Annotated in this window: 101 protein-coding genes, 1 tRNA gene and 3 pseudogenes (2 of these 105 cut by a window edge); 36 read left to right on the forward strand and 69 right to left on the reverse strand. The window is 70.9% G+C overall.

Going from position 1 to position 115,343, the window contains the following annotated elements:
• On the forward strand, nt 1-673 hold the final stretch of the coding sequence (locus tag RV983_RS12260) for an ABC transporter transmembrane domain-containing protein (RefSeq protein WP_475985825.1). The gene continues 1,232 nt to the left of window position 1, outside the view; only the last 673 of its 1,905 coding nucleotides appear in the window; its start codon lies off the left edge, out of view; the stop codon is at nt 671-673.
• Nucleotides 674-1,127: 454 nt separating this feature from the next.
• A complete protein-coding gene (locus RV983_RS12265; protein ID WP_475985826.1) occupies nt 1,128-3,506 on the forward strand; it encodes a M4 family metallopeptidase in 2,379 nt (792 codons plus the stop codon).
• Between the two features lie 80 nt (nt 3,507-3,586).
• Here RV983_RS12265 and glgP read toward each other — a convergent pair whose 3' ends face one another.
• Nucleotides 3,587-6,223 (reverse strand): alpha-glucan family phosphorylase, encoded by a 2,637-nt coding sequence (gene glgP, locus RV983_RS12270; RefSeq protein ID WP_475985827.1) that lies wholly within the window; start codon nt 6,221-6,223, stop codon nt 3,587-3,589.
• A 471-nt stretch (nt 6,224-6,694) separates the two neighbouring features.
• Between glgP and RV983_RS12275 the strand changes: the two genes are divergently transcribed.
• The 6 genes from RV983_RS12275 (at nt 6,695) to RV983_RS12300 (ending at nt 16,763) form a co-directional block, all read left to right on the forward strand.
• Nucleotides 6,695-8,692 (forward strand): alpha-1,4-glucan--maltose-1-phosphate maltosyltransferase, encoded by a 1,998-nt coding sequence (locus RV983_RS12275; RefSeq protein WP_475985828.1) that lies wholly within the window; start codon nt 6,695-6,697, stop codon nt 8,690-8,692.
• Nucleotides 8,689-10,407, forward strand: coding sequence for a maltose alpha-D-glucosyltransferase (gene treS / locus RV983_RS12280; protein ID WP_475985829.1), 1,719 nt, complete (start codon nt 8,689-8,691; stop codon nt 10,405-10,407). The genes RV983_RS12275 and treS overlap by 4 nt, the downstream gene beginning before the upstream one ends.
• A gap of 253 nt (nt 10,408-10,660) precedes the next feature.
• Nucleotides 10,661-12,121 (forward strand): maltokinase N-terminal cap-like domain-containing protein, encoded by a 1,461-nt coding sequence (locus RV983_RS12285; RefSeq protein ID WP_475985830.1) that lies wholly within the window; start codon nt 10,661-10,663, stop codon nt 12,119-12,121.
• Nucleotides 12,122-12,158: 37 nt separating this feature from the next.
• A complete protein-coding gene (gene glgB, locus RV983_RS12290; protein WP_475985831.1) occupies nt 12,159-14,729 on the forward strand; it encodes a 1,4-alpha-glucan branching enzyme in 2,571 nt (856 codons plus the stop codon).
• Nucleotides 14,730-14,930: 201 nt separating this feature from the next.
• Entirely contained in the window at nt 14,931-15,827 is an 897-nt protein-coding gene (locus RV983_RS12295; RefSeq protein ID WP_475985832.1) for a DUF4231 domain-containing protein, read from the forward strand.
• Between the two features lie 45 nt (nt 15,828-15,872).
• On the forward strand, nt 15,873-16,763 hold the full coding sequence (locus RV983_RS12300; RefSeq protein WP_475985833.1) for an alpha/beta fold hydrolase: 891 nt from the start codon (nt 15,873-15,875) through the stop codon (nt 16,761-16,763).
• Nucleotides 16,764-16,770: 7 nt separating this feature from the next.
• Here the strand turns inward: RV983_RS12300 and fxsT are convergent, their stop codons facing one another.
• From fxsT to RV983_RS12335, 7 genes are all read right to left on the reverse strand, one after another.
• Nucleotides 16,771-20,688 (reverse strand): FxSxx-COOH system tetratricopeptide repeat protein, encoded by a 3,918-nt coding sequence (fxsT, locus tag RV983_RS12305; protein ID WP_475985834.1) that lies wholly within the window; start codon nt 20,686-20,688, stop codon nt 16,771-16,773.
• A complete protein-coding gene (locus RV983_RS12310) occupies nt 20,672-22,018 on the reverse strand; it encodes a TIR-like protein FxsC (RefSeq protein WP_475985835.1) in 1,347 nt (448 codons plus the stop codon). Before RV983_RS12310 ends, fxsT begins: the two co-directional genes overlap by 17 nt.
• Before the next feature lie 122 nt (nt 22,019-22,140).
• Nucleotides 22,141-22,926, reverse strand: a complete 786-nt coding sequence (locus RV983_RS12315) for an AAC(3) family N-acetyltransferase (protein ID WP_475985836.1) — start codon at nt 22,924-22,926, stop codon at nt 22,141-22,143.
• Nucleotide 22,927: 1 nt separating this feature from the next.
• The gene (locus tag RV983_RS12320) at nt 22,928-25,291 is read right to left on the reverse strand and encodes an FxsB family cyclophane-forming radical SAM/SPASM peptide maturase (RefSeq protein WP_475985837.1); all 2,364 of its coding nucleotides are present in this window, start codon (nt 25,289-25,291) and stop codon (nt 22,928-22,930) included.
• Between the two features lie 37 nt (nt 25,292-25,328).
• Complete coding sequence (gene fxsA / locus RV983_RS12325) at nt 25,329-25,523, reverse strand: FxSxx-COOH cyclophane-containing RiPP peptide (RefSeq protein WP_475985838.1); 195 nt, start codon at nt 25,521-25,523, stop codon at nt 25,329-25,331.
• 676 nt (nt 25,524-26,199) lie between these two features.
• Nucleotides 26,200-26,922, reverse strand: a complete 723-nt coding sequence (locus tag RV983_RS12330; protein WP_475985839.1) for a poly-gamma-glutamate hydrolase family protein — start codon at nt 26,920-26,922, stop codon at nt 26,200-26,202.
• Between the two features lie 124 nt (nt 26,923-27,046).
• Nucleotides 27,047-28,411: a cation:dicarboxylate symporter family transporter gene (locus tag RV983_RS12335; RefSeq protein WP_475990297.1), complete on the reverse strand. Its 1,365-nt coding sequence runs from the start codon at nt 28,409-28,411 to the stop codon at nt 27,047-27,049.
• Nucleotides 28,412-28,553: 142 nt separating this feature from the next.
• On the opposite strand from RV983_RS12335, the gene RV983_RS12340 reads away from it, so the two are divergent.
• Complete coding sequence (locus RV983_RS12340; RefSeq protein WP_475985840.1) at nt 28,554-30,194, forward strand: sensor histidine kinase; 1,641 nt, start codon at nt 28,554-28,556, stop codon at nt 30,192-30,194.
• Nucleotides 30,191-30,874, forward strand: coding sequence for a response regulator (locus RV983_RS12345; RefSeq protein WP_475985841.1), 684 nt, complete (start codon nt 30,191-30,193; stop codon nt 30,872-30,874). The genes RV983_RS12340 and RV983_RS12345 overlap by 4 nt, the downstream gene beginning before the upstream one ends.
• Before the next feature lie 7 nt (nt 30,875-30,881).
• Here the strand turns inward: RV983_RS12345 and RV983_RS12350 are convergent, their stop codons facing one another.
• Nucleotides 30,882-31,907: an ATP-dependent 6-phosphofructokinase gene (locus RV983_RS12350; protein ID WP_475985842.1), complete on the reverse strand. Its 1,026-nt coding sequence runs from the start codon at nt 31,905-31,907 to the stop codon at nt 30,882-30,884.
• A gap of 159 nt (nt 31,908-32,066) precedes the next feature.
• On the opposite strand from RV983_RS12350, the gene pta reads away from it, so the two are divergent.
• The 3 genes from pta (at nt 32,067) to pyk (ending at nt 36,889) form a co-directional block, all read left to right on the forward strand.
• Nucleotides 32,067-34,208: a phosphate acetyltransferase gene (pta, locus tag RV983_RS12355; protein ID WP_475985843.1), complete on the forward strand. Its 2,142-nt coding sequence runs from the start codon at nt 32,067-32,069 to the stop codon at nt 34,206-34,208.
• Nucleotides 34,205-35,356 (forward strand): acetate kinase, encoded by a 1,152-nt coding sequence (locus tag RV983_RS12360; RefSeq protein ID WP_475985844.1) that lies wholly within the window; start codon nt 34,205-34,207, stop codon nt 35,354-35,356. The genes pta and RV983_RS12360 overlap by 4 nt, the downstream gene beginning before the upstream one ends.
• A 108-nt stretch (nt 35,357-35,464) precedes the next feature.
• Nucleotides 35,465-36,889: a pyruvate kinase gene (pyk, locus tag RV983_RS12365; RefSeq protein ID WP_475985845.1), complete on the forward strand. Its 1,425-nt coding sequence runs from the start codon at nt 35,465-35,467 to the stop codon at nt 36,887-36,889.
• Nucleotides 36,890-37,016: 127 nt separating this feature from the next.
• Here pyk and RV983_RS12370 read toward each other — a convergent pair whose 3' ends face one another.
• The 4 genes from RV983_RS12370 to RV983_RS12385 form a co-directional block, all read right to left on the reverse strand.
• Nucleotides 37,017-38,294 carry a hydrogenase expression protein HypF gene (locus tag RV983_RS12370; RefSeq protein ID WP_475985846.1) on the reverse strand — a complete coding sequence of 426 codons (1,278 nt, stop codon included), beginning with the start codon at nt 38,292-38,294 and terminating at the stop codon, nt 37,017-37,019.
• A complete protein-coding gene (locus RV983_RS12375) occupies nt 38,284-38,889 on the reverse strand; it encodes a DUF6114 domain-containing protein (RefSeq protein WP_475985847.1) in 606 nt (201 codons plus the stop codon). Before RV983_RS12375 ends, RV983_RS12370 begins: the two co-directional genes overlap by 11 nt.
• 94 nt (nt 38,890-38,983) lie before the next feature.
• Nucleotides 38,984-39,610 carry a DUF6230 family protein gene (locus RV983_RS12380; RefSeq protein ID WP_475985848.1) on the reverse strand — a complete coding sequence of 209 codons (627 nt, stop codon included), beginning with the start codon at nt 39,608-39,610 and terminating at the stop codon, nt 38,984-38,986.
• 616 nt (nt 39,611-40,226) lie between these two features.
• Complete coding sequence (locus RV983_RS12385) at nt 40,227-41,183, reverse strand: tetratricopeptide repeat protein (protein WP_475985849.1); 957 nt, start codon at nt 41,181-41,183, stop codon at nt 40,227-40,229.
• 193 nt (nt 41,184-41,376) lie between these two features.
• Between RV983_RS12385 and RV983_RS12390 the strand changes: the two genes are divergently transcribed.
• Both RV983_RS12390 and RV983_RS12395 read left to right on the forward strand, forming a co-directional pair.
• Nucleotides 41,377-41,991, forward strand: coding sequence for a TetR/AcrR family transcriptional regulator (locus RV983_RS12390; protein ID WP_475985850.1), 615 nt, complete (start codon nt 41,377-41,379; stop codon nt 41,989-41,991).
• Nucleotides 41,992-42,314: 323 nt separating this feature from the next.
• Nucleotides 42,315-43,475, forward strand: coding sequence for a DUF3103 family protein (locus RV983_RS12395; RefSeq protein WP_475985851.1), 1,161 nt, complete (start codon nt 42,315-42,317; stop codon nt 43,473-43,475).
• A 94-nt stretch (nt 43,476-43,569) separates the two neighbouring features.
• Here the strand turns inward: RV983_RS12395 and RV983_RS12400 are convergent, their stop codons facing one another.
• From RV983_RS12400 to RV983_RS12410, 3 genes are all read right to left on the reverse strand, one after another.
• Complete coding sequence (locus RV983_RS12400) at nt 43,570-45,270, reverse strand: acyl-CoA mutase large subunit family protein (RefSeq protein WP_475985852.1); 1,701 nt, start codon at nt 45,268-45,270, stop codon at nt 43,570-43,572.
• Between the two features lie 159 nt (nt 45,271-45,429).
• Nucleotides 45,430-45,765 carry a DUF3817 domain-containing protein gene (locus RV983_RS12405; protein ID WP_475985853.1) on the reverse strand — a complete coding sequence of 112 codons (336 nt, stop codon included), beginning with the start codon at nt 45,763-45,765 and terminating at the stop codon, nt 45,430-45,432.
• Nucleotides 45,766-45,841: 76 nt separating this feature from the next.
• Nucleotides 45,842-46,348: a MarR family winged helix-turn-helix transcriptional regulator gene (locus RV983_RS12410; RefSeq protein WP_475985854.1), complete on the reverse strand. Its 507-nt coding sequence runs from the start codon at nt 46,346-46,348 to the stop codon at nt 45,842-45,844.
• A 412-nt stretch (nt 46,349-46,760) separates the two neighbouring features.
• Between RV983_RS12410 and RV983_RS12415 the strand changes: the two genes are divergently transcribed.
• Entirely contained in the window at nt 46,761-48,386 is a 1,626-nt protein-coding gene (locus RV983_RS12415) for a M4 family metallopeptidase (RefSeq protein ID WP_475985855.1), read from the forward strand.
• 213 nt (nt 48,387-48,599) lie between these two features.
• Here RV983_RS12415 and RV983_RS12420 read toward each other — a convergent pair.
• The 3 genes and pseudogenes from RV983_RS12420 to RV983_RS12430 all read right to left on the reverse strand — a co-directional run.
• Nucleotides 48,600-48,962, reverse strand: a pseudogene (locus tag RV983_RS12420) (TetR/AcrR family transcriptional regulator); the annotation flags it as partial.
• 69 nt (nt 48,963-49,031) lie between these two features.
• Nucleotides 49,032-49,328, reverse strand: coding sequence for an MTH1187 family thiamine-binding protein (locus RV983_RS12425; RefSeq protein ID WP_475985856.1), 297 nt, complete (start codon nt 49,326-49,328; stop codon nt 49,032-49,034).
• A complete protein-coding gene (locus tag RV983_RS12430) occupies nt 49,325-49,687 on the reverse strand; it encodes a DUF3817 domain-containing protein (RefSeq protein WP_475985857.1) in 363 nt (120 codons plus the stop codon). The genes RV983_RS12425 and RV983_RS12430 overlap by 4 nt, the downstream gene beginning before the upstream one ends.
• 207 nt (nt 49,688-49,894) lie before the next feature.
• Between RV983_RS12430 and RV983_RS12435 the strand changes: the two genes are divergently transcribed.
• The 5 genes from RV983_RS12435 to RV983_RS12455 all read left to right on the forward strand — a co-directional run bounded on the left by RV983_RS12435 (nt 49,895) and on the right by RV983_RS12455 (nt 53,334).
• The gene (locus RV983_RS12435) at nt 49,895-50,731 is read left to right on the forward strand and encodes a DUF2127 domain-containing protein (RefSeq protein WP_475990298.1); all 837 of its coding nucleotides are present in this window, start codon (nt 49,895-49,897) and stop codon (nt 50,729-50,731) included.
• Nucleotides 50,732-50,734: 3 nt separating this feature from the next.
• Nucleotides 50,735-51,373 (forward strand): AIM24 family protein, encoded by a 639-nt coding sequence (locus RV983_RS12440; RefSeq protein WP_319659933.1) that lies wholly within the window; start codon nt 50,735-50,737, stop codon nt 51,371-51,373.
• Nucleotides 51,373-52,023 (forward strand): AIM24 family protein, encoded by a 651-nt coding sequence (locus RV983_RS12445; protein ID WP_475985858.1) that lies wholly within the window; start codon nt 51,373-51,375, stop codon nt 52,021-52,023. Before RV983_RS12440 ends, RV983_RS12445 begins: the two co-directional genes overlap by 1 nt.
• Complete coding sequence (locus RV983_RS12450; protein WP_475985859.1) at nt 52,020-52,793, forward strand: AIM24 family protein; 774 nt, start codon at nt 52,020-52,022, stop codon at nt 52,791-52,793. The genes RV983_RS12445 and RV983_RS12450 overlap by 4 nt, the downstream gene beginning before the upstream one ends.
• A gap of 64 nt (nt 52,794-52,857) precedes the next feature.
• Nucleotides 52,858-53,334: a MarR family winged helix-turn-helix transcriptional regulator gene (locus tag RV983_RS12455; protein WP_475985860.1), complete on the forward strand. Its 477-nt coding sequence runs from the start codon at nt 52,858-52,860 to the stop codon at nt 53,332-53,334.
• Between the two features lie 86 nt (nt 53,335-53,420).
• On the opposite strand, the gene meaB is transcribed toward RV983_RS12455, so the two are convergent.
• Together meaB and RV983_RS12465 are read right to left on the reverse strand one after the other, a co-directional pair.
• Nucleotides 53,421-54,377: a methylmalonyl Co-A mutase-associated GTPase MeaB gene (gene meaB, locus RV983_RS12460; RefSeq protein WP_475985861.1), complete on the reverse strand. Its 957-nt coding sequence runs from the start codon at nt 54,375-54,377 to the stop codon at nt 53,421-53,423.
• A gap of 192 nt (nt 54,378-54,569) precedes the next feature.
• Nucleotides 54,570-55,745 carry an acetyl-CoA C-acetyltransferase gene (locus RV983_RS12465; protein ID WP_475990299.1) on the reverse strand — a complete coding sequence of 392 codons (1,176 nt, stop codon included), beginning with the start codon at nt 55,743-55,745 and terminating at the stop codon, nt 54,570-54,572.
• A gap of 172 nt (nt 55,746-55,917) precedes the next feature.
• Here RV983_RS12465 and mce point away from each other — a divergent pair, with 172 nt between their 5' ends.
• The 7 genes from mce to RV983_RS12500 all read left to right on the forward strand — a co-directional run bounded on the left by mce (nt 55,918) and on the right by RV983_RS12500 (nt 65,512).
• Nucleotides 55,918-56,346, forward strand: a complete 429-nt coding sequence (gene mce, locus RV983_RS12470) for a methylmalonyl-CoA epimerase (protein WP_475985862.1) — start codon at nt 55,918-55,920, stop codon at nt 56,344-56,346.
• Between the two features lie 178 nt (nt 56,347-56,524).
• Nucleotides 56,525-60,421 carry a polarized growth protein Scy gene (gene scy / locus RV983_RS12475; RefSeq protein WP_475990300.1) on the forward strand — a complete coding sequence of 1,299 codons (3,897 nt, stop codon included), beginning with the start codon at nt 56,525-56,527 and terminating at the stop codon, nt 60,419-60,421.
• A 103-nt stretch (nt 60,422-60,524) separates the two neighbouring features.
• On the forward strand, nt 60,525-61,457 hold the full coding sequence (locus tag RV983_RS12480; protein ID WP_475985863.1) for a cellulose-binding protein: 933 nt from the start codon (nt 60,525-60,527) through the stop codon (nt 61,455-61,457).
• Between the two features lie 116 nt (nt 61,458-61,573).
• Complete coding sequence (locus tag RV983_RS12485) at nt 61,574-62,596, forward strand: ABC transporter ATP-binding protein (RefSeq protein WP_475985864.1); 1,023 nt, start codon at nt 61,574-61,576, stop codon at nt 62,594-62,596.
• Nucleotide 62,597: 1 nt separating this feature from the next.
• Complete coding sequence (locus RV983_RS12490; RefSeq protein ID WP_475985865.1) at nt 62,598-63,368, forward strand: ABC transporter permease; 771 nt, start codon at nt 62,598-62,600, stop codon at nt 63,366-63,368.
• Between the two features lie 126 nt (nt 63,369-63,494).
• Complete coding sequence (locus RV983_RS12495) at nt 63,495-64,649, forward strand: ABC transporter ATP-binding protein (protein ID WP_475985866.1); 1,155 nt, start codon at nt 63,495-63,497, stop codon at nt 64,647-64,649.
• Nucleotides 64,646-65,512 (forward strand): ABC transporter permease, encoded by an 867-nt coding sequence (locus RV983_RS12500; protein WP_475985867.1) that lies wholly within the window; start codon nt 64,646-64,648, stop codon nt 65,510-65,512. The genes RV983_RS12495 and RV983_RS12500 overlap by 4 nt, the downstream gene beginning before the upstream one ends.
• A gap of 16 nt (nt 65,513-65,528) precedes the next feature.
• On the opposite strand, the gene RV983_RS12505 is transcribed toward RV983_RS12500, so the two are convergent.
• Nucleotides 65,529-65,852, reverse strand: a complete 324-nt coding sequence (locus RV983_RS12505; RefSeq protein ID WP_475985868.1) for an ATP/GTP-binding protein — start codon at nt 65,850-65,852, stop codon at nt 65,529-65,531.
• Between the two features lie 213 nt (nt 65,853-66,065).
• On the opposite strand from RV983_RS12505, the gene RV983_RS12510 reads away from it, so the two are divergent.
• The gene (locus RV983_RS12510; RefSeq protein ID WP_475985869.1) at nt 66,066-67,091 is read left to right on the forward strand and encodes an LLM class flavin-dependent oxidoreductase; all 1,026 of its coding nucleotides are present in this window, start codon (nt 66,066-66,068) and stop codon (nt 67,089-67,091) included.
• A 54-nt stretch (nt 67,092-67,145) separates the two neighbouring features.
• On the opposite strand, the gene RV983_RS12515 is transcribed toward RV983_RS12510, so the two are convergent.
• Nucleotides 67,146-67,538 carry an SCO5389 family protein gene (locus RV983_RS12515; protein ID WP_319659947.1) on the reverse strand — a complete coding sequence of 131 codons (393 nt, stop codon included), beginning with the start codon at nt 67,536-67,538 and terminating at the stop codon, nt 67,146-67,148.
• Nucleotides 67,539-67,724: 186 nt separating this feature from the next.
• Here RV983_RS12515 and nucS point away from each other — a divergent pair, with 186 nt between their 5' ends.
• Nucleotides 67,725-68,387, forward strand: a complete 663-nt coding sequence (gene nucS, locus RV983_RS12520; protein WP_475985870.1) for an endonuclease NucS — start codon at nt 67,725-67,727, stop codon at nt 68,385-68,387.
• 95 nt (nt 68,388-68,482) lie between these two features.
• On the opposite strand, the gene RV983_RS12525 is transcribed toward nucS, so the two are convergent.
• The 3 genes from RV983_RS12525 to RV983_RS12535 form a co-directional block, all read right to left on the reverse strand.
• The gene (locus RV983_RS12525; protein ID WP_475985871.1) at nt 68,483-71,170 is read right to left on the reverse strand and encodes a P-loop NTPase family protein; all 2,688 of its coding nucleotides are present in this window, start codon (nt 71,168-71,170) and stop codon (nt 68,483-68,485) included.
• Between the two features lie 214 nt (nt 71,171-71,384).
• A complete protein-coding gene (locus RV983_RS12530) occupies nt 71,385-71,708 on the reverse strand; it encodes an STAS domain-containing protein (protein ID WP_389245195.1) in 324 nt (107 codons plus the stop codon).
• Between the two features lie 214 nt (nt 71,709-71,922).
• A complete protein-coding gene (locus tag RV983_RS12535) occupies nt 71,923-72,771 on the reverse strand; it encodes a 3-hydroxyacyl-CoA dehydrogenase family protein (RefSeq protein ID WP_475985872.1) in 849 nt (282 codons plus the stop codon).
• Between the two features lie 156 nt (nt 72,772-72,927).
• On the opposite strand from RV983_RS12535, the gene RV983_RS12540 reads away from it, so the two are divergent.
• On the forward strand, nt 72,928-73,500 hold the full coding sequence (locus RV983_RS12540) for a cob(I)yrinic acid a,c-diamide adenosyltransferase (protein WP_475985873.1): 573 nt from the start codon (nt 72,928-72,930) through the stop codon (nt 73,498-73,500).
• Nucleotides 73,501-73,515: 15 nt separating this feature from the next.
• Here the strand turns inward: RV983_RS12540 and RV983_RS12545 are convergent, their stop codons facing one another.
• Entirely contained in the window at nt 73,516-74,037 is a 522-nt protein-coding gene (locus tag RV983_RS12545; RefSeq protein ID WP_475985874.1) for a hypothetical protein, read from the reverse strand.
• Nucleotides 74,038-74,083: 46 nt separating this feature from the next.
• Between RV983_RS12545 and RV983_RS12550 the strand changes: the two genes are divergently transcribed.
• Nucleotides 74,084-75,286, forward strand: coding sequence for a sensor histidine kinase (locus RV983_RS12550; RefSeq protein ID WP_475985875.1), 1,203 nt, complete (start codon nt 74,084-74,086; stop codon nt 75,284-75,286).
• Nucleotides 75,283-75,936 carry a response regulator gene (locus RV983_RS12555; protein ID WP_475985876.1) on the forward strand — a complete coding sequence of 218 codons (654 nt, stop codon included), beginning with the start codon at nt 75,283-75,285 and terminating at the stop codon, nt 75,934-75,936. Before RV983_RS12550 ends, RV983_RS12555 begins: the two co-directional genes overlap by 4 nt.
• Nucleotides 75,937-76,208: 272 nt before the next feature.
• Here the strand turns inward: RV983_RS12555 and RV983_RS12560 are convergent, their stop codons facing one another.
• The 25 genes and pseudogenes from RV983_RS12560 to RV983_RS12680 all read right to left on the reverse strand — a co-directional run bounded on the left by RV983_RS12560 (nt 76,209) and on the right by RV983_RS12680 (nt 101,843).
• Nucleotides 76,209-76,655: a DUF2550 domain-containing protein gene (locus tag RV983_RS12560; protein WP_475985877.1), complete on the reverse strand. Its 447-nt coding sequence runs from the start codon at nt 76,653-76,655 to the stop codon at nt 76,209-76,211.
• Between the two features lie 100 nt (nt 76,656-76,755).
• A complete protein-coding gene (locus RV983_RS12565; RefSeq protein ID WP_475990301.1) occupies nt 76,756-77,133 on the reverse strand; it encodes a F0F1 ATP synthase subunit epsilon in 378 nt (125 codons plus the stop codon).
• Nucleotides 77,134-77,255: 122 nt separating this feature from the next.
• Complete coding sequence (gene atpD, locus RV983_RS12570; RefSeq protein ID WP_475985878.1) at nt 77,256-78,698, reverse strand: F0F1 ATP synthase subunit beta; 1,443 nt, start codon at nt 78,696-78,698, stop codon at nt 77,256-77,258.
• A 2-nt stretch (nt 78,699-78,700) separates the two neighbouring features.
• Nucleotides 78,701-79,618 carry a F0F1 ATP synthase subunit gamma gene (locus RV983_RS12575; RefSeq protein WP_475985879.1) on the reverse strand — a complete coding sequence of 306 codons (918 nt, stop codon included), beginning with the start codon at nt 79,616-79,618 and terminating at the stop codon, nt 78,701-78,703.
• 2 nt (nt 79,619-79,620) lie between these two features.
• A complete protein-coding gene (atpA, locus tag RV983_RS12580) occupies nt 79,621-81,192 on the reverse strand; it encodes a F0F1 ATP synthase subunit alpha (RefSeq protein WP_475985880.1) in 1,572 nt (523 codons plus the stop codon).
• 89 nt (nt 81,193-81,281) lie between these two features.
• A complete protein-coding gene (locus RV983_RS12585) occupies nt 81,282-82,097 on the reverse strand; it encodes a F0F1 ATP synthase subunit delta (protein ID WP_475985881.1) in 816 nt (271 codons plus the stop codon).
• Nucleotides 82,094-82,639: a F0F1 ATP synthase subunit B gene (locus RV983_RS12590; protein ID WP_475985882.1), complete on the reverse strand. Its 546-nt coding sequence runs from the start codon at nt 82,637-82,639 to the stop codon at nt 82,094-82,096. The genes RV983_RS12585 and RV983_RS12590 overlap by 4 nt, the downstream gene beginning before the upstream one ends.
• Before the next feature lie 44 nt (nt 82,640-82,683).
• Nucleotides 82,684-82,926, reverse strand: a complete 243-nt coding sequence (atpE, locus tag RV983_RS12595) for an ATP synthase F0 subunit C (RefSeq protein WP_018563527.1) — start codon at nt 82,924-82,926, stop codon at nt 82,684-82,686.
• A gap of 80 nt (nt 82,927-83,006) precedes the next feature.
• Nucleotides 83,007-83,837, reverse strand: coding sequence for a F0F1 ATP synthase subunit A (gene atpB / locus RV983_RS12600; protein ID WP_319660056.1), 831 nt, complete (start codon nt 83,835-83,837; stop codon nt 83,007-83,009).
• 210 nt (nt 83,838-84,047) lie between these two features.
• Entirely contained in the window at nt 84,048-84,461 is a 414-nt protein-coding gene (locus RV983_RS12605; protein WP_475985883.1) for a hypothetical protein, read from the reverse strand.
• A gap of 247 nt (nt 84,462-84,708) precedes the next feature.
• Nucleotides 84,709-86,011: pseudogene (locus RV983_RS12610) on the reverse strand (MraY family glycosyltransferase).
• A 118-nt stretch (nt 86,012-86,129) separates the two neighbouring features.
• Nucleotides 86,130-87,431 (reverse strand): serine hydroxymethyltransferase, encoded by a 1,302-nt coding sequence (locus RV983_RS12615; protein WP_475985884.1) that lies wholly within the window; start codon nt 87,429-87,431, stop codon nt 86,130-86,132.
• Between the two features lie 127 nt (nt 87,432-87,558).
• Complete coding sequence (locus tag RV983_RS12620) at nt 87,559-88,182, reverse strand: arsenate reductase/protein-tyrosine-phosphatase family protein (RefSeq protein WP_475985885.1); 624 nt, start codon at nt 88,180-88,182, stop codon at nt 87,559-87,561.
• The gene (locus RV983_RS12625; RefSeq protein WP_475985886.1) at nt 88,179-88,826 is read right to left on the reverse strand and encodes an L-threonylcarbamoyladenylate synthase; all 648 of its coding nucleotides are present in this window, start codon (nt 88,824-88,826) and stop codon (nt 88,179-88,181) included. The genes RV983_RS12620 and RV983_RS12625 overlap by 4 nt, the downstream gene beginning before the upstream one ends.
• 31 nt (nt 88,827-88,857) lie before the next feature.
• Nucleotides 88,858-89,703 carry a peptide chain release factor N(5)-glutamine methyltransferase gene (prmC, locus tag RV983_RS12630; RefSeq protein WP_475985887.1) on the reverse strand — a complete coding sequence of 282 codons (846 nt, stop codon included), beginning with the start codon at nt 89,701-89,703 and terminating at the stop codon, nt 88,858-88,860.
• Between the two features lie 14 nt (nt 89,704-89,717).
• On the reverse strand, nt 89,718-90,806 hold the full coding sequence (prfA, locus tag RV983_RS12635; protein ID WP_475985888.1) for a peptide chain release factor 1: 1,089 nt from the start codon (nt 90,804-90,806) through the stop codon (nt 89,718-89,720).
• A 114-nt stretch (nt 90,807-90,920) separates the two neighbouring features.
• Nucleotides 90,921-91,145 carry a 50S ribosomal protein L31 gene (gene rpmE / locus RV983_RS12640; protein ID WP_319659968.1) on the reverse strand — a complete coding sequence of 75 codons (225 nt, stop codon included), beginning with the start codon at nt 91,143-91,145 and terminating at the stop codon, nt 90,921-90,923.
• Nucleotides 91,146-91,268: 123 nt separating this feature from the next.
• On the reverse strand, nt 91,269-92,396 hold the full coding sequence (locus tag RV983_RS12645; protein ID WP_475990302.1) for an LCP family protein: 1,128 nt from the start codon (nt 92,394-92,396) through the stop codon (nt 91,269-91,271).
• Between the two features lie 363 nt (nt 92,397-92,759).
• Complete coding sequence (rho, locus tag RV983_RS12650; protein WP_475985889.1) at nt 92,760-94,754, reverse strand: transcription termination factor Rho; 1,995 nt, start codon at nt 94,752-94,754, stop codon at nt 92,760-92,762.
• Nucleotides 94,755-95,147: 393 nt separating this feature from the next.
• On the reverse strand, nt 95,148-96,071 hold the full coding sequence (gene thrB, locus RV983_RS12655) for a homoserine kinase (protein WP_475985890.1): 924 nt from the start codon (nt 96,069-96,071) through the stop codon (nt 95,148-95,150).
• A 261-nt stretch (nt 96,072-96,332) separates the two neighbouring features.
• Nucleotides 96,333-97,421 (reverse strand): threonine synthase, encoded by a 1,089-nt coding sequence (thrC, locus tag RV983_RS12660; RefSeq protein ID WP_475985891.1) that lies wholly within the window; start codon nt 97,419-97,421, stop codon nt 96,333-96,335.
• 7 nt (nt 97,422-97,428) lie between these two features.
• Nucleotides 97,429-98,763: a homoserine dehydrogenase gene (locus RV983_RS12665; protein ID WP_475985892.1), complete on the reverse strand. Its 1,335-nt coding sequence runs from the start codon at nt 98,761-98,763 to the stop codon at nt 97,429-97,431.
• 126 nt (nt 98,764-98,889) lie between these two features.
• Nucleotides 98,890-100,281, reverse strand: coding sequence for a diaminopimelate decarboxylase (gene lysA / locus RV983_RS12670; protein WP_475985893.1), 1,392 nt, complete (start codon nt 100,279-100,281; stop codon nt 98,890-98,892).
• 19 nt (nt 100,282-100,300) lie between these two features.
• Nucleotides 100,301-101,317: an ArgS-related anticodon-binding protein NrtL gene (nrtL, locus tag RV983_RS12675; protein WP_475985894.1), complete on the reverse strand. Its 1,017-nt coding sequence runs from the start codon at nt 101,315-101,317 to the stop codon at nt 100,301-100,303.
• A gap of 66 nt (nt 101,318-101,383) precedes the next feature.
• Nucleotides 101,384-101,843, reverse strand: a pseudogene (locus RV983_RS12680) (response regulator).
• A 219-nt stretch (nt 101,844-102,062) separates the two neighbouring features.
• Between RV983_RS12680 and RV983_RS12685 the strand changes: the two are divergent.
• A tRNA-Arg gene (locus RV983_RS12685) sits at nt 102,063-102,134 on the forward strand.
• Nucleotides 102,135-102,282: 148 nt separating this feature from the next.
• Here the strand turns inward: RV983_RS12685 and RV983_RS12690 are convergent.
• From RV983_RS12690 to RV983_RS12755, 14 genes are all read right to left on the reverse strand, one after another.
• Complete coding sequence (locus RV983_RS12690; RefSeq protein ID WP_475985895.1) at nt 102,283-102,441, reverse strand: hypothetical protein; 159 nt, start codon at nt 102,439-102,441, stop codon at nt 102,283-102,285.
• Between the two features lie 199 nt (nt 102,442-102,640).
• Nucleotides 102,641-103,390 carry a glycine-rich domain-containing protein gene (locus tag RV983_RS12695; protein WP_475985896.1) on the reverse strand — a complete coding sequence of 250 codons (750 nt, stop codon included), beginning with the start codon at nt 103,388-103,390 and terminating at the stop codon, nt 102,641-102,643.
• Between the two features lie 415 nt (nt 103,391-103,805).
• The gene (locus RV983_RS12700) at nt 103,806-105,179 is read right to left on the reverse strand and encodes a tyrosine-type recombinase/integrase (RefSeq protein WP_475985897.1); all 1,374 of its coding nucleotides are present in this window, start codon (nt 105,177-105,179) and stop codon (nt 103,806-103,808) included.
• Nucleotides 105,176-105,349 carry a helix-turn-helix transcriptional regulator gene (locus tag RV983_RS12705; RefSeq protein WP_475990303.1) on the reverse strand — a complete coding sequence of 58 codons (174 nt, stop codon included), beginning with the start codon at nt 105,347-105,349 and terminating at the stop codon, nt 105,176-105,178. The genes RV983_RS12700 and RV983_RS12705 overlap by 4 nt, the downstream gene beginning before the upstream one ends.
• 11 nt (nt 105,350-105,360) lie before the next feature.
• Nucleotides 105,361-106,752, reverse strand: coding sequence for a replication initiator protein RepSA (gene repSA / locus RV983_RS12710; RefSeq protein WP_475985898.1), 1,392 nt, complete (start codon nt 106,750-106,752; stop codon nt 105,361-105,363).
• A complete protein-coding gene (locus RV983_RS12715; protein WP_475985899.1) occupies nt 106,745-106,930 on the reverse strand; it encodes a hypothetical protein in 186 nt (61 codons plus the stop codon). Before RV983_RS12715 ends, repSA begins: the two co-directional genes overlap by 8 nt.
• Before the next feature lie 91 nt (nt 106,931-107,021).
• Nucleotides 107,022-107,330, reverse strand: a complete 309-nt coding sequence (locus RV983_RS12720; RefSeq protein WP_475985900.1) for a SpdD-like protein — start codon at nt 107,328-107,330, stop codon at nt 107,022-107,024.
• 11 nt (nt 107,331-107,341) lie between these two features.
• The gene (locus RV983_RS12725; protein WP_319159123.1) at nt 107,342-107,500 is read right to left on the reverse strand and encodes a hypothetical protein; all 159 of its coding nucleotides are present in this window, start codon (nt 107,498-107,500) and stop codon (nt 107,342-107,344) included.
• A gap of 12 nt (nt 107,501-107,512) precedes the next feature.
• Nucleotides 107,513-107,704: a mobile element transfer protein gene (locus tag RV983_RS12730; protein ID WP_319133857.1), complete on the reverse strand. Its 192-nt coding sequence runs from the start codon at nt 107,702-107,704 to the stop codon at nt 107,513-107,515.
• 4 nt (nt 107,705-107,708) lie between these two features.
• On the reverse strand, nt 107,709-107,888 hold the full coding sequence (locus RV983_RS12735) for a hypothetical protein (RefSeq protein WP_475985901.1): 180 nt from the start codon (nt 107,886-107,888) through the stop codon (nt 107,709-107,711).
• Nucleotides 107,889-107,902: 14 nt separating this feature from the next.
• Nucleotides 107,903-108,580 carry a DUF2637 domain-containing protein gene (locus tag RV983_RS12740; RefSeq protein WP_475985902.1) on the reverse strand — a complete coding sequence of 226 codons (678 nt, stop codon included), beginning with the start codon at nt 108,578-108,580 and terminating at the stop codon, nt 107,903-107,905.
• Nucleotides 108,581-108,665: 85 nt separating this feature from the next.
• Nucleotides 108,666-110,030, reverse strand: coding sequence for an FtsK/SpoIIIE domain-containing protein (locus RV983_RS12745; protein WP_475985903.1), 1,365 nt, complete (start codon nt 110,028-110,030; stop codon nt 108,666-108,668).
• A gap of 3 nt (nt 110,031-110,033) precedes the next feature.
• The gene (locus tag RV983_RS12750) at nt 110,034-110,384 is read right to left on the reverse strand and encodes an SCO3933 family regulatory protein (protein WP_475985904.1); all 351 of its coding nucleotides are present in this window, start codon (nt 110,382-110,384) and stop codon (nt 110,034-110,036) included.
• A gap of 140 nt (nt 110,385-110,524) precedes the next feature.
• Nucleotides 110,525-111,304, reverse strand: a complete 780-nt coding sequence (locus RV983_RS12755; protein WP_475985905.1) for a GntR family transcriptional regulator — start codon at nt 111,302-111,304, stop codon at nt 110,525-110,527.
• 18 nt (nt 111,305-111,322) lie between these two features.
• On the opposite strand from RV983_RS12755, the gene RV983_RS12760 reads away from it, so the two are divergent.
• Nucleotides 111,323-111,790, forward strand: a complete 468-nt coding sequence (locus tag RV983_RS12760) for an NUDIX hydrolase (RefSeq protein ID WP_475985906.1) — start codon at nt 111,323-111,325, stop codon at nt 111,788-111,790.
• Nucleotides 111,787-112,020: an e9imm peptide gene (locus tag RV983_RS12765; protein WP_475985907.1), complete on the forward strand. Its 234-nt coding sequence runs from the start codon at nt 111,787-111,789 to the stop codon at nt 112,018-112,020. Before RV983_RS12760 ends, RV983_RS12765 begins: the two co-directional genes overlap by 4 nt.
• A gap of 450 nt (nt 112,021-112,470) precedes the next feature.
• Here RV983_RS12765 and RV983_RS12770 read toward each other — a convergent pair whose 3' ends face one another.
• From RV983_RS12770 to RV983_RS12780, 3 genes are all read right to left on the reverse strand, one after another.
• Nucleotides 112,471-113,073: a HEPN domain-containing protein gene (locus tag RV983_RS12770; protein WP_475990304.1), complete on the reverse strand. Its 603-nt coding sequence runs from the start codon at nt 113,071-113,073 to the stop codon at nt 112,471-112,473.
• 91 nt (nt 113,074-113,164) lie between these two features.
• Nucleotides 113,165-114,223 (reverse strand): DUF262 domain-containing protein, encoded by a 1,059-nt coding sequence (locus RV983_RS12775; RefSeq protein ID WP_475985908.1) that lies wholly within the window; start codon nt 114,221-114,223, stop codon nt 113,165-113,167.
• A gap of 32 nt (nt 114,224-114,255) precedes the next feature.
• Nucleotides 114,256-115,343, reverse strand: partial view of a hypothetical protein gene (locus RV983_RS12780; RefSeq protein ID WP_475985909.1) — the 3' portion only. It continues 67 nt past the right edge of the window; only the last 1,088 of its 1,155 coding nucleotides appear in the window; its start codon lies off the right edge, out of view; the stop codon is at nt 114,256-114,258.

The following is a 115,343-nucleotide window of genomic DNA, read 5'->3' on the forward strand; positions in this document are numbered from 1 at the left end:
CCGGTTCGACCTGCGGCTGCCCGCGGGCCAGACGGTGGCGGTGGTCGGGGCGACCGGCGCCGGCAAGTCGACGCTCGCCAAGCTGCTGGCCCGCTTCTACGACCCGACCTCGGGCCACGTCACCCTCGACGGGGTGGACCTGTGCGACCTGACGCTGCCGGACCTGCGCCGCGGGGTGGTCATGGTCACCCAGGAGGCGTTCCTCTTCTCCGGCACGGTCGCCGAGAACATCGCGATCGGCCGCCCGGAGGCGACGCGCGAGGAGGTCGAGCAGGCGGCCCGTGCCATCGGTGCCCACGAGTTCATCGCCGCCCTCCCGGACGGCTACGACACCGACGTCCGCAAGCGCGGCGGCCGGATCTCCGCCGGGCAGCGGCAGTTGGTCGCCTTCGCGCGGGCGCTGCTCGCCGACCCCGCCGTGCTCATCCTCGACGAGGCCACCTCCTCGCTGGACGTCCCCGGCGAGCGCGCGGTGCAGCGCGCGATGAGCGAGGTGCTCCGCGGCCGCACGGCGGTGATCATCGCCCACCGTCTGTCGACCGTCGAGATCGCCGACCGCGTCCTGGTCATGGACCAGGGCCGGATCGTCGAGGACGGCGCCCCCGCCGACCTGATCTCCGGGACGGGCCGCTTCGCCGACCTCCACCAGGCCTGGCGCGACAGCCTCGTCTGACGCCTCTCCCCCCGGCCTCGCGCCGGGGGCCCGGCGGCGGGACCGTACGCCGGCAACGGCCCGCCGCGTCATTGCGCGCGCCCGAGATGCCCGTCCCGCAGGGGCGTCGGGCGCCGCGCGCGGGACGGACATGCCCACCGCCGGCGATGCCGCCGGCCGCATGGTCACGCCCTGCGGGACACGTCGTCCGTTATGCGGATCGGCTGTCCTCCCGAAAGGACGCATTCGGCCAACTTCTCGTCACGTACATGACATCAACCCATGAGTAGTGGCACTCTTCCCCGGTCGGCACAGAACGCGCCCGCGCCGGTAGGCATCCGCGCGCTGGTCGCGCCGGCCGCAGCTCCGCACGTCCCACCCGCACGGCTTGCACGGCTAGTTCCGCCCGGGCAGCACACCCTGTCTGCCCGGCTGTCCCCGGCCGCCAACCGCGGCCGACGCAGTAGGAGTCCGAGTGAGACGATCCCCCCGCAAGGCAGTCGCGGCCACAAGCCTGGTCGCCACCGCCGCATTTCTCGCCGTCGGCATACCGTCGACCACCGCCGCGGCGAAGCCCGCCCCCCACACGAGCCAGGTCCGCGCCGGAGCGCTCGAGGCCTCGCTCACCCCCGCCCAGCACAGCTCGCTGATCAAGAGCGCGAGCGCCCGGACGGCCGTGACGGCCAAGTCCCTGGGCCTGGGCAGCAAGGAGCAGTTGGTCGTCCGGGACGTCGTCAAGGACGTGGACGGCACCCTGCACACCCGCTACGAGCGCACCTACGCCGGGCTTCCCGTGCTCGGCGGTGACCTCGTGGTGCACACTCCCGCCACGGGCGCCGGCACGCTGGGCACCACGTTCAACACGAACAGGACCATCACCGTCGCCTCGACGACACCGAAGGTCGCCGAGTCCACCGCCACCGGCGCAGCCGTCAAGGCCGCCAAGACGCTCAAGGCCGAGGCGCCCGCCGCGGACAGCGCCCGCAAGGTGATCTGGGCCGGGCAGGGCACGCCGAAGCTCGCCTGGGAGACCGTGGTCGGTGGTCTGCAGGACGACGGCACGCCGAGCCGGCTGCACGTCGTCACCGACGCCATGACCGGCGCGGAGCTGTACCGGTACCAGGACGTCAAGACCGGCACCGGCAACACCCAGTACAGCGGATCGGTGACCCTCGGCACCACGCTGTCGGGCTCGACCTACCAGCTGACCGACAACACCCGTGGCGGCCACAAGACGTACAACCTCAACCGGGCCACGTCCGGCACCGGGACGCTGTTCACCGACGCCGACGACGTCTGGGGCGACGGGACGGGCTCCAACACCCAGACCGCGGGCGCCGACGCCGCCTACGGCGCCCAGGAGACGTGGGACTTCTACAAGACCACCTTCGGCCGCAGCGGTATCCGCAACGACGGTGCCGCGGCGTACTCGCGGGTGCACTACAGCAGCGGCTACGTCAACGCGTTCTGGGACGACAGCTGCTTCTGCATGACCTACGGCGACGGCTCGGGCAACACCCACGCCCTGACCTCGCTGGACGTCGCGGGCCACGAGATGAGCCACGGCGTCACGTCCAACACCGCGGGCCTCAACTACACCGGTGAGTCCGGCGGCCTGAACGAGGCGACCTCCGACATCTTCGGAACGGGCGTCGAGTTCTACGCCAACAACGGCAGCGACGTCGGCGACTACCTCATCGGCGAGAAGATCAACATCAACGGCGACGGCACCCCGCTGCGCTACCAGGACAAGCCGTCCCGTGACGGCACGTCACCCGACAGCTGGTACTCCGGCGTCGGCAACCTGGACGTCCACTACTCCTCGGGCCCGGCGAACCACATGTTCTACCTGCTCTCCGAGGGCAGCGGCGCCAAGGTCATCAACGGGGTCAGCTACAACAGCCCGACCGCCGACGGTGTCGCCGTCGCCGGCATCGGCCGCGCCGCCGCGCTGCAGATCTGGTACAAGGCGCTGACCACCTACATGACGAGCAGCACCAACTACGCGGCGGCCCGCACCGCCGCCCTCAACGCCGCCACCGCGCTGTACGGCGCCTCCTCCGCCCAGTACGCGGGCGTGCAGAACGCCTTCGCGGGCATCGGCGTCGGCAGCCACGCTCCGGTCTCGGGCGTCACGGTCACCAACCCGGGCAACCAGGCCAGCGGTGTCGGCACCGCGGTCAGCCTGCAGATCTCGGCGAGCAGCACCAACAGCGGCGCACTCGGCTACGCGGCGAGCGGTCTGCCGACCGGTCTGTCGATCAACGCCTCCACCGGCCTGATCTCCGGCACCCCGACCACCGCGGGCACCTACAACACCACGGTCACGGTCACCGACTCCGCCGCGAAGACCGGCACCGCCTCGTTCACCTGGACCGTCTCCACCGGCGGCGGCACCTGCACCTCGGCGCAGCTGCTCGGCAACGCGGGCTTCGAGTCGGGCAGCGCCTCCTGGACCGCGTCCAGCGGTGTGATCACCAACGACAGCGGCCAGGCCGCCCACGGCGGTTCGTACAAGGGCTGGCTGAACGGCTACGGCTCGACCCACACCGACACGCTGTCCCAGTCGGTGACGATCCCGGCCGGCTGCAAGGCGACCTTCACCTTCTGGCTGCACATCGACTCCGCCGAGACGACCACCAGCACCCAGTACGACAAGCTGACCGTCACGGCCGGTTCGACCACCCTGGCCACCTACTCGAACCTCAACAAGGCCACGGGCTACACCCAGAAGTCCTTCAGCCTGAACGGCTTCGCCGGCTCCACCGTCAGCCTGAAGTTCACCGGCACCGAGGACTCCTCGCTGCAGACGAGCTTCGTGGTGGACGACACGGCCGTCACCACCTCCAACTGATCCCCGCGGGGTGACGTGAACGCCGGGCCCCGGCCGTCCTCGACGGCCGGGGCCCGGTCATGTACGGGGCGGGTGCCCGGTCAGCGCAGCACGCCCGCCGTCATGCCCGCGGCCTCGGCGGGCACCGCGATCAGGCCCAGCTCGGCGGCCGACGCGAGCAGCCGGTGGGTGGGCAGTACCCGCACGGTGTAGCCGAACGGCCCGGTGCGGTCCAGCGCCAGCGGCCCCTCGTACAGCCAGCGGCCCTCCAGGTCGGGTCGGCCGCCCGGTTTGAGGGAGACCACCGACGGGTCGGCGATGCGGTCGGAGTCGCCGACCCGGCCGGACACCACCTGGACGTCGACGTCGCCCGGTTCCAGGTCGCCGAGGGCGACCTGGACCCGCAGGGTGAGCGTGGTCCCGAGCTCCGGTGAGCCGCCGACGGAGGCACCGGTCTCCACGTGGTCCACGGCGATCCGCGGCCACTGCTCGCGCACCCGCCGCTTCCACGCGGCCAGTTCGGCCGCGTCCCCGCCGGCCGCGAGGCGGTGCGCGGCGGCGGCCGGGGCGTACAGCCGCTGGACGTACTCGCGCACCATGCGGCCGGCCAGCACCTTGGGCCCCAGGGTGGTGAGGGTGTGCCGGACCATCTCGATCCAGCGCGTCGGCAGTCCGTGCGTGCCCTGGTCGTAGAAGCGCGGGGCGACCTGGTTCTCGATCAGGTCGTACAGCGCCGTCGCCTCGATGTCGTCGCGCCGGTCCGGGTCGCCCTGGGCTCCGAAGCCGTCGGCGGTCGGGATGGCCCAGCCGTTGTTGCCGTCGAACCACTCCTCCCACCACCCGTCGAGGACGGAGAGATTGAGGCCTCCGTTGAGCGCGGACTTCATCCCGGAGGTGCCGCAGGCCTCCAGCGGGCGCAGCGGGTTGTTCAGCCAGACGTCGCAGCCGTGGTAGAGATGCTGCGCCATGGCCATGTCGTAGTCGGGCAGGAAGACGATCCGGTGCCGTACCCGGGGGTCGTCCGCGAAGCGCACGAGCTCCTGGACCAGGCGCTTGCCGCTGTCGTCGGCCGGGTGGGCCTTGCCCGCGACCACGATCTGGACCGGCCGGGTCGGGTGGAGCAGCAGGTCCATCAGCCGGTCCTGGTCGCGCAGCATGAGCGTGAGCCGCTTGTACGAGGGCACCCGGCGCGCGAAGCCGATGGTGAGCACATCGGGGTCGAGCACGTCGTCGGCCCAGCCCAGTTCGGCGGAACCGGCGCCGCGCTGCCGCCAGGACGCGCGCACCCGGCGGCGCACCTCCCACACCAGCTGGTCGCGCAGCTCGCGGCGGAGCTCCCAGATGGCCGCGTCGGGGATGGCGCCGACGGACTCCCAGGTGTCGGCCAGGCCCACCGTCATCGCGTCCTCGGCGATCTGCGATCCGGCCTGCTTGGCACCGAGCCGGAACACCTCGGGCGCCACCCAGGTGGGGGCGTGCACGCCGTTGGTGACGGACGTGATCGGCACCTCCTCCAGGTCGAAGCCCGGCCACAGCCCGGCGAACATCTCGCGGCTCACCTGGCCGTGCAGGGTGGAGACGCCGTTGGCCCGCTGCGCGAGCCGCAGGCCCATCACGGCCATGTTGAAGACATTGGGGTCGCCCCCGGAGTACGTCTCCATGCCCAGCTCCAGCACCCGCTGCACGTCCACCCCGTGCAGTTCGCCGTCGTCGCCGAGGTGACGGGCGACCAGCTCGCGGTCGAAGCGGTCGATGCCCGCGGGCACCGGGGTGTGCGTGGTGAAGACGGTCCCGGAGCGGACCGTCTCCAGCGCGGAGTCGAAGTCCGTCCCGGTGTTCTCGGCCGTGAGCTCGCGGATGCGCTCCAGGCCGAGGAAGCCGGCGTGCCCCTCGTTGGTGTGGAAGACCTCGGGCGCGGGGTGGCCGGTCAGGGAGCAGTACGTACGCACCGCGCGGACGCCGCCGATGCCGAGCAGCATCTCCTGGAGCAGCCGGTGCTCGCTGCCGCCGCCGTAGAGCCGGTCGGTGACGTCGCGTTCGCTGGGGTTGTTCTCCTCGACGTCGGAGTCGAGGAGCAGCAGCGGCACCCGGCCGACCCTGGCAAGCCAGACGCGGGCGCGCAGGCTGCGGCCGCCGGGCAGGTCGAGGACGATCAGGACGGGGGCGCCGCCGTCGTCGCGCAGCAGGGACAGCGGCAGCTCGTTCGGGTCGAGCACCGGGTAGTGCTCCTGCTGCCAGCCGTCGCGGGACAGGGACTGCCGGAAGTAGCCGTGCCGGTAGAGCAGGCCTACGCCGATCAGGGGGACGCCGAGGTCGCTGGCGGCCTTGAGGTGGTCGCCGGCCAGGATGCCCAGGCCGCCGGAGTACTGCGGCAGCGCGGCGGTGATGCCGAACTCGGGCGAGAAGTACGCGACGGCGGAGGGGAGTTCCCCGCTGCCGTCGGCACCCTGGTACCAGCGGGGGTTGGCGAGGTAGTCGTGGAGGTCCTCGACGGCGGTACCGAGCCGGCGCAGGAAGCGGCGGTCCTTGGCGAGCGCGTTCAGCCGTTCCTTGGAGACGGCGCCGAGCAGGCGCACCGGGTCGCCGGCCGCCGCCCGCCAGCCCTCGGGGTCGACCGCCTGGAACAGTTCGCGGGTCTCGGGGTGCCAGGACCAGCGCAGATTCTGCGCGAGCTCCCCGAGCGGACGTAGTGGTTCGGGCAGGACAGTTCGCACGGTGAATCGACGAATAGCCTTCACTCCTCGACGGTAGCGGCATCCCCGGGCGCGGTGGTGGCAACGGACGTCCGGATGCGCTCCGCGCCGGTGCACGCCGGGGGCGCACCACCGGGGGGCGCGCAGGCGCGCCGGTCACGGCACCGGGCCCGCTCCCCCTCCTCTCCGTGCGACCCGCCCGCACCCCCTCGGCAACCGGTCGCACCCGTCGACTATCGGCCAAAAACACGGTGTCCGCGGGGTCGGCGGTCTTTCCGGAGGCTTTGCAAGCTACGGGCCAGTACCCCTTTCCGAAGGGCATTCGGGCGGCATCCAATGGGCAGGCTCACCCTTGCGCGACGCGGCGCCCTCTCTCCTCCTCACACCTCAACTCACATCCGCCCACCCGAGTGAACGCGGACAGGAGCGGTCATGCCCCCAGGCAGCCAACCGAAGGAGCAGATAAAAAGAGTGCACGTCACCCGCCCGGCCACCAGCTCGAACAGGTGAGGCGCAATGATCGGTCGTATCCCCGTCCTGGACGTCCGCCCGCTGGTCGACTGCGGCCGCCGCCCCGCGAAGGCGGTGGCCGGCGAGACCTTCCAGGTGACGGCGACGGTATTCCGTGAAGGACATGACGCCGTCGGAGCCAATGTGGTCCTGAAGGATCCCTCGGGCCGCAGCGGCCCCTGGACCCCGATGCGGGCACTCGCCCCCGGCACCGACCGGTGGGGCGCCGAGGTGACCCCGACCGCCGAGGGCCGCTGGACGTACACGGTGGAGGCCTGGAGCGATCCGGTGGCCACCTGGCGGCACCACGCGGGCATCAAGATCCCCGCCGGCATCGACACCGAACTGGTCCTCGCCGACGGCGCCGCACTGCACGAGCGCGCCGCGGCCAAGGTCCCCAAGAAGGACGGCCGGGCCGTCGTGCTCGCCGCCGTCGACGCGCTGCGCGACGAGAGCCGGCCCCCCGCGGCCCGGCACGCGGCGGCGCTGGCCCCCGACGTCGTGGCCGTGCTGGACCGCCATCCCCTGCGCGAACTGATCAGTGCCTCGCGCCCGGCGGCGCTCCAGGTCGAGCGGCAGCGGGCCCTGTTCGGCTCCTGGTACGAGATGTTCCCCCGCTCCGAGGGCGCGGTGGTGGACCCGTCCGGGAAGCACCCCCCGCGGTCCGGCACCTTCCGTACGGCGGCCGACCGGCTGCCGGCGGTCGCCGCCATGGGCTTCGACGTGGTCTATCTGCCGCCCATTCACCCGATCGGGTCGGCCTTCCGGAAGGGGCCGAACAACTCCCTGACGGCGGGTCCGCACGATGTCGGCTCGCCCTGGGCGATCGGCTCCCCCGAGGGCGGACACGACGCGGTCCACCCGGACCTCGGCACCCTGGAGGACTTCGACTTCTTCGTCGAGCGGGCCCGGGAACTGCGGCTGGAAATCGCCCTGGACTTCGCCCTCCAGTGCTCCCCCGAGCACCCGTGGGTCGAGAAGTACCCGGAGTGGTTCACCCATCGGCCGGACGGCTCGATCGCGTACGCCGAGAACCCGCCGAAGAAGTACCAGGACATCTACCCGATCGCCTTCGACTCCGACATGTCCGGGCTCGTCCGGGAGACCGAGCGGGTGCTGCGGCACTGGATGGACCACGGGGTGCGCATCTTCCGGGTGGACAACCCGCACACCAAGCCGGTGGTCTTCTGGGAGAAGGTCATCGCGCACATCAACCGCACCGACCCCGATGTCATCTTCCTGGCCGAGGCGTTCACCCGTCCGGCGATGATGCACACCCTGGCCCGGATCGGCTTCCAGCAGTCGTACACCTACTTCACCTGGCGTAATGAGAAGCAGGAACTGGTCGACTATCTGACGGAGCTCAGTGGGGACGCGGCGAGCTACATGCGCCCGAACTTCTTCGTCAACACCCCGGACATCCTGCATGCGTATCTGCAACATGGGGGACGCGCGGCCTTCGAGGTGCGCGCGGTGCTGGCGGCCACCCTTTCGCCCACTTGGGGGGTCTACGCCGGATACGAGCTCTGCGAGAACGTGCCGGTGCGCGAGGGCAGTGAAGAGTACCTACACTCGGAGAAGTACGAGCTGAGGCCCCGTGACTGGGCGGCAGCCGAGGCCGAGGGGCGTTCCCTCGCGCCGCTGCTCACCGCGCTCAACCGGCTGCGGCGCCGCCACCCCGCGCTCCAGCAGCTGCGAGATCTGCGCTTCCACCACGTGAACAACGACGCGGTGCTGGCGTACTCGAAGCGCTCGGGCGACGGCGGTGACGTCGTACTGGTGGTCGTCAACCTGGACCCGCACCACACCCAGGAGGCGACCGTCTCGTTGAACATGCCGGAACTCGGCCTCGCATGGCACGAGTCCACCCCGGTGCGCGACGAGCTCACCGGCGAGACCTACCACTGGGGCAGGAACAACTATGTGCGCCTCGAGCCGGGCCGCGTGCCCGCGCACATCTTCACCCTGCGACCTACTCCATCGACAGGAGGGTCACCCACTTGATCGTCAACGAACCCGTACCTGACACGTTCGAAGACACCCCGGCCAAGGACCGGGATCCCGATTGGTTCAAACGGGCCGTCTTCTACGAGGTACTCGTACGGTCATTCCAGGACAGCAACGGCGACGGGGTCGGCGACCTCAAGGGGCTCACCGCCAAGCTGGACTATTTGCAATGGCTGGGGGTCGACTGCCTGTGGCTGCCGCCGTTCTTCGCGTCACCGCTGCGTGACGGCGGCTACGACGTCTCGGACTACACCGCGGTACTACCGGAGTTCGGCGACCTGGCCGACTTCGTGGAGTTCGTGGACGCCGCGCACCAGCGCGGGATGCGGGTGATCATCGACTTCGTCGTGAACCACACCAGCGACCAGCACGAGTGGTTCCAGCAGTCCCGCAGCGACCCCGACGGACCCTATGGCGACTACTACGTCTGGGCGGACGACGACAAGCAGTATCCGGAAGCCCGGGTCATCTTCGTCGACACCGAGAGCTCCAACTGGACGTTCGACCCGGTGCGCAAGCAGTACTACTGGCACCGCTTCTTCTCCCACCAGCCGGATCTCAACTACGAGAACCCGAAGGTCCAGGAGGAGATCCTCGCCGCCCTGCGCTTCTGGCTGGACCTCGGCATCGACGGGTTCCGGCTGGACGCGGTGCCGTACCTCTACCAGGAGGAGGGCACCAACTGCGAGAACCTGCCGCGCACCCACGGCTTCCTGCGGATGGTGCGAGAGGAGATCGACGCCCACTACCCGGACACGGTGCTGCTCGCCGAGGCCAACCAGTGGCCCGAGGACGTCGTCGACTACTTCGGCGACTACGCCAAGGGCGGCGACGAGTGCCACATGGCGTTCCACTTCCCGGTCATGCCGCGCATCTTCATGGCGGTGCGCCGGGAGTCGCGCTACCCGGTCTCGGAGATCCTGGCCAAGACCCCGGCGATCCCCAAGAACTGCCAGTGGGGCATCTTCCTGCGCAACCACGACGAGCTGACGCTCGAGATGGTGACGGACGAAGAGCGCGACTACATGTACGCGGAGTACGCCAAGGACCCGCGCATGCGGGCCAACATCGGCATCCGGCGCCGGCTCTCCCCGCTGCTGGACAACGACCGCAACCAGATCGAGCTCTTCACCGCGCTGCTGCTCTCCCTGCCCGGATCGCCGATCCTCTACTACGGCGACGAGATCGGCATGGGCGACAACATCTGGCTCGGTGACCGCGACGCGGTGCGCACCCCGATGCAGTGGACGCCCGACCGCAACGCGGGCTTCTCCTCCTGCGATCCGGGGCGGCTCTACCTGCCGACCATCATGGACCCGGTCTACGGCTACCAAGTCACCAACGTCGAGGCGCAGATGAGCTCACCGAGCTCGCTCCTGCACTGGACCCGCCGGATGGTCGAGATCCGCAAGCAGAACCCGGCCTTCGGGCTGGGCTCGTACACCGAACTGCCCTCCAGCAACCCGGCCGTCCTGGCCTTCTTGCGCGAGGCGCCGTCGATGGACGGGAAGGGCGACGACCTCGTCCTGTGCGTGAACAACTTCTCGCGCTTCGCCCAGCCCACGGAGCTCGATCTGCGCTCCTTCACCGGCCGTCACCCGGTCGAGCTCATCGGTGGTGTCCGCTTCCCCGCCATCGGGGAGTGGCCCTACCTGCTCACTCTCGCCGGTCACGGCTTCTACTGGTTCCGGCTGCGCCGCGACATGGCGTAACCGGGCCGCCGGAAGACGGCGACACCGGCGGTCCGGCGCGGTTTCGCGCCGGACCGCCGGGGCAGGCTCCCCCTGCCGAATCCAGCGTCATATCGGATGCTTGTCGGGCGCTTGGCACCTTGTGGGCCAGTACGCCAATTGCACCACCAGCTCGGATGATATTCGTCCGACACGTCCCGTGAGTCGGACAGTCGCCGCAGCGCACCCCTTCACTTAGGGAACCAGCAGGCCCGGCACCCGAGGAAAGGACGTCATGTCGGACACCTCGTGGCTTCGCTCCTCCGCAGCCCCCGTGGGCACCACCGTGCCCCCGGCCCCAGGACTGCTCTCCACTCTCGGCCCATTGCTGCGGGAATGGCTGCCCCGGCAGCGGTGGTTCGCCGGCAAGGGGCGGCCGATCACCGCGTTCGGCTTGGTCTCGGCGACCGAGCTGCTGCCGGCGGACGGCCGGCTCGGCACCCCCGGGCTGCTCCATCTCCTGCTCGACGTCCATCAGGACGGTCCGCACGATGCCCAACGGCACGGCCGCGGCCACGAGCGCCCCGACACATACCAGTTGCTGCTGGGCTCCCGCGGCCTGCTGCCACCGGCACTCGCGCCCGCCCTCATCGGGCACGCGGTCGGCGGACCGCTGGACGGCCTCACCCTCTACGAGGCGCTGCACGACCCCCGGCTGACCTCCCTGCTGTGGGAGCGGCTGCGCGCCCCCGGCCGCACCGGGCATCTGCTGTTCGGCTCCGAGCCGGACGCGGCGATCCCGGCCGGCCCGGCGCCGCGGCTGTCCACCGCCGAGCAGTCCAACAGCTCGGTCATCTACGGCGACAGCCACATCCTGAAGCTCTTCCGGCGGGTCGCGCCCGGCCCCAACCCGGACCTGGAACTCTCGCTCGCCCTGGCTCGCGCCGGGTCACGGCGCATCGCCGCGCCCGCCGCCTGGTTCGAGGCGGTGGGGCTGTACGACGAGCCCGCGACCCTGGGCGTGCTGCAGCGCTATCTGCCCGGCTCGGCCGGTGCCTGGGAACTGGCGCTGGAGGCCGTGGAGAAGGACACCGACTTCTCGGGCGACGCGCACGCGCTGGGGCGCGCGACCGCGGAGGTGCACCTCGCGCTGGCGCGCGCCCTGCCCACCAGCACCCTGCGCCGGCAGCAGATCGAGCTGGTCGCCGGGGCGATGGCCGACCGGCTGGACGCCGCGGCCTCCGCGGTACCCGCGCTGCGGCCGTACCGCGCCCGGCTGCGCGCCGCCTTCGAGGACCTCGCGGTGCTCGGCGAACAGGGCACGGAACTGGCGGCCCAGCGCATCCACGGCGACCTTCACCTGGGGCAGGCCCTGCTGACCCAGGACCAGGGCTGGGTGCTCATCGACTTCGAGGGGGAGCCCGCCCGGCCGCTCCCCGAACGCCGCCGCCCCGCGCCGCCGGTGCAGGACGTGGCCGGAATGCTGCGGTCGTTCGACTACGCCGCCCGGCACCACGACCCCGCCGCCCCCGGCGCGCCCGAGTGGGCCGAGACCCAGCGGGCCGCTTTCTGCGCGGGATACGCGGAGGCCGCCGGGACCGATCCCCGGGACGAGCCCGTTGTGATACGCGCCTACGAGACCGACAAGGCCGTCTACGAAGTGCTCTACGAGGCCAGGCACCGGCCCGCCTGGCTGCCCATCCCCATGGCCGCCGTACGACGCCTTTCGCAGCCGCTCCGCGGTGCCACCCCCTGACCGGGCACCCCCGCGCCCTACCGAGGAGGACCTGATCGTGACCGATCGCCAGCCGTTCCCCGATGCCGATCCCGGCACTTCCGGCCCCGGCGGGAACGGGCCGTCCCGCGCCGCGCGTTCCGCGTCCGGCGGCGGGCCCGAGGGTTCAGTGCCATCGCCCGCCGCGGCGGCGAACTCCCGTCGCAAGGCCGAGCGTCCGTCCGAGGCGGGCACCCCCGAGGTCCGCGCCTCCGACGCCCGTACCTCCGAGGCCGTCGCGCGCGGCTACGACCCCGCCGGCTCCGGGCGGCCGCCCGCCTCCGGCAGCGCGCCCCGCACGGTCCCCGCGCCGGTGCCCGGCGCCGTGGCGGTCGGCCACCAGGCGCCGCCGCCCGGGCCCGAGGTGACCCGGCCCGCTGAGGCCGCCGCCCCCGGCGATGTGCGTCCCGCCCCGGCGCTCGACGCCGGTGAGCGGTGGCGGCTGCTCGACGGGTCCCACCACGACCCGCACGCCCTGCTCGGCGCGCACCCGGTGGCGGACGGCGTGCTGGTGCGCGTCCTGCGCCCCTACGCGCAGGCGGTGACGGTCGTCACCGGGGGCGGGACGCGGGCGGCGCTGCACGGCGAGGGCGACGGGCTGTTCGCCGGGGTGCTGCCGCTGCCGGAGGTGCCGGTCCACCGGCTGCTCGTGACGTACGACGGCCAGGACCAGGAGGTCCACGACCCCTACCGCTTCCTGCCCACGCTCAGTGAGTTCGACCTGCACCTGATCGGCGAGGGCCGGCACGAGCAGCTGTGGAAGGCGCTCGGCGCCGAGCCGATGACCCACGACGGCGTGACGGGCACCCGCTTCACCGTCTGGGCGCCGAACGCCCGCGGCGTGCGCGTGGTCGGCGACTTCGACTACTGGGACGGCACGGCCTTCCCGATGCGCTCGCTCGGGTCCACCGGGGTGTGGGAGCTGTTCCTGCCCGGGGTCGGCGAGGGGCAGCGCTACAAGTTCGACATCTGCGGCCCGGACGGCGTGCACCGGCTGAAGGCCGACCCCATGGCCCGGCGCACCGAGACGCCCCCCGCGACAGCCTCCGTGATCACCGCCTCCCACCACGCCTGGCAGGACGCCGAGTGGATGGCCCGGCGCGGCGACGTGCCGGTGCACGAGGCGCCGTTGTCGGTGTACGAGGTGCACCTGGGCTCCTGGCGGCCGGGGCTGTCGTACCGCGAGCTCGCCGAGCAGCTTCCGGCGTACGTGCGCGACCTCGGCTTCACGCACGTGGAGCTGATGCCGGTCGCCGAGCACCCCTTCGGCGGCTCCTGGGGCTACCAGGTCACCTCGTACTACGCGCCGACCGCGCGGATGGGCACCCCGGACGACTTCAAGTTCCTGGTGGACGCCCTGCACCGGGCGGGCATCGGCGTGATCATGGACTGGGTGCCGGCCCACTTCCCCAAGGACGAGTGGGCGCTGGCGCAGTTCGACGGCGCGAACGTCTACGAGCACGCCTGGCGCGGCGAGCACCCGGACTGGGGGACGCTGGAGTTCGACTTCGGCCGCACCGAGGTCCGCAACTTCCTCGTCGCCAACGCGGTCTACTGGTGCGAGGAGTTCCACATCGACGGCCTGCGCGTGGACGCCGTCGCCTCGATGCTCTACCTGGACTACTCGCGCGAGGACGGCGACTGGGCGCCCAACGTGTACGGCGGGCGGGAGGACCTGGACGCGGTCGCCTTCCTCCAGGAGATGAACGCCACCGTCTACCGCCGCTGCCCGGGCGTGGTCACCATCGCCGAGGAGTCCACCGCCTGGGACGGTGTCACCCGCGCCACCCACGAGGTCGGCCCCACCGGCTTCGGCGGGCTGGGCTTCGGCCTGAAGTGGAACATGGGCTGGATGCACGACTCGCTGGAGTACGTCAAGCACGAGCCCGTGCACCGCAAGTACCACCACAACGAGATGACGTTCTCGATGGTGTACGCCTACAGCGAGAACTACGTGCTGCCGATCTCCCACGACGAGGTCGTCCACGGCAAGGGCTCGCTGGTGAACCGTATGCCGGGTGACTGGTGGCAGCAGCGCGCCACCCATCGCGCGTACCTGGGCTTCATGTGGGCCCATCCGGGCAAGCAACTGCTCTTCATGGGGCAGGAGTTCGCCCAGGGCGCCGAGTGGTCGCACGACCACGGCCCGGACTGGTGGCTGCTCGACGAGACCTACTCGGCGGCCGGCGACCACCGGGGCGTGCGCGACCTGGTGCGCGACCTCAACACGGTGTACCGGGGCACGCCCTCGCTGTGGCAGCGCGACACCTCGCCGGAGGGGTTCGCCTGGATCGACGGCGGCGCGGCCGAGGACAACGTGTTCTCCTTCCTCCGCCTCGACGCGGCCGGCGAACCGCTGATCGCCGTCAGCAACTTCTCGCCGGTGGTCCGCCAGGGGTACCGGATCGGTGTCCCGGACGGCGCGGAAGCGCTGCGCGAGGTGCTCAACACCGACGCCGCGGCGTACGGAGGTGGCGACGTCACCAACCCGGAGCCGCTGAAGTCCGAGCCCGTCGGCTGGAACGGCCGCCGGCAGAGCGTGCAGCTCACGCTGCCGCCGCTGTCCACGGTCTGGCTGCGGCCGGTGTAGCGCGGCGCGTCACGCGGAGAGGGCCGGGCGCCGTCGGGTGCCCGGCCCTCGCCCCTGCCCGGCGCCGCCCGCACTGCCGGCCTCCGCGCCCGAACCCCCCGCAGGCGGCCGCTGTTCGGCCGAACGCCTACTGGGCCGCCGTCCCTGATGCCCCCATACTGGGATGACGCGGGATTCAGCGAGTGCGGGGGGCCGCTGCCGATGGTGAGCGAACGCGAGTTGCTCCCGGAACTGTTCCGGGCCGCAGACCGGGCGTCCTTACGGGGCCAGTGGCAGACCGTACGGCTGTCACGGCAGCAGCTCGGCCTGCTCACGGTGGCCTCCGTCTTCAGCTCGTTCGACCCCACCGCGGGCCGTCTGCACTGGGCCTCGTGGCTGGCGGCCGTCCTCTTCGCGCTCGCCGCGTGGACCACCTGGGTGATCCACCGCCAGGACCCGCAGGCCCTCTGGTACGAGGGCAGGGCGCTGGCGGAGTCCATGAAGACCCTCGCCTGGAAGTACTCGATACGAGCCGCCCCCTTCACCCCGCCCGGCAACGAACGGGATCCCGACGCCCTGTACCGGCTGCAGCTCGGCGACGTCCTGCACACCTTCCGCCGCAGCCGGGCCCTGCCCCCGCACGTGGACTCCGGCATCACCCCGGCGATGCGGCGGCTGCGGGACGCGCCGCTGCGCGTACGGCACGACGTCTACCTGCGGGAGCGCATCCGGATCCAGCACGAGTGGTACACGGTGAAGGCGGCTCGCTGCGAGGTGAACGGACGCCGTGCCGGACACCTCGCGATGGCGTTCCCGCTGCTCGGCGTCCTCTTCCTGATCCTGCGGGCGGGCGGCTGGTCCCCCTTCGACACGCTGGGCTTCGTGTCGGCCATCACGGCGTCGGTCGCGGCCTGGTCGCAGCTGCGCCAGTACAGCCCACTGGCCGCGGCGTACCGCCTGGCCGCAGACGAACTGGAGCTGATCCGCGTCCAGTTGACCTCGCTCGACCTGAACGACCCGCACGCCGAGCACCTGTGGTCCCAGCTGACCCGGGACGCCGAGGACGCGGTGTCCCGGGAGCACACCACCTGGCAGGCGAGGCGGGAGATGCGCGTATGAAAACGGGTACACCGGCGCAGAACACCGGGAAGGGGGCCGCTCGGCGTGCGTGTGGTAGAGGCGGGGGACGGGCGGGAACTGGCGGTGGAGACCCTGGGCGATCCCCGGGGCAGACCGGTGTTCCTGCTCCACGGCACCCCCGGCAGCAGGCTCGGCCCACTCCCGCGCAGCGCGGTGCTGTACCGGCTGGGGGTCCGGATGATCTCCTTCGACCGGCCCGGGTACGGCGGCTCGGAGCGGCTGCCCGGCCGGCGGGTCGCGGACGCCGCCGCCGATGTCGCGGCGATCGCCGACGCCCTGGGCCTGGACGGGTTCGCGGTGGTCGGCCGCTCGGGCGGCGGGCCGCACACCCTCGCGTGCGCCGCGCTGATGCCGGACCGGGTGACCCGGGCGGCGGTACTGGTGGGGCTCGCTCCCCGGGACGCCCAGGGGCTCGCCTGGTACGCGGGGATGAGCCGGTCCAACGTCCGTGACCACACCACCGCCGACGCCGCGCAGCGCCGCCTCGCCGCCCGGCTGGAACTGCGCTCGCGCACCATCCGCGACGACCCGGCCAGCCTGCTCGCCCTGCTCCGGACCGAGATGCCGGAACCGGACCAGCGCGTGATCGCCGACGCGGGCCTGCGCACGATGCTGCTGCGCACCTATGCGGAGGCGCTGCGCACGTCGGCCGACGGCTGGATCGACGACGCCCTCGCGTTCAACCGGAGCTGGGGCTTCGGCCTGGACCGGATCGCGGTGCCGGTGCTGCTGTGGCACGGCGAGGCCGACGTGTTCTCGCCGGTGGCGCACTCCCGCTGGCTGGCGGAGCACATCCCCGGCGCGATCATGGTGGTCCAGCCGGGGGCCGCGCACTTCGCGGCCCTGTCGGTGCTCCCCCGGGTGCTGGCCTGGGCTGCCGCCGGTGGCGGTCAGGCACGCTCGATGCCCGCCTGACCGCCGCTCACACCGGCTGGGGTTCCAGGTCCCGGTTGACCCGGAACCACTCGCGGGCCGCCCGGCTGAGGGGGTGCTCCTCGCCCAGCAGCCGTACGCACTCGGGCAGCACCTTGCCGCGGATCTGCTGTGCCTGGGCGTGCCGGCCGGACTGCCGCAGGGCATGGGCCAGGTTGATCTCGCAGGCCAGGGCGTCCGGGTGCTCGGGACCGTACCGCTCGGTGAGACCCCGCAGGGCGGTTTCCAGGAGGGTCACGGCGCGGTCGGTGTCGCCGAGTTCGCCCTGCGCGTTGCCCAGGTTGATCATGCAGTTCAGGGTGTACGGGTGGCGTGCGCCGACCGCGCGCTCCAGCCGGGCCAGGGTGTCGGTGCCGACCGCCACGGCCTCCGCCGCGTCGCCGCTGCCCCGCAGGTAGATGGCCAGGTTGTTGCGGCAGGCCAGGGTGAACGGATGGTCGTCGCCGAGCAGCCGCCGGTAGGAGGACAGGGCGTCCAGGGCCAGGTCGCGGGCCTTCTCCTTGTCGCCGGCCGCCGAGTACTCGGCGGCGAGGTTGAGCGCGCAGGCGAGCGTGTCGGGCACGTCGGGGCCGTACCGCTCCAGGTAGCGGTCGTAGGTCACCTGGGTGAGCCGCATCGACTCGGCGGCGCGGCCCGCCTTGCGCAGCGAGACGGCGAGGCTCTTGGAGTTGCGCAGTGTCTCGGGCACGTCGGGGTTGAGGACGTCCTGGAAGACGTCCATCACCTCTTCCAGCATGGCGACGGAGCCGGCGTAGTCGCCGATCTCCCGCAGGTCGCGGGCGAGGTTGGCCTTGGTCGACAGGGTGTACGGGTGGCGGTCGCCGAGCATCGGGCTGCGCCGGTCGACGGTCTCCTGGTCCAGGCGGCGGGCGAGTTCGGAGTCCCCGGTGAGCCGGTAGTCGATGGCGAGGTTGTTGGCCGCGACGAGCGAGCGCGGATGCTGCTCGCCGAAGATGTCCCTGAAGCCCGCGTAGATCTGCTCGTCGCGTTCCCGGGCCTCCTGGAAGCGGCCGAGCGCCCGCAGGTCCGCCGCGAGGCTGCCGCCGGTGATCAGGGTGTGGGGGTGGCCGGCCGGCAGCAGGGCGGTCTGCCGGGCGAGGGTGTCCTCGTCGTACTGCCGGGCTTCCTGGTAGCGGCCCTGCGAGCGGAGCACGTTGGCGAGTTCGAACTGCAGGTTGAGGGTCTGCAGGTCGTCCTCGCCGAGGGACTGCTTCCAGTTGTGCAGCAGCTGCTCGGCCAGGATCCGGGCCTGTTCCAGCGCGCCGCTCTTCCACAGGTAGCGGACGCGGTTGACGAGCAGTTGCCGCGGCTTCTCCTCGCGGCAGTCCTCGGCCTGCGACGGGGCCAGGTGCGGCCAGATCAGCTCGAATCCGGGCCAGTTCGCCGGGTCGTTGATGGCGTCCTCGGGCGGTCGCGCCTCGGCGAGGATGCGGTGCACCTCGTGCATCGTCTCCTGCTGGTCGTCGTCGGACATCTCCGAGCGCACGGCCGCCTGCACCAGCCGGTGCACCTGGATGCTGCTGTCGGCCGGATCGACCTTCGCCAGCGCGAAGCGGTTGACGGCCTGGATGACCTTGCCGAGCATGTAGCGGTCGCGGAGCTGGGGGTCGTACGGGAGCAGGGCCTGAATCATGGAGTCGCTCTCGATGAGGGTCATCGAGATCGGCTCGGCCGCGAAGAACGCGCACAGCTCCAGCAGCCGGACGGCGGCCTTGGACTGGTTGCGCAGCCGGCTGATGGAGATGCTCCAGGTCGCCCCGACCTCCCGCGGGTAGCCGGCGGCCATGGTGACCGACAGCGCCTTGGTGGTCTGCTCCTTGAGCTGCTGCACATACACGTCCACGGGGGTCGCGGTCTCGGCGAGCCACGCGGCCGCCACCTCGACCGCCAGCGGCAGGTCGCCGACCGCCTCCGCCACCTGCGCGGCGTCCTCCCGGGTCATGCCGCCGACCCGGCGGCGCAGGTGCTCCACGCTCTCCGCGCGGTTGAAGACCTCGATCTCCAGAGGCTCGGTCGGGCCGGTCGGCGGCTTGTTCCGGGCGGTGACCACGATGTGGCCGCGTCCTCCGGGGAAGAACCGGCGCACCCGCTCGGGGTCCTCGACGTTGTCGAACACCAGCAGCCAGCGCGGGAAACGGGTGCCGGTCATCAGCTCCTCACGGGCCGCCTCGGCGGCCTCGGAGACACTGTCGCCGACCCTGAGTTCCAGACGGCGGGCGAGCTCGGCGAGGGAGGGCGCGATCCGGTCCTCCTGCTCCGCCTCGATCCACCACACGAGGTCGTAGTCGGCCTTGAAGCGGTGCGCGTACTCCAGCGCCACCTGGGTCTTGCCGACGCCGCCCAGCCCGTGGAGCGTCTGGGGGAATGGCTGGACGGAGGGGTTGCCGCCGCCCAGGCGGTCGCGCAGCCGGTCCAGGACGGTGGAGCGCCCGGTGAAGAAGGTGTTGCGGGGCCGGAGGTTGGACACCTTGGGGTCGCCGACGGGGTAGCGCGGGCCGCCCGCCATCGAGGCCGGGTTGAGGTCCGTCTCGTCGCGGCCCAGTGCGCGCAGCAGGGTGGTGGCGGCCGCCTCGTTGTCGAGCCGTACCAGGCTCACCGGGCTGCGCTGGGCCAGCGGCGGACCGGGGCGCACGTCGCCGACCCGGATCGGCAGGAGCTGGTGCTGCTGGCCCGAGGGGTCGGTGCCGGAGTTGGACTCCCACACCCGCATGGCCCGGCGGGACCGCAGGTAGGCGGCGGAGAGCACGATGAGCGTACGGGTCGAGGAGCCGGCGCCCGCGGGGTGTTCCATGGGGGCGGCGTGGGTCTCCACGTCCCAGGGAACGACCCGGAAGCCGGCCCGGGTCAGGAGCCATTCGATCCAGTCCGCCCACATGCGGTCCTCCGGCACGTAGGCCAGCACCAGACCGGACGGCGGGACGGGCCGGCGCCGGGTGAACTCCGCCGCCCAGCGGAGCCGTTCGGGCTCAGCGAGCGGGGGCAGCGAGGTGACGGCGCCGCCGGAGACCATGGCGGTCAGGCGCTCGCAGGCGGACAGCATCGAGCTGGACAGGCCGGGCGCGTCGCCGAACGTCGCCAGGATCTCCTCGTAGGCGTAGAAGGGCCGGTACGGGATCTCCACCGAGCCCCAGTAGGCGACGCGCTCCTCGTCCCCCAGCCCGGCCGGGAGCCCCTCGAACTGCGCGCGGGCCAGCGCCCGCCCGGCGTCGGCCTTCTCCTTCTCGCCGTCGTCGATACGCATGGGCACCGGGAAGATGCGTATGCCGCGGCCGCTGTACCGCTCCTCGATGTCGCGGGCGACGGCGGCGGCGCCGTAGATGCTCTGGTCGCTGAGGGTGAAGCAGACCACCAGTTCGTCGGGCATGTGCACGGTGCAGATGTCGGCGATGTCGCTGAGGCCGGTGCGGCTGTCGATGAGGACGTAGTCGTAGTGGCGGCGCATGTCCGCGCGCATGGCGTCCAGGAACTGGCCGCCGCCGAAGCGGTCGTAGAAGACGTCCCAGTCGATGCCGGTCAGGGCGGTGGAGTAGTTGCGGTCCTGGCGGCCCGCGGACAGGTAGTCCAGGCTGCCGCCCTCGGGGAAGCCCCAGTTCAGGGATATGGCGTGCGGGCGCACCCGCGCGAACTGGCGGTGCCAGTCGGGAGGGCGCGGTACGTCGCGCAGCGCCTCCTCCCGGTACTCGGTGATCAGGTCGATCATGCCGGTGGTGGCCGCCAGCGCCGAGGAGTCCAGGAAGGGATGGAAGAAGCGGAAGAGCCCCGGTGCTTCGAGGTCCCAGTCCACGGTCAGCACCCGGTGGCCGTTGGCCGCGAGGATCCAGGCGGTGTTCGCCAGGGCCATGGTGCGTCCGGTGCCGCCCTTGTACGAGTAGAACGTGATCACACGTCCGTTACGGCTCTCGGTCATCCTGGCCCTCCGGTTTGTCGGGTTCCGTGGTGCCGCGGTCGTCGTACAGGCCGTACGGGGAGGAGCGCTCGGTTCCGTACGCTCCGGCGGAGGGGCCGCGCAGCCTGGGGCGCGAGCTGTGCGGTCCGTGCGGTGGGAACGCCGGGGCGTGGGCCGCGTAGTGCTTGGCGGCGAGCCCCACGGCCTTGGGCACGTCGTCGCTGAAGGCCTCGAGGCTCGGGATGCTGTTGCGGAGGAACCGCAGGCCGCCCGGGCCCTCCGTCCGGCCCGGTTCGAGGGCCTCGTCGGCGATGCGGCGCAGGCCCTCCTCGTGGCCGTTGGAGTCCGGGTCCGAGCGGTTCCAGGGCACGAGGACGCTGATCCACGGCCGGCGCCCGTCGCCGAAACGGGCCAGCATCTCCCGCCGGTCGGCCGAACCCATGGCCCAGCGGTCGAGCAGCAGCAGCCCCGGGGCGGTGGGCGTGGGGTCCAGCAGGCGGTCCAGCTCCTCCTCGAACACCCCCACACTGACCCGGTAGTCGAGGTTGCGCGCGAGGTCGGCCGCGTGGTCGGCCAGCGGCCGGTTGCTCTGCGGGTGGTACGGGTTCCAGTCACGGGGCGAGGGACCGTAGCAGGTGCCGCTGCGCCCCTCCGGCAGTTCCTCGGAACTGCAGCAGGCGAGCACCGTCACCCGCAGCGGCCGGCTGGCGCCCGGGGGCCCGAAGGCGCTGGGGACGTGGTGGTAGTCGACGTGCCGGCCCTTGGCGATCTTGGTCTCCTCGACCACCTGCACGATGCGCTGCGCGAGGCGGTACACGGCGCGCTCGTACTCGTGCTTGAGGTAGCTGAGCTTGATCAGCCCGTAGAAGCCCTCGGCGGCGTAGTCCTCACCGAAGTCCGCGTGGTTGAACTGGAGCCCTTCGGCCGGGCCGGGCATGTCGTTCGCGGCCACCGGCACCCACAGCGCGGGCACGATGCCGGATATCGGCCCCTCGTGCACGGCCCGGTGGTACACCGCGCGCTGCGAGAACGCGTACCACTCCTTGCCGCACTGCTGGCTGCGGAAGTAGCGCGGCGAGTACAGCGGGACGAAGACCCGGCAGTGCGCCAGCGCCTCGGCCAGCGATTCCGGCCACCCCTCGCCGACGTTCATCCCCCGGTCCATGAAGCCCGCCTTCACCCCGGCAGGCAGTGTCGTCATCTGCAGGATGTGCGCGCACAGGTCGTTGTAGAGCTTGGCGACCCACAGGTCGGGGTCGGGATCCGAAGGGTCGTTCCTGGGGGTGTGTGCGTAGCTGAGGAAGAAATACGGCTTGTCCGAGGCGTCTCCCTGCCCCACGGGTAATGCCATGCGCCATCTCCCCCGCCCCGACCTACAGGTCCCCGCCGCGCCCCTCGTGAGGGAACCTCAGTGTAGGAACCGCTGTTTCTCCGGCGGAATAGCGCATGACCATCAATTTTCCGGACGGGCCGTCAATGGTCGTGTTGCACAAGCCATTTGGCGATGACATCCACCGCGTCCGCGATGGGCACAAGATGGCAGGGCGCGTCGCCGAACAGGCCGTTCAGCACGACGCACTCGCGTGCCACCACCGGGACGAGACGCGGGAAATGGCGGTCGTCGATGTCGGGCGCCTCGAAGGACACCCACTCCCTGCCGCCGTCCGCGCTCCGTACCAGCGCCCGGTAGGGGCGGTCCGGCGGCGGGACGGCGCGGTAGTCGGCTAGATGGTAGGCCGTGCACACCCACAGGTCCACGCCGATGAGCAGCGCCCGGCCCCGCAGGTCGTACAGCCGGGCGGTGGGCGAGTCCTCGCCCAGGTGGCTCTCCAGCGCGTGGCCCTCGGTGAGGGTGCGCGCCGCGGGACCCACTGCGGTGAAGGAGGTGTGCGGATGCGCGCTGCGCAGCGCCCCCGGGGTGAGCCGGACCTCCTCGGCCAGCCGCCCGACACTGGGCGACACGGGCGTGGTCAGCGGGTCGAAGGGCTCCATCGCCTCGCGGTACGCGGCCAGTTCGGCCGCGCTCAGGCCTGCCGTGCGCTCCCGGTCGAGCCGCGAGGTGACCGAGTTCTCCGGCGTCGCCGCGTACGCCACGAGGGTGCCCTCGTCGCCCAGCGCCGCCCGCAGCGCCTCGACCACGGTGCGCCCGCCGCCCTCGACCGGGCCGACCGCCCGCAGCGAGCCCTGGACCAGCAGCACATCGCCGGGTCCGACGCCGAGCGCGCGCAGATCACCGGTGAGGCTTTCCCGAGTGTGCACCTCAGACCCCGTTCAGTTCGGAGATCCAGGGGGCGACGGTGCCGGCCATCCGGTCCGCGAAGCGCTCACCGAGCGGGGTGAGCGAGCCGCTGCCGGCGAGACGGTCGATCGCCTCCGCCGTCTCGCGGGTCCAGCGGGCGAAGGGGGCGGCCGCCTCCGGGACGCCCTGGCGGGCCAGGGCACGCCAGTACTCGGCGACGGCGATGTGCGCGTACGTCCCCTGGAGCAGCCCCTCCAGGGGCCGCGGGTCGGGCCGCCACGGCGCGTGGAAGAGGCGGGTGTCGTCCGGGTCGAACAGGTCCACCAGGTCCAGGACGGCGCCGAGCTTCACATGCTGGAACTCGTGGGCCACCAGCAGGGCCAGCGTGACCGGCGTCGCGGGGCGCGCGATGCCGACCGCTCCGAACGCCTGCCGGGCGGCACCGCTGACGTCGCTGCCGTCGCCCGGCGGGACCAGCGCGGTGATGGTCCCGAGCCCGGCGGCCAGCCCCGGGACGTAGCGCGGCATTTCGCGGCCGAGGAAGTCCCAGGCCGCGACCAGGTCCTCGTGCCAGGCCTTGACCTCGGACGCGTCCTGCCGGGGCACCGGCGGCCACTGGTGGGCGTCGCGGTGGGGATCGGTGTCCTCCAGCGCCACGGGCCAGCCGGCCGGGCCGACCCGCCGGACGGGGTGCCACCACGCGTCCGCCGGGCCCTGCGCGGCGATCCTCAGCGTCCGGCCCGCGGCACTCACACGGAATCCGCTGCCGTCCGCGGCCACTTCCGCCGCTTCGCCGTCGGCGGCGTCGACCAGCACACGGCCGAGACCCGGCAGCCGTACCGCGCCGTCACGCACGGGAACCCGCACGGTCGCCGGGTACCGGCCCGCGGACCGCACCACGGAGGCGGCCGCCACCTCGGCGAGCCCCGCGACGTCCGCACCTCCGCCGCCGCCCGTCCCGAGGCAGTGCCGGGCCCACGGGCGGACGTACGGATGGCCCAGCACGGTGTCCACGGCCTCCGGCGCGGCCTCGTCGACCTCGGCGAGCACTCGCCAGACGGCGGCGGTCCTGCCGTCCCGGGGGGCGCGCTCCCAGACCGCGGTGAGCAGGCCGCGGGTGATCTCGAGCTGCTCGGCGGCGAGCGCCGCCACGGCGCCGGCGTCGCCGTACCCGGCGGCCAGCTGGTCGATCTGGTCCTCCGTCAGCGGGAACCGGTGCTGCTGCCCGGGCGCGGTGGTCACCGAATTCTCCCGATCCACTTGCTCGTCCTCGGCTTCGCGGATGCCGAGGATCAACTCCATCAGGTCGGCGCAGTACGCGGACGGATTCGCGAATCCGTTCCCGGTGCGGTAGCGATGCGCGTACAGTCCGCCGCCGCAGACGTCGACGACCGGGCAGCGCCGGCACGCGTCGCTCAGTCCCGCCTTGCCCTGCCGGCGGGCGGCGATCCCGGGGTGGGCCGCCACCTCGTCCAGGGAGTGGGTGAACACGTCCATCCCGGTGGCCGGGGCCCCGTCGTAGGCGGTCTTCAGTGAATCGGCCTGCTCGAACGTCCCGTCGGTCTCGATCACGACGAGGTCGACCGGGTCGGTGCCGATCGACTCCACGAGGCTGCTCCCGCCGCGCAGCATCCGGCGTACGGAGTCGAAGACCCGCACGGGCACCGGGCGGCCCTGGCCCGTCCAGCGCCGGTGGATCGTCAGCAGCCAGTCCGCGTACGGCGCCGGGGCGCCGCCGGGGCGCACGGGCGGCGCGTCATGGGTGGCGTGGGGCAGCAGGAAATCGATACGGGGCGGGTCGAGCGCCATGAGGGCGTCGTACACCGCGAGGGGGTCGTTGTCCACGTCGATCGTGCAGAGCAGGCCACCGTACAGATGGCGGTAGCGCGGCTCCCGGAGCAGCCCGATCGACTTCACCACGCGGTCGTAGCTGCTCCGCCCGTCCGCGAACCGCCGGTGGCGGTCGTTCTCGACCCGGCCGCCGTCGAGGGAGACCCCGACCGAGACGCCGAACTCGTCGAAGACGTCGCAGAATCGCCCGTCCAGAAGGACGGCGTTGGTCTGGATGCCGAGCTCCAGGGCGCAGCGGCCGTCCAGCGCCCCGCGTAACGCCTCGGCGGCCCGGCGGATCCGCGCCGGGCCGGCGAGCAACGGCTCTCCCCCGTGGAACACCACCTGGACGCTCGCGAGACGGTGCGCCGTGGCGTGCTCGGCGATCCGCTGCGCCACCCGTTCGAACACCTCGTCCGGGGTCGCCCGGACCCGACGTTTCCAGCTGGTGTCGGCGTGCTCGTACACGTAGCAGTGATCGCACGCCAGGTCGCACCGGCTGTGCAGTTTGAGGACGAACTGCGAGAGCGGCCTCAACGACGGTGATGTCTCCATGGCTTCGCGCCCGGAACCCCCGAGTCGGTCGGCCGAGTCAGCTGCTGAACGACTGGAAGGCCGCGACCGGGACGTTCCCTGCGGAGGCCGAAGCGGGCATCACACGGCCGAGGGCCGGCGAGGCCACCGAGCTGCCGCGGGAGGCCAGCTCCGCCAGCGGGATCCTGCGCCGCGGCTGCGGCCGCTGGGTCGAGGCGTCGTTGTCGGCCTGCACGGTGAGGGTGGCAGTCATAGCGGGGTCCTCGTTCACTAAGGTGCGTTGGGGGGCGCACGCCATATGTCCGAAATACGGCAAAATCATCTCACCCTGGACATGGAAAGGCGACGCAGCACGCTCATCAACGATGCAGGCGGGCCCCAGGGCGCGCGTAAACGCACCACAAGACCGTGATTTACGCCAAATGCAGCAGACGCGCGCACTCCCCCACCCCAACGCCGGGCTGTGTGATTATCTCCCTTACAGGGGGCGGGAGTTGATGCTTTTCAAGAACCAAACAAAGTTCTTGGGGCGGTTCGCGCGCCGCGCAGCACACAGCCCCTCGTCCCGCCTTCCGGCGCATCGAGGCGCATGCCGCACGCCCGGCGTACGGGCCTTGCACGCCGGCTCTCCTGCCCGTTCGGCGCACACCTCGCACGTTCCCGCGGAGCCCTCCTGCGCCACACGGGGGAACGCCCCCTCGCGCCAGGCGCGGGCGGGGCTGTCGCGGCACGTTCGAGGGGAGAGGGGCCGGGTGCTGTCCGGGTCCCCGGTTCCTCTCCCCACAGCGGGGGTCGCACAGGAGAAGTTCAGGATTGAACAATCCGTCTGTGGCGCTGCTCACGCCCGCCGGGACCCGCCTCGGCCCTCGACGCCGGCACGCACCGCGGGCCCCCAAGGCGCCTGCCCCCAGGGGCACTTCGACATGGCGTCAGGATGCGGTCGCGATCGCCGCGCGGGCGGCGCCGACGAAACTCCAGAAGAGCGGCCTGGTGGTGTTCCTGCGCCCGGCGCGGGTGTCGGTGCCGAACATCGCGCTGCGCAGCGGCGCGGTGATCTCCAGCTGGGCGCCGCCGCCGCGCCGGGTGCGGTTGCAGATGTTGGCCGGGGAGAGGCCGGCGAGTTCCTTCGTCCCCGAGGCGTCGACCGCGTGGATGCCGGCGGCGGTGAGGGCGGCGATCAGCTGTCCCGCGAAGCCGGTGTCCGCGCCGCCGACGAGGACGGCCCGGGCGCCCGCCGTCAGGCCCGCCTGCGCGGCGGTGCAGCCGTGCAGCGAGAGCACGCGCTCGCTGCCCGCGGCCAGCGAGCGGGCGACGGGGTCGTCGCAGCGGGTGGAGGTGACATGGAGGGCGCCGTTACCGGTGACGCGCAGGCCCTCGAACATCCAGTAGTCGTACACCGGACCGCCGGCCGGGGTCGGCGCCAGGTCGGCGGGGTGGTAGCCGGCGACGGCGAGGCAGAGTTCGGAGGTGCCCGCCTCGATGCCGCCGGCGTGCGGGGCGATGACCACGGTGTCACCGGGCCGGGCGGCGGCGTGGCGGCGGAAGCGCCGGGCGTAGTCGGTGCCCTCGGTCAGTGCGGTGTCGGCGTACAGCGCGGTGTGGGAGGCGTATGTGTCGGATGACGCGGAGGCGTACCCGCGGTGCGTCGTCATGCGGCGATCATCACGCACCGGCGGCCCCGGCTCCTGCCGGGAGCCGGGACCGCCGCGATCGGAACGTCCGGTCCCGCCGGGCGACGGGGGAAGCTGCCCGGCGGGACGTGTGCAGGGCGGCCGGTCAGACCGCCGGCGCGGGCTCCTTTTCCGTGGACACCGGCTCGGACGGCTCGCCGTGGCCGTCGTCGACGAGCGTGGTCTCGTCGAAGGGCAGTTCGCCGGCGAAGACCCGCTCGGCCCGCTCGCGGTCGAACTCCTTGGTCCAGGTGCCGATCAGGACGGTGGCGACCGCGTTGCCCGCGAAGTTGGTGACGGCGCGTGCCTCGCTCATGAAGCGGTCGATGCCGACGATGAGGCCGACGCCGTCGACGAGGGCCGGCTTGTGCGACTGGAGTGCGCCGGCCAGCGTCGCCAGGCCCGCGCCGGTGACGCCCGCGGCGCCCTTGGAGGCGATCATCATGAAGAGCAGGAGCGTGATCTGCTGACCGATGGCCAGCGGCTGGCCCATCGAGTCGGCGATGAACAGCGAGGCCATGGTGAGGTAGATCATGGTGCCGTCGAGATTGAAGGAGTAACCGGTCGGCACCGTGATGCCGACGACCGGGCGGCTGACGCCGAGGTGCTCCATCTTGGCGATGAGGCGGGGCAGCGCCGACTCCGACGAGGAGGTCGAGACGATCAGCAGGAACTCCCGGCCGAGGTACTTCAGCAGCTGGAAGAGGTTGACCCCGGCGACGAGTCGCAGGATCAGGCCGAGCACGACGACGACGAAGATCAGGCAGGTCACGTAGAAGCCCAGCATGATCGTGGCCAGGGCCTTGAGGGCGTCGACGCCCGCGGAGCCGACCACCGCCGCGAGGGCGCCGAAGGCACCCACCGGCGCCGCCCACATGATCATGGACAGCACGCGGAAGACCAGCTTCTGGATATGCCCTATGCCGCGCAGCACCGGCTCGCCCGCCGAGCCCATGGCCTGGAGGCCGAAGCCGACGAGCAGCGCCACCAGCAGGGTCTGCAGCACCTGCCCCTCGGTGAACGCCGACACCAACGTGACCGGGATGATCGAGAGGACGAAGTCCGGCAGCGACTCGGCCGGGGCGTCCTTGGCCTGGGCCTGGCCCACGTCCTTCAGGGCGTCGGTCAGGTGCAGCCCGTCACCGGGCTGGAGGATGTTGCCGACGACGAGGCCGATGGCCAGTGCCACGAAGGACATGGCGATGAAGTAGCCGAGCGCGAGCCCGCCGACCTTGCCGACCTTCGCGGCCTTGCGTACCGAACCGACGCCGAGCACGATCGTGCAGAAGATGATCGGCGAGATCATCATCTTGATCAGGTTCACGAAACCGGTGCCGATCGGCTTCAACTCGACCGCCGCGTCCGGGGCGACAAGGCCGAACACGGCGCCGGCGATCGCGGCGACGACCACCGCGATGTACAGGTAGTGGGTACGGTCCCTGCGACCCTGACTGCGGCTCTGCACCGGCACTGACACCTTTGTCTCCTCGGTCCAGCCGGACGCCGTCCCGGACGCCCGCCGTTGGATAACTCCCGGTGACTATGCGCCCGGGCAGTGAGCCAGGTCACGTTTGCGTTCATTGAGTTCGCGGCCCACGTGCACACTGGTGGGCATGCCGGTCCTCAGCCCTTTCCGCAGCCCCGGGTCGCGGCGGCGCGCGCGCCCGCGCAGCCTCGCGGGGCAGCTCTTCGCGATGCAGGTCGTCATCGTGGCCATGGTGGTCGCGGGCATCGCCGTGCTCGTGTACGTCAACGCGGGCAGCCGCGCCGTCACGGCGGCAGAGGACCGGGTGACCGCGGCGGCGCGGGCGGTCGCCGACGCGCCCTCCGTCGCGGCGGCCATCCGCGGCGCGGACCCCACCCTCGCGCTCCAGCCGTACGCCGAGCAGGTCCGCAAGGACACCGGCGTCGCCTTCGTCACCATCATGAGCCCGGCCGGCATCCGCTGGACGCATCCCGACACGACCCAGATAGGCCGGCCCTTCCTCGGGCACATAGGCCCCGCTCAGCACGGCCGGACCTTCACCGAGACCTACACCGGCACGCTCGGCGCCTCGGTGCGGGTGGTCACCCCGATCCGCGACGCCGGCCGGATCGTGGGGCTGGTGAGCATCGGCATCACCGTCCAGGCCATCACCGGCCAGGTACGCGACCAGCTGACCGCGCTGATCGGGTTCGCGCTCGCGGCCCTGACGGTCGGCGGTCTGGGCACCTACCTCGCCAACGCCCGCCTGCGCAGGCACACCCACGGCATGGCCGCCGACGAGTTGAGCCGGATGTACGACTACCACCAGGCCACGCTGCACGCGGTGCGCGAGGGCCTGATCCTGCTGGACGCCGACCGCAGCGTGGCGCTGTGCAACGACGCGGCCCGCGAACTGCTGGGGCTGCCGGGGGACGTGGTCGGCGCGTACGTCGCGGAACTGGGCCTGCCGACCTCGCTGACCGGCGCGCTGCTGGCCGCAGAACCGCGCGTGGACGAGGTGCACCTGACCGCCGAGCGGGTCGTGGTGGTCAGCACCGCGCCGGTGCTCGGCGGTGAACGCCGGGGCACCGTGGTCACCTTGCGCGACCACACCGACCTCCAGGCACTCACCGGCGAGCTCGACTCGGTGCGCGGCTTCGCCGAGGCGCTGCGCTCGCAGGCCCATGAGGCCTCGAACCGGCTGCACACGGTCGTGTCACTGATCGAACTGGGCCGCGCGGACGAGGCGGTGGAGTTCGCGACCGCCGAACTGGAGCTGGCGCAGGCGCTGACCGACCGCGTGGTGGCGGCGGTCGGCGAACCGGTGCTGGCGGCGCTGCTGCTGGGCAAGGCGGCCGAGGCGAACGAGCGCGGCGTCGAACTGACCGTCAGCGAGGACAGCCGCATCGACGACGGCGTGCTTCCGGCCGCGCTGGCCTCCCGCGACCTGGTCACCATCCTGGGCAATCTGATCGACAACGCCATCGACGCGGCGATCGAGGGCGCGGGCCGGAGTGCGGCCCGCCCGCACGTGGGGGTGACCGCCCGCGCCGACGGCGGCGAACTGCTGCTGCGGGTCGCCGACAACGGGAGCGGCGTGGACCCGGCCACGGTGGGCGAGGTCTTCCGGCGCGGCTGGACCACCAAGAGCGAGGGCCGTGGACTGGGCCTGGCCCTGGTGGAGCAGGCGGCGCGGCGGGCCGGCGGCACGGTGGAGCTGGACCGGGCCGAGACCGGCGGGGCGGCCTTCACCGTACGGCTGCCGCTGCGGCAGGGGGTGCCGGCGTGATCAGGGTGCTCGTGGTCGAGGACGACCCGGTGGCGGCCGACGCGCACCGGCTCTACGTGGAACGGCTGCCGGGCTTCGAGGTCGCGGCCGTCGCGCACTCCGGCGGCGCGGCACTGCGTGCGCTGGAGCGGCACCAGGTGGACCTGATCCTGCTCGACCTCAACCTGCCGGACGGGCACGGTCTTCAGGTCGTGCGCAAGCTGCGGGCCGCCGGGCACACCGCGGACGTGGTGGCCGTGACCTCGGCCCGCGACCTGGGAGTGGTGCGGCAGGCCGTCTCGGTGGGCGTGGTGCAGTACCTGCTCAAGCCGTTCACCTTTCCGGCGCTGCGCGACCGGCTGGAGCGCTGGGCCCGCTACCGCGACGAACTGGCGGGCGGCGAGGCCTCCGGGCAGGACGAGGTCGACCGCGCGCTGGCGGCGCTGCGCAGCCCCGATGCCTCGGCACTGCCCAAGGGCCTGAGCGGTCCGACGCTGGAGGCGGTGACCACCGCGCTGCGCGACGCCGGGGAGGGCCTGTCGGCGAGCGCCGCCGCACAGCAGGTCGGCGTCTCCCGGATCACGGCCCGCCGCTACCTGGAGCACCTGGTCGACATCGGCCGCGCGGTGCGGGCACCGCAGTACGGCCAGGTGGGACGGCCCGAACTCACCTACCGCTGGGCGACCTCGCGCAGGAAATGACGTGTCGTCAGAAGACGGACTCCGCCTCCCGCATGCGGTCCTCGGGAACCCGCTTGAGCACGGTCACGGCCTCGGCGAGCGGCACCAGCTCGATCGCGGTGCCGCGCAGCGCCGTCATATTGCCGAAGGCGCCCTTGTGCGCGGCCTCGACGGCGTGCCAGCCGAAGCGGGTGGCCAGGACCCGGTCGTACGGGGTGGGGACGCCGCCGCGCTGGACATGGCCGAGGATGACCGGGCGCGCCTCCTTGCCCAGGCGCTGCTCCAGCTCGGCGGCGAGCCGGGTGCCGATGCCGGCGAAGCGCTCGTGGCCGTAGGCGTCGATCTCGCCGTGGACGTACGGCATGGTGCCCTCGGCCGGGTGGGCGCCCTCGGCGACGCAGACGACGGCGAACTTCTTGCCCCGCGCGAAGCGCTCCTGGACCATCGCGACGAGGTCGGCGGGGTCGAAGGGCCGCTCGGGCAGGCAGATGCCGTGGGCCCCGCCGGCCATGCCGGACTCCAGGGCGATCCAGCCGGCGTGCCGGCCCATCACCTCGACGACCATGACGCGCTGGTGCGACTCGGCGGTGGTCTTCAGCCGGTCGATGGCCTCGGTGGCCACGGTGACCGCGGTGTCGAAACCGAAGGTGCGGTCGGTGGCCGAGATGTCGTTGTCGATGGTCTTGGGGACGCCCACGACCGGCATCCCCGCCTCGGCGAGCAGCCGGGCCGCGGTGAGCGTGCCCTCGCCGCCGATGGGGATGAGCACGTCGAGGCCGTAGTCCGCGCACACGGTGCGCCAGTTGTCGGCGGCCTCGTGCAGCCGGGCGCGTTCCAGGCGGGTGGAGCCCAGCACGGTGCCGCCGCGGGCGAGGATGCCGCTCACGGAGTTCAGATCGAGGGTGCGGTAGCGGCCCTCCAGCAGTCCCTTGAAGCCGTCCTCAAAACCGATCACCTCGTCCTCGTGGTACGTCAACGCGCGATGGGTCACCGAACGGATGACGGCGTTGAGCCCGGGGCAGTCGCCGCCCGCGGTGAGGACTCCGATACGCATGGCGCTCCGCGCTCCCTCCGGTAGCGTCCCAGGTCGCCTCTTTCGCATCGTAGGTCCGCACCTGACCCACCGCGCGTCATACGCACAGCGGACTGTAATGTCAAGGGGCATCCGCCACCCGAATGGGTGGATTCCAACGGGTAGGAACGGAGAGAGCGCGTGACGCGCAGCGTGTACGTAACCGGGGTCGGCCGGGGGGACGGCAGGCAGGTCGTCGAGCTCGGCGTCATGGAGCTGCTCACCCGCCAGGTCGACCGCGTGGGCGTCTTCCGCCCGCTGGTGCACGACACCCCCGACCGGATGTTCGATCTCCTGCGCAGCCGCTTCCGGCTCACCCAGGACCCCGCGACCGCCTTCGGCCTCAGCTACGAGGAGGCCGCGGCCCTCCAGGCCGAGCAGGGCCGGGACGCGATGATCGCCGTGCTCGTAGAGCGTTACCACCTGGTGGCCAGACAGTACGAGACCGTGCTCGTACTCGGCTCGGACTTCCACGAGACCAACCTGCCGGGCGAGATGGGCATCAACGCGCGCCTCGCCAACGAGTTCGGGGCCTCCGTCGTCCCGGTGGTCGGCGGGCGCGACCAGAGCGCGGAGTCGGTGGTGGACGAGGTGCGCAACGCCCACCAGTCCTACACCGGCTTCGGCTGCGACATCGTCGCCATGATCGCCAACCGGGTGCCCCGGGAGACCCTGGACGAGGTCGCCGGGCGGCTGCGCCGGCTGCTGCCGGTCCCCGCGTACGTGCTGCCCGACGAGCCCGCGCTGTCGGCGCCGACGGTGTCCCAGATCGTCGAGACCCTCGGCGCGGAGGTGCTGCTCGGCGACGCCGGCGGGCTCTCCCGCGACGTCCTGGGCTTCGTCTTCGGCGGCGCGATGCTGCCCACCTTCATCCGCGCGCTGACCCCCGGCTGCATGGTGATCACCCCGGGCGACCGTGCCGACCTCATCATCGGTTCGCTCGCCGCGCACTCGGCGGGCTCGCCGCCCATCGCCGGCATCCTGCTCACCCTCGACGAGGTGCCCGGCCCGGAGATCATGGCGCTGGCCGCCCGGCTCGCCCCCGGCACCCCGGTGATGTCCGTACCGACCGGCAGCTTCCCGACCGCCGCCGAGCTGTTCGCCCTGGAGGCGAAGCTCGGCGCGGGCACCCCGCGCAAGGCCGAGACCGCGCTCGGCCTCTTCGAGACGCATGTCGACAGCGCGGAACTCAGCGAGCGGCTGTCGGTGGTCCGCGGCGAGCGCGTCACCCCGATGATGTTCGAGCACGAGCTCATCGAGCGGGCCCGCTCCGGCCGGCGCCGCGTCGTGCTGCCGGAGGGCGCCGAGGAGCGCATCCTGCACGCCGCCGAGGTGCTGCTGCGCCGCAATGTCTGCGACATCGTGCTGCTGGGGAACGAGGACGCCATCCGCCGGCGGGCCGGCGAACTGGGCATCGACGTGGACGTCCCCGGCCTGGTGCTCACCGATCCGCAGACCTCGCCGCTGCGCGAGAGTTTCGCCGAGCTGTACGCCAAGCTGCGCGCCCACAAGGGCGTCAGCTACGAACTCGCCTACGACGTCGTCGCCGACGTGTCGTACTTCGGCACGCTGATGGTGCAGCAGGGCCTCGCCGACGGCATGGTCTCCGGCGCGGTGCACTCCACCGCGGCGACGATCCGTCCCGCCTTCGAGATCATCAAGACGGTCCCGGACGCGTCGATCGTCTCCTCGGTCTTCTTCATGTGCCTGGCCGACAAGGTGCTGGTGTACGGCGACTGCGCGGTCAACCCCGACCCCGACGCCGAGCAACTGGCGGACATCGCGATCCAGTCGGCCGAGACCGCCGCCCAGTTCGGGGTGGAGCCGCGGGTGGCGATGCTCTCGTACTCCACCGGGACCTCGGGCTCGGGCGTGGACGTCGACAAGGTGCGCCGGGCCACCGAACTGGTCCGCGAGCGGCGCCCGGAACTGCTGGTCGAGGGCCCGATCCAGTACGACGCGGCGGTGGACGCGCAGGTCGCCGAGACCAAGCTGCCCGGCTCGCGGGTGGCGGGCAGGGCCACCGTGCTGATCTTCCCGGACCTCAACACCGGCAACAACACCTACAAGGCGGTGCAGCGTTCGGCCGGCGCCGTGGCCGTCGGCCCCGTGCTCCAGGGCCTGCGCAAGCCCGTCAACGACCTCTCGCGCGGCGCGCTGGTGCAGGACATCGTCAACACGGTCGCCATCACGGCGATCCAGGCCCAGGGCGAGCAGACGGCGGCCGGCCAGGCCGGCCCGTCCGGACCGACCGGACCGACCGACACAAGGAAAGCACTTTGACAGCGACCCGCGTCCTCGTCCTCAACTCCGGCTCCTCGTCGGTGAAGTACCAGCTCATCGACATGGCCGACGGCAGCCGCCCGGCGGCCGGGATCGTGGAGCACATCGGCGAGCCCGGCGGGATCGCCGGCCACGCCGAGGCGCTGGGGGCCGTCGCGGACGAGCTGGCCGCCCGCGGCCTCGGCCTGGACTCCCCCGAACTCGCCGCCGTGGGGCACCGCGTGGTGCACGGCGGCACCCGGTTCACCGAGCCGACGCTGGTCGACGACGCCGTGCTCGCGGCCGTCGAGGAGCTCGTGCCGCTCGCCCCGCTGCACAACCCGGCCAACATCACCGGCATCCGGGTGGCCCGCGCGCTGCGACCGGACCTGCCGCAGGTGGCCGTCTTCGACACCGCCTTCCACGCCACGCTCCCCGAGTACGCGTACCGCTACGCGATCGACCGCGAGACCGCCGACGCCCACCAGGTGCGCCGTTACGGATTCCACGGCACCTCGCACGCGTACGTCAGCCGCGCCACGGCCGAACTGCTGGGCAAGGACCCCGCCGAGGTCAATGTGATCGTGCTGCACCTCGGCAACGGCGCCTCCGCCTCCGCCGTGCGCGGCGGCGTGTGTGTGGAGACCTCGATGGGCCTCACCCCGCTGGAGGGCCTGGTCATGGGTACCCGCTCGGGTGATGTCGACCCGGCCGTGGTGTTCCACCTCACGCGCGTGGGCGGGATGTCGGTGGACGACGTGGACACCCTGCTCAACAAGCGCTCCGGTCTGCTGGGCCTGTCCGGCGACAACGACATGCGGGAGATCGGCCGGCGGATGGCGGAGGGCGACGAGGCGGCACAGCTGGCTTTCGATATATACGTGCACCGGCTGCGCAAGTACGTCGGCGCCTACACCGCCGTCCTGGGCCGGGTCGACGCGATCGCCTTCACCGCGGGTGTCGGGGAGAACTCCCCCGCCGTGCGGGAGGCCGCGATGCGGGGCCTGGAAACCCTGGGCATCGAGCTGGACGGGGTGCGCAACGCGGTGCGCGCGAGCTCCGCACGGCTGGTGTCGGCCGCCGCCGCCAAGGTGGCGGTGGCGGTCGTCCCGACCGACGAGGAGCACGAGATCGCCCGGCAGACGTACGCGCTGGTGACCGGTCGCTGACGTCTCCAGGCCACTTGGAGGGCCTAGTCTATGGCCGCCGTCCGCACCGTCCACGACTCCCCCGCACGGGAAAATTCCGGAGCGGAACAAATTGATAGGATCGTCCTCATGCGCCGAGCGAAAATCGTCTGCACCCTGGGTCCCGCCGTCGACTCCTACGACCAGCTGAAAACGCTGGCCGAAGCCGGGATGAACGTGGCCCGTTTCAACTTCAGCCACGGCAGCCACGCCGAGCACGAGGAGCGCTACCACCGGGTGCGCAAGGTCTCCGAGGAGACCGGACGTGCCATCGGTGTGCTGGCCGACCTTCAGGGCCCCAAGATCCGACTGGAGACCTTCGCGGACGGCCCCGTGGAGCTGGTCGCCGGTGACGAGTTCACCATCACCACCGAGGACGTGGACGGCGACAAGACCATCTGCGGCACCACGTACAAGGGCCTGCCCGGTGACGTGCGGTCCGGCGACCCGGTCCTGATCAACGACGGCAACGTCGCGCTGCGCGTGACCGAGGTCGACGGCGCCCGCGTGCGCTGCCTGGTCGTCGAGGGCGGTGTCATCTCCGACCACAAGGGCATCAACCTGCCCGGGGCCGCCGTCAACGTCCCGGCGCTGTCCGAGAAGGACATCGAGGACCTGCGCTTCGCGCTGCGGATGGGCGTCGACATGGTCGCGCTGTCCTTCGTGCGCGACGCCAAGGACGTCCGCGACGTCCACCGCGTGATGGACGAGGTCGGCCGCCGTGTGCCGGTCATCGCCAAGGTGGAGAAGCCGCAGGCGGTGGACAACATGGAGGACATCGTCGCGGCCTTCGACGCCGTCATGGTGGCCCGTGGCGACCTCGCGGTGGAGTACCCGCTGGAGAAGGTCCCCATGGTGCAGAAGCGGCTCATCGAGCTGTGCCGCCGCAACGCCAAGCCGGTGATCGTGGCGACCCAGATGATGGAGTCGATGATCACCAACTCCCGCCCCACCCGCGCCGAGGCCTCCGACGTCGCCAACGCGATCCTGGACGGCACGGACGCGGTGATGCTGTCCGCCGAGTCCAGCGTCGGCAAGTACCCGATCGAGACCGTGAAGACCATGTCGCGGATCATCGAGGCCGCCGAGGTCGAGCTGCTCAAGCAGGGCCTGTGGCCGCTCAACGGCCGCAAGCCGCGCACCCAGGGCGGTGCCGTCGCCCGTGCCGCCGCCGAGCTCGCGGACTACCTGGACGCCAAGACGCTGGTCGCCTTCACCAAGTCCGGCGACACCGCGCGCCGGCTGGCCCGCTACCGCGTGCCGCAGTCGGTGGTCGCCTACACGACCGACGAGGCGACCCGCAATTTCCTCGCCCTGACCTGGGGCGTCCAGACCACCGTCGTGCAGTACGTCAACACCACCGACGAGATGGTCGAGATCGTCAACGAGGAGATGCTGAAGCTCAGCGAGTACGCCGAGGGCGACACGGTGATCATCACCGCCGGTTCGCCTCCCGGTGAGGCCGGCACGACCAACCTGGTGCGGGTGCACCACCTCGGCCACCGCGCCGTCTGATCCGTTCAGGCCGTTCCGGCGCGTCCGGGTCACCGGCGCGGGCCCGCGGAAACGGCGGAGGGCGCCTCCCCCGCAAGGGGTGGGCGCCCTCCGCCGTGTGCGGCTCCCGGAAGGCTCTGGAGCTCGGTCAGTCCGCGGTGTTGTAGACGTGCATACCCGGGACCGTGAGGGTGCCGCCGAACTGAGCGGCCTGCTTCACCGTGACGTTGGTGAAGAAGGCGACCGGCACGTTGACCGGCGGCGGGGTGTCGGGCGTGAACTCGATCGGGATGAGCCCGAAGAGGTTGCCCTTCAGCGACTCGGTGTACATCGTCACCGTGCCGCCGCGGATAGTGGACGTGCTGCCCTTGCGGGCCTCGACATGGCCGACGGTGCCGTTCGGGCCGACGACCTCCTGGTGCAGGTCCTTGATGTCCAGGGTGGAGGCCGTGAACTTCAGTACCGGCTTGATCTTCCCGTTCCAGGTCTTCACCTCGACGATGCCCTTGTAGTCCAGGCCCGTGAGGGTCAGCAGGCTGCTGTGCAGCGTCCAGGGGTCGTCCGCGAGAAGGGTGGAGGTCTCCTGGTACGCCGCGTCGGCCAGAGCCTGTGCGTCGTGCGTCGGGCACGGGAACGGGGTCTTCCCGTCCGCCGACGTGGCCAGGGGGTCCGGCGTGTCGCCTGGCTCCTGCGTCGCCTTGGCGTCGTCCGCGGCCTTGGCGGCCTCGGACAGCACCTTCTTGACCGTGTCGGCTGTGTCCTTGACGGTCTTGACGGTCTTGCCTGCCGGCTTGTGCGTGGTGCCCGGCTGCGGGGTCTGCGACGTGGCGCTCGGGCTCGGCGTGGCGGTCGCGGAGGGCGCGGTGTCCGCCGGAGCGGAGTCGGCGCCCTTCTTGTCGACGCCCAGCAGGTCGCCCAGCGCGTCGCCGAGGCCCAGCGGGTCCAGCGGCTCGGAGGAGGCGGACGGCGTCACCGACGGCGTGCTCGGCGAGGTCGTCGAACCGCCGCCGCCCGACCCGGAGGTCGTGCCGTTGTCGCCCTCGTCGTCACCGGCGCCCGTGCCGGAGCCGGACGGGTCGGTCGTCGGGGTCACCGAGGGCTTCGGCGTCTCCGGCTTGTCCGTCTTCGTGCCACCGCTCGGCGTGCTGCTCGGCGTCGAGGACGGCGAGGGCTCGTCGGGCTGCTCCACGCACTTCGTACCGGAGAACGGGTTCTTCGGCAGTTCGTCGGCAGAGGCCAGCCTCGGGGTCAGTCCCATGCCCATCAGGACCGCCGTCGGCATCGCGGCCAGGGCTATCGCCTTGCCCGCCGGCATCTGCAGCTTGGTCAGCAGCGACTTCCTCGGGGCCGCGTGCCGCGGCCCCGGTCTCACGCGGGTGCCGCTACCGGCGGCCGCGGAAGCCGGCTGATCCTCATCACCCCGCACTGTGCCTCCCGTTCACGTCTACGGTTCGCTCTGTGCCGTCCGACGCCTCCCGCGGGGCGCTGCCGTCCGACGCCTCGGCGGGGTACGCACCGTACGCCTGCGCGTAGGGCGAGTCCGGCGGGGGCACGTAGCCGGTGTCGCCGCCGTCGTACCCCTTGCCGCCATCGGGCAGTTCCGCCGCCTGCGGGCCGCCCTCGGCGGGCGGGGCACCGGGGGCCCAGGCCACGGAGAGTGCTCCGCCGACCAGCCCGAGCACGAAGCCCACGAAGAAGCCGCCGAAGTTGGAGACCACCAGGGAGACCAGCGCGAGCAGGATCGAGGCGATGCCCGCGAAGACCCGGACCTCCGACTGGAACCACATGGTCAGACCGAGGACGATCAGCAGCACGCCGATGATCAGCGAACCGGAGCCGGTCGGGGTGCCCATGGTCAGGCTGAGCGAGCCAAGGGTGATGTGGGCGTACGGGTAATAGACGATGGGCAGTCCGGCCAGAAACGTCAGCAGGCCCGCCCAGAACGGCCGCTGCCCGCGCCATACGCGAAAGCGGAACCGCCAGTAGTCGAACCCGCTCAGTCCATGTCTCTCGGCGCTCATGGAAAACTGCTCCCTGGGACTGGTGTTACAAAGAAGAAGGCGTAGGTGTGGAAGGGTGAGGGGCGTCCCGCGCCCCTCACCCCCCTGGTGGTGCTTAGAAGCACTCGTAGCCTGCGCCCGAGCCCTTCTTGACCGACATGCTCAGCCCGCTGAGCTTGAAGGTTCCCGCGCTGGTGGCCCAGGCGGTCTGCCTCACGTCGGTCAGGTCGGCCGCGTCGGCCTCCTGCGCGAAGGAACCCGGGTCCGACTGGTCGCCGGTCTTGATGCCGGGACCCTTCTTGCTGTCTCCGGCCGCCACGCCGATGTTGATGTTGGTGAACGTGGCGTCCGCGTTCAGCTGGTCCAGGTCGATGTAGAGGTTCTTCGCCTCGACCTTCTTGTCACCATTGCCGGCGCCCAGCTTCAGCGTCACATCGCCGAAGACGGGGACCGGCACCACGACGGACTGGCACAGCCCGGAGATCGTGGCGTTGCTGAACGCGGAGACCGCGACCGGGATCGGCTTGCCGCCGTGCTGGACGTCGATGGCTCCGTACTGGACGAAGCCCTCACCGTGCAGGCTGTCGGCCCGGACCTTGAACTGCTGGCCGGACACGCTGAACGACGCGGCAAGCGCGCCCTGACCCAGGGCCACGCCTATCGCGGCGGTGGCCGCGACGCTCGGCACCATGACAACGGCGAACCGCTTCCATCTGGTACCGCCGCGAATGAGCGACTCCATGACTTTCCTCCTTCTCGGACGTACATCTCCGGCCGGAATCGTGGGGATTGCGGCGGGATGGGAGAAGAGCTACGTCCTCGGGAAGGAGAGCGCCGTACAGACGGCCGTCCCGCGGGTTGGCGGACGGCGTTGTCCGGAAATCGGCGATCACCCCCGAGCGACAACCACTGGCCACGCTCTCGCGCAACCTGCTGGACAGGCCCTGCCGGGCGGCAGAGACCCCCCTGTCCACGAGACGCGGCCGCTGCTGGCACAGCCTTCGCGTCCCGGCCCGGTGGGGACCCGTACGACGAGCGGGCGGCTGGATGCCGACACCTCGGCAACGGACCGAGCTTGGCCGATCGTGGTCCATTCGGGGCCGCTGCACAAGGGGCTTCGTTACTAGCGGGTAACGGTGCGATAACCCAGCTCGCATGGTCTGGACCAGATCGACTACGCAGGGTAGTTGCGACGAGGGTGTGAAATTGCCTCAAGGGGCGATAGATCCGGACAGAAGTCCGTCACTCTCTTACCGGAAGTAACATCGGCCGCACTTCATCAAGATTTGGTAAAGCGCGGCCGATGTCATATTCGGCTCGAAAGGTCTTTCGAGGTGGAGGCGGTGGACGCGATCAGGTCAGAACAGGACCCGGGCCAGCGCCGAGCGTGCCGCGGTCACCCGCGGGTCGTCCGGGCCGATCACCTCGAAGAGCTCCAGCAGCCGCATCCGGGCCGCGTCACGGTCCGCACCCGCGGAACGGCGCACCGCTTCCACCAGCCGCCCGAAGGCGTCGTCCACATGTCCGCCCACCAGGTCCAGATCGGCCACGGCGATCTGCGCCCGGACGTCGTCGGGGTGGTCGGCGGCGGCCTTGCGCAGCGCCTGCGGGTCGGCCCCCTCCACGCGCTCCAGCAGTTCCGCCTGGGCCAGGCCCAGCTTCGCCTCGATATTGCCCGGGTCACCGGACAGCACATTGCGGTACGCCTGGATCGCGCCACCGAGGTCACCCTGGTCGAGCGCGTCGTGCGCGGCGGTCAGGGCCAGCTCCTGCGGGCTCGGCGGCCGCTCCTCGGCCGGCGCGGCGGGCTCGGCGCCCTCGACCGGGACGCCGACGATGCCGAAGCGCTGTTCGGCGACGGCGATCAGCTGGTCGAGCACCTCGCGGATCTGGTCCTCCGGGGCCGCGCCCTGGAAGAGCGGCATCGCCTGACCGGCGAGCACCGCGAACACCGCGGGAATCCCCTGCACTCCGAACTGCTGCACCAGCAGCTGGTTCGCGTAGACATCGATCTTGGCGACGACGACCCGGCCCGCGTACTCGGCGGCGAGCCGCTCCAGCGCCTCCTCCAACTGCACGCTGGCGTCGGCACGGTCGGTCCAGAAGTGGACAACGACCGGAACCTCGGTGGAGCGCTGCAGGACGTCGGTCTCGAAGGTGGCCTCGGTGACCTCGGTCACCAGGACGGGGGCGGGTACTTCCCCGGTGCGGGCGGCTTCCGCACGGGCCTGCTCGGCCTTTGTCTTGGCCTCACCGGCCGCCTTCACCGCGGCGAGGTCGACCACGCCGCTCATGGACATGTTCCGTGGCTGCATGGACCAATCCTCCCCCCTCGTCTCGGTTCCCGGGGAATCGCCCCCCGGAAGCGCCGCAATGGCGCGTCATGATGATGACCGGACGCACGACGCGGGGTCCCCGCCCACGCCTCGTGACTGCCGCCTGTTTCGATACGGACCGTAGCGTAACTCGATGGTCGCGCACAGCGCAACGGGGATAGGGTGCCCAGCCATGTGCCCGCGTGAAACAGGACGACGCACCGGCCGCCCCCGCAGCGCGGCGGCCGACCGGGCGATCCTGGACGCCGCGCGGCAGGCCCTGGTCGAGACCGGCTGGGGCAAGTTGACCATGGGCGACGTCGCGGCGCGCGCGAAGGTGGCCAAGACCACGCTCTACCGCCGCTGGGCCGGCAAGAGCGAACTCGTCGTGGATGCGGTGGCCGCGCTCTTCGACGAACTGGACCTTCCCGACAACGGCAGCCTGCGGGCCGACGTGGAGGGCGTGGTCCTGCAGTTCGCGGCCCTGCTGGAGCAACCGGCCACCAGGACCGCGCTGATGGCGGTGGTCGCCGAGGCGACGCACGACGAGGCGCTGCGGCAGCGGATCCGCGAGGCGATCGTGGACCGGCAGAAGCGGCTGGTGATCGAGGGCCGGCGGCGCGCCCAGGCCCGCGGCGAGATTCCGCCCGACGACGGTGACCCGACGCCGCAGATCGACCTCATCTTCGACGTCATCGCCGGGGCCGTCGTGCACCGCACCCTCGTGTCCTGCGAGCCGGTCGACGCCGACTGGGCGGCGCGCTTCACCACGGTCCTGCTCGGCGGGCTCGCGGCCGCCGCGGGCTGATCTCCCACACCCTGCCGCCGTTTGTCACGGCTTGTCAGGCGGCCGGCGCAACTCCCTTGCGTGTGAGGGCCGTTTGACAGGACGTCTTCCGGCGGGCGTTCCCCGAAGTTCACCGATCCCGCCGTGCCGGGGTCTTGCCGGGATGTCATGGCACCGCCATGCTTACCCGCGGGTATCTACTCGCATAGATTCCTCACCGGTTCCGCACAGTTCCGCGCATTTCCGCACAGCTCTGCGAAGTCCTGCCCAGCTCAGCGCAGTTCCGCACTGCTTCGTCCAGACAGTGCGTCATTGATCGCTCGCCCCCAGGAGGATCGATCCACGTGAGACTTCATCACCCTCGCCGGCGCGGCGCCGTCGTCTCCCTCGCCGCCTCCCTGCTCGCCCTGACGGCCGGCCAGACCGTGAGCGCCCTGCCCGCCACGGCCGCCCCGCACCCCCACACATCCGCCTCCGCGGTCTCCGCGGCCGAGGAGCAGGCGGCTCGTGCGATCGCCGGCTCACTCACCGACACCGCCTGGCGCGCCCGGGTGGGCAAGGCGACCCTCGCCTCCCACGACGTCGCCGTCACCGCCCTCGCCGGCAAGGCCGGTGGCTCCTTGAAGGCCGAACTGGCCGCCGCCGACCGGCGGATCGCCGCCGCGAAGGGCCTGGACGCCGGCGTCGGACCGCTGCTGCGGCTGCGGCTCGGGGCCGACTCCATGCGCGCGGCGCTGTCCGCGGGCGTGACGCCGTGGGTGACCTCGGCCTCCCTGGACGACGACGCCACCTCCGTCACCGCCTGGGACAGCCAGGGCCACACCCACACGCTGGACGCCCGCAAGGCGCCCGCGCACCCGGTGTACGTCGTGGACATCGACGGCTCCAAGGCGCTGGCCGCCGGTCTGGCCGTGATGAACAAGGAGCTGACCCGCTACGGAGTGGCCTCCGCCAAGGCCACGCCGTCCCGCGCACAGGCCCCGGCGGCCGGCTCGCGAGCACAGGCGGCCGCGGGCGGTTTCTGGACCACCCGCATCACCTCGGTCGAGCTGTCGGACGATGAGGAGCCCTGGGTCAAGGGCGACGCCGAGATCTACACCCTGGTCACCGGTTTCGGGCAGGACGGCGCCGTGCGCGTCGACCCGGTCGACATGCCGTACCTGGACAACGACGGCACGGTCTACCGGCCCAACCAGATCCTGGTGAACTGGTCGAACTACAAGTACAACCTCGCCGACGCGGTGATGATGGAGGAGGACGGCAGCACCAACTACCGCGACCTGGCCAAGGCCATCGCCACGGTGCTGCTCACCATCACCGACCAGGGCACCTATATCCCGCTCGTGAACGCGGTCCTGGACGCGATCCCGAACGACTGGTGGACCGACGACCCCGACTACGTCGACTCCTGGTACACCCTGGCGCAGAGCGACAACGGCACCCGTTACGGTGCCCGCGGCAACGGCTGGATGACCGTCGAGCCGTACTTCGTCCAGCAGTTCTGAGGCGCCACGGCGCTGCGGTGACACGAGGGCCGGCGGGAACCCCGGGGTTCCCGCCGGCCCTCGGCGTCGCTGCGTCAGGGCGTTCCGGCCGTGCTCAGAAGCGCGCGGGCTCGGTGTAGCTGCCCCATTCGTCGCGCAGCGCGCCGCAGATCTCGCCGAGGGTCGCCTCGGCGCGCACCGCTTCCAGCATGGGCTCGATCATGTTGGTGCCCTCGCGGGCGGCGGTGAGCATCGCGTCCAGCGCCTTGCGCACGGCCGCGTCGTCCCGCAGGTCCTTGCGGCCGGCCAGCTCCCGCACCTGCTCGCGCTCCACCTCGTGGCTCACCCGCAGGATCTCCAGGTCCCCGGTGACCGAGCCGGTGTGGCAGTTGACGCCGACGACCCGCTTGTCGCCCTTCTCCAGGGAGCGCTGGTACTCGAAGGCGGCCTCGGCGATCCGGCCGGTGAAGTAGCCGTCCTCGATGCCGCGCAGGATGCCGGAGGTGATCGGGCCTACCGCGTGCCGCCCGTCGGGCACGGCGCGGGCGCCCAGTTCCTTGATCTTGTCGAAGATCTTCTCCGCGTCCGCCTCAATGCGGTCGGTCAGCGCCTCGACGTACCAGGAGCCGCCGAGCGGGTCGGCGACATTGGCGACGCCGGTCTCCTCCATCAGCACCTGCTGGGTGCGCAGCGCGATCTCCGCGGCCTGGGCGCTGGGCAGTGCCAGCGTCTCGTCCAGGGCGTTGGTGTGCAGGGAGTTGGTACCGCCGAGCACCGCCGCCAGCGCCTCGACCGCGGTGCGCACGACGTTGTTGTACGGCTGCTGAGCGGTGAGCGAGACACCCGCGGTCTGGGTGTGGAAGCGCAGCCACTGCGCCTTGTCGGACGTCGCGCCGTACACGTCGCGCATCCAGCGGGCCCAGATCCGGCGTGCGGCGCGGAACTTGGCGATCTCCTCGAAGAAGTCGAGGTGGGCGTCGAAGAAGAAGGAGAGACCGGGGGCGAAGGTGTTGACGTCCAGCCCGCGCGACAGGCCCAGCTCCACATAGCCGAAACCGTCGGCAAGGGTGTAGGCCAGCTCCTGCGCGGCCGTGGAACCGGCCTCGCGGATGTGGTACCCGGAGACTGACAGCGGCTTGTACGCGGGGATCCCCGTCGCGCAGTGCTCCATCAGGTCGCCGATCAGGCGCAGGTGCGGCTCGGGGGCGAAGAGCCACTCCTTCTGCGCGATGTACTCCTTGAAGATGTCGGTCTGCAGGGTGCCGTTGAGCACCGCGGGGTCGACGCCCTGGCGTTCGGCGGCCACCAGGTACATGCAGAAGACGGGCACCGCGGGGCCGGAGATCGTCATGGAGGTGGTGACCTCGCCGAGCGGGATGTCCCGGAAGAGGACCTCCATGTCGGCGGCGGAGTCGATGGCCACGCCGCAGTGACCGACCTCGCCCAGTGAGCGGGGGTCGTCGGAGTCCCGGCCCATGAGGGTGGGCATGTCGAAGGCAACGGACAGACCGCCGCCGCCCGCCTCCAGGATCATCTTGTAGCGCTCGTTGGTCTGCTCGGCGTTGCCGAAGCCGGCGAACTGGCGGATGGTCCAGGTGCGGCCCCGGTAGCCGGTGGCGTGCAGACCGCGGGTGAACGGGTACTCCCCGGGCCAGCCGATCCGCTCGAAGCCGGGAACCTCCGCGCCGGCCGGGGGTCCGTACACCGGCTCCACGGTGTCGCCGGAGAGCGTGGTGAAGTCCGCCTCGCGCTTGCGGGAGGCGTCGTAGCGCGCCTGCCAGCGGCTGCGCCCCTCGTCAATGGCTGCAGCGTCCATGCCGGTGTCCGCCTCTCATCGGTGCGGGGCCGTCCTCGCACGTCGTTGTACAAGAAGGTTTACCCCTGTGGGGTGAAAATACTAGGACGTCCTACTAATTGTCGACGGCAAAACCCCCCACCCGCGCGGGGAGGGGGGTATCCGCAGGTCAGGCGCGTGTCAGACCTTGACGGGTTCACCCGTGGGGACTACCAGCGGGGCCACCTCGCGGGTGACCTTGCGCTCGACGAAGAACGCCGCGGTGGGGACGGTCCCGGCCAGCAGCACCCACAGCAGCTTGCCGAAGGGCCACTTCGCCTTGGACCCGAGGTCGAAGGCGAAGACCAGGTACAGGACGTAGAGCCAGCCATGGGCGATGGCGACGACCTGGGTGAAGCCCGCGGCGCCGTCGATGTCCAGGACGTACTTGGCGATAACGCCGATGGTCAGCAGGACCAGCAGCACACCCGTCACATAGGCGAGGGTGCGGTACCGGGTCAGGACACTCTGCTTCATGCGCCGAAGCCTAACCGGTGCTCTTCGGGCGCTTTCCCCCGGGCCGCCCGGAACCGGCGGCGCGTCCCCCGGGGGACTACCCCTCGAAATCTCCCGCGGATATCCGCAGCGGCCGCAGCAGGGCGAAGATCTCCGCGCACTCGTCGTCGTCGTACGCCTGGAGGCCGAACTTCATCCCCATGAGGTCGTCGGTGGCGGCCTCGCACACCTCGCGGCCCTTGGCGGTGATGGAGGCCAGCGTGCCGCGCCCGTCGTTGGGGTTGGGGCGCTTGGCGACGAGGCCGGCGGCCACCAGGCGGTCCACGGTGTTGGTGACCGACGTCGGATGCACCATGAGGCGCTCGCCGATCTTGGACATCGTCAGCTCGCCCTCCTTGCTGAAGGCGAGCAGCACCAGCGCCTCGTAGCGGGCGAAGGTCAGCCCGTAGGGCTTGACCACGGCGTCGACCTGACCCAGCAGGATCTGCTGGGCGCGCATGATCGACGTGATCGCGACCATGGACGGCACGCGCCCCCAGCGCCGCGTCCAGATCTCGTCGGCGCGGGCGATGGGGTCGAAGGGCAGGCTGAGCGGCTTGGACACAGGGCCGAGCCTACCCGCCGGTCACATGGTGGGCAGCCATGTCTCGGGGGGCGGGACAACGGCTCGTCAGGGACGGCGGGGCCGCGATCGTACCCGGCACCCGCCACACCTGTGTGAACGCGGTGTTTCAGCCATCCCGACCCGGCGTTCCGGCCGAAAACCTCACCCTGCCGGGGAGGGTTTCCCCTACTTCCCGGCCGGACTTGCGCCTCTTTGGCCCGGATGACCTGCGGCGCGACGCCGGCCCGCTCGCGACAACCGGCCAATCAATGAAATGTACCTGTCATTAATATGCCGTTCGGTGCGAGGCTCCTTACCGCGCGGAACACCGCGCACCCCCCACACCCCCGGGTGCGCTTCCGCCCGGGGACCATGCCTGCCGTCCCCACACGGCGGGACCCAAGGAGTCACATTGCGCAAGAAGCTGGCACTCGGCACCCTCGTGGCCGCATCGGCACTTCTGGCCGGCGGCCTCCAGTCCTTCGCGGCGACCGCGCGGCCCGCGCCCTCCGCCCTCGCGCTCGCCGCCTCCCACGCGAAGGCCCTCACTGACGCCCGCGGCCAGGCCGGCGCCCTGGCCGGCTCCCTCGGCCTGGGAGCCCAGGAGCGGCTGACGGTCAAGGACGTCGTCGTCGACCCGGACGGCACGCGCCACCTGCGCTACGACCGCACCTACGCGGGCCTGGAGGTGCTCGGCGGCGACCTCGTGGTGCACCAGGACAGGAACGGCGCCACCCGGTCGGTCTCGCGGGCCGCCACCGCGGGTATCGCCCCCGCCACCCTCACCCCCGCCGTCACCCCCTCCGCCGCCCGCGACAAGGCAGCCGAAACGGTCAAGGGCCTGCTCAAGACGCCGCTGGTCAAGGGCGAGGAGCCGCTGAAGGCCGTCGGCAGCGCCGCCGCCCCGCAGAAGGTCGTCTGGGCCGTCAGCGGCACGCCCCGGCTCGCCTACCGGACCGTCGTCCACGGCACCCAGGCCGACGGCACCCCCAGCGAGCTCAACGTGATCACCGACGCCCGCACCGGCGCGGTGATCCAGAAATACGAGGGCATCCGGACCGGCACCGGCACCGGCGTCCACGTGGGCTCGGTCACCCTCACCACCACCAAGTCCGGCAGCACCTACTCGCTGAAGGACGCGAGCCGCGGCGGCATCTCCACCACGGACCTGAACAACCGCACCAGCGGCACCGGGACCACGTTCACCGACACCGACGACGTGTGGGGCAACGGCTCCGCCTCCAACCGCCAGTCGGCGGGCGTGGACGCCCAGTTCGGCGCGGCGGCCACCTGGGACTTCTACAAGAACACCTTCGGCCGCTCGGGCATCAGGAACGACGGCAAGGGCTCCGTCTCGCGCGCCCACTACGGCAGCAACTACGTCAACGCCTTCTGGGACGACAGCTGCTTCTGCATGACCTACGGCGACGGTTCGGGCAACACCCACCCGCTGACCGCCCTCGACGTCTCGGGCCACGAGATATCCCACGGCGTGACCAGCTCAACGGCGGGCCTGACCTACTCCGGCGAGTCCGGCGGCCTCAACGAGGCCACCTCCGACATCTTCGGCACGATGGTCGAGTTCAACGCCAACCTCACCTCGGACACCCCGGACTACCTCATTGGCGAGAAGATCAACATCAACGGCGACGGCACCCCGCTGCGATACATGGACAAGCCGTCCAAGGACGGCGCCTCCGCCGACTACTGGTCCTCCTCGGTGAAGAACCTCGACGTGCACTACTCGTCGGGTGTGGCCAACCACTTCTTCTACCTGCTCTCCGAGGGCAGCGGCGCCAAGACCATCAACGGCGTCAGCTACAACAGCCCGACGAAGAACGGCTCCACCGCCACCGGCATCGGCCGCACCAAGGCCGCGGCCATCTGGTACCGCGCCCTGACGGTGTACTTCACCTCGTCCACCAACTACGCCAAGGCCCGCACCGCGACGCTGAACGCGGCCAAGGACCTGTACGGCAGCGGCTCCGCCGAGTACAACGCGGTCGCCGCCGCCTGGACCGGGGTCAACGTCGCCTGACGGTGCCCCGGCACACCCCGGTGACCCGTTGACCCGGCAGGCACCCTGATCACTCGCGGTGCCGCGGACCGCCCCATACGGTCCGCGGCACCGCGAGGATGCACAGGGTGCCGCCCACGCAGCACCGTTCACCAGGTGGACGGGCACGAACTCCGCGGCGGCGCCGGGCACCGCCCCGCCCTCCCCGGACGCACGCCGCCGGGCACCGCCCCAACGGGCGACTGAACGCCGCAGCCGTGCCCGCACCGCCCGCTGGGCGACGGGGCCGAGTTCCTCGAGCGCGCCGGCCACCGCCGCGAGCCGGTCGACCGCGGCGAAGGCGCGCCCGGCGCCCTCGGGGTCGGCGCCCTCGTACAGCTCCAGTCCCTCGAAACCTGCCGCCACGGCCATGGCGAGCCCCGCCGTGCCGGCGAACTCCGCGAGAGGTGTGCCGCCGAGGACTCTGGCGAGTACCCGCTCGAGCTCCTCCGTCCACAGCCCGAGCCCGGCGGCCGTCGCGGGCGCGAGCCGCGGCTGGGTCTGCGCCCCTGCCGGCAACTGGCAAAGGACGGCGAGATGCCCTCCGGCCTTCTCCTCCGCCAAAAAAGACGCCGGGCGGGCCGGATTCTCCGGCCCGCCCGGCGTTCGTTCCGGGAACGCCCGCCGCTACCCGCCGGCGAGGTACCGCTCGACGGTGTCGACCTTGGAGGTCAGTCCGTCGGTGACACCGGGGCGGATGTCGGCCTTGAGGACGAGGGAGACCCGCGGGGCGCGGGCCTCGACGGCGGCGACGGCGCGCTTGACGACGTCCATCACCTCGTCCCACTCACCTTCGATCGAGGTGAACATCGCGTCGGTGCGGTTGGGCAGCCCCGACTCCCGGACCACGCGGACCGCTTCCGCGACGTACTCGCCGACGTCCTCACCGACGCCGACCGGACTGACGGAGAACGCGACGATCATGCCCCGACCGTCCCTCGCCCGACGTCCTTGAGTTCCTTGCGGGCCCGGGCGGCGATCACGCTGTTCTCGGCCTCGCGGCGCAGCTTGCGCTCGGCGAAGAAGCCGCCGGTGGGCAGGACGGAGAGCAGGAGGTAGAGCGCGGAGCGGCCCAGCGGCCACTTGGCGCGGTACCAGGCGAAGGCCCAGAGCACGACGTAGAGGACGAACAGGATGCCGTGCACCATGCCCATGACGGGAACCGCGTTGAAGTCCGTGGTGCGCTTGAGCACCGAGCAGATCAGCAGCAGCAGGAAGGACACCGCCTCCGGGGCGGAGACCAGGCGGAGCCGGTTCAGGGCGGATGCGGTCTTGACGTCCACGGGACCTCACTATCGGGACAGGGACAGCGGCGGGGCGGTACGGGGCGGTGCGGCGCCGGAGCGATTGTGAATGCACTCACAAGAGCCCTGCCCATTATCACCCCACCCCCGCACCGCCCCGCGCCCGGGGCCGGTGCGGCGGAGCGGAGCAGGGGGCGGCGCAGGGGTGGGATGAACCAGGAACGCCTCCCCGGCGTCCTGCACCACATGACGTTCGACTGGGACCGCCGGCACTGCGCCCGGCGCGGGCACATCACGTACGCGCCCGACGAGACGCACCTGCGCGAGCGGCTGCGCGCCGAGACCGCGCTCGGCGAGGTGTGGCGCTGCCTGCGCTGCGGGGACTTCGCCCTCGGCGAACCGCACGGCTCGGGACCCGCCGACCAGGCGCCCGAGGTGCCGCGCGGCCGCGCGCTGCGCGATCTGTTCATCCTGCGCTTCCTGGCCGTGGAGCGGCTGCTGCGCGGCGTGTTCATCGTGCTCGCGGCCTGGGCGGTGTGGCGGTTCAGCAACTCGCAGGACGCGGTGCGCCGCTTCTTCGAGGAGAACCTGGCCGTCCTCCGCCCGGTCTTCGAGCACTTCCACTACGACCTCGACCACTCCCCCGTGGTCGACACCATCCGCAGGACCTTCGAGTACCGGCACTCCACGCTGCTGATCGCGGCCGGGGCGCTGCTGCTGTACGCGCTCATCGAGATCGTCGAGGCGGTCGGCCTGTGGGCGGGCAGGCGGTGGGCGGAGTACCTCACCGTCGTGGCGACGGCCGCCTTCCTGCCGCTGGAGATCTGGGAGCTCACCGAGAAGGTCAGCTACCTCAAGATCGGCACGCTGCTCCTCAACATCCTCGCCGTCCTCTACATCCTGCTGTCCAAGCGGCTGTTCGGACTGCGCGGCGGCCACGCGGCCTTCGAGGCCGAGCGGCGCGGCGCCTCGCTGCTGGAGGTCGAGGAGGCGGCGGGCACCGCCGGCACCCCGGACCCGTCCGGTGAAGCCGCTGTGACGAGGAACCTGGTGACGGGTTCCTCCCGGACGGATACGGTCTGACGCGTGGCTCAGTTTCGATTGCAGGGCAGCAAGGTGCTCGCCGTGGACATGGCCGGCGACGCCGTGAAGGCGAAGAACGGGTCGATGGTCGCCTACGACGGCCAGATGCAGTTCAAGAAGATGTCCGGTGGCGGTGAGGGTCTGCGCGGCATGGTGACCCGGCGTCTCACCGGCGAGTCGATGGAGGTCATGGAGGTACGGGGGCAGGGCACCTGCTACTTCGCCGACCGCGCGAGCGAGATCAACCTCGTCCGCCTGAACGGCGAGAAGTTGTACGTCGAGGCCAGCAATCTGCTGGCGACGGAGGCGACGCTGCGCACCGGCACCACCTTCACCGGGCTGCGCGGCGCCTCCCAGGGCAACGGTCTGTTCACCACCACGGTGGAGGGCATGGGCCAGGCGGCGATCATGTCCGACGGACCCGCCGTGGTGCTGCGCGTCGCGCCCGGCATGCCGCTGCAGGTCGACCCGGGCGCCTATGTGGCGCACACCGGCAATCTGCAGCAGCACTTCCAGGCCGGCATCGGCTGGCGCGCCATGATCGGCGAGTCCGGCGGCGAGTCCTTCCAGATCCGCTTCGAGGGCGACGGCCTGGTGTACGTCCAGCCCAGCGAGCGCAACACGGTCGGGGGGCAGATCTGATGCCGTTCACGCGGATCAACTCCAAGATGGTCGAGGCCCAGGTGCTGCCCGGCCAGCGGTTGTTCAGCCAGCGGGGCGCGATGCTCGCGTACCGCGGGAACGTCTCCTTCACCCCGAACATGCAGGGCGGGCAGGGCGGCATCGGGTCGATGATCGGCCGCCGGATGGCGGGCGAGGCGACGCCGCTGATGAGCGTCGAGGGCCACGGCTCGGTGATGTTCGGGCACGGCGGCCACCATGTGCACTGCATCGACCTGACCGGCGACACTCTGTACGTCGAGGCGGACCGCCTGCTCGCCTTCGACGGCACCCTGCGGCAGAGCACCATGTTCATGGGCTCCCAGGGCGGCGTCATGGGCGTCATCCGCGGCCAGGTGACGGGCCAGGGCCTGTTCACCACGACCCTTCAGGGGCAGGGCGCGGTGGCCGTCATGGCGCACGGCGGCGTGATCGAGCTGCCGATCACCCCGCAGCGTCCTGTGCACGTCGACCCGCAGGCGTACGTCGCCCACCGCGGCGACGTCCGCAACAAGCTGTCCACCGCGCTCGGCTGGCGCGACATGGTGGGCCGCGGCTCCGGCGAGGCGTTCCAGCTGGAGCTGTCCGGGCAGGGCACGGTCTACGTCCAGGCGAGCGAGGAGAAACTGTGAGCACCGGACCGGTCGTCCACGACCCGTACACGCTGCCGGTCGACGACAACGTCAACCCGTACGCCTTCAGCGTCGATCTGAAGGGACAGTGGTTCCTGCAGAAGGGGAAGATGATCGCCTACTACGGGCAGATCAGCTTCCACGGCATCGGCCACGGCGCCCTCGACGGCCTCATCCGGGCCAACTTCCACTCGCCCCTGCACGCCTCCGACTGGGTCGTCGCCGAGGGCCAGGGCAAGATGATCCTCGCCGACCGGGCCTTCGACGTGAACTCCTACGACCTGGAGGACGGCAACCTCACCATCCGGTCGGGGAACCTGCTCGCCTTCCAGCCGGGGCTGGCCCTCAAGCAGTCGATCATCCCGGGCTTCCTGACCCTCATCGGCACGGGGAAGTTCGTCGCCGCGTCCAACGGCGCGGTGCACTTCGTCGAGCCCCCGGTCCGGGTCGACCCGCAGGCCCTGGTGGGCTGGGCGGACTGCCCGTCCCCCTGCCACCACTACGACCACGGCTACATGCGCGGCGTGCTGGGCGGTCTGCGGGCGCTGACGGGCATCGGCGGCACCTCGGGCGAGGAGCACCAGTTCGAGTTCGTGGGCGCGGGCCAGGTGCTGCTCCAGTCCACGGAGGTGCTGATGCCCGAGCAGGCGACCGGCGCGGTCCCGCACGAGGCCGGCGTCCCGGGCGCGGGGGCCGGTGCCCCGGGTGGTGCGGGCGCTCCGCGGCTGCCGGGTCAACTGGGCGACCTGCAACGCCGTTTCGGACTGTGACCGCCCGGACACGCAACCGGACCCCGATTAATACGGATTTCAACATTCTGGGTATAATTCCAGCATGGAGACTGAGAACGGCACCATCTGGCTGACCGGCGACGAGCAGCGCGCCTGGCGCACCCACCTGGAGGTCAGCAAACTGCTGACCCACCAGCTGGAACGGGACCTGCAGCCGTTCGGTCTGACCTACAACGACTACGAGATCCTGGTCAACCTCTCCGAGTCCCCCGAGCATCGCATGCGGATGAGCGACCTCGCCCGCGCCACCCTGCAGTCCAAGAGCCGGCTGTCCCACCAGATCAGCCGGATGGAGACCGCGGGCCTGGTCCGCCGGGAGAACTGCGAGTCCGACCGGCGGGGGCTGTTCGCCGTCCTCACCGAGGACGGCTGGGAGACGATGCGCAAGGTCGCCCCTCATCACGTGGCGGCCGTGCGGGAGCACTTCATCGACCTGCTCCCGGTGGAGGATCTGGCGTCGCTGCACAAGGCGCTGGCCCCGGTCGCGGAGCATCTGCGCGCGGTGCGCGGACGCGTCTGACCGGCAGGCCCCCGGGCGGCGCCGCGCGCGCCGGCCCGGGCGGGCCGCCGCGGCAGCACGTCACGTCACGTCACGTCCGCTCGTTCTCAGGCCTGCTCGGTCAGGCCCGCGACCAGCTCGTCGGCCGCGGCGTACGGATCGAGCTCGCCGGCGACGATGCGCTCGGCCAGGGCGCCCAGGCGGCGGTCACCGTGCAGGTCGCCGATCCGCTCCCGCAACGCCGTGACGGCGATGTGCTCGACCTCCAGGGCGGCCCGGCGCATGCGCCGCTCCGCCAGCACGCCGTGCTCCTCCATCCAGGCCCGGTGCTTCTCCAGGGCCTCGACGACCTCGTCGATCCCCTCGCCGCGGGCGGCGACCGTCTTGACGATCGGCGGACGCCAGTCGCCCGCCTGCCGGGCCTCGCCCAGGCCCAGCATGTGGTTGAGCTCGCGGGCGGTGGCATCGGCGCCGTCCCGGTCGGCCTTGTTGACCACGTAGACGTCGCCGATCTCCAGGATCCCGGCCTTCGCGGCCTGGATGCCGTCGCCCATCCCGGGCGCCAGCAGGACCACGGAGGTGTCCGCCTGGGCCGCGATCTCCACCTCCGACTGCCCGACGCCGACGGTCTCCACGAGGATCACCTCGCAGCCCGCCGCGTCCAGCACCCGGATCGCCTGCGGCGCGGCCCACGCGAGGCCGCCGAGGTGGCCCCGCGTGGCCATGGAACGGATGTAGACCCCCGGGTCGGAGGCGTGGTCGCTCATCCGGACGCGGTCGCCCAGCAGGGCGCCCCCGCTGAACGGCGACGAGGGGTCCACCGCGAGCACCCCGACCCGCTTCCCGGCCCGCCGGTAGGCCGAGACCAGCGCCGAGGTCGAGGTCGACTTGCCGACACCGGGCGAGCCGGTCAGCCCGACCACGTAGGCGCCGCCGGCCAGCGGCGCGAGGGCCGCCATCACCTCACGCAGTTGCGGAGACGCCCCCTCCACCAGTGAGATCAGCCGGGCGACCGCCCTCGGGCGGCCCTGCCGCGCCTGCTCCACCAGGGTGGGGACGTCCATCGTGCTCCTTCTTCTTTCAAGGGCTCGGTTCGCCTCCGGTTCGCCCAGCCACTGTCGGGGGCCCCTCCCAGCGGTAGCCGGGGGCGGTCGACCGTGCTCGCCTTCGGCTCCCTCGCAGGCTCCGCGCGCTCTCCCTCTCGACAGCGGCCGCTCCCCTTCGGCTCCCTCGCCCGCAGGGTGTGTGTCCGCGATTCAGTTGGCCGGAACGCGGATGATCAGCGCGTCGCCCTGGCCGCCGCCACCGCACAGCGCGGCAGCGCCGACGCCGCCACCGCGGCGCCCCAGCTCCAGCGCCAGGTGGAGCACGAGGCGGGCGCCGGACATGCCGATCGGGTGACCGAGGGCGATGGCGCCACCGTTGACGTTCACCTTTTCAGGTGTCACGCCCAGGTCCTTCATCGACTGCACGCACACCGCGGCGAACGCCTCGTTGATCTCGATGAGGTCCAGGTCGGCCACGGTGAGGCCGTCCTTCTTCAGCGCGTGCGCGATGGCGTTGGCCGGCTGCGACTGCAGCGAGTTGTCCGGGCCGGCCACGTTGCCGTGGGCGCCGATCTCGGCAAGCCACTCCAGGCCCAGCTCCTCGGCCTTGGCCTTGCTCATCACGACCACCGCGGCGGCGCCGTCGGAGATCTGCGAGGAGGTGCCGGCCGTGATGGTGCCCTCCTTGCTGAAGGCGGGGCGCAGCTTGCCCAGGGTCTCGACCGTGGTCTCGGCGCGGATGCCCTCGTCCTTGCCGAAGACCACCGGGTCGCCCTTGCGCTGGGGGATCTCCACCGGGGTGATCTCCGCGTCGAACAGGCCGTTCTTCTGGGCGGCCGCCGCGCGCTGGTGGGACAGGGCGGCGATCTCGTCCTGCTCGGCGCGGGCGATGCCCAGGCGGGTGTTGTGCTTCTCGGTCGACTCGCCCATGGCGATGTTCTCGAACGAGTCGGTCAGCCCGTCGTACGCCATGGCGTCCAGCATCTGCACGGCGCCGTACTTGAAGCCCTCGCGGGACTTCGGCAGCAGGTGCGGGGCGTTGGTCATGGACTCCTGGCCGCCGGCCACCACGACGTCGAACTCACCCGCGCGGATCAACTGGTCCGCCAGGGCGATCGCGTCCAGTCCCGACAGGCAGACCTTGTTGATCGTCAGCGCCGGGACGCTCATCGGGATGCCGGCCTTGACCGCGGCCTGGCGGGCGGGAATCTGCCCGGCGCCGGCCTGCAGCACCTGGCCCATGATCACGTACTCGACCTGGTCACCGGCGACGCCCGCCCGGTCCAGGGCCGCCTTGATGGCGACGGCGCCGAGTTCGGCGCCGGAGAAGCTGCGGAGCGAGCCGAGCAGGCGGCCCATCGGAGTGCGGGCGCCCGCAACGATCACGGACGTTCGTGCCTGGCTGGTCATGACGCGGCCCCTTTGCACGGAGGGTGGGTTAACGATGGTTTCACGAGGGTGGTGTCAATGTACTGAGCGGTACGGCGGCGGTCACGAGGCGGACGGTGTGATCGCGGGCACGTTGCGTGACCATGGGTGCCGGCGGTCCACTGGACTCATGCTGACTCGAATCGATCACATCGGTATCGCATGTTTCGACCTCGACACGACCGTCGAGTTCTACCGTGCCACGTACGGCTTCGAGGTGTTCCACACCGAGGTCAACGAGGAGCAGGGCGTCCGCGAGGCCATGCTGAAGATCAACGAGACCTCGGACGGGGGCGCCTCCTACCTCCAGCTGCTGGAGCCGACCCGCGAGGACTCCACGGTCGCGAAGTGGCTGGCCAAGAACGGTGAGGGCGTCCACCACATCGCCTTCGGCACCGAGGACGTCGACGGGGACGCCGCGGCCGTCCGGGACAAGGGCGTGCGGGTGCTCTACGACACCCCGCGCACCGGCACGATGGGGTCCCGGATCACCTTCCTGCACCCCAAGGACTGCCACGGGGTTCTCACCGAGCTCGTCACCTCGTCCAAGGAGCACTGACCGGAGCCGACTCGCCCCGGTAGAGTGGCGGGGCGACCCCGGGGTGGGCTGGGGTACCTGCCCGCGCCTCGGCGTGGGATCGGACACAATTCTCCGTACGGCTCCGCGGTAAACGGGGCCCCGGGGAATCTCACTCGGTTGGCGGGTGGGTACACCAGGAGACGGATGGGACCGCGGAGTGCGGGGCTACGACCGCTACGAGGTTGAGGAAGACCACCTCTCGCAGTTCGAGGCCGAGATGGAACGGCTTCGTAAGGAGCGGGACAAGGTCGTCCAGCATGCCGACGACCTCGGCTACCAGGTCGAGGTGCTGCGCGCCAAGCTGCACGAGGCGCGACGCAATCTCGCGACCCGTCCTGCCTACGACAACATGGGTCTGCAGGCGGACCAGCTGCTGCGCAACGCCCAGATCCAGGCCGACCAGCTGCGTGCCGACGCCGAGCGGGAGCTGCGCGAGGCCCGTGCCGCGACCCAGCGGCTGCTCCAGGAGCAGGCCGAGCACCAGTCGCGTGCGGAGGCGGAATGGCACGCCGAGGCCGTCGCCCGGCGGCGCCGCCTGGACGAGGAGCTGGCCGAGCGCCGGACCAACGTCGAGAGCCACGTCAACGAGAACGTCGCCTGGGCGGAACAGCTGCGCGCCCGCGCCGAGTCACAGGCCCGGCGGCTCCTGGAGGAGACCCGGGCCGAGTCGGAGGCGGCGCTGGCCGCCGCCCGCGCCGAGGCCCAGCGGGTCACCGAGGGTGCCCGCGAGCGGCTGGAGTCCGAGGGGACGGCCGCCCGCGCCGAGGCGGAGCAACTGCTGCGCCGCGCCCGCGCCGACGCCGAGCGCCTGCTCAACGCCGCCGCCAACCAGGCCCAGGAGGCCACCTCCCAGGCCGAGCAGCTGCGTACGTCCACCCGCAGCGACACCGAGAGCGCCCGCACCCAGGCCGCCGAGCTGACCCGGTCCGCCGAGGAGAAGCTGCGGGGCGCCGAGGAGAAGCTGCGCGAGGCGCAGAGCGAGTCCGAACGGCTCCGCGAGGAGGCGGCGAGCAACGCCGCCAAGCGGCTGTCCGTCGTCGACGCCGACAACGAGCAGCGCACCCGCACCGCCAAGGCCGAGGTCGCCCGCCTGGTCGCGGAGGCGACCAAGGAGGCGGAGGCCGCCAAGGCCGAGGCCGAGCGGGTCGTCGCGGACGCCAGAGCCGAGGCCGACCGGGTGCTCGCCCAGGCCCAGGAGACCGCCAGGTCCGAGGCGGCCGAGGACGCGGCGGCCGCGCTGGCCAAGGCGGCCCGCACCGCCGAGGAGGTCCTCACCAAGGCCACCGAGGACGCCCGCGCCACCACCCGCGCGGCGAGCGAGGAGGCCGAGCGCATCCGCCGCGAGGCGGAGTCCGAGGCCGAGCGGCTGCGCGGCCAGGCCGAGGAGTCGGCCGAGCAGTTGCTGGGCACGGCCAAGGACGACACCAAGGAGTACCGCGCCAAGACGGTCGAGCTGCAGGAGGAGGCGCGCCGGCTGCGCGGCGAGGCCGAGCAGTTGCGCGCCGACGCGGTCGCCGAGGGCGAGCGCATCCGCGGCGAGGCCCGGCGCGAGGCCGTCCAGCAGATCGAGGAGGCGGCCAGCTCCGCCGAGGAGCTGCTCACCAAGGCCAAGGCCGACGCGGCCGCGCACCGGCAGACCGCCAACGCCGAGTCCGACCGGGTCCGCACCGAGGCCATCGAGCGCGCCGCGGGTCTGCGCCGCCAGGCCGACGAACTGCTGGAGCGCGCGCACGCCGAGGCCGGGCAGGTGCGCGAGGAGGCGCAAGCGCAGGCCGACCAGGTCCGCGAGGACGCCGAGGCGGCCGGCGCCGTGCTGCGCGAGGAGGCCGAACGGGGCGCCGAGCGGCTGCGCGACGAGGCCGAGGCCGATCTGGTCCGGCAGCGCGAGGAGGCCGAACGGCGTATCACCGCCGCCGAGGAGGCGCTGCGCGAGGCCCGCACGGAGGCCGACCGGCTGCGCCGGGAGGCCGCCGAGGAGGTCGCCGCGCTGCGCGCGGAAGCGGCCGAGCGGGTGCGCACGCTGCAGGAGCAGGCCGAGCAGGACACCCTGCGGCTGCGTGACGAGGCCGCCGCCGATGCCTCCCACAGCCGCGCCGAGGCCGAGCAGGTCGCCGTCCGGCTGCGCAGCGAGGCGGCCGCCGAGGCCGAGCAGCTGCGCACCGAGGCGCAGGAGACCGCCGACCGGGTGCGGGCCGAGGCCCAGGAGACCGCGGGACGGCTGCGTGCCGAGGCGGCCGAGGCGCTGGGCACCGCCCAGGAGGAGGCCGGCCGGCGCCGCCGCGAGGCCGAGGAGCTGCTGGGCTCGGCGCGCGGCGAGGCCGAGCAGGAGCGGGCGCAGGCCCGCCAGGAGAGCGACGAGCTGCTGGCCAGCGCCCGCAAGCGGGTGGAGGAGGCCGGTGCCGAGGCCGAGCGGCTGGTCGCCGAGGCCGAGCGGCACGCCGCGGAGCTGGTCGGCGCCGCAGAGACGACCGCCCAGCAGGTGCGGGACTCCGTCCACGGGCTGCACGAGCAGGCCGAGGAGGAGATCACCGGGCTGCGTTCGGCCGCGGAGCACGCGGCGGAGCGCCTGCGCAGCGAGGCCCAGGAGGGCGCCGACCGTCTGCACGCGGAAGCCAACGCCGAGCGCGAGCGGGCCGGCGAGGACGCGTCCCGGATGCGCCGGGAGGCACAGGGGGAGGCCGAGTCCGCCCGTCAGCTGGCCGATCGCACCGTCACCGAGGCGATCGAGGAGGCCGACGCGCTGCGCGCCGAGACCCGTGAGGAGGCCAACCGCCTGCGGGTGGACGCCGCCGAGCAGGTGGACCGGCTGCTGTCGGAGGCCATCGAGGAGGCCGACCGCCTCCGGGGCGAGGCCGGCATGCAGGCCGACGCGATGCTCGGCAAGGCGCAACGCGACGCCGAGCGCCTGGGGATCCTCGCCAAGGACACCCTGGAGGGCGCCGAGCGGGACGCCGTGGAGCGCCGCCGGGCCGCCGAGGAGACGCTGGCAACCGCCGAGGCGCAGTCCCGCCGCCTGCTGGACGAGGCCAGGAACGAGGCCAACAAGCGCCGTACGGAGGCCGCTCAGCAGGCCGACCAGCTCATCGGCAAGGCGCGGACGGAGGCCGAGCGGCTCGGCATCCTCGCCAAGGACGCCCTGGATTCGGCGGAACGGGACGCCGAGGCGGCCCGTGCGGAGTCCGACCGGATGCGCGACGAGGCCCGCGAGGACGCCAACAAGCGCCGCGGCGAGGCCGCCGCCCAGGCGGACGAGCTGATCTCCGGGGCACAGGCGGAGGCCCGCAAGATCGGTGCCTCGGCCGAGGAGCAGGCAGACACCATGGTGGGCGCCGCCCGCAAGGAGGCCGACCGGATCGTCGGCGAGGCCACCAACGAGGGCAACGCCCTGGTGGAGCGGGCCCGTACCGACTCCGACACCATGCTGGAGGAGGCACGCCGGGACGCCATCGCCATAAGGGAGCGGTCGCAGGAGCTGCGTCAGCGCGTCGAGTCCGAGGTCGAGGAGCTGCACGAGCGGGCCCGCACGGAGTCCGCCGCCACCATGAAGTCGGCGGGCGAACGGGTGGACAAGCTGGTGGAGGCCGCCACCGAGCAGCTGTCCCAGGCCGAGGCGAAGGCACGCGAGCTGGTGTCCGACGCCGAGGCGAAGGCCGAGGAGACCCGGTCGACCGCGAGCGCCGAGGCGAGCAAGGTCCGCATCGCGGCGGTGAAGAAGGCCGAGGAGCTCCTCAAGGGCGCCGAGCAGAAGAAGGCCGACACCGAGCGCGACACGGAGCGGATGCGCGCCGAGGCGCGGACCGAGGCCGAGAGGATCGTCACGGAGGGTAAGCGCGAGCTGGAGGTGCTGGCCCGGCGCCGCCAGGACATCAACGCGGAGATCACCCGCGTGCAGGATGTCCTTGAGGCACTGGAGTCATTCCAGACGCCGCCCGACGGGGGAAAGGGCAACAGTCAGAACGGCACACAGAACGGTAAGAACACGGTCGCTGCCGGGGCGGCGTCCGGAACCACCCGAACAGGGGGCAAGCGGTCCGATGATGCACCACTCGATTGAGCGGTCAATGTGCACAGTTACTGGACAGTGACTCGATGACACGCCGCCCCGGCCCCTAGGATTCCCTCTAACACCCCACCCGGTCTGAATTGACAGGAACCCCATGAGCGACACTTCCTCCCCCTTCGGCTTCGAGCTCGTGCGGCGTGGATACGACCGCGGGCAGGTGGACGACCGCATCACCAAACTGGTCGCCGACCGTGACAGCGCATTGGCCAGGATCAACGCGCTGGAAAAGCGCATCGAAGAGCTGCATCTCGAGACGCAGAACGCTCAGGCTCAGGTCAATGACGCCGAGCCGTCCTATGCGGGTCTGGGCGCACGTGTCGAGAAGATCCTCCGCCTCGCCGAGGAGGAGGCGAAGGATCTGCGCGAGGAGGCCCGCCGCGCCGCCGAGCAGCACCGCGAGCTGGCCGAGTCGTCCGCCGCCCAGGTGCGCAACGACGCCGAGTCCTTCGCCACCGACCGCAAGGCCAAGGCCGAGGACGAGGGCGAGCGCATCGTCGAGAAGGCCAAGGGTGAGGCCGGCCAGATGCGCGCCGACGCGCAGAAGGACGCGCAGGCCAAGCGCGAGGAGGCGGACGCCCTCTTCGAGGAGACCCGTGCCAAGGCGGCGCAGGCCGCGGCCGACTTCGAGACCAACCTCGCCAAGCGCCGTGAGCAGTCCGAGCGCGACCTGGCGTCCCGTCAGGCCAAGGCCGAGAAGCGTCTCGCCGAGATCGAGCACCGCGCCGAGCAGCTCCGCCTCGAGGCCGAGAAGCTGCGCACCGACGCCGAGCGCCGCGCCCGTCAGACGGTCGAGACCGCGCAGCGCCAGGCCGAGGACATCGTCGCGGACGCCAACGCCAAGGCGGACCGCATCCGCAGCGAATCCGAGCGCGAGCTGGCGGCCCTCACCAACCGCCGCGACAGCATCAACGCCCAGCTGACCAACGTCCGCGAGATGCTGGCCACGCTGACCGGTGCCGCCGTCGCCGCGGCCGGTTCCCCCGCCGACGACGAGCCCGTCTCGCGCGGCGTCCCGGCCCAGCGCTGAACGCGCCCCGCATCCGGACCGACTGAGCCCCCTGCCCCGCCGGCAGGGGGCTCAGGCACAATCGGAGGCGGTATTCCACGTGCACCGGCCGCCGTGGCACCAGTACCCTATGCCGCATGATCGAGCTGCAGGGGCTGACCAAACGGTACGGTGACAAGACCGCCGTGGACCACCTCACCTTCACGGTGCGGCCCGGCGTGGTGACCGGCTTCCTCGGTCCCAACGGCGCCGGCAAGTCCACCACGATGCGTATGATGCTGGACCTGGACAATCCGACCAGCGGCAGCATCCGCATCGACGGCAAGCACTACCGCGAACTGAACGAACCCCTCAAGCACATCGGTGCGCTGCTGGAGGCCAAGGCCATCCACGGGGGCCGCACGGCGCACAACCATCTGCTGTGCCTCGCCCAGTCCAACCGCATCCCGGCCCGCAGGGTCGACGAGGTGCTGGACATCGTCGGTCTCTCCTCGGTCGCCAAGAAGCGCTCCAAGGGCTTCTCCCTCGGTATGGGCCAGCGCCTCGGGATCGCCGCGGCGCTGCTCGGCGACCCCGAGATCCTGATGTTCGACGAGCCGGTCAACGGACTGGACCCCGAGGGCATCCACTGGATCCGCAACCTGATGAAGAGCCTGGCGTCCCAGGGCCGGACCATCTTCGTCTCCAGCCACCTGATGAGCGAGATGGCGCTGACCGCCGAGCACCTGATCGTGATCGGCCGCGGCAAGCTGATGGCGGACACGACGATGGCCGACTTCATCGCCGAGAACTCCCGCTCCTACGTGCGGGTCCGCACGCCCGAGCCGGAGAAGCTCAAGGACGCGCTGACCGCGGCGTCGATCACCACCTTGATCACCGACGACGGCGCCTTCGAGATCGAGGGTGCGGAGACCGCGAAGATCGGCGAGCTGGCCGCGGAGAAGCAGCTCGTGCTGCACGAACTCAGCCCGCAGCGCGCCTCCCTGGAGGAAGCTTTCATGCGGCTGACCGCCGAGTCGGTGGAGTACCAGGCGGGCATCCCCGGACAGTCGGCGGACGAGTCCGCGACGGCGGGTGCCGCCGTTCCCGCAGCGGCTCCCGCGGCGGCTCCCGGACCGGCCTGGGGTGCCGAGTGGCAGAACAAGAAGGAGAAGTCCTGACATGGCGACACCGAGCGCGGTTCTGCAGTCCGAGTGGACCAAGGTCAAGTCGGTCCGCTCGACGATGTGGACGCTGGCGTCCGCACTCCTGGTCACCGTCGTCATCAGCGGACTTCTCTGCCTGCTGATCAACTCGCAGTGGCAGAACACGTCCGCGGAGGATGTGCGGAGGTTCGACCCGACCAACACGAGCTTCGCCGGACTGATCCTCGGCCAACTGGCCCTGATCGTCTTCGGTGTGCTGGTCGTCACCGGTGAGTACAGCACCGGCATGATCCGCACCTCGCTCGCGGCGGTCCCGCAGCGCGCCACGTTCTACCTGTCGAAGGTCGCGGTCACCGGCGCCCTGGCCCTCGTCGTGGGAATGGGCACCAGCTTCCTGACCTTCTTCGTCGGCCAGGCACTTCTCGGCTCGCACAGCACCTCCATCTCGGAGCACGGGGTACTGCGCGCGGTCGTGGGCGGCGGTCTCTACATGACGCTGATGGTGCTGTTCTCCGTGGGCGTCGCGATGATGCTGCGCAGCCCCATGCTGTCGCTGGGCATCCTGATGCCCTTCTTCTTCCTGGTCTCGTCGATCCTCGCGAACGTCCCCAAGGCCAAGAACGTCGCCCACTACTTCCCCGACCAGGCCGGCTCCAAGATCCTTCAGGTGGTCGCCGTCGACGACGGGCGTCCGTACGGGCCCTGGGGCGGTCTGGGCATCATGGCGCTGTGGGTGATCGCCTCGCTCATCGGCGGGTACCTGGTGCTGAAGAAGCGCGACGCCTGACCGGCGCCCTGGGGACCGAAAGACCTTTCCGTCCCCTGGGAACGGGAACCGTTTCCGCCCCGCCCGCCTCCTAGTCCTCATGGGGGCGGGCACCCGCCCCGCGGGCTGGTCGTCGAGGGGCGAAGCATGATCGAGGCAGTGGGCCTCACCAAGACCTACGGCAGCAAAACGGCCGTGTACAACCTGTCGTTCCAGGTACGGCCCGGCGTGGTGACGGGGTTCCTGGGACCGAACGGCTCCGGGAAATCCACCACGATGCGGATGATCCTGGGTCTGGACAGCCCGACCTCCGGCCAGGTGACCATCGGCGGCCAGCCGTACCGCCTGCTGCCGAACGCACCGCGCCGGGTGGGTGCCCTGCTGGACGCCAAGGCCGTGCACGGCGGGCGCAGCGCCCGCCATCACCTGCTCAGCCTGGCCCAGCTGTCGGGCATCCCCGCGCGCCGGGTCGACGAAGTGCTGGGCGTCGTGGGCCTCCAGGAGGTCGCGGGCAGTCGCTCCAAGGGCTTCTCCCTCGGTATGGGGCAGCGCCTGGGCATCGCGGCCGCGCTGCTCGGCGACCCTGAGGTGCTGCTCTTCGACGAGCCGGTCAACGGGCTGGACCCCGAGGGCATCCACTGGGTGCGCCACCTGATGCGCAAGCTCGCCTCGGAGGGCCGTACGGTCTTCGTCTCCTCGCACCTGATGAGCGAGATGGCGCTGACCGCCGACCACTTGATCGTCATCGGCCGCGGCCAGTTGCTCGCCGACATGAGCGTGAAGGACTTCATCGCCCACAACTCCACGGGCTTCGCGCTGGTCCGCACCCCCGACGTGGCCGCGGACCGCGAGAAGCTGACCAAGGCGCTGGCCGAGGCCGGCGCCCAGGTGCAGCAGGAGCAGGACGGCGCGCTGCGCGTGACCGGCCTCGAACTGCCGCGGATCAGCGACCTGGCGTACGAAGCCGAAGTGCGGCTGTGGGAACTGTCCCCGCACCAGGCCTCGCTGGAGGAGGCGTACATGCGGCTCACCAACGGCGCGGTGGACTACCGCTCCACCGAGGACCCGCGGCAGGGCCTTCAGCAGCCGGGTGCGCCGGCACCGGGCGGCTGGGCAGCCCCGCAGCCGTACGCCCAGCCCCAGCCCCAGCCGTACGGCTACGGTTACGCGCCGCCGCAGATGCCCGTCCAGCCGGTGCCGCAGCCGCCGTACGGCCACCCGCAGCCCGCGCCGCAGCCGAACCCGTACGCGCAGCCGACCCAGCCGACCCAGCCGACCGAGCCCGCCGAGGACGTCCGATGACCGCCCCTGTCGAGATCCCGGCGCCGCAGTTCTCCCCGGCGATCCCCGTGCAGAAGGCGCACCTCGGCCACGCGCTGGCGTCCGAGTGGACCAAGATCCGGACCGTCCGCTCCACGATGTGGACGCTCGGCGTGATGCTCGTGCTGATCCTCGGCATCAACCTGCTGGTCGACTCCCTCTCGTCGACTGATCGCGTCTCCGACCCGGTGCTGGCCATCGGCCTGTTCGGCGTGCTGCTCGGGCAGTTGTGCGTCATCACCCTGGGCGTGCTGGTGATCAGCTCCGAGTACGGCACGGGCATGATCCGCACCACCCTGACCGCCTGCCCCCAGCGCGGCCGGGTGCTCGCCGCGAAGGCCATCGTCTTCTTCGCGCTGAGCTTCACGGTCACCACGGTCGCCTGCCTGCTGACCGCGCTGATGAACTACGCCACCTTCGGTGGCAAGCCGGTGGACCGCCTGTACTCCGGCCCGCAGCTCGTGGTGGAGGGCGGCTCGAGCTCCGCGAGCGCCGGGCAGTGGCTCGGTGCGACGGTCGGCGTGGGCCTGTACGTCGCCCTGCTCGGGCTGCTCTCCCTCGCGGTGGGCGCGCTGCTGCGGCACTCCGCGGGCGCGATCACGACCATGATGGGCGTGGTCCTGCTGCCGCTGATCATCGCGATCTTCATGCAGGCGGACCGCATGCGCACGGTCCGGGACAAGATGATCGAGTACTCCTCGCCGAACGCCATCGCGTCGCTCTACCGGATGCCGATGCTCGACACCGGCCACCCCGACGGGGTGCGTCAGCTGATCCTGCTGGCGATCGTCACCGCCGTCGCCCTGTGCGGCGCGTACGCGGTGATCGCCAAGCGCGACGTGTGACCTCCGCTCCCGCGGCTCAGTACCGCGGGGCGTTCCGGGACCGCTGGGGCCGTACGCCCCGGCGGTCTCTCGCGTTCCAGCAGGCGGTGTGCCAGTGCCGCCGGTCGTCCACGCCGCCGTACTGCGGCCAGACCACCAAGTGCCCGACGCCCGGCAGGATTTCCTGGTCGCAGCCGGGGCAGCGGTAGCGCTTGCCGCCGGAACTCCCGGCGAGCGGACGGACCGTCCACTCCTCGCCCTGCCAGCTCTCGGTGCGCTCCCCGCCGCGGCCCCAGCCGGGGCCGTCCGTCTCCTGCGGACTGCCGGTGGTGCCTCGCGGATGGTTTCGGCGCGGGGACACAAGCACACACCTCATGCGGGTCGGGGACAACGGACCTGCTTTCAGCGTACGCGTAGCCCGGGGCGGTGCGGGTACGCGCCCCGCAACCCCCCATTCCCGCCATCGCCTTGAAAATCATGAAATCGCGGCGGTTGGCCCGTGCCCTTGGCACGTGTCAGACGTTGATGACAGTTAGGGGAGCCGCGTCGGGCACCGAGAAAGGTGTGAAGCACGATGCGCGTCGGTACTTTCGTTCTCGCCGCCCAGTTCCCCGGACAGGGGGCCGGGGAGGCGCTGCACCGGGCGGTGCGCTCCGCGGAGGCGGCGGAGGCGGCCGGGCTGGACTCCGTGTGGCTCGCGGAGCACCACTTCGTGCCGTACGGGGTCTGCCCGTCGGCGGTGACGCTGGCCGCGCTGCTGCTGGGGCGGACGCGGCGGATCGGGGTGGGCACGGCGGTGAGCGTGCTGCCGACCGCCCATCCGGTGTCCCTGGGCGAACAGGCCGCGCTGCTGCACATCACGTCCGGCGGGCGGTTCACGCTCGGCGTGGGCCGCGGCGGCCCGTGGGTGGACCTGGAGGTCTTCGGGGCCGGCCTGGCCGCCTTCGAGAGCGGCTTCCCCGAGTCGCTCGACCTGCTGCTGCGCTGGCTGCGCGAGCCCCGGGTCGGGGCTTCGGGGGAACGATTCGCCTTCCGCGAGGTGGACGTCGTCCCCCGGGCCGACGAGTTCGAGGAGCCCAGCGGCCCGCCCGTCGTGGTCGCCTGCACCTCGCCGTCCAGCGTCCGGCTGGCGGCACGGCGCGGCCTGCCGATGCTGCTCGGCATGCACTGCGGGGACGAGGACAAAGCGGCCATGGTCGCAATGTGGCAGGCCGAGGCGCGCGATGCGGGGCTTTCACCCGAAATGGTGGCGGCCGCGGAGCATGTGTCCGCGGGTGTGGCGCAGATCGCGGACCGCCGTGCGGACGCCGTCGAGACACTGACCAAGGCGATGCCCGGCTGGCTCCAGCAGGGACTGGCCGCCCATCGTACGGTCGACGGCCGGGCGCGCTCGATGCGCGACCCCCTCGCCTACACCGAATTCCTCTGCGACCTGCACCCGGTGGGGCCGCCGTCGCTCTGTGCCGACCGCCTGGCCGCCACCGCGGAACGCACCGGCATCCGCCGCTTCGCCCTGCTCGTCGAGGGCTCCGGGGACCTCGCGGCCACAGAGGAGAACGTGGCGCGGCTCGGAGCCGAAGTGCTCCCACAATTGGCCTGATTGAAACATCAAGGGGCAAAGTGCCGGCCACTTGCGGGAGCACTGTGGCCTGTCTCAGCAGTCCCGCAGCTCCGGGGACTGGTTCAGCAACTGTGCGCGTACGGAGGTGAACTTCGCATAACGCTCATCGACCGCCGGGTCCAGCGGGAAGACCGCGACCCGGTGGCAGTTCTGGAATGCCAGTCGCACCCCGAAATGCCGTTGAAGTGCCCCCCGGATCGCGTCACTCGCCAGAGCGCGGAGCAGCTGCCCGCGTGCGTGCTCGTCCGGCGGCGGCACCTGGTTGTCGGCGAACTCTCCGCCGTCCACCTTGAGCTGGGCCGCCAGTGAGCTGATCATGTCCCATGCGTAAGGCAGGGAAGTCCGGACGCAGTCGACGAATTCCCGTTCGTCGACCTCGCCTCGCTCGGCCTGTTCGAGGAGGGCCGGTGAGACGTCGAGCGACATGAGTACTCCTCTCGTGACCCCCCTGTCCGAGGAGTCAGACGGACTACGGAGAGAAGCCGTCCCGTGTTCTCCCGCACGACGGCCTCCACTCACAACCGTAGGCGGAGAGGTCCCACGACACTAGGTGGGAACGCTCACAACTGGCCATTTTCCAACCGCACCCGGTAGCGAGTAGCGTTGCCGACCATGCGTCTCGTCATTGCCCGCTGCTCCGTGGACTACGCGGGCAGGCTCTCCGCCCATCTCCCCTCGGCGACCCGGCTGCTCCTGGTCAAGGCCGACGGCAGTGTGTCCGTGCACGCCGACGACCGCGCCTACAAGCCGCTCAACTGGATGTCGCCGCCCTGCACGCTCAAGGAGGGCGACGACGGGGTCTGGACGGTCACCAACAAGGCCGGCGAGCAGCTGATCATCACGATCGAGGACGTTCTCCACGACTCCAGCCACGAACTCGGCGTCGACCCCGGACTGATCAAGGACGGCGTCGAGGCGCACCTCCAGGAGCTGCTCGCCGACCGCATGGAGGTCCTCGGCGACGGCTGGACCCTCATCCGCCGCGAGTACCCGACCGCCATCGGACCCGTCGACATCCTCGGCCGGGACTCCGACGGCACGACCGTCGCCGTCGAGATCAAACGACGCGGTGAGATCGACGGTGTCGAGCAGCTGACCCGCTACCTGGAACTGCTCAACCGCGACCCCCTGCTGGCGCCCGTCAAGGGCGTCTTCGCCGCCCAGGAGATCAAGCCGCAGGCCCGCGTGCTCGCCACCGACCGCGGCATCGGCTGCGTCGTGCTGGACTACAACGGCCTCCGCGGCATCGAGGACGACAAGCTGCGCCTCTTCTGAGCCCGGGGGCCGTGCGCCGGCCCCCGACCCCCGGCCGGACAGCGCTGTGGCCCCGTAGTCATCGGACTACGGGGCCACGCTGTCGTGCGCTCGGGCTAGACGATCCGTCCAGAGGCGACGGCACCCGGGGTGCCGGTCGCCGTGACCGGGTCATCCGGGGCGCTGGCGGAGGAGGACGTACCGCTAGTGGTGCCGCCGTCCGAGGTGTCGCTCGGCGAGGGCGAGGCGGTGTCGCTCGGCGTGCCCGACGTCCCGCCGGTGTCCGTGCCACCGGCGTCAGTGCCACCGGCATCCGTCCCACCGGTGTCCGTGCCACCGGCGTCAGTGCCACCGGCATCCGTCCCACCGGTGTCCGTGCCGCCCGCGTCGGTGCCACCGGCAGCGCTGCCGCCACCGCCGCTGTGACTGCCGCCACCGTGGCCGCCCCCGCCCGACGCCGCGCCGCCGCCGCCGGTGGCCGAACCCCCGCCCGACGTCGAACTGCCGTCGCCCGAGCCCGGATTCGCCCCATTGCCCGTTTCGCCCGAACCGCCGCCGCCCCCCGCGGTGCCGGCGCCCGGCGCGCCGGGGTCCGCAGCGGCGCCGCTGCCCGTCGCGGAGGGCGAGGGCCCGCGGTGCGTGGAGCCCGGGGTCGGGGACGTGCCGTCCGCCGGGAGGCCGTCGTCGGCGTCGTCCGGCTGGGCGGTCTCCAGGGGCTTGACGTTCATCGGGGTGTTCTGGTCACCGCCGGAGGCCGTCGTGCCGAGGGTGACGATGGTGCCGAGCACGGCCGCGAGCAGCGCGCCCGCGCCGGCGGCGACGAGGTTGCGGCGCGAGCCGGTGAGACGGCGGCGCGGCGCGGTGTCGGCCAGGCGCTTGCCGATGACCGTCGCGGGGGAATCGGGGAGTGCCAGGCCCATGGTGGCCGTCGCGGCGACCTCCGGGGTGGTGAGCGACGCGATGTCGCCCGCACGGTCGAGGACCAGGGCGAGGGTGCGGCGGCCGACCGTGGTGCCCTGACGGTCCGCGAGGGCACCGCGCAGGGCTATGGAGGCCTCCAGTTCGCTGCGCGCGCGGGCGTGATTGCCGAGGCAGAGCGCGAGCACACCGAGTTCGTGCAGGAAGTACGCCTCCTCCGCGACCTCCCCTGCCTGTCGCGCGGCCTCCTGACCGGCCCGCAGCGCACGTTCCCACGCGCTCCAGCGGAGCGACGCCGCGAACACCGGCGCTGCCGTGCGCGCGAGGAGGACGGCCGCGCTGGCGTGGCCGCCGTCGCGGCAGGCGCCGAGGGCGGCGAGGACCGCCTCCGCCTCGGCGGCGACGCGCTCGGGCGTGACCGAGGGGTGGCCGACCCACCAGGTGTAGTGCTGGGCGGCCGTGAGGGCCTGCGGAGCGCCCTCCGCGGCGGCGTCCTCGGCGAGTTCGCCGGGGGCCGCGAGCTGTGTGTGCACACCCGCCGCGAGGCGGTGGTGCCGGTCGACGGGCGCGACGAGCCCCACGGCGACCAGTTCACCGAGCGCGGCGTCTCCGTGCGTCTCCCCGACCAGGGCGGGCAGATGCGACGGGTGCGGGCACTCGCCGCCCAGGGCCACCGCGAAGCGCAGCGCGTCCTGGGCGGACCCGGTGAGCCGGGAGGCCAGCAGCGCGGCGGGGGCGGCGCTCTCGGCGAGCGAGGGCAGCGGCACGTGCGAGGAGGACGCCGACCCTGCCAAGGCCTCGATCGCGTCGAAGGGCGCGTCCACGGGCAGTTCGCCGTCCGGCTGCGGGCCGCCCCAGACGGACTCGTCCGCGGCGAGGATCTCGGCCGCGAGCGCGTCGCGCTGCCGCAGCAGCGCGCCGGCCTGGACGAAGCGCAGCGGCAGGCCCTCGGACTCGAACCACAGGTCCGCGGCCCAGGCGGTCTCCTCCTCCTGCAACGGCCGTCTCGCGGCCAGTTCCAGCAGTTCGAGGCAGGCGACCCGGGTCAGCCCGGGAAGGAAGACCTCCTCGACCGCGGAGTCGGAGGAGGGGGCGGCGACGTCGGGCGTCGCGGCCATCACGAAGGCGCACTCGGGCGCGGCCGCGAGCAGTTCCTCCAGGGCCGCGCCGCCGAACTCCAGGTCGTCCAGGACGACGACCGCGCCGACCTCCCGCAGCAGCTCCGTGAGCCGCCCGCGGTCGGGGCGGTAGCCCGCCACCGCGCCTGCCTGCGACGAGTCGTCCTCGGTGCCGTAGACCGTGCTGAAGATCTCCTGCAACAGGTCGCTGGGCGTGCGGCGGTAGCCGGAGAGCCGGATCACACCGTCGGGGGCGACACCGGCGGACGCCTCGGCCACGGCGTCGAGCAGCACACTGCGGCCGGCGCCGGACGGGCCGGTGACCCGGACCGAACGCCCGCGGGACAGCAGCCGGGAGAGCCGCTCGCGCTCCTCCTCCCGCTCCAGCAGCGGCAGCTCGGGCCCCCGCGGGCCCGGCGGCACGCCGGGGTGCGTGCCGGCGTTGCGCGCCGCCCGCGCCTGCGGGTCACGCCGCACCGGGGCGGGCAGTCCCGCGACCGGCAGGGTGCTCACCTCGCTGCCGTCGACGGGATTCAGGGTCAGCAGGCAGTCGCCCACGACGAGCTGCACGACACGGGGTGCGTCGCCGTCCGCCGTGCCCGAGCCGACCTCGGGGGTCAGCGGGTCACGCGGGGGCCGCGTCACGCGCGGCACGAGCTGTGTGCCGTCCTCGGGTCCGGCCGGGGCCGGCCGCTCGGGAAAGCTCGTGGAGTCCTGTTGTGCGCCGTACTCGTCGCCGGACATGTCGGGTCCGATGTGTGGGTTCATTAGTCTCCGCCCCCCATTCGCGTCGCAGCGGGGCCGCACCGGGCCCGCACGTCCGCAGCTGGACCGGTCCGGCTCCCCTCCTCGGCGTACGGGGTGTGGCACGCCGGAACCGAACCCTAAACCTTCCCACAGTATGTGCGAACCCCAGGGCCGCCATGCCGCCCTTGCGTCCGAATCTGTCCGGGCTTTGCCAGTTCCGTTGCGGCACGCCCCGCTAGGTACGCGGCAGTGCCTCTGCCGCGATACCCCCCTCGATGACCAGAATGCGGTGGAGTCGTGTGGCGACCAGCAGCCGCTGCATCTGCGCCGGGACGCCCCGCAGGACCAGGCGCCGGTCGGCCCGTCCGCAGCGGCGGTGCGCACCCATGATCACGCCCAGCCCGGTGGCGTCCCACGAGTCGAGCTCGGTCAGGTCGAGCACCAGGTCGCCCTCGCCGCCGTCCACCGCGGAGTGCAGGACCTTGCGGGCGTCCGCCGCGGTACGGACGTCGAGGCGGCCCCCGACGACCAGTTCGGCGTGGTCGCCCCTGATGTGCATGAAGCCTCCCCGTGGAGTGAATGGGTGGAAAGTGTCGCGGTTCTACGTAACTGACGGTCCGTCGTACGAAGAGGTTGCCGTCTGTGAGCGAACCGATACCGAATTCACTCTGGAGAGTGACGGGATGCGCCCGCCAGGCCCAGCTTCCCCCCGGTATGACGGCCCCGGCGGGGCCGCGGTGCGCGCCCGCCGGGACCGGCCGGCCGACCGCCCGTCAGTAGCGGTAGAAACCCTCGCCGCTCTTGCGGCCGAGCGCCCCCGCGTCGACCATGCGCCGCATGAGCTCCGGCGGCGCGAACTTCTCGTCCTGCGACTCGGTGTAGATGTTGCTGCTGGCGTGCAGCAGGATGTCGACGCCCGTCAGGTCGGCGGTGGCCAGCGGGCCCATGGCGTGGCCGAAGCCGAGCCGGCAGGCGGTGTCGATGTCCTCGGCCGAGGCGACGCCGGACTCGAAGAGCTTGGCGGCCTCGACGACCAGCGCGGAGATCAGGCGGGTGGTGACAAAGCCGGCGACGTCGCGGTTGACGACGATGGTGGTCTTGCCGACCTCCTCGGCGAAGGCCTTGGCCCGCTCCAGGGTCTCGTCGCTGGTCTTGTAGCCGCGCACGAGCTCGCACAGCTGCATCATCGGCACCGGGGAGAAGAAGTGCGTGCCGACCACCCGCTCCGGACGCTCCGTCACGGCCGCGATCTTCGTGATCGGGATGGCGGAGGTGTTGGAGGCGAGCACCGCGTCCTGGTGCGCGATCTTGTCCAGGGCCCGGAAGATCTCCTGCTTTACCTCGATCTTCTCGAAGACCGCCTCGACGACTATGTCCGCCTCGGCGGCCGCGTCGAGGTCGGTGGTCGTGGTGATGCGGCCCAGCGAGGCGGCCGCGTCCTCGGCCGACAGCTTGCCCTTGGCGACGAACCGCTCGTACGACGCCTCGATACCGCTCCTGCCGCGGGCCAGCGCCTCGTCGGTGATGTCGCGCAGGACGACGTCGTAGCCCGCCTGGGCCGATACCTGCGCGATTCCGGAGCCCATCAGGCCGGCTCCGACGACGGCGAGCTTCTTCGCCACGGCACACACCTATCTTCTCGATGCTGTTGCCGGGACCTTAACGGTGCTTCACAGCCCGGCGCAGCAGTTGGAGACCCGGGTCACCGTGTGTCCTTCGTCGCAATCGCGGAGTACGCGCGAGTGCTGCCGGATACTGCCGGGGACTACGCTCGGCCCATGGTCAATCTGACGCGCATCTACACGCGGACCGGGGACGACGGGACCACCGCCCTCGGCGACATGAGCCGCACCGCCAAGACCGACAGCCGCATCTCGGCCTACGCGGACGCGAACGAGGCCAACGCCACGATCGGCGTCGCCCTCGCGCTCGGCGGGCTCCCGCCGGAGGTCGCGACCGTCCTCGTGCGGGTGCAGAACGACCTCTTCGACGTCGGAGCGGACCTCGCGACCCCGGTCGTGCCCGACCCCAAGTACCCGCCGCTGCGCGTCGAACAGGGCTATGTGGACCGGCTGGAGGCGGAGTGCGACCGCTTCCTGGAGGAGCTGGAGAAGCTGCGCAGCTTCATCCTCCCCGGCGGCACCCCGGGTGCCGCGCTGCTCCACCAGGCATGCACGGTGGTGCGCCGGGCGGAACGCTCCACGTGGGCGGCGCTGGAGGAGCACGGCGAGACGATGAACCCGCTCACCGCGACCTACCTCAACCGGCTGTCGGACCTGTTGTTCATCCTGGCCCGCACGGCCAACAAGGAGGTCGGCGACGTGCTGTGGGTGCCCGGCGAGAACCGCTGAACCACTGACGTCCCGTCATCCGCGCGGTCCCGTGACGGGCTCGCGCCGCGGCCACAGCGTGTACGCCGCCGTGACCGCGGCGTTGAGCCCGGCGACCCGCGCCGTCCGCAGTCGCCACTGCCGCAGCGCCTCCGTGCGGTCCGCGTCACCGACGAGCCGGACCGCGCACCGCAGCAGCACCGCGGCCACCACCTCCGCCGGGGCCGTGCGTCCGCACATCCGCCACGCGTGCGCGGCCCGCGCAGTACCGTACTTCGGCGGGCCCTGCGGCCTCGGCCCGCCCGCGCGCAGGTCGGCGACGGCGGCCGCCGGCAGCACCACGTCCACCAGCGGCACGCACAGCAGCACCACGGCCCCCGCGCGCGACCGGCGCAGCAGGTGGCGCACGGCGAGTCCGGCGTCCAGCAGGACCCAGAAGGCGATCTCACCACCGATGACCAGAGCGCACCCCTTCGCGCTCCGCCGCCGGCCGCCCGGGGCACCTCGCCGGTGTTGATGAGCCGCGCCCTGCATCCTTCGGTGCAGGGCGCGTTCCACCCCCGGGCCGATGCGGCCCCGGCACCCGGCGTGCTGTCATGGGGGAATGCCGACAACCGCCGCCCCGCGTCCGCACCGCGACGACGTGCTGATCGCCGTCGCGGGGCTCGCCGGCGGCCTGCTGATGTGGGCGCTCGGGCTCTGCACGTACTCGGGGAACCAGCCGCGCGGCAGCGGTGCGTGGCTGCCGCTGCTGACGCTGACCGCGATGGCCGGCTGCGAGTTGCTGCGGCGCACCGCGCCGCGGTGCGCGGTGGTGGCCGGCACGCTGGTCTTCGCGGCGGACTTCGTGATCGGCTCACTGCTGGTGACCGTGCTGATGTTCACGGACCTGGTGTACGCCGCTGTGCTGTACGGGCCGAAACGGCTGATCCGCGTGGTGCCCGTGGCGAGCGTCCTCACCACCGCGGGCGTGACCGCCACCGCGTTGGCCCTGCGCCCGGTGGCCGACTCGCTGCTGATCGGCGTCGTGGGCGCGCTGGTCTGTATCGCGCCGGCCTTCACCGGTGTCGTCGTGCGGCAGCACCGCGACGAGGCTGCGACCGAACGGCTGCGTGCCGAGCAGACCGCGCTGCTGGCCGAAATGGACCGCCGGGAGGCGGTCGGCAGCGAGCGCGCCCGCATGGCGCGGGAACTGCACGACATGGTCGCCGGCCATCTGTCGGCGATCGCCATCCACTCCACCGCCGCGCTGTCGCTGGACCGGCGGGACGGGCCGGCCCGCGAGGCGCTGTCGGTGATCCGGGAGAACAGCGTCCAGGGCCTGTCGGAGATGCGGCGGCTGATCGGCCTGCTGCGCGATGCCTCGGGCGGGGACTCCGAGCCCGCCGCGGTACCCCGGCTGCACAGCCTGGACGTCCTGCTGGAGCAGATGGGGGCGGCGACACCGCACGCGCGGTTCATCCTGCGCGACGAGCGGCCGGCCGGCGCTCCCCCGCCGCCCACTCCGGTGGAGCTGGCCGCGTACCGGATCGTGCAGGAGTCGCTCACCAACGCGCTCAAGCACGCCGCGCCCGGCGAGGTGCCCGTGGTCCTGGGTCAGGAGGCCGGGGTGCTGACCGTCACCGTGGCCAGCCCCTACGGCCCGGTGGAGGCCGGGGACCGGCCGGGCCCGCGGGCCCCGGGCTCGGGCAGCGGCCTGATCGGGATGCGGGAACGCACCGAACTGCTCGGCGGCACCTTCGAGGCCGGCCGCCACGGGGACGTCTGGCGCGTACGGGCCGCACTGCCCGTGGAGGAGGACGCATGATCCGGGTCGTCGTCGCCGAGGACCAGTCCGCGGTCCGCGCCGGACTGGTGCTGATCCTGCGGTCGGTGCCCGACATCGAAGTGGTCGGCGAGGCCGGCGACGGGGAGGCCGCGGTTCGTGCCGCCCGTGAGCTGCGGCCCGACGTGATCCTCATGGACGTGCAGATGCCCCGCCTGGACGGTGTCGCCGCCACCCGGGAGATCGTCGCCGAGGGCTTGGCGGACGTACTGGTGCTGACCACCTTCGACCTGGACGAGTACGTCTTCGGCGCACTGCGCGCGGGCGCCGCGGGCTTCCTGCTGAAGGACACCGAGGCCGATCGGCTGATCGAGGGGGTCCGCCTGGTGGCAGCGGGTGAGGGGATGATCGCCCCGGCGGTGACCCGCCGCCTGATCGGGGAGTTCGCCCGGCCGGCGCCTAGGGTCCGGGAGGCGGACCGCAGCGTGCTGGACGGCCTCACGCCGCGTGAGCGGGAGGTGCTGGCCTGCGTCGGCCAGGGACTGTCGAACGCCGAGATCGCGGCCCGCCTCACCATCGCGGAGGCGACGGCCAAGACCCATGTCAGCCGGATGCTCGCCAAGCTCGAACTGCGCAGCCGGGTGCAGGCGGCCGTTCTGGCCCAGGAATTGGGGCTGCCGGCCAGGCCCTAGCGATGCCCGCTCACGCCACGTCCACCCTCCCCGGACTCCGTCCGGGGGGACCCCCACCAGCGGGGCACTCGCCCCTCAGGCCACATTCACCCTCCCCCCGGACTCCGTCCGGGGGGACCCCCACCAGCGGGGCACTCGCCCCTCAGGCCACATTCACCCTCCCCCGGACTCCGTCCGGGGGACCCCCACCAGCGGGGCACTCGCCCCTCAGGCCACATTCACCCTCCCCCGGACTCCGTCCGGGGGACCCCCACCAGCGGGGCACTCGCCCCTCAGGCCACGTTCACCCGCTGGCCGGGCGGGGCGGCCTCCAGCCAGGCGAGGAAGCCGGTGAGGGCGTCATCACTCATCGCGAGTTCGAGCCGGGTGCCGCGGTGCTCGCAGACCAGGACGACGGCGTCGGACAGCAGCGCCAGTTCCTCCTGGCCCTGTGGAAGCCGCCGGTGCAGCACCTCGATCGCGGAACGTTCCAGCGAGCGTCGCGGCCGGGGGGCGTAGGAGAAGACCCGGAACCACTCGATGCGGTCTCCGCTGTAGCGCGAGACCCCGTACGCCCAGCCCTTGCCCGAGGGCGCGTCCTCGACGCCGGGCGCCGCGCGCAGGCTGCAGTCGAAGGTGCCGCCGGGACGCTGGATCAGCCGCCGCCGCAGACCGAAGACGAACAGCCCCAGCAGCGCCACCGCGACAAGGGCCCCGCACACCTGAAAAGCGAGGATCACGCCCATCGACCTCCTCGCTCAACGTCACGTACAGGGATACTGCAACCGCGGGAAGCCCTCTCGGGCCTCCCGCGGCTCATGGCCCCAGTGGGCCGGATGCTCAGCGCGAACCGGTCGCCGCGATGAGACGGACCTCGGCACGCCGCTCGCCGACCGCGTCGGCGTCGGACTTGGCACGCTCCAGGGCCCGCTCCGCGCGCTGGACGTCGATCTCCTCGGCCAGTTCCGCGATCTCCGCGAGGATCGACAGCTTGTTGTCCGCGAAGGAGATGAAGCCGCCGTGCACCGCCGCGACGACGGTGCCGCCGTCGGTGGTACGGATGGTCACCGGGCCCGACTGGAGCACACCGAGCAGCGGCTCGTGGTTCGGCATGACGCCGATGTCGCCCGACTCGGTGCGTGCGACGACAAGAGTGGCCTCGCCGGACCAGACATTGCGGTCCGCGGCGACCAGCTCGACGTGCAGCTCAGCCAAGATGGCTCCTCGGGTCGGCACCCACCGCTGTCCGGCGGGTGCATAAAACAAAGGATAACGGGGGTGCGGCGAGGGGGCGGACACAGGGTCCGCCCCCTGCCACGGTGAGCCGTCAGGCGCGGGCGTCAGCCGACGCCGAGCTCCTTGGCGTTGCGCTCGAGGTCCTCGATGCCACCGCACATGAAGAACGCCTGCTCAGGGAAGTGGTCGTACTTACCGTCGGCGATGGCGTTGAACGCGTGGATCGACTCCTCCAGCGGGACGTCGGAGCCGTCCACACCGGTGAACTGCTTCGCCGCGTGGGTGTTCTGCGACAGGAAGCGCTCGATGCGGCGGGCGCGGTGGACGGTGAGCTTGTCCTCCTCGCCCAGCTCGTCGATACCGAGGATGGCGATGATGTCCTGGAGGTCCTTGTACTTCTGCAGGATCCCCTTGACACGCATGGCGCACTCGTAGTGGTCCGCCGCGATGTAGCGCGGGTCCAGGATGCGGGACGTCGAGTCCAGCGGGTCCACCGCCGGGTAGATGCCCTTCTCCGAGATCGGACGCGACAGAACGGTCGTCGCGTCCAGGTGCGCGAAGGTCGTGGCCGGCGCCGGGTCGGTCAGGTCGTCCGCGGGGACGTAGATCGCCTGCATCGAGGTGATCGAGTGACCACGCGTCGAGGTGATGCGCTCCTGGAGGAGGCCCATCTCGTCGGCGAGGTTCGGCTGGTAACCCACCGCGGACGGCATGCGGCCGAGCAGCGTGGAGACCTCGGAACCGGCCTGGGTGAAGCGGAAGATGTTGTCGATGAAGAACAGCACGTCCTGCTTCTGCACATCGCGGAAGTACTCCGCCATGGTCAGACCGGCCAGGGCCACGCGCAGACGGGTGCCCGGGGGCTCGTCCATCTGACCGAAGACCAGCGCGGTCTTGTCGAGGACGCCGGACTCCTCCATCTCCGCGATGAGGTCGTTGCCCTCACGGGTGCGCTCGCCGACGCCGGCGAACACGGAAACGCCCTCGTGCAGCTTCGCCACACGCATGATCATTTCCTGGATGAGGACGGTCTTGCCGACACCGGCGCCACCGAACAGACCGATCTTGCCGCCCTTGACGTACGGGGTCAGCAGGTCGACGACCTTCAGGCCGGTCTCGAACATCTCGGTCTTCGACTCGAGGTCCTCGAACTTCGGGGCCTTGCGGTGGATCGTCCAGCGCTCACCGACGTTGGCGTTCTCCTCGGGGAGGTTCAGCACCTCACCGAGGGTGTTGAACACCTTGCCCTTGGTGAAGTCGCCGACCGGGACGGTGATGCCCGCGCCGGTGTCGGTGACCGCGGCCTGGCGGACCAGACCGTCGGTGGGCTGCATGGAGATGGCGCGGACCAGTCCGTCGCCCAGGTGCTGGGCCACCTCGAGGGTCAGCGTCTTCAGCTTGCCGTCCTCGGCCGGGTCGGCGACCTGGACGGTGAGGGCGTTGTAGATCTCGGGCATGCCGTCGACGGGGAACTCCACGTCGACGACCGGGCCGATGATCCGGGCGACGCGGCCCGTGGCAGCGGCCGTCTCAACAGTGGTGGTCATGTTTAGTCACTCCCCGCAGAGGCGTCGGCCAGGGCGCTGGAGCCACCGACGATCTCGCTGATTTCCTGGGTGATTTCGGCCTGGCGGGCCTGGTTGGCAAGCCGCGTGAGCGTCTTGATGAGCTCCTCGGCGTTGTCGGTCGCGGCCTTCATCGCGCGGCGGCGGGCGGCGTGCTCGGAAGCGGCACCCTGCAGCAGCGCGTTGTAGATCCGGCTCTCGACGTACCGCGGCAGCAGGGCGTCCAGGACGCCCTCCGCCGACGGCTCGAAGTCGTACAGGGGGAGGATCTCCCCCTCCTTGCGAGCCTGTCCCGCGGTGGCCTCGTCGAGGGAGAGCGGCAGCAGCCGCCTCTCGACGGGGGACTGCGTCAGCATCGACACGAACTCCGTGAAGACGATGTGCAGCTCGTCGACGCCGCCCTCGGCCGTGTCCTTGAGGACCTGGTCGATCAGCGGGTCGGCCACCGACTTGGCGTCCGCGTAGGCCGGCTTGTCGGTGAATCCCGTCCACGAGGCGGCGACGGGACGCTCACGGAAGCCGTAGTACGCGACGCCCTTGCGGCCGACGATGTAGTGCTCGACCTCCTTGCCCTCCGCGCGCAGCCGCTCGGTGAGCCGGTCGGCCGCCTTGATCGCGTTGGACGAGTAGCCGCCGGCCAGACCGCGGTCGCTCGTGACGAGCAGCACCGCGGCGCGGGTCGGGTTCTCGGCCTCCGTGGTCAGCGGGTGGTTCGTGTTGGAACCGGTCGCGACCGCGGCCACCGCGCGGGTGAGCTCATCGGCGTACGGGGACGAGGCCGCCACCTGGCGCTGGGCCTTGACGATCCGGGACGCGGAGATCATCTCCATCGCCTTCGTGATCTTCTTGGTGGCGGTGACGGTCTTGATGCGGCGCTTGTATACCCGAAGCTGGGCGCCCATGCTCAGCCCTCACCCAGAAGCTTGCCGTCCGAGGTCTCGAACTGCTTCTTGAACTCCGCGACCGCGTCCGTCAGGGCCTGGACGGTGTCGTCGCCCAGCTTGCCGGTCTCGACGATGCCCTGCAGGAGGTCCTTCTTCTCGCGGCGGAGGTAGTCCAGCAGCTCGCGCTCGAAGCGGCGGATGTCCTCGACGGGTACGTCGTCCAGCTTGCCGGTGGTGCCGGCCCAGATGGAGACGACCTGGTCCTCGATCGGGAACGGCGCGTACTGGCCCTGCTTCAGCAGCTCGACCATGCGCTTGCCACGCTCCAGCTGCGCCTTGGAGGCCGCGTCCAGGTCGGAACCGAAGGCGGCGAAGGCCTCCAGCTCGCGGTACTGGGCGAGGTCCACACGCAGGCGGCCGGCGACCGACTTCATGGCCTTGATCTGCGCCGAGCCACCGACTCGGGAGACCGAGATACCGACGTTCAGCGCCGGGCGCTGGCCCGCGTTGAACAGGTCGGACTCCAGGAAGCACTGGCCGTCGGTGATCGAGATGACGTTGGTCGGGATGAACGCCGAGACGTCGTTGGCCTTGGTCTCGACGATCGGCAGACCGGTCATCGAGCCGGCGCCCAGCTCGTCGGACAGCTTGGCGCAGCGCTCCAGCAGACGGGAGTGCAGGTAGAAGACGTCACCCGGGTAGGCCTCACGGCCCGGCGGGCGGCGCAGCAGCAGGGACACGGCGCGGTAGGCGTCGGCCTGCTTGCTCAGGTCGTCGAAGACGATCAGGACGTGCTTGCCCTGGTACATCCAGTGCTGGCCGATGGCCGATCCGGTGTACGGGGCGAGGTACTTGAAGCCGGCCGGGTCGGACGCCGGAGCCGCGACGATGGTCGTGTACTCCAGGGCGCCGGCCTCCTCCAGCGAGGCGCGCACGCCCGCGATGGTGGAGCCCTTCTGGCCGATGGCGACGTAGATGCAGCGGACCTGCTTCTTCGGGTCGCCGGAACGCCAGTTGTCGCGCTGGTTGATGATCGTGTCGATCGCCAGGGCGGTCTTGCCGGTCTGGCGGTCACCGATGATCAGCTGACGCTGACCGCGGCCGATCGGGGTCATCGCGTCGACGGCCTTGAGGCCGGTCTGCATCGGCTCGTGGACGGACTTGCGGGCCATGACGCCGGGAGCCTGAAGCTCCAGCGCGCGGCGGCCGTCGGTCTCGATCTCACCGAGTCCGTCGATCGGGGTGCCGAGCGGGTCGACGACGCGACCCAGGTATCCCTCGCCGACAGCGACGGAGAGCACCTCACCGGTGCGGTGCACCGGCTGGCCCTCCTCGATACCGCTGAACTCGCCGAGGACGATCGCACCGATCTCGCGCTCCTCGAGGTTGAGGGCGAGACCGAGGGTGCCGTCCTCGAACCGCAGCAGCTCGTTCGCCATGGCCGAGGGCAGACCCTCGATCTTGGCAACGCCGTCGCCGGCCATGCTGACCGTGCCGACCTCCTCGCGCGAGGCCGCGTCCGGCTTGTACGACTGGACGAAGGTCTCCAGCGCGTCCCGGATCTCCTCCGGCCGGATCGTGAGCTCCGCCATCTGGGTTCCCTGCTCTCCTTGTTGGGCCCGAAGTATTCGCTACGGCCCAACTCGGGCCGCTGGTACTGCTCTTTGAGTTGGTGGCTGGTTCAGCCGGCCATTCGCCGGGCCGCCTCTTCGAGGCGTTCCGCGATGGTCCCGTTGATGGCTTCGTCGCCCACCCGCACCTGGATTCCGCCGAGGACCTCGGGGTCCACGTCGAGGTTCAGGTGCACCTGCCGGCCGTAGATCGTGGCCAGCGCGGCGCCGAGGCGCTGCTTCTGCCCGTCGCTCAGCGGTACCGCCGAGACGACGACCGCGACCGTACGGCCCCTGCGCGCGGCCGCCAGCCGGGACAGGGCGTCGATCCCTGTCTCCAGGCTACGGCCTCGCGGGTGGGTCACGAGACGGACCACAAGCCGCTCGGTGACGGCGTCGGCGCGACCCCCCAGCAGCGAGCCGAGCAGCCCGGCCTTGGCCTGGGCGCTCGCGGCGCGGTCGGTCAGCGCCGCCCGCAGATCGCTGCTTCCGGAGACGATCCGGCCGAAGCGGAACAGCTCGTCCTCGACGTCGTCGAGGTGGCCGGCGCGCTCCGCGGCGATCAGGTCGGCACTGAAGGAGAGTTCCTCCAGCACGTCGGTCAGATCCCGCGACTGCGACCACCGGCTGCGGATCATGCCCGAGACCAGGTCGAGGGTCTCCCCACCGACCTGACCGCCGAGCACGGTCTGCGCCAGGCCCGCCTTGGCCTCGCCGGACTGCGCCGGGTCGGTCAGCGCCCGGCGCAGGGCGCCCTCGCGGTCGAGCAGCCCCGTGACGGCGGCCAGCTCCTCGGCGAGCTTCGCCGCGTCGACGGACGTGTTGTCCGCCAGCGCGTCGAGACGCTCACGTGCGGCGGCCAGTGCCTCGCGGCTCGCTCCATTCATCGCGCGGCCTCGGCCTTCTCCTCGAGCTCGTCGAGGAAGCGGTCGATCACGCGGCTCTGCCGGGTGGTGTCCTCCAGGGACTCACCGACGATCTTGCCGGCCAGGTCGGTGGCGATCCTGCCCACGTCCTGGCGCAGCGCGTGCGCGGCGGACTTGCGGTCCGCCTCGATCTGCGCGTGACCGGCGGCGATGATCTCCTCGCGCTGCCGCTGGCCTTCCGCACGCATCTCGGCGATGAGCGCGGCGCCCTGCTCCTGCGCCTCCTGGCGCAGACGCGCGGCCTCGTGACGGGCCTCGGCGAGCGACTGCTTGTACTCCTCGAGGGTCCGCTGAGCCTCGGCCTGGGTGGCCTCGGCCTTCTCCATGCCGCCCTCGATGGCCTCGCGCCGCTCGTCCAGAACCTTGTTGATGTTCGGGATGAGCTTCTTGGCGAGGAAGAAGAAGACGATGGCGAAGGCGATGAGACCGATGACGAGCTCTGGAACCGGCGGGATGAGCGGGTTCTCCGGCTGCTCGGCCGCCAGCTGTGCCAGGGCGTTCACATCAGTGCCTTCCGTCGAAAGGGGTTGGGCTCGTCAGCCCGAACTCAAGAGGTCGGGTAGACGAACGGCATGACCAGACCGATCAGGGCGAGCGCCTCACAGAAGGCGAAGCCGAGGATCTGGTTGGCGCGGATGAGGCCGGCGGCCTCGGGCTGGCGGGCCAGCGCCTGCGTGCCGTTGCCGAAGATGATGCCGATGCCGACGCCGGGGCCGATGGCCGCGAGGCCGTAGCCGATGGAGCCCAGGTTGCCCAGGATCTGAGTGGCGGCGAGGTTCACAGCGGACATGCTGTCTCTTCCTTCTCTTTCACGGACCGGTGGGGGTTGGCCACCGGACAATCGGGGGGTACTGAGCGCTACGCGGGTGCTCAGTGGTGCTCGGCCAGCGCGCCCTGGATGTAGGAGCAGGCCAGGAGGACGAAGACATAGGCCTGGACGGCCTGGATGAACAGCTCGAATGCCGTCATCACGATGACCATCACGAACGAGACACTCGCGTAGGCGATGCCGATGCCGTTGAGCAGGTACCAGCTGGCAATGGTGAACAGCAGCAGCAGGACGTGGCCGGCGAACATGTTGGCGAACAGTCGCACCGCGTGCGTGAACGGGCGGACGATCACGTTGGAGAGGAACTCCAGGCCGACGACCATCGGCAGCACCGGGCCGAGGTTCTTGTCGTAGCCGGTGATGTTCTTCCAGCCGCCGACGAAGCCGTGCTTCTTGAACGTCAGCGACATCCAGGTGATGTACACGACCGCGGCGAGCGCTGCCGGGTAGCTGATGATCGCGGTGACCGGGAACTGCGCGATCGGAATGATCGACCACAGGTTCAGGATCCACACGAAGAAGAACAGCGAGACCATGAACGGCACGTACTTCTCGCCGTCCCGCTTGCCGATCGTCTCGTAGACGATGCCGCGGCGCACGAAGTCGTATCCGGCCTCGGCGACCATCTGGAGCTTGCCGGGAACGACCTTCGGCTTGGCGAAGGCGGCCCAGAAGAAGCCGACGATGACGATGCTGCCGAGCAGCGCGAGCAGCATCGTCTTGTTGAAGTAGACGCTGCTGTCCCCGTCGCCGATCAACGGCTTGAAGAGGAAGGAGTGCAGGCCGGGGGCCGGGAAGCCGCACCCGTCGAAGATGTGGCAGTTCGTCTCGAAAGCGAGCGTCTTTACATCACTCACCGCGAGCTCCTTCAGCGTGGCGCATGGGTACGGCAACCTCGATGTGTCGGCGCGGCATAAGCCCGCGGAACGGCACTGGACTGGTCTTGCAGATGTGGGGGCGGCGGTCGGGCACGGAGCCGGACGACTGTTGCGAAGGCATGACTGCCGCCCGCGCCAGCTCTGCCGCAGTTGAGACCGGACGATAGCAAACGAGCGGCAGCCCTCTTGCACCGGCCCCTTGGTTCACGACGACGTTCCGGCGGAGCCGGGCTCGACGTACAGCATCTTGGTCTTCATGTGCGCACGGGCCTGGGCGGCGATCCACACCAGGGTCGTGCCGAGCAGGGTGAGCGCGAACACCTGGGTGTCGAACAGCGATGTGTGCTTGAAGACCGCCAGCACGATGGCCAGCAGCAGCAGCTGCACCGTGTAGAGCATCAGGCCCATCGCCTGGAACAGCGTGGGGTAGGAACGGGCGGTGCGCTGAAGCACCGTCAGACCGATTCCCATGAAAGTGATCACCACCACCGCGCCGAATCCGGCACCGATCGCACCCTTGCCGCCCGCGAGCACGGCGGCGACAGCGACCGCGATCACTCCCGCGGCTGCGGCGGGTACGGCGCAATTCAGGAGCGTTCGGGCGTCGTTGGACTGCATGGCGGCAGCTCCTCCGGCGAGGTTGGGAGTACAGGGGTCGTCGAGGACGAGCGTAGCCCGGCGGCGGGGACATGCCTCACGCCGGAAGACCATCGCACTACGGTCTTTCGGCTTACTTCCGGGCTTTCGTGAACGGTATCACAAACTATTTGATGAGGTCTTTACCCGGTTCGTGTGCGACCTGTCACACGACCGGAGTACTGACCGTGGCGTCCCGCTGACGGCCGCACGGTCATGTGCTATCGGGTCAGCGGCTGCTGCTCGCCGTACGGCCGGCCTCCACCAACTGCCGGTCGATCTCGCTCAGCGCGGTCGCGCCGTTGACACCGGGCGCCTCTCCCGCGGCGATGGCGGCGCTCGCCGCGTTGTGCGCCTCGATCCGGGTACGGCGGTAGCGGGGCGGTACGAACGACTCCGCCCAGCGCGGGGCCTTGGGGTTGAAGCGGGGCATGAGCAGCGCGCTCAGCCCGATCGCGCTCAGCATGACGATGCCCAGCACGATCCACAGGCTGGAGGAGTTCACCGAGAACGCCACCGCGCCGAAGGAGATGAGCGCCGACCAGAAGTACATGATGAGCACGGCCCGGCTGTGCGAGTGGCCGATGTCCAGCAGCCGGTGGTGCAGGTGGCCGCGGTCGGCGGCGAACGGCGACTGGCCGTTCCACGTGCGGCGCACGATGGCGAGCACCAGGTCCGCCGCGGGGATCGCGATCAGCGTCAGCGGCAGCAGCAGCGGCATGTAGACCGGCACCATGAAGTGCGTGGTGTCCCGGGTGGATCCGGTGAGGTTGGTGATCGCGTCGGGGTCGGTCTGGCCTGTGATGGAGATCGCACCCGAGGCCAGCACCAGTCCGATCAGCATCGAGCCCGAGTCGCCCATGAAGATCCGCGCCGGGTGCAGATTGTGCGGCAGGAATCCCAGGCACATACCGATCAGGATCGCGCTGAACAGCGTCGCGGGCGCCGCGGCCTCGATGCCGTAGCCGTACCAGATCCGGTAGGCGTACATGAAGAACGCGACGGCGGCGATGCACACCATGCCGGACGCGAGCCCGTCCAGACCGTCGACGAAGTTCACCGCGTTGATGGTGATCACCACCAGGGCGACGGTCAGCAGCGTCGACTGCACCGGGCTGAGCGCCACGATGCCCTTGCCCGGGATGGGCAGCCACAGCACGGTCAGGCCCTGCAGGACCATGACGCCGAGCCGCGATCATCTGGGCGCCCAGCTTGATCAGCGCGTCCACGCCCCACTTGTCGTCGAGCACGCCCAGCAGCCAGATCAGTCCCGCGCCGGACAGCAGCGCGCGTGGCTCGTTGGAGAGCTCGAAGACGCTCTTGAGGTTGGACAGATGCGCGGCCACCAGCAGGCCGGCGCACAGGCCGCCGAACATGGCGATACCGCCGAGCCGCGGCGTCGGTTCTCGGTGAACGTCGCGATCACGGATCTCGGGCATGGCGCCTGCCGCGATGGCGAACTTCCGCACCGGCCCCGTCAGGAGGTAGGTGACGGCCGCGGCCACGCACAGGGTCAAGAGGTACTCGCGCACGGGCACACCCTATTCGCGTCCGGGTGGCGACTGGAAACACAGTCAGAGACTCACAGCGGGTACCCAGGGTTGCACATGTCACTCCCGGGGTACCGGCCGGGGGCCCGCGCGCACCCGGTCAGACCGGGTAGGGGGGGAAGCCGCCCACCAGTTCCGCGACCCGGTTCGCCAGCCCGCGCTCCTCCCGCAGCGCCCGCGCGATCAAGTCCGCGACCTGCGGCATCTGCTGCACGCCCATGCCCTGCGTGGTCACCGCCGCGGTGCCGAGACGGATACCGGAACCGGCGGCGCAGGGCTCCTTGTCGTAGGGGAGCGTGTACTTGTCCAGCACGATCCCGGCGCCGGCGCACAACCCGCGGGCCCGCATCCCGGTGACGCCGAAGGCCGACACGTCGGCGGCGATCAGATGGGTGTCGGTGCCCCCGGTGGCGATCCGCATGTCCTGGCCGGCCAGTGCCTCGGCGAGCGCACGGGCGTTGGCGACCACCTGGTGCGCGTACAGCGCGAACTCCGGCCGGGCCGCCTCCGCGAAGGCGGCGGCCTTGGCCGCGATCGCGTGCATGTGCGGGCCGCCCTGCGAGAACGGGAAGACCGCCCGGTCGATGCGCTGGGCGAGATCGGCGCCGCACAGGATCAGTCCGCCGCGCGGGCCGCGCAGCGTCTTGTGCGTCGTGGCGCACACCACATCCGCGTACGGCACCGGGTTGGGCGCGACACCGCCGGCCACCAGGCCCAGCGTGTGCGCGGCGTCCACGATCAGGTACGCGCCGACGTCGTCGGCGATCTCGCGGAACGCGGCGTAGTCGATGGTGCGGGGGTACGCGATACCGCCGCACATGATCGCCTTGGGGCGGTGCTGGTGGGCGAGGATGCGCAGCCGGTCGTAGTCGATCCGGCCGCCCTCCTCGAAGGTGGCGCCCTCGGTCACGCCGTACCCGGCGATGCGGAACCAGCGGCCGGAGAAGTTGGACTCCGATCCGTGCGTGAGGTGCCCGCCGTGCGCCAGGGACATCGCCAGGATGGTGTCTCCGGGGACCAGGAGGGCCGCGTAGGCGGCCAGGACGGCCGAGGAACCGGAGTAGGGCTGCACGTTCGCGTGCGCGGCTCCGAACAGCCGTGTGGCTCTTTCCATGGCCAGCCGCTCCGCGAGGTCGACCAGCTCGCAGCCCGCGTGGTGACGGTGCCCGGGGTAGCCCTCGGCGTACTTGTTGGCCAGCGGGGAGCCGAGGGCGGCCAGCACCGCCGGCGAGGTGAAGTTCTCCCCCGCGATCAGCTGGAGGCAGGAGGCCTGCCGCTGGGTCTCCCCGAGCAGGATGTCCGCCAGCTCGGGGTCCTGGTCGCGCAGCCGGCCGAAGCCGGTGTCCCCGGCCGGGAGCACGGTGGTGGCTATGTGGGCTGACGACGCTTCCGCGGTAGGCATGGGGCGCTCCGGGCGGCTGGAAGGGACTCACCTGCCACTCTTGCACCGTTCCGGCCGATTCGCGCCGTCTTGTGCTCCGCCGGTGGACGCCGGGCGGGGAAATGTGCGGAAACCTTCCGCCACACCCTCAGCGGGTGGGCGCCGCCACCCCCGTCAGCGCGGTCAGCACCGGGTCCAGCGCCTCGTGGATCTCCTCGCCGATGGAGCGGAAGAAGGTCAGCGGCGCCCCGTACGGGTCGTACACCTCGTCCGCGTCCGGCGTCGGCGCCAGGAGCCAGCCGCGCAGCGCCGCCGCGGCGCGCACCAGCGAGCGGGCGCGCTCGGTCACACTGCCCTCCGGCAGCGTCGTGGGGTCTATCGCCCGCACGAGCCGGGTGAACTCCTTGAGCGTGAACGTCCGCAGACCCGCCGCGTGCCCCATGGAGATCACCTGGGCACGGTGGTCGCGGGTCGCGGTGAGCACCAGGTCCGCGTCGATGACGTGGTCGTCGAGCAGTTCCCGTCCGAGGAAGCCGCCCGGGTCGGCGGCGTACTCGCCCAGCACCGTGGCCGCGTGCGCCTCCATCGGCGCCCCCTCATGGCCCCAGGTGCCCGCGCTCTCCACGATGATCCCTGAGGCCCCGTCGCCGAGCCGCACCGTCAGCTCGTGGCGGGTCAGCCGCTCGGCCATCGGCGAGCGGCAGACATTGCCGGTGCAGACGTGAAGGATGCGGAAGTAGTCATCGCGCTGCCCGGGTATGGGCGGCGTCAATTGCCTACCTCCAGGTCGGGTACGACCTCGCGCAGCTGCTCGGCGCTGAGGGCCCCGGCCCGCAGCAGTACCGGCACCTTGCCGGTGACGTCGACGATGGAGGAGGGGACGGCCGCGGGCGTGGGCCCGCCGTCGAGGTAGATGGCGACGGAGTCGCCGAGCATCTCCTGGGCGGCGTCGCAGTCCTGCGGCGAGGGGTGTCCCGTGAGGTTGGCACTGGAGACGGCCATGGGGCCGGTCGCGTTCAGCAGCTCGATGGCCACGGGGTGCAGCGGCATGCGCACGGCCACGGTGCCACGGGTGTCCCCCAGGTCCCACTGCAGGGACGGCTGATGGCGGGTGACCAGGGTCAGCGCGCCGGGCCAGAAGGCGTCGACGAGGTCCCATGCCTGCTCGGAGAAGTCCGTGACCAGGCCGTGCAGGGTGTTCGGGGAGCCGACGAGAACGGGCGAGGGCATGTTGCGGCCCCGGCCCTTGGCCTCCAGCAGGTCACCGACGGCCTCGGCGTTGAACGCGTCCGCGCCGATGCCGTAGACGGTGTCCGTGGGCAGCACCACGAGCTCGCCGCGGCGGACGGCGGACGCGGCCTCGCGCAGTCCGGCCACCCGGTCCGTCGCGTCCGAGCAGTCGTAACGCCGTGCCATCAGCAGACCTCCATGACGTGCGGCGCCGTGCTCACGGCGTCGCCTTGCGGGCAGTGGTGAACCTGGGGCGGTTGTTCAGGTCGGGGTGGTCGGCGGCGTCGGCCCAGCCGGCTTCCTCGGTGAAGATCCAGGGCACCTGGCCGCCCTGGGTGTCCGCGTGCTCGATGACGACGACGCCACCGGGCCGCAGCAGCCGGTGCGCGGTGCGCTCGATGCCCCGGATGGTGTCGAGGCCGTCCTCGCCCGAGAACAGCGCCATCTCCGGATCGTGGTCGCGGGCCTCGGGCGCCACGTACTCCCACTCGGTGAGCGGGATGTAGGGCGGGTTGGAGATCACCAGGTCCACCTGGCCGTTGAGGTCGGGGAAGGCCGCGAGCGCGTCCCCCTGGCGCAGATCGACCTTGCTGCCCTGGACGTTCTTGCGGGCCCACACCAGGGCCTCGTCGGACAGCTCCACGGCGTGCACCCGGCTGCGCGGCACCTCCTGCGCCAGGGCGAGCGCGATGGCGCCCGAGCCCGTGCACAGGTCGACGATGAGCGGCTCGGCGACGTCCATGGCACGCACGGCGTCTATGGCCCACCCCACCACGGACTCGGTCTCCGGGCGCGGCACGAAGACGCCCGGCCCCACCTGGAGTTCCAGATAGCGGAAGAACGCCCGGCCGGTGATGTGCTGCAGCGGCTCGCGTGCCTCGCGGCGGGCGACGGCCTCCCAGTAGCGGGCGTCGAAGTCCGCGTCGGCAACGGTGTGCAGGGCGCCGCGCTTGACGCCGTGCACATACGACGCCAGCTCCTCGGCGTCGAAACGCGGCGAGGGCACGCCGGCGTCGGCCAGCCGCTGGGTCGCCTGCGCGACCTCGGCGAGCAGCAGGTTCACTTGTCGCCTCCGGTTCAGCTTCCGTCGCCCGCGGCGGCCAGCTTGGCAGCCGAGTCGGCGTCGACGCACGCCTGGATGACCGCGTCGAGGTCACCGTCGAGGACCTGGTCCAAGTTGTACGCCTTGAACCCGACGCGGTGGTCGGAGATGCGGTTCTCCGGGAAGTTGTAGGTGCGGATGCGCTCGCTGCGGTCGACCGTGCGCACCTGGCTGCGGCGGGCGTCGGAGGCCTCCCGCTCGGCCTCCTCCTGCGCGGCGGCCAGCAGCCGGGAACGCAGGATGCGCATCGCCTGCTCCTTGTTCTGGAGCTGGCTCTTCTCGTTCTGGCAGGAGACGACGATGCCGGTCGGCAGGTGCGTGATGCGCACCGCGGAGTCGGTGGTGTTGACCGACTGCCCGCCGGGTCCCGAGGAGCGGTAGACGTCGATCCGCAGGTCGTTGGGGCCGATCTCGACCTCGACCTCCTCGGCCTCCGGGGTGACCAGCACGCCGGCGGCGGAGGTGTGGATGCGGCCCTGCGACTCGGTCGCGGGCACACGCTGCACACGGTGCACGCCGCCCTCGTACTTCAGCCGGGCCCAGACGCCCTGGCCGGGCTCGGTGGCGCCGTTGCCGCCCTTGGTCTTCACCGCGACCTGGACGTCCTTGTAGCCGCCGAGGTCGGACTCGTTGGCGTCGATGATCTCGGTCTTCCAGCCCACGCGCTCCGCGTAGCGCAGGTACATGCGCAGCAGGTCGCCGGCGAACAGCGCGGACTCCTCGCCGCCCTCGCCCGCCTTGACCTCGAGGATCACGTCCTTGTCGTCACTGGGGTCGCGCGGCACCAGCAGCAGGCGCAGCCGTTCGGTCTGCTCCTCGCGGTGCTTCTCCAGCTCCTTGACCTCGGCGATGAAGTCCGGGTCGTCGGCGCTGAGTTCGCGGGCCGTGTCGATGTCCTCGCCGGTCCGCTTCCAGCCCCGGTACGTGCCGATGATCGGGGTCAGCTCGGCGTAGCGCTTGTTGAGCCTGCGCGCGTTGGCCTGGTCGGAGAAGACCCCCGGGTCGGCCAGCTTCTTCTCGAGGTCGGCGTACTCGCCGATCAGTTCCTCGACCGCCTCGAACATCAGGATCCCTGCTCTGCGAATGGGTGAACGCCGGTGAACCAGCCTGGGACGACAAAGCGCCGGTCCGGCCGCCGGAGGATATCCGGACGGCCGTGGACCGGCGCTTTCGGGTCGCTACTTCTTGGCGGACCCGGCCGCCTTGCCGAAGCGGGCCTCGAAGCGGGCCACACGGCCACCGGTGTCGAGGATCTTCTGCTTGCCCGTGTAGAACGGGTGGCACGCAGAGCAGACGTCGGCACGGATGACGCCGCCGCCCACGGTGCTACGAGTGGTGAACGAGTTGCCACAGGTGCAGCTGACCTGGGTCTCGACGTACTCCGGGTGGATGTCGCGCTTCAAGGGAAACTCCTAGTGATCGGGAGGGTCCCGGGTCGTGGCACGGGCTTGCGTCACGTGAACCGGGGCCGACGTACCAGTCTGCCAGCACTGGCCGCATCTCCCCAAACCGGGGACGGCCCGGAACTATTCCGCGCCGCCGTCCCGGCCCGGCGGGGTGCTGCTGACGACACCGCCGGTGTCCACCTCGTCACCGGCCGAGCCCTTGGTCGCCGAGCGCGGGATCGGGCGGTCGGCCCGCAGGGCGGCCCAGACCTGCTCGCTCTGAGCGGTCAGCGGCACGACCCGGTTGGGATCGGCGGGGTCGTAGCGCACGGGCATCGTGACCATGGAGATGTTCTTGGAGCCCAGGTCCTTCAGGCTCTCCCCCAGCTTGACCAGTTTCTTGACCGAGGCCAGCTCCGAGTCGGTGGTGACGGCTCCGGTAGCGGTGCTGGCGATCTTGTACAGCCGAGCCGGGGAGCCGAGCACCCCGATCTTGTCGACCCGGTCGACCAGGGCCTTCAGGAAGGCCTGCTGCAGCCTCATCCGGCCGAGGTCACTGCCGTCGCCGACGCCGTGCCGGGTCCTGACCAGGCCGAGGGCCTGCTTGCCGTCCAGGTGGTGGGTGCCGGCCGGCAGGTGCAGATGGCTCTCGTTGTCGCTGATCGCGCGACTGGTGGTGACACTGACCCCGCCGAGGGCGTCGATGAGCCGCTGGAAGCCGGTGAAGTCGATTTCCATGTAGTGGTCCATGCGGATGCCGGTCATCGTCTCGACGGTCTTGACCGTGCACGCCGGGCCGCCCACCGCGTACGCCTCGTTGAACATCTCGTTCGTCGCGGCGGGCGCGGTGCCGCCACCGGGCCGGGCGCAGGAGGGCCGGTCGACGAGGGTGTCGCGGGGGATGCTGACCACGCCGGCCCTGCGGTGGCCCGGATAGACGTGGACGATCATCGCGGTGTCCGAACGGGCCGTGCCGTCGTCCTGGCCGCCGCCGGCCTCGGCGTTCGCACCGGACCGCGAGTCCGAGCCGAGGACCAGGATGTCCATCGAGCCGTTGTCGACGTCACGGGGGCGGTCACGGCCCAGCAGGGCGTTGATGTCGATGCCGCGGATGTTCCCGTTGAGCTTGAGGTACAGGCAGCCCACCGCCGCGGTGGCGAGCAGCAGGACGGTCGCCACGCCCCAGGCCGTGATGCGCAGGGCGCGGCCGCGGGCGCTCCTGCGCCGCCGCGATGACGTCCGGCGTCCGTGGTCCGCCTCGTGGCCCATGAGCTCCTCGGTTCTCGTCGCCTCGTCGTGGCTTCGGGTGCCCCCCGCGGTCGTGGTCATCGGGCATGGGACGAAATGTCCCCCCTTGGGAGACGTCCGGGGACGGCTCGGGGTTCCTGGCGATCGTGCACACCAGTAATGACAGCGGGTCCCGGTACGCCCTGTCCCAGGACGCGCCGGGACCCGTGGTCACAGAGCCACACGGTCGGCCCTCACCCGGCGGTCGCGCCGCTCCCGACGGGCCGGTGGAGTGCCGTGGACGCGGGAGGCGGCCGTACCGGCCCTCCCGCCGATGCCCCTCGCGAAAAAGGGGCGGGTCCCGGCACTCAAGTGCCGGGACCCGCCCCGTGGTTCGTCCGGGCGTCAGTCGTTGTTCGTGCCCGGGGTCGTCTTCGCGATCTGCATCAGGAACTCGGCGTTGGACTTGGTCTGCTTCATCTTGTCCAGCAGCAGCTCGATCGCCTGCTGCGAGTCGAGCGCGTGCAGCACCCGGCGCAGCTTCCAGACGATGCTCAGTTCGTCGGGAGCGAGCAGGATCTCCTCCTTGCGGGTACCGGACGGGTCGACGTCGACCGCCGGGAAGATCCGCTTGTCGGCGAGCTTCCGGTCGAGCTTGAGCTCCATGTTGCCGGTGCCCTTGAACTCCTCGAAGATCACCTCGTCCATGCGCGAGCCGGTCTCGACCAGCGCGGTGGCCAGGATGGTCAGCGAGCCGCCGTCCTCGATGTTGCGCGCCGCACCGAAGAAGCGCTTCGGCGGGTACAGCGCGGTCGAGTCGACACCACCGGACAGGATGCGGCCGGAGGCGGGCGCCGCGAGGTTGTACGCGCGGCCCAGGCGGGTGATGGAGTCCAGCAGGACCACGACGTCGTGACCGAGCTCCACCAGACGCTTGGCCCGCTCGATGGCGAGCTCGGCGACCGTGGTGTGGTCCTCGGCCGGGCGGTCGAAGGTCGAGGAGATGACCTCGCCCTTCACCGACCGCTGCATGTCGGTGACCTCTTCAGGACGCTCGTCGACGAGGACGACCATCAGGTGGCACTCGGGGTTGTTGCGGGTGATCGCGTTGGCGATCGCCTGCATGATCATGGTCTTGCCGGTCTTCGGCGGGGCCACGATCAGACCGCGCTGGCCCTTGCCGATCGGCGCGACGAGGTCGATGATCCGGGTCGTCAGGACGCCCGGGTCGGTCTCCAGGCTGAGCCGGTCCTGCGGGTAGAGCGGCGTCAGCTTGTTGAACTCCGGCCGCCCGCGCCCGGAGTCGGGGGCCATGCCGTTCGTCGAGTCCAGGCGGACCAGCGCGTTGAACTTCTCGCGGCGCTCGCCGTCCTTCGGCTGCCGGACGGCGCCGGTGACGTGGTCGCCCTTGCGCAGGCCGTTCTTGCGGACCTGGGCGAGCGAGACGTACACGTCGTTCGGGCCGGGCAGGTAGCCGGAGGTCCGGATGAACGCGTAGTTGTCGAGGATGTCCAGGATGCCCGCGACCGGGATCAGGACGTCGTCGTCGGCGACCTGCGGCTCGCTGGCGAACTCCTCACGGCGGTTGGTGCCGCGCCCGCGGCGGTCGCGGTAGCGGCCCCGGCGCCGGCGGCCGTTGCCGTCGAACTCGTCGTCGTCCTGCAGGCCGCCCTGGGGGCCGCCGCCCTGCTGCTGGTGCTGCTGGCCCTGCTGGCCGCCGCCGCCCTGCTGCTGACGCTGGCCCTGCTGGCCGCCGCCGTCCTGCTGCTGACGCTGACCCTGCTGGCCGCCGCCGTCCTCGCCGCCCTTGCGGCGGTCGCGCTGACGATCGCGCTGACGATCACGACGGCTCTCGCGGCGATCCTCGCCGCCCTTGGCGTCGCCGCCGGAACGGCCCTCGGCCGTGTCGGCCGCGGCCTCGGCACGGGCGTCGCCCCGGCCGTCACCACGCGCGTCGGCTGCCTGCTCCGCCTTGGCCGCCGGAGCGGCCTTCTCGCCGGCCGGCTGGCCGGGGATCTCGATCTGCTTCGGCTGCTGCTCGGTGCCCGTGGCGGCCGGGGCCTCGCCGGATTCACCCGTACGGGTGCGCGAGGTGGCGCGGCGCTTCGGCTTGTCGGCGGCGGGCTCGGCGCCCTCGCCGGCAGTGGCCTTGGGACCGCCGGACTGCGCGGCCTTGATGGTCTCGATGAGCTGGCTCTTGCGCATCCGCGCGGTGCCCTTGATGCCCAGACCGGAGGCGAGCTGCTGCAGCTCGGCGAGAACCATGCCCTCCAGACCGGTACCCGCACGGCGACGCCGCGCGGCGGGGGCAGTGGCAGCACCGGTGGCAGGCGCGGCAGCATCGGACGCGGCGACAGGGCTGTCTGCGCGTACGCCCATCAGATCGGTGGTGTCGCTCACGAAGGGTCCTTCCCTGGAGCGGACGTCGGCCTGTCTGGCTCGGCGACCGGTTGTGCTGTCCGGATCCGGTCCATATGACTGTCCGGATTCGGGGCGGTGGTCCGCCTGATGACGGAGAAATGATGGAACGAGTCAAAACACAGTTCCGGCGAGGTGAGAGTTCACTCTCGGGTGAAATGTCACCCGCGCCGACTCCGGAGCGTGCTCGGCACTGCTCAGGCAGGCTGCCTATGCGGTGTGGGAGGCTCCCGGAAGAATGGCGGTCCCGATGCGGGACACAGAGCACCCGGACAACAGGAACAGTGGTTGAGTTCCTGAATCCGCGAGTGCAGCAATGAGATTAACACTACCCGATCCACCAAACATTCCCCCTCTCTTCGACCGGCAATCGTGTCACTGCCCCACGGCAAGTGGCAGCACACTCGCCCCTGCCGAGTCGAGGGTCAGGCGATTGGCCGCCCACCCCTCTCCCGCGAGCAGGGAGACCTTGTCCGCGGTGTCCTCGGCCGCCAGTGCCAGCACCGTCGGCCCCGCACCGGAGATGACAGCAGGGACGCTCTCGGCGCGCAGGAAGTTCACCAGAGCCACGCTCTCGGGCATGGCCGGAGCCCGGTACTCCTGGTGCAGCCGGTCCTCGGTGGCGGGGAGCAGCAGCTCGGGGCGCCTGGTCAGGGCCTCGACGAGCAGCGCTGCGCGTCCCGCGTTGGCCGCGGCGTCCACATGCGGGACGGTGCGCGGCAGCAGTCCCCTGGCGGTCTCGGTCAGCACCGGCCTCGACGGCACGAACACCACCGGAACCACCGACTCGAGGGGGTTCATCCGGACAGCGTGCGCGGATCCGCTCTCCGTCCAGGCGAGGGTGAAGCCGCCGAGCAGACAGGCGGCGACATTGTCGGGGTGGCCCTCGATCTCGTTGGCCAGCTCCAGTACGGCGGCCTCGTCGAGCCGGTCCTGGCCGCCTATCGTCACGGCGCGGGCGGCCATGATGCCGGCGCAGATGGCGGCGGAGGAGGAGCCGAGGCCGCGGCCGTGCGGGATGCGGTTGGCGCAGACGACCTCCAGGCCGCGCGGCTGGCCGCCCAGCAGGTCGAAGGCCGTCCGCAGGGACCGTACGACCAGGTGGTTCTCGTCGCGGGAGAGCGTCTCGGCGCCCTCGCCCGCGATGTCGACGTGCAGACCGGAGTCGGCCACCCGGACCACGACGTCGTCGTACAGCCCGAGGGCCAGGCCGAAGGCGTCGAAGCCCGGTCCGAGGTTCGCGCTGGTCGCGGGGACGCGCACTCGGACGGCGGCGGCGCGGAAGGCGGGTCCGGCCATCGTTCGATGACTCTCCTTGCTTCAAGTGCGTTCCGCCCCGCGGCACGAGGGCATCGTTGCCGTACGGGGGCGGGGACTTGGGGGACCGTACCAGGACAATCCCCTGCGGGGGACGATGCCATGGGCATGGGCCAAAACGGCGTGCAGTGGCGCCGGTGTGAAGCCAGCCTATCGAAGGAAGGTTCTGCTGCGACATAGGGCGCACGGACAGCGCGTGATGCGTGTCGCGAGCGGGTCCGTGCGCCCCTGCTGCCGGGACGGTCAGAGCAGTCCGAGCCGGTCGGCGGCCGCGTCGGCGTCGACGGGGACGACGACCGGCTGCGGGGCGCCCTCCACCGCCCACCCCGGGTCCTTCAGGCCGTTGCCGGTGACGGTGCAGACGATGCGCTGGCCGGGATCGACCTCGCCCGCCTCGGCCGCCTTGAGCAGTCCCGCGACGCTCGCGGCGGAGGCCGGTTCGACGAAGACGCCCTCCTGTGCGGCCAACAGCCGGTAGGCAGACAGGATCTGACGATCCGTCACAGAGTCGATGCGGCCCCCGGATTCATCCCGCGCCTCCTCGGCGTACCGCCACGACGCCGGGTTGCCGATCCGGATCGCCGTGGCGATCGTCTGCGGCTTGAGGACCGGGTGGCCCAGCACGATCGGGGCCGCACCCAGCGCCTGGAAGCCCCACATGCGGGGGTTGCGGGTGGAGATCCCGTCCGCGGAGTACTCGCGGTACCCCTTCCAATAGGCCGTGATGTTGCCCGCGTTGCCCACCGGCAGCACATGGATGTCGGGGGCGTCGCCGAGCGCGTCGACGATCTCGAACGCGGCGGTCTTCTGGCCCTCGATGCGCACCGGGTTCACCGAATTCACCAGCGCCACCGGGTACTTGTCGGACAGTCCGCGCGCGAGGTCGAGACAGTCGTCGAAGTTGCCGTCCACCTGGAGGATGCGCGCGCCGTGCACCAGCGCCTGGCCCATCTTGCCCAGCGCGATCTTGCCCTGCGGCACCAGCACCGCGCACACCATGCCGGCGCGCACCGCGTAGGCGGCCGCCGACGCGGAGGTGTTGCCCGTGGAGGCGCAGATGACGACCTGCGCACCCTCCTCCTTGGCCTTGGAGATCGCCATCGTCATGCCCCGGTCCTTGAACGAACCGGTGGGGTTGGCGCCCTCGACCTTCAGGTACACGTCACAGCCCGTGCGCTCGGACAGCACCTGGGCGGGGACCAGCGGTGTGCCGCCCTCCAGCAGGGTGACCACCGGGGTCCGCGCGGTGACCGGGAGGCGCTCCCGGTACTCCTCGATGAGGCCGCGCCACTGGTGGGTGGCGGGGCCGCGGACGGCGGAGACTGCGTTCATCGCTGGATCACTCCCCTTCGACGCGCATGATGCTGGCGACGCCCCGTACGGTGTCGAGTTTGCGCAGGGCCTCGACAGTGGCCGCGAGCGCGGCGTCCGGTGCGCGATGGGTGACGACGACGAGGGAGGCCTCGCCGCCGTCGACGACGGGACGTCCCTTGTCGTCCGTGCCGCTCTGCTCCCGGCCCTGCTGGCGGACGGTGTCGATGGACACCTGATGCTCGGCGAAGACCGTGGCCACCTGGGCCAGAACACCCGGTTTGTCGGCCACGTCCAGGCTGATGTGATAGCGGGTGACCACGTCGTCCATCGGGCGCACGGTCAGCCGCGCGTAGGCCGACTCCCCCGGCCCCGTGGTCTTCGCCAGCCTGTTGCGGCAGGTGGCCACCAGATCGCCCAGCACCGCGGAGGCCGTGGGCGAACCGCCCGCGCCGGGACCGTAGAACATCAGCCGGCCGGCGGCCGCGGCCTCCACGAAGACCGCGTTGTAGGCGCCCCGCACGTTCGCCAGCGGATGCGTCAGCGGGATCATCGCCGGATGCACGCGGGCGGTCACCGAACTGCCGTCGGCGCTGCGCTCGCAGATCGCCAGCAGCTTGACCGTGCAGCCCATCTCCTTGGCCGAGGCGATGTCGCCCGCGGTGACCTCGGTGATGCCCTCGCGGTGCACATCGCCGATCGTCACCCGGGTGTGGAAGGCGATGCCCGCCAGGATCGCGGCCTTGGCGGCCGCGTCGAAGCCCTCGACGTCGGCGGTCGGATCGGCCTCGGCGTAGCCCAGCGCGGTGGCCTCGTCCAGCGCCTCGGAGTAGCCGGCGCCCGTGGAGTCCATCTTGTCGAGGATGAAGTTGGTCGTGCCGTTGACGATGCCGAGCACCCGGTCCACCCGGTCGCCGGCCAGCGACTCGCGCAACGGGCGGATCAGCGGGATGGCGCCGGCGACCGCGGCCTCGTAATAGAGGTCGACGCCCGCCTCGACGGCCGCGGCGTGCAGCGCGGTCCCGTCGGCGGCCAGCAGCGCCTTGTTGGCGGAGACCACGCTCGCGCCGTGCTCGAAGGCCGTGGTGATCAGCGAGCGGGCGGGCTCGATGCCGCCGATGACCTCGATGACCACGTCGATGTCCCCGCGTTTGACCAGGGCCGTCGCGTCCGTGGTCAGCAGGTCCGGGGACACACCCGCGCGCACCCGGTTCGGACGGCGCACCGCGATGCCCGCGAGCTCCACCGGTGCGCCGATGCGCGCGGCGAGGTCGTCCGCATGCGTCGTCATGATGCGCGCCACCTCTGAGCCGACCACTCCACAGCCCAGCAGCGCCACCTTCAGCGGACGCGTACGCATCATCCGACCTCGCTTCGCGTTTTCGGCTCTTTCGAGCTCTTTGGACGGTCCCAGTCTCACGCACCGGACGGGAGAATCCACGCCGTGTCCGGATCGCGAGACCAGGCCCTCGGTCTGTGGGATTCCACGTCAGCCGACGTCGAGACGGAGCAGATCCTCCTCCGTCTCGCGCCGGACGATCACCCGGGCGGCGCCGTCCCCGACCGCCACGACCGGCGGCCGCAGCGCGTGGTTGTAGTTGCTCGCCATCGAGCGGCAGTACGCCCCCGTCGCGGGCACCGCCAGCAGGTCGCCGGGGGCCAGGTCGGCGGGCAGGAAGGCGTCCCGTACGACGATGTCGCCGGACTCGCAGTGCTTGCCGACGACCCGCGCCAGCATCGGTTCGGCGTCGCTGCTCCGCGACACCAGCGCCACGCTGTACTCGGCGTCGTACAGCGCCGTGCGGATGTTGTCCGACATGCCGCCGTCCACGCTGACGTACGTGCGCAGCGCCTCCAGCGGCTTGATCGTGCCCACCTCGTAGAGAGTGAACGCGGTCGGGCCGACGATGGCCCGGCCCGGCTCGACCGACAGCCGCGGCGCGGCCAGGTCCGCCGCCCGGCACTCGCGGGCGACGATCTCGCCCAGCGACTTGGCGATCTCGTACGGCTCGCGCGGGTCGTCGTCCGGGGTGTACGCGATACCGAGGCCGCCGCCGAGGTCGATCTCGGGCAGCTCCACACCGTGCTCGTCGCGGATCTGCTTCAGCAGCCCGATCACGCGGTGCGCGGCCACCTCGAAGCCCGAGGTGTCGAAGATCTGCGAACCGATGTGGGAGTGGATGCCGACCAGTTCCAGCGACTCCAGGCGCAGCACGCGGCGTACCGCCTCGGCGGCGTCGCCGCCGGTGAGGGAGAAGCCGAACTTCTGGTCCTCGTGGGCGGTGGCGATGAACTCGTGGGTGTGCGCCTCCACGCCGACCGTGACGCGGATCTGCACCGGCTGCCGCCTGCCCAGGCGCTGCGCGGTGTCCGCGACCCGGACGATCTCCTGGAACGAGTCCAGCACGATGCGTCCCACCCCGGCCTCGACGGCCTGGTGGATCTCCTCGCCGCTCTTGTTGTTGCCGTGCAGCGCGATGCGGTCGGCGGGCATGCCGGCGGACAGCGCCACCGCCAGTTCGCCGCCCGAGCAGACGTCGAGGTTCAGGCCCTCCTCGTTCAGCCAGCGCACCACCGCGCGGGACAGGAAGGCCTTGCCGGCGTAGAAGACGTCGGCGCCGTCGCCGAAGGCCTCGCGCCAGGCACGGCAGCGGGCCCGGAAGTCGGACTCGTCCAGGATGTAGGCGGGGGTGCCGAACTCCTCGGCGAGGTGCCGGACGTCCAGTCCGCCCACGGTGGCGACACCGTCGGCGTCCCGGGTGACGGTGCGGGCCCACACGCGCGGGTCGAGGGCGTTGAGGTCGGCGGGCGGCGCGGCGTAGTGGCCCTCGGGGAGGACGTCGGCGTAACGGGGGCCGGCGGGGTGTGCGGATCGGCTCATCGTCTGGTGCTCTTCGCTCTCACAGGTGTCGGGGGGCGCTGATGCCGAGCAGGGTCAGGCCGTTGGCGAGCACGGTCCCGGCGGCGTCGGCGAGGGCCAGCCGGGTCCCGTGAACGGCCGAGGGTTTCTCGTCGCCCTTGGGCAGCGCCGGGCACGTGTCGTGGAAGCGGAGGAAGGCGTCCGCGGTGTGCTCCAGGTGCCGGGCCAGCCGGTCGGGCGCGCCGTGCCGGGCCGAGGCCTCCACGGTGCGGGGGAAGTCGGCGATCAGGCCGAGCAGTTCGGCTTCCGCGGGGTGGCGGTGGCCGGCGTCGCGGGTGCGCGGTTCGATGCCCAGGTCGTGGGCGCCGCGCAGCAGGGCGCGGCTACGGGCGTGAGCGTACCGGACCCGGAACAAGGGGTTGCTCTCGCGCTGCGCGAGGTGCTCGGCTGGGTCGGTGCGGGGGGCGTCCTCGGCGGGCGGGCGCAGCAGGGCCCAGGCGGTGGCGTCGGGGCCGAGGGTGCGGAGCAGGTCGTCCGCCGTCTGCGGCACGGGGTGCGGACGGCAGGCGGGCGGGGTGATGCCGGTGGCCGCACGGAGCCGGCGCAGGGCGGCGGCGAGGATGTCGGCGCGGGCCTCGCCGGCTGGTGCCCCGGGGGTCGGAGGCGGCTCCGCCGCGGGAGGCCGCTCCGCGGCGGGGGCGTCGTGGCGGCCGATGCCGTAGCGCGGGCCCTGCTCGCGGACCAGGTCGACGAGGGCGCCGTACGACTCCCCCTCAAGGGTGATGTTGAGGAACCCGGGATGGGCGACGTCGACCCGCGCGATGCCGGGGAGGGCGGCGAGACGGAGCCGGATGACGTCGGCGACGGCGGGGGGCGGGGACCCCGCGAGGGGCGCCAGTTGCAGGGCCACATTGGTGGCGTAGTCCCCGCATCCGGGGCGGGGCGGCCGGCGTACGACGACCCGGTCCGGGACGGGCCCCGCCAGGTGGAGCTCCCCGGCCTCGACGGCACGTCGCACCGCGCTCAGCACGGTGCGGGAGAGCTCGGCGGGTGTCACGCTCGCAAGCCTAGGCGAGGAGAGGGGTGGCCACGCGAACCGGTTTCACCCCTCGGGCACGGCCGGTCAGGCGCTGCCGGGGCTGGCGGCGGGGGCCTCTTCCTCTTCTCCCGTTCCCTCGCTCCCCGGGATGTCGGTGAGCGCGCGGACGATCCGCACCAGATCGCCGGGCTCGAACGGCTTGCCCAGGAAGGCGTCCACGCCGGCGGCGACGCCGCTCTCGACCTCGGCCTGGGTGCATGCGCTGATCACGACGATGCGGACGTCGCGGGTGCGGGGATCGGCACGCAGGCGGGCCGCCGTCCGTATCCCGTCCAGGCGCGGCATGACGACGTCCAGGGTGACCACATCCGGCCGCACGCGCTGCACGACGTCCAGGCACTCGACACCATCGGCCGCGGTCACGACCTCGAAGCCCTCCAGCTCGAGATTGACCCTGATCAACTGCCGGATGACCTTGTTGTCGTCGACCACAAGCACCCGGCCGGACGCGCCCGGCACACGCATAAGCCTAGGCGCGCGACATGGGATGCGTCCGCGTTTTCCCCACTTCTTCCCCGACCGGAGGACGCGGGGCGGATGGCCGGGAGGCGTGGGCGGGGGTGGGCGCTGCGGCCGGACGACGGGGGCCCGGCGCGGGCCTGACGCGGGATCGACGCGGGCCCGACGCCTCGGGAAACCCTGTACACGGTCACCCCCTGCGTACTGGTAAGGTTTCACCCGTCACCGCCACGGCGGACGACACGCCCCCGTAGCTCAGGGGATAGAGCAACGGCCTCCGGAGCCGTGTGCGCAGGTTCGAATCCTGCCGGGGGCACCTCGCACGAGGTGCCAAAAGACCCCGCCACCAGCCAAGACGCTGAGTGCGGGGTCTTTGCGTATGCGCAACCGTATGCCGCCGAAAGTGGCCGTAGGACGGGGGCTGTGGACAGTACGTGGACAGGATCTTGAAGCGTCGGCCCAGGTCAGCCCCCGAAATCGGCGAAGGCCCCCGGGCAGGTCCAGGGGCCAGGATCGCAGAAGTCCGCGGCTCGCCACTCGTACTCGCGCAGCAGGTCCTCAATGCGGCGGTTCGCGACCTCCTGCCGGCCGTCGATGCACTTCGCGCACTGACTCAGCAGCACCTCCACACTGTTGCCTGCCCGTTCGGCAAGCGTCGCCAGCGCGGACGACCGGCATCGGTGGCGCCAAGCGCTACCCGGACAGTGCGGTCTGCAAGAAGGGGTAGCCACCGGCCGACGCGAACGCCACTGGGGCCGTTGGCTCCTGGCCGGGCTGGCCCGGTATGCCTGATGACACGCCGGGCCCACCGTATGGCGTTGGCTACCACCAGATGAGTACGTATCCGTTAGCGCCGTTTGTGGCAGGTATGGCTGAAGCTTCCCTCGCGCCGTTACCGCCCAGGCTCGCACCCGGCGGCGCGGGCACAATGCCGTTGACCCCGGGGCTGCCCCCCTGGCCGGTGTTTGGTGGAGGGGTACCGAACTCGGCCCGCTGGCCGTCCGCGCCCTGGTAGGCCAATCCGCCCGTCGGACAGTCCCCGGTCCCGCCAGGAGTGGGGCGGGGGGGATCTGCAAAACCCCCACCGGCGCCGCCGGTGGCGCTCGCGACTATCTGGCCGCCGGGATCACTCACCGTGCTGGTCGACCCGACGGTGCCGGGCATGAGGGGCGGCCCGCCGGTCCCGCCCTGACCGACCGTTACCTCGTACGTCGACCCCGGCTGCACGGGTACGGCACACCATGCGAAGCCACCAGCGCCTCCGCCGGCGCCCACAGTCAGATTCCCGATTACTCCACCACCACCGCCGCCGGAGCCCCAAATCTGAACGAAGACCTTGGTGACCCCGGCGGGCGGGACAAACTGCCCGCTGCTGGGGAATAGCAACAGGTCGTGCTCGGCGCCGGGCCCGGGAGGACCAGGCGGTCCTGGAGGTCCGGGAGGGCCAGGGCGGCCCGGGGGCTTCGGGCAGTAGCCGGGCGAGGCCGAGACGGAGAAGCACGAGAAGGCTGTTTGCTGGGCGTCATGCTCCTCGGCCGCCGCAACATGTCCCGTGGTATCGGCGTACGCCATACCCGTCACGGCACCGGACGCCAGTGCCACGCTCGCGGCTACCGTCCACACGCGCACACAGCCTGGTCGCCGCCGTATCGAGGCCTGAGGCCTGGTTATTCGGTACAACACGTCACCTCCAGGAATGGGCTCTCAAGGGGCGGCCCGCGCCGCCTCCCCGAAGGGGAGCTGCCGTGGGGCAGCAACGAACCCACAGCAAGAATTCCTCTGAGTTACACGATGTGCACTTTCGGTAGCCGACTGGGTGACTTTTCAGCCGTCGCCGACATGCGCAGCCGTCCGTACGCCGCAGAAAGTGGCTGTAGGGCGGAGTCTGTGGACAGGATCTTGGCCCATCGGCCCAGGCCCAACCCCCGAAAACGACGAAGGCCCCCGGACAGGTCCAGGGGCCAGGATCACAGAAGTCAGCGGCTCGTCACTCGTACTCGCGCAGCAGGTCCTCAATCCGCCGGTTCGCAACCTCCTGCCGGCCGTCGATGCACTTCGCATACCGACTCAGCAGCACCTCCACACTGTTGCCCGCCCGTTCGGCAACCTCGGTGGCGTCCACGCCAGCGTTCAACCACGTCGACAGCGCCGAGTGCCGCAGGTCGTACGGGCGGCGCGCGAGCGGTGAGGCAGCCACCGCCGGCGGCAGCGCCAGCAGGCGAGCCTCCTGCCAGGCCCGGTAGTAGGAGGACGAGGAGACCACTCCCCCGCCCTCGCTGAAGAACAGCCTCCCGTCGTCGGCCACTCCAAAGGTGTCGAGGTGTTCCCGGAAGATCGCCACGAGCTGCGGAGGCATCGGAACCCGCCGCACCTCCTCGGCCGGCCGGTTCTTCAGCCCGCGGTCGTCATGGCTCTCCCCGGAGTCGGTCCACTGCTTGCCGACGCTCGGACGCGTGCGATGCAGCAGAACTGAGCCCCATCCAGTGGCGGGCAGGGTGAGGTCTGTATCGGCGAGGCCGACCGCTTCGGCCGGGCGCAGACCTCCGAAGTACATCGCGGCGAACAGGCCCACCAGGCGCCGGCCGCGGGCACGGCGGTAACCGCCGATGTACGACACGGCACACAGCAGGGCGCGGGCCTGGTGAGGGTTGGCAACACCCCGGGGATCTACCTCGCTGGAAACCTTGGGCTTCTGCCACCGAACGCCCGAGAGCGGATTCTCGGAAAACGCGCCCAGGTCGACCGCGTAATGCATCGCATTGATGAGCGTCCGTCGCTTCCGGCGCACGGTCTCAGCAGCCGCGGCGGTACCGTCCAATTTGAGCTTGAGGGAATCGAGCACGGCACGGCCGATCACCGGGTCGCCGAGATCCGCCAATGGGCGCGATGCCTTGGACACCCAGTGCAGCGCGTTGGAGATCTCCGGAGGCAGTTCCCGATCGCTCGGCCCCGGCAGAACGAAGGCCCAGTTCCGCAGGGCCTTGCGGAGCAGCTCCTCCGGAGGCCTGCCGAGACGGTCATCCAGAAGCGCCACGGTCACCGCCGCCAGCGATTCATTGATCCCGACACGCGTATTCGGCGCAGCGTACGGCCACTTCATCGCCAGGTACCTGAGAGCGAAGTCGTACCAGGTCAGCGTGGCCTTCTTCTCAGCCATGGACTCAGGGAGACCGCTGCCGGAGTCGAACTCTTCTCCGTCGTGGGCTGCTCGCAGGATCTTGGAGCGGAAATTTTCGGCGAGACCTTTGGTTCGGAATGTATCGGAGAAGACCTGGCTGGCCACAGACCAGCGCACGTTGTAGGACGGTGTCTTGGTGTTCCGCTTGCGAACGGCCCACACCTTCACGTCGAGGGACTTCATGCGGCGGTCCCCTCCAGCCGGTGCAGCCATGACATGAAGTCACTACGCCATACCCGGAGCTCCCCATTGGGCAGTTTGAAGGCGTCCGGCCCCTGACCCAGTTCACGCCAGCGATAGAAGGTGCGACGTGAGACGCCTCCCAACTCGGCAAGGATTTGCGGGACGGTCATCAATTCGTCCTTCACTCTGCGCCTCCTTCCAGGGCGAGTTGGTCGCGCAGGGCTTCGCGGGCGGTTTCGCGGTTGAGCTGGAGGTCCCGGGCGATGGACGCGGCGAGGGCGGATTCGCCGGGGGTGTGGCCGTGGCCGGCGTATTGCCAGTCGGCCAGGACCAGGACGGTGTCCGGCTCGATGGGCTCCAGGCCGAGGTCCGTGTGTTCTTGGGCGGCGCGGTAGTCGGCGCGTTCCTGGCGCAGGGCGCCGAGGGTGGTGGAGTAGGCGCGGGATTTGGTGGAGAAGTGGCCGCGGAAGCCGAGCATGTGTGCCCAGGCCCACAGCCGCCGGTCGGGGTAGAGGTCGTCGAGGTCGCGGCAGGCTTGGATGAGGCGGCGGGCGTGGTCGGGCACGCCGTGGCGGTCGAGTTCGGAGAGTTCGCCGATGCGGCGGTCGAGGGTGCCGGTGTTCTCGGCGGCTTTGGTGGCGTATTTGGCGACGTAGGAAGCGACGGCCTGTTCGGTGATGTCGGAGCCGTCCCCGAAGGCCTTCACGGGGCGGACGTCGAGCTGCGTTCCCCAGCGGAAGGTGCGGGCCGGTTGGTCGCTGGCGGCGGGGACGGTGACGCTCGTGTACGCGTGGTGTGCGGCGGCACGGATCGCGTCGGTGAGCAGGTCGACGGTGGCCCAGGGCGGCGGCGGTGAGTCGGGTCCGTCCGGGCCGTCGAGGCGGATGACGGCGTGGAAGTGGACGGCGCCGCGCTTTTGGAACTCGGCGACCTTGCCGAAGGAGACCCGCAGGACCTCTGCCATGGCCCGCTGCGTCAGGCCCGCGCGGGCGGCGATCTCGCGGCGGAGCCGGTTGGTGAAGCGCTGCCACAGCTGTCCGGCGTGGTTGTTGAACAGCACCGCCCCCGCATAGTCGTACGACACGGGGTCAAGCGCGGTCCCGAGTGCCGGGTCGTCGGCCGGGTGTTGGGTGCCGCAGCGGCAGCGGCCGGTGTCGGGCCGGTTGTGCACGCGCCCGAACGACGGGGCGGTGAGGGTGGCGAAGACCCGGGGGTGCTCGCGCACGGTGGCGGGGATCTCCCGCCGTTCGTCACCAGCAAGCCCCGCGCGGATGAGGTGGTAGGTGTCGCCGGCGTAGGTCCAGGCGCAGGCCGGGCAGCGGGAGGCGCGGCGGTTGCCGCAGGCGATGCGGAGGCGTCCGCCGGGTTCGTTCTCGGTGGAGTAGTGGTGCAGGGTCTCGCCGCTGGTCTTGTCTTTGGTGAGGGTCCAGCCGGTCAGGTGGATCGGGTCGGAGCAGCCGCCGGTGCGGTGGATCTGGTCTTCCCAGCGGTGGAAGCCCGGGGACCCGGCCACCCGCAGCAGGTCGGTCAGGGTGGTCGGGTCCAGGCCCGCGAGGGTCGCGGTGTCAGACACGGGCGCCCTCCCGCGTCCGAGCGGGGCGCAGGGTGCCGGCGCCGTGGCAGGCCGGGCAGTGGACGGTGAGGGTGTGCAGGTGGCCGCGGTGGTCGCGACCGCCGAGGGTGATGGCGGCGGAGGCGAAGCCGTCGCAGGCCGGGCAGATCCGCGGTCGGAGCGGTGTCGGGTGGGCCATGATGGAGGTTCCTTCCGGATCTCTGGTTCGGGCAGGGGCACGGCTCCCGGGGCGGGCGATACTTGGCGGTTGAGACCGCCCCGGGGGCCGGTCAGCGCTGACGCTGGCCGTTGAGCATCGAGCGCAGAACCACGGCGCAGACGGCGACCGAGGCGGCGGTGACGGCGACCGCCAGCAGCAGCGACACCAGGACCGTGCCGACGACCAGGACCACCGCGGTGCCGCCGCCGACGAGCGCGACCAGGGCGCCCGGGGTGAGCTGGACGACGGGCCGGGACGGCGCCGGAACAGGCGCGGGAGCCGGGGCCGGGTTGGACGGCACGACGGCGGTGGGCTCGACGGGCAGCGGGATGGTGACGCCGGTGGGTGTGGGGTTGGTCGGGATCTTCGGGCGGAGCATGATCGGTCTCCCTACTTCTCGATGAGGGTGTCGATGACGGGGGCGAGCAGGCTGTCGGCGATGAGGTAGCCGCCCAGGAGCAGGACCAGGACGAGCCAGAGCGGCGGGCGGATGAGCTTGCAGCCGAGGTAGCCGACGACGATCAGGGCGAACCAGAGCGGGACGTCCACGGGCGGGGTCTCCTATCGGGCCGTGCAGCGGTGGGTGCGGGCGGCCAGCTGGGCGGCGGATTGGCTGGAGTAGTCGGCGGACCAGCCGCAGCGGTCGTTGGTGCACACCGCGGCGTGCTTGGTGGTGCCGTGCCGGTCGCGGTGGGTGCCGATCTGCACGGGGCCGATCCGCATCACGGAGTGGAAGAAGTCGCGGGCGGGCATAGGGTCAGTCCTCCTGTCCGGTGAAGTCGCCGGCGTGGTCGGTGAGCCATTGGCGGATCTCGGGGTGTTCGTCGTCGTTGGCCTGGTTGATGGCGTCCTCGCCCAGGCGCATGGCGTCCACCAGGCGGTGGGTCCGGGTGAGTTCGGCGGACCGTTCCAGGGCGGCGCGGATGTGCGGGCGCATGCTTTGTCCTCCTGTCAGGTGAGGTGGGCGGCGATGGCGTCGGCCAGTTGGGCGGGGACGCCGAGCCGGACCCGCAGGGTGTCGGTGTCGATCCGGTGGCCGGTGCGGGCGTGGTGGTCGTCGGCGACCTTCCGAGCGTGGGTAACCAGTGCGGCCGGGACCGCGGGAAGTGCCGGCGCAGGGGCGGGCTGTGAGGCGGGCAGGGCCGGGACGGGCTCGGCTGCCTCGACTGCATCCGGCACCGGCGCGGGCTCAGGGGCACGTTCAACGCTGGCCACCTCGGTCACGTCGGGGGCCGGGGCTTTCTGGCGTTCTTGGGCGGGACTCGGTGAGTGGACCAGGAGGGTGCCGCCGAGGAAGGCCAGGGCGGGCCATCCGGCCACGAGGATGCTCAGCCAGTCGGGCACGTGGTCCAGGTCGAGGAGGCCGGCGGTGGCCACGTTGGCGCCGAGGGATGCGGCCAGGGCCGTGGCGAACCAGAACCACGCAGCCCGCACCGGTTCACCGCTGGGACGAAGGGAGCGGAGCTTTCGCCAGGCGGCGACGAGGAGCAGGTCGACGCTGATGGGGTAGGCCCAGGCTTTCCAGCCGTCCTGCCCGGCAGCGGCGGCGAGGTCGTGCAGGTGGGCGAAGGACAGGGCACCGGCGATCACGGCCTGTACGAGGACGGCGTCCACGCGGAGCTTGGGCATCGTCGGTCTCCTTCCTGTTTTCGGCATGGGAGGGGTAGGGACCTTGGCGCGAGGCGGTCGCGCCGGCCGTTGGAGCGGGGAGGGATCAGGCCGCGACGGGCGCGGTCTTGGCTGCGACTTCGGGCGTAGCTACCGGGGCGAGCTGGACGGCCAGGGCGGGCCGGAAGGGCGCGAGTTCGGGCACCTCGGGGGTGCGGTCGGCGTGCCGATTACAGGCGTTGACGGCCTGGCGCAGCGTGGTGTGGGGGGTGCGGATGCGGGCCCATCCGCCGGTGGAGTCGCCGGTCACGGCGATGCCGGGGGTGTCGGGGCGGATTTGGATGGTGGCGAGGACGGCGTCGGGGGCGATGTCGCCGAAGGCCATGTTCGCGGAGGGTTCGTCGTTGACGCGGTGGGCGGTTCGGCCGGTGAGCTGGGCGCGGAGCATGGTGATGCCCTTGCCGAGTTCGGAGCCGAAGCGCTGGCCGCAGATCTCCAGGTAGATACCGGCAGCGCGGCCAAGCTGGGCAAGGCGGGCCAGGTCGGTGATGATGCGGTCGCGGCGCTCCTCTTCGTCCTTGGTGGTGAACAGGGCGAGTTCGGCGACCTCATCGACCAGGACCACGATCGGGACCGGGCGCAGGTGGTCGGGCAGGTCCCAGATGTCGGCGGCGATCTCCGCATCGGGCACGTCGGCGGTGATCCGCTGCTCGGCGCGGATGAGCCGGTAGACGGCCTCCATGCGGGCGATGAGGGCGTCGAGGAGGTCGGCTGCGGTGTCGGGGTTGTCGGCCAGGGCGGAGAACCGGCGGGCCAGCGGGAACAGCTCCACACCCTGCTTGCAGTCGATGCCGACCAGCGCGACGTCCTGCGCGGCCAGTTCGGCGACCAGGTTGCGCTGGTAGACGGACTTGCCGGACTTGGTGGCGCCGAGGGTCAGGGCGTGCGGGACGGTGCGGTAGTCGCGGTAGTGGACGGCGCCGTCTTCGCGCAGGGCGACGGGGACCCGCATCGGGGTGCGGTCGATCTTGGCGGGCATCTGCACCCGCTTGAGGACGTCGTATCCGGTCATCCGCAGTTCGACCACCCCCGAGCGCAGTTCGCGGGAGGTGACGCCGTACATGTCGAAGGAGTGCCGTAGCCGATCGCAGGAGGCGGCGACGTCGAAGGCGTCCTGCCCCGGGCGCAGGCCTAACCGCAGGACCAGGCCGGTACGGGTGGGGCGCAGTCGCAGGATGCGCGGGGCTCGCGAGGTAGGGGCGGGGCGGTTGGTGGCTCGCGCGAGGGCCATGCGCCAGCGGGACGGCGGCACGGTCAGCCCGCACGCCTCCATGACCGTGGTGTAGCGGACGAGGACCCGCAGGACGGCAAGGGTGACGCCGAAGGTCAGCCAGTACCAGGCGGGGCGCCGCCACCGCAGGATCAGGGCGGTGGCGACGACCAGCAGCAGCGCGACCGTAAAGCGGGTCATGGGTCAGGCCGCCTTCGCGGTGCCGGCGGCGAGCGAGGTGACCGCGACCGCCCGGAAGCTGATCCCGTGGCGGCGCTGCCCGTTGAACTCGTTCTCCCACGGCCGGGCGACCAGACCGGTGATCGCGACCGGGGTGCCCATCACCAGCTCACCGGAGATGCCCGGCTCCGGGACGGTCACCGACAGGATCTCGACCTCGCCGTTCGCCGCGAACATCACGTCCACGGTCATCATCGTCGCGCCGGTCTCGGCGTCGGTGGCGATCTCACCGGTACGGCGGTCGCGGACCTTGGGCTGGGGCGGCTGGGCGACCATCACGGTGGCGGCGGAGGTGTCGACGGGGATCTGACGCACAGAAGATCACTCCTCTATAGAGGCTTCGACTCAGTCACTCATGTATAGGAGTGACATGAAGAAGAGTGCCTGACTCCTATACATGAGTCAACCCGCCGCGAAGAAGAAATCACGGCGGGCTGTGGAGAGTTGAGCGCCCGTCAGTCGATGGCGGGGATGCGGTAGGTGAAAACGAACTGGTCAGCGGCCATGAGCGTGTCGCACGCCTCCACCACCCGGCCATCCACGGTGACCGCGTTGCGGATGAGGTGGATTACCGGCGCACCGGGGCTGAGGGCCAGTTCCGAGGACTCCGCCTTGGAGGCCGGCCGGGCCTGCAAGGTCTCGACGTACTCGGCGAACTCGTGCCCGTGGTCTTCCAGTCGGGCGTAGATGCCACCGCCGCCCGGGTTCTCGGCGAACAGCTCGGGGATGTCCTTCGCCACGTCCCACGGCAAGTACGAGGTGGCCGTCTCGACCGGGGTGCCGTTGCGGAAGTAGAGCCGCCGCCGGGCCAGCACCTTGGCGCCGGCCGCCACACCCAGCCGCTCCGCGATGTCCTCGGGGGCCTCCACGGGGCCGATATAGAGAACGCTGACCTTCGCCGTTGCGCCGGACTGCTCCGACTCGGCCAGGTACGCGGCCTTGCCACCCCGGCGGAGCGAGCGACGGAAGCGGTCCGACGACCGATGCCGCACAGGCGGGCGGTCCTTGACCGTCGAGCCCTTGCCGTGGCGCGTCTCCACCAGCCCGCTCGCACGGACCTCTGTCATCGCCCTGCGGATCGTGCCACCGGAGACCCCGTAGCGATCCATCAACTCCGACTCACTCGGCACCGTGGCGCCAGGCTTGAGAACACCCTGCCGGATCTGCAGAACGATCTCATCGGCAATCTCCACGTACCGAGGCACCGACTTCTCCCCTCCTACCGCGGTTCCCATAGTCCTTCTCTTCCTCCTATGCTCCTGTACATGAGTAAATCGCAGGGGCCCACACCGACGCCAGCGCTGCACTCGGTATCCGTGGCCGGAGCCGTAGTACGCGAAGACGGCCGACTCCTCGCGATCCGCCGCGCAGACAACGGCACTTGGGAACTCCCCGGCGGCGTCCTCGAACTGGACGAGACCCCCGAGGCCGGCGTCAAGCGCGAAGTCTGGGAAGAAACCGGCATCCACGTCGAGGTCGACCAACTCACCGGGGTCTACAAGAACACCACCCGCGCCATCGTCGCCCTGGTCTTCCGCTGCAAGCCCTCCGGCGGCACCGAACGCACCTCCGACGAGTCCACAGCCGTCGACTGGCTCACGCCCGAAGAAGTCACAGAGCGCATGTCCGAAGTCTTCGCGATCCGCCTCCTGGACGCCCTGGACAGTGCCGGCCCGCATGTCCGCAGCCACGACGGCAAGCGCCTCACCACCGTCCAATGAACGTCGAGCGCAGCCAAAGGATGAGCCGCGACGAGGCAATACCCCTCGTCCAACGCCTCCTGAGCGGCGACACAACCGACGAGGCGCAAGCCTCTGAGCTCCTGGCAGCCTTGGAGCGCGGACTGAGGTGCCCGCACATCTCGGACTACATCTTCTGGGACTTCGACCCCGCACTCACCGCCGAGAAGGTCGTCGACCGGGCCATGGCGTACAAGCCCATCGCTCTCTGAAGACCGTCGCAGCTCAGTTGAGACTTGACGTCGGGCGATGCTTGACGACCGCCCTAGACGATCATGAAGTGATTGCTGCGCGGTAAGACTTTCCCTACTTCATCAAGGCGCTCCCGCCGCGCAGAGCGCGGCGGCGCGCGGCCCGGCGCCTCGAGCCGACGCTCCTGTCTTCGCCCCGCTCCGGCCCGACCGCCGGCCGCACGCCAGACGGCGAGGGGGCGTTGAGGTAAACCCCGATCTGGTTGGGGTGGTCGGCTCCACGGCTTTAGCCACCTCCCCGGTCCGGGACCCGCGTCGAGCAAGACCAGGGGGCCACTCGGACACATTGCGGGCAGGGACAAGCCTGCCCGAGTTGCCAACCAGCGTACGGCCCCCTGATCATGCTCGACCCCACCCCAGCCAGGCCACCGACCAAACCCGCTCCGCCTACTTGCCGGGGCCGCAGCGCAATCACTTCGCGAGATATGATTCGTCTGCCAAGTACCGATTCCATGAATCAACGAAATGTGATGCGAAGTCACTCACGTTGGCAACATAGGACTCGATATCAGAAATCGACCGCCCCGCTTGCTGGAAAATTTCATGATATGGCAGATTGCCATGCGCCAAGTCGTTCCGCGCCATAGCCATCTTTTGTAGCGAACCCGGCCAGCGAGGATTCGGAAACGGGCTATCCGGCAACTGATAGATTTGCCATAGGCGGTAGAAGTGCTCCGGTTTCAGAGTTTTACCATCGAGCGGCGGCTGAGGATGACTACGCTCAATAGGGAACTTGGCTACTTCGCTACACGATTCGAGGGTCGTTGCGAAAGATCGACGCTCCCACATTTTTGAATGATCCTGCAGCGTACGCAGGCTCTCGAAAGCCGTGTGAGCTACTACCTGGCGCATGCTTGGTATCAAATCCATGGTCTGCAGACCTGCTGAATTCAGCTCCTCGTGCGTTCGCTGCACACTTGCCTTAACCAGAGACTCAAGCTCTGCCATGGTGCAGACGATAGCAAGGGCGCGAGCATCTCTACTACCTGATGTCCAGCCCGCAGTATCTGACATGCTGGTTTGCGTGAATGCCAGGAAGACCTTCAGCTCACCTGTCCTCTTCAGCAAGCGGCCCAAGTGGTCAAGGATCTCTTTCCTCAGACTGTCATGCCTGACCACTGAAGATATCCTTTGCCCGAGTCAACCTACGGTCCAACATGCTGCGACTATTACTTCCTCCCCCACTTGAACTGCGCAGCTCCTGGTCCTCGATCCAGTCGCCCTCAGGAACGACAGGCTGTTGTCCGGATTGGAAGATCTCGGCAATGCTGACGATACATGCCTCGAATTGCACCAGAGGCGTGGTTGACGTCCCGGAACGCAGATACGGCTTCCCGCCACATACTTCCCTCAGGAAAGCGGCCGACTTTTCGAAAAGCTCCCTCTCGCGAACGTAATCGAAGCTCTTCTGCGACAACCCCATGACCGTGTTGAGGTACCGCTCTACCTTACCGTCAAAGATGTCCCGGTGATTCTTGTAGGCGAAGAATTTTAGGACCTGCTCGGCCTGCGTACCATCTTCCTGGCTCCCTTGCTTAAGCTTCAGCAGGGAGTTGAAATCTTCGTTCTGGGCCAACTCTTCGACAAAGACATTGAAGTCGCCCCGGTAGACGCAGGCTCTGACTTCCTGAGGAGTCAGGCGGATTCCGCCTCGGTTGAGCCTCTCAAATACATCGAACCGAACATCAAGGTTACTCTTGTCTGTTAGAGCGACCACTTGCAAGGGCTGGCGGCCGAAAAACACTTTGAGGTTTTTCGGTAGCGAGGAATACGTCGCCCCGTTCAGTTGACTCAACTTTTCCAAGCCCGTGAGAACCAGCGGGGAGGAGCGGTTCACTGCTGCCGCTTCGTCTGCATCTGCAGCAAGGAAATGGGCCAACGACGACAGACGCTGCAGTCCATCTACGACTTCCCACTGAAAACCTACATTCGTTGCCACGAAGATAGGCGGAATGGGTAGACCCAGGAAGACTGATTCGATGAACAAGGAGGAAGCCTGCGAATTCCAACGAAACATCCGCTGATAGGCCGGCGCTACGTTCAGCTCCTCCTCGCTCATCATGCGGACAAGTTCACGAACGGAGAAGTCATGAGAAGCAACGTCAACCTTTCGCCGCTCCTCGTCTAGTTGCTGCAGGAAAGAATCCGCAAGCTGATCAGTCATCCCCTACCCCACTCTTTCGAGAGCCCTCTTCACTAGTTCCTGCGAAGAGTTACGACAGTTTCTGCAACTTCAGATTTCGTGTAATTGCGCGCAGCCTTGTTCAGCGAAGTAAGCGTCCGGCGAACGGCGTAAGGCTCACGATTAACGAGGGTCCACCCACGCAGCTCGGATTCCTCGACGCAAATATCTGCAAGCCTGACAGGAACATCTTTGTAGTAAGAATCCTGTACGACTAGATGCAGAGACCCGCCGGATTTCGTGACTCTAGTAATCTCGCTTAGGCCTAGGGTCAAGTCAACGAGATACTGAATCGTTTGCTTCCGATAGTAACCACTGGAAGCTTTACTTGAGTGACTGGAAATATCCGCAAGCATCGAATCGGCAATGGATCCCAGTTTTAGATCGTCCGCCTCGCCGCCTCTGATGAGCGTGGTGCCCATGAGCGCCGACCTCAATGAGCGGTCTCGCGAGATATCGACTCCCAGAAATGCAAGTTCTCGCGTATAGGCAACGGCGTAGTCGATCCTCGTCAGATATGGCGGCGAAGTGAGCACCAAATCAATGGATTTACTCGCAACAGGCAGGGCTCCGCTAAGCGCAGTCGAGATCTGCGCCGGAGCGGAGGGGGCCTCAGCCGATTCGATAACACGGGCAGCCAAGAACTTTTGCTCTAGCAGTACCGCAGCATCAAATTCGGTTCGGCCAATCGTAATCAGCTCACTCGACTCCTTGGCGCGCTTTACCCATGTTGGATTACTCCCCTCGAACTGGCGAGTGAGCGCCCTTATCGTGCGAAATAGAGCAACGTAAGCCAGATTCGAATCGTCGATTGGCAGGGATGAAAGATGACAGGCCCACTCCCTGATGCGAATAAGGGATTCAGGGCAGAACCATGCCGAAAGGGGATCAGATCCATCTAGGTCGATTGAGTGTGAGACTGCGTCGGGGTGAATGAGTACTGGATCATCCGTGAAGGAGTTCAGGCGCAACCGTGCGACAATATTGGCAACCGGATTGCGGTCAACACCGACGGAGCGCAATCCTTCATGCTGCGCTGCTAGCGTCGTTGTTCCGCTTCCATTCCACGGGTCCAGAACCACTGCAGTTTGCGGGAGCTCCT

This window comes from Streptomyces sp. RLA123, from assembly GCF_056270165.1.

Excerpts from the sequence above, each read along its gene's own strand:
- RV983_RS12495 (WP_475985866.1), top strand. The coding sequence starts at position 63,495 with ATGATCGAGGCAGTGGGCCTCACCAAGACCTACGGCAGCAAAACGGCC.
- RV983_RS12375 (WP_475985847.1), bottom strand. The coding sequence starts at position 38,889 with ATGAGCGCCGAGAGACATGGACTGAGCGGGTTCGACTACTGGCGGTTC.
- RV983_RS12755 (WP_475985905.1), bottom strand. The coding sequence starts at position 111,304 with ATGGGAACCGCGGTAGGAGGGGAGAAGTCGGTGCCTCGGTACGTGGAG.
- RV983_RS12695 (WP_475985896.1), bottom strand. The coding sequence starts at position 103,390 with ATGGCGTACGCCGATACCACGGGACATGTTGCGGCGGCCGAGGAGCAT.
- RV983_RS12720 (WP_475985900.1), bottom strand. The coding sequence starts at position 107,330 with ATGCTCCGCCCGAAGATCCCGACCAACCCCACACCCACCGGCGTCACC.
- RV983_RS12745 (WP_475985903.1), bottom strand. The coding sequence starts at position 110,030 with ATGACCCGCTTTACGGTCGCGCTGCTGCTGGTCGTCGCCACCGCCCTG.
- fxsT (WP_475985834.1), bottom strand. The coding sequence starts at position 20,688 with ATGACCGAGAGCCGTAACGGACGTGTGATCACGTTCTACTCGTACAAG.
- mce (WP_475985862.1), top strand. The coding sequence starts at position 55,918 with ATGCTGACTCGAATCGATCACATCGGTATCGCATGTTTCGACCTCGAC.
- atpD (WP_475985878.1), bottom strand. The coding sequence starts at position 78,698 with ATGACCACCACTGTTGAGACGGCCGCTGCCACGGGCCGCGTCGCCCGG.
- RV983_RS12275 (WP_475985828.1), top strand. The coding sequence starts at position 6,695 with ATGATCGGTCGTATCCCCGTCCTGGACGTCCGCCCGCTGGTCGACTGC.
- RV983_RS12435 (WP_475990298.1), top strand. The coding sequence starts at position 49,895 with ATGACGTTCGACTGGGACCGCCGGCACTGCGCCCGGCGCGGGCACATC.
- RV983_RS12320 (WP_475985837.1), bottom strand. The coding sequence starts at position 25,291 with ATGGAGACATCACCGTCGTTGAGGCCGCTCTCGCAGTTCGTCCTCAAA.
- RV983_RS12510 (WP_475985869.1), top strand. The coding sequence starts at position 66,066 with ATGCGCGTCGGTACTTTCGTTCTCGCCGCCCAGTTCCCCGGACAGGGG.
- RV983_RS12425 (WP_475985856.1), bottom strand. The coding sequence starts at position 49,328 with ATGATCGTCGCGTTCTCCGTCAGTCCGGTCGGCGTCGGTGAGGACGTC.
- RV983_RS12605 (WP_475985883.1), bottom strand. The coding sequence starts at position 84,461 with ATGCAGTCCAACGACGCCCGAACGCTCCTGAATTGCGCCGTACCCGCC.
- RV983_RS12550 (WP_475985875.1), top strand. The coding sequence starts at position 74,084 with ATGCCGACAACCGCCGCCCCGCGTCCGCACCGCGACGACGTGCTGATC.
- RV983_RS12715 (WP_475985899.1), bottom strand. The coding sequence starts at position 106,930 with ATGGCCCACCCGACACCGCTCCGACCGCGGATCTGCCCGGCCTGCGAC.
- RV983_RS12705 (WP_475990303.1), bottom strand. The coding sequence starts at position 105,349 with ATGACCGTCCCGCAAATCCTTGCCGAGTTGGGAGGCGTCTCACGTCGC.
- RV983_RS12490 (WP_475985865.1), top strand. The coding sequence starts at position 62,598 with ATGGCGACACCGAGCGCGGTTCTGCAGTCCGAGTGGACCAAGGTCAAG.
- RV983_RS12380 (WP_475985848.1), bottom strand. The coding sequence starts at position 39,610 with ATGGAGTCGCTCATTCGCGGCGGTACCAGATGGAAGCGGTTCGCCGTT.
- RV983_RS12400 (WP_475985852.1), bottom strand. The coding sequence starts at position 45,270 with ATGGACGCTGCAGCCATTGACGAGGGGCGCAGCCGCTGGCAGGCGCGC.
- RV983_RS12500 (WP_475985867.1), top strand. The coding sequence starts at position 64,646 with ATGACCGCCCCTGTCGAGATCCCGGCGCCGCAGTTCTCCCCGGCGATC.
- RV983_RS12405 (WP_475985853.1), bottom strand. The coding sequence starts at position 45,765 with ATGAAGCAGAGTGTCCTGACCCGGTACCGCACCCTCGCCTATGTGACG.
- RV983_RS12295 (WP_475985832.1), top strand. The coding sequence starts at position 14,931 with ATGGTGAGCGAACGCGAGTTGCTCCCGGAACTGTTCCGGGCCGCAGAC.
- RV983_RS12525 (WP_475985871.1), bottom strand. The coding sequence starts at position 71,170 with ATGAACCCACACATCGGACCCGACATGTCCGGCGACGAGTACGGCGCA.
- RV983_RS12625 (WP_475985886.1), bottom strand. The coding sequence starts at position 88,826 with ATGGCACGGCGTTACGACTGCTCGGACGCGACGGACCGGGTGGCCGGA.
- RV983_RS12615 (WP_475985884.1), bottom strand. The coding sequence starts at position 87,431 with ATGCCTACCGCGGAAGCGTCGTCAGCCCACATAGCCACCACCGTGCTC.
- RV983_RS12775 (WP_475985908.1), bottom strand. The coding sequence starts at position 114,223 with ATGACTGATCAGCTTGCGGATTCTTTCCTGCAGCAACTAGACGAGGAG.
- RV983_RS12770 (WP_475990304.1), bottom strand. The coding sequence starts at position 113,073 with ATGTCAGATACTGCGGGCTGGACATCAGGTAGTAGAGATGCTCGCGCC.
- pyk (WP_475985845.1), top strand. The coding sequence starts at position 35,465 with ATGCGCCGAGCGAAAATCGTCTGCACCCTGGGTCCCGCCGTCGACTCC.
- RV983_RS12445 (WP_475985858.1), top strand. The coding sequence starts at position 51,373 with ATGCCGTTCACGCGGATCAACTCCAAGATGGTCGAGGCCCAGGTGCTG.
- RV983_RS12350 (WP_475985842.1), bottom strand. The coding sequence starts at position 31,907 with ATGCGTATCGGAGTCCTCACCGCGGGCGGCGACTGCCCCGGGCTCAAC.
- RV983_RS12330 (WP_475985839.1), bottom strand. The coding sequence starts at position 26,922 with ATGACGACGCACCGCGGGTACGCCTCCGCGTCATCCGACACATACGCC.
- RV983_RS12485 (WP_475985864.1), top strand. The coding sequence starts at position 61,574 with ATGATCGAGCTGCAGGGGCTGACCAAACGGTACGGTGACAAGACCGCC.
- RV983_RS12285 (WP_475985830.1), top strand. The coding sequence starts at position 10,661 with ATGTCGGACACCTCGTGGCTTCGCTCCTCCGCAGCCCCCGTGGGCACC.
- RV983_RS12310 (WP_475985835.1), bottom strand. The coding sequence starts at position 22,018 with ATGGCATTACCCGTGGGGCAGGGAGACGCCTCGGACAAGCCGTATTTC.
- RV983_RS12530 (WP_389245195.1), bottom strand. The coding sequence starts at position 71,708 with ATGCACATCAGGGGCGACCACGCCGAACTGGTCGTCGGGGGCCGCCTC.
- RV983_RS12730 (WP_319133857.1), bottom strand. The coding sequence starts at position 107,704 with ATGCCCGCCCGCGACTTCTTCCACTCCGTGATGCGGATCGGCCCCGTG.
- nucS (WP_475985870.1), top strand. The coding sequence starts at position 67,725 with ATGCGTCTCGTCATTGCCCGCTGCTCCGTGGACTACGCGGGCAGGCTC.
- RV983_RS12645 (WP_475990302.1), bottom strand. The coding sequence starts at position 92,396 with ATGGGCCACGAGGCGGACCACGGACGCCGGACGTCATCGCGGCGGCGC.
- lysA (WP_475985893.1), bottom strand. The coding sequence starts at position 100,281 with ATGAGCCGATCCGCACACCCCGCCGGCCCCCGTTACGCCGACGTCCTC.
- RV983_RS12700 (WP_475985897.1), bottom strand. The coding sequence starts at position 105,179 with ATGAAGTCCCTCGACGTGAAGGTGTGGGCCGTTCGCAAGCGGAACACC.
- RV983_RS12735 (WP_475985901.1), bottom strand. The coding sequence starts at position 107,888 with ATGCGCCCGCACATCCGCGCCGCCCTGGAACGGTCCGCCGAACTCACC.
- RV983_RS12340 (WP_475985840.1), top strand. The coding sequence starts at position 28,554 with ATGCCGGTCCTCAGCCCTTTCCGCAGCCCCGGGTCGCGGCGGCGCGCG.
- atpA (WP_475985880.1), bottom strand. The coding sequence starts at position 81,192 with ATGGCGGAGCTCACGATCCGGCCGGAGGAGATCCGGGACGCGCTGGAG.
- RV983_RS12665 (WP_475985892.1), bottom strand. The coding sequence starts at position 98,763 with ATGATGCGTACGCGTCCGCTGAAGGTGGCGCTGCTGGGCTGTGGAGTG.
- RV983_RS12555 (WP_475985876.1), top strand. The coding sequence starts at position 75,283 with ATGATCCGGGTCGTCGTCGCCGAGGACCAGTCCGCGGTCCGCGCCGGA.
- thrC (WP_475985891.1), bottom strand. The coding sequence starts at position 97,421 with ATGAACGCAGTCTCCGCCGTCCGCGGCCCCGCCACCCACCAGTGGCGC.
- RV983_RS12540 (WP_475985873.1), top strand. The coding sequence starts at position 72,928 with ATGGTCAATCTGACGCGCATCTACACGCGGACCGGGGACGACGGGACC.
- RV983_RS12390 (WP_475985850.1), top strand. The coding sequence starts at position 41,377 with ATGTGCCCGCGTGAAACAGGACGACGCACCGGCCGCCCCCGCAGCGCG.
- RV983_RS12575 (WP_475985879.1), bottom strand. The coding sequence starts at position 79,618 with ATGGGCGCCCAGCTTCGGGTATACAAGCGCCGCATCAAGACCGTCACC.
- RV983_RS12740 (WP_475985902.1), bottom strand. The coding sequence starts at position 108,580 with ATGCCCAAGCTCCGCGTGGACGCCGTCCTCGTACAGGCCGTGATCGCC.
- RV983_RS12455 (WP_475985860.1), top strand. The coding sequence starts at position 52,858 with ATGGAGACTGAGAACGGCACCATCTGGCTGACCGGCGACGAGCAGCGC.
- atpE (WP_018563527.1), bottom strand. The coding sequence starts at position 82,926 with ATGTCCGCTGTGAACCTCGCCGCCACTCAGATCCTGGGCAACCTGGGC.
- RV983_RS12385 (WP_475985849.1), bottom strand. The coding sequence starts at position 41,183 with ATGCAGCCACGGAACATGTCCATGAGCGGCGTGGTCGACCTCGCCGCG.
- RV983_RS12585 (WP_475985881.1), bottom strand. The coding sequence starts at position 82,097 with ATGAATGGAGCGAGCCGCGAGGCACTGGCCGCCGCACGTGAGCGTCTC.
- RV983_RS12760 (WP_475985906.1), top strand. The coding sequence starts at position 111,323 with ATGCTCCTGTACATGAGTAAATCGCAGGGGCCCACACCGACGCCAGCG.
- RV983_RS12765 (WP_475985907.1), top strand. The coding sequence starts at position 111,787 with ATGAACGTCGAGCGCAGCCAAAGGATGAGCCGCGACGAGGCAATACCC.
- prfA (WP_475985888.1), bottom strand. The coding sequence starts at position 90,806 with ATGTTCGAGGCGGTCGAGGAACTGATCGGCGAGTACGCCGACCTCGAG.
- RV983_RS12515 (WP_319659947.1), bottom strand. The coding sequence starts at position 67,538 with ATGTCGCTCGACGTCTCACCGGCCCTCCTCGAACAGGCCGAGCGAGGC.
- fxsA (WP_475985838.1), bottom strand. The coding sequence starts at position 25,523 with ATGACTGCCACCCTCACCGTGCAGGCCGACAACGACGCCTCGACCCAG.
- thrB (WP_475985890.1), bottom strand. The coding sequence starts at position 96,071 with ATGGCCGGACCCGCCTTCCGCGCCGCCGCCGTCCGAGTGCGCGTCCCC.
- meaB (WP_475985861.1), bottom strand. The coding sequence starts at position 54,377 with ATGGACGTCCCCACCCTGGTGGAGCAGGCGCGGCAGGGCCGCCCGAGG.
- RV983_RS12480 (WP_475985863.1), top strand. The coding sequence starts at position 60,525 with ATGAGCGACACTTCCTCCCCCTTCGGCTTCGAGCTCGTGCGGCGTGGA.